Below are 115,343 nucleotides of genomic sequence, written 5' to 3'. Positions count from 1 at the left end.
GGCAGCGTGATCGATGGCAATGATGATCACATCTCCTTTTCCCCGGCCAGCCATGCTGGCCAGTTGTTTGTCTACTCCCCAGCTGCCGTAGGGAGCGTGCTCATCAAAAAGGTTTTGACCGTCCTGTAAGTATAAAACCGGATAGTGCTTATCCGTTTCGTAGTAGTCATGAGGTAACAGGGCTGCTACCCGTCGGGTGCGAATGAGCTCGGGAATCTCAAAAGATTCATTGAGCACCACGATCTTGGGAAGATGCTCCTCCCGGTAGTGAAGCCCTGCGCCAGCCCATACTTTTACCTGATCAGGCACGGACCAGTCTTTATCGACGTAGCGACTGTGGTTTAAGGCATTTTCGCCGTGTTGCCCCAACTCTACGCCTTCCCAGCCTCCCCGGGCGTATTTGTATTCGATGTGTGTCAGGCTGTCAGGTAGATCTAGACTGATTTCGAACTGACCGGACTCGGCAGTCTCCTCAAGCCGGAATTCTTCTTTCCCTATTGCCCAATTATTAAAGTTTCCGGCCACGTAGATGGGCCGGTCATCAGTAGTTGTATCGGTAATCAGACGGAGGGTACGTTGGGGCATTCGAATGATGGATAAAGTTGGTGGGCAAAACTAAGCTTTCAAATTGAACTGCGAAGTGCTTATGACTATGGTTATAGAGGGTGGCGAAAAAAAGTCCCTATCTTTAGTAACGATAACGCTATTCATCCCATAAAGCGGTGAAACGGTCAAATCCTGCTTGGTTTGGCACACCTCTTTATTGTTCTCAATTACAACACGATGCGAATTACGAAACTGTTTTACCTGTCATTGGTATGTGTGGTCCTCACCTGGGCTGCCTGCGAAGATGATGATATGCCTACTCCGCAATGCGACTATACGGTTCCCGATATTGCTCTTAGCGACGGAAACTGTTCTCCGCAATTGCTGGAGTTTTTCAAAATCAACGAAGAGCAACAGGGCGTCATTCCTGACCTGCCCAAAGACTGCCCTTCCGCATCTCCCTGGGGCCGGACCTTCCGGATCGAGCCCACAAATAATGGAGACATTGACATTCACTTCTACAATGGCACCCGTGCCTGGGCGAACATTCAGGTGTTTGGGGTGGAAGGCTGCACAACGGACTTCGTAGAAGCCTTAACCTCCTGTATTTTCACAAACGCTGCTGCACAAATCATCCCGATTACCGGCGCTACCGGCTTTACGGATATTTACGTCACGGTTGATCTGGTTACCTCGGGGCCCGGCACTAACCTGGAACCTTACTTCCCGGATGACCCTCAGCAAGGTGGTGAGTACATTGCTTTTGGAGCTTTTAACGAAAGCCCGGGCCATAACAACTCTTTCAGTTACCGTGGCATCAGCCCCCAGAATGAACTGGAACGCTTAGACTTTTCCTGTGATGGAGGTTCTACCCAGCGCGTCATCATTGGTACTTGCAACCCTAATCTTGACCTCAATTCCTGGAAACAGGAAATTGGCCTCGAAGAAAGTGAGTGTTATGACAGCCCGGAGGGTATGGTTTGCGCAATGGATGTACCCCCTGGCCTTGACCCGGATTTAACGGGTAACGCACTGGCCAAAAAACGCCCCCGCCAGAACACGGATGACTACTACGTGGACGAAGACTTCATCATTTCTATTCCGGCTCCGGGGACTAACGGCCTGCAGGATATTGATTTCCTGGAGCAGCGAAAACAAACTGAATTCCTGGAGTGCCTGGTTTTCCAACTGGGAGAAGGTTCCACAGCTGATGAAGGAGACCAGCTGGTCGTGACGATGATTGACAGTGGAATTGAACTGGGAGGTAACTGGGACGAAGTATGGGGGAACCACGTCAATAAGTTCCTGAAGTTTGCCCCTTACCTGGACACAGGACTGTACGGCTACGATTTCTTCAACGCCAAAAATGTGCCGGATGATGAAACGGGCCATGGCACCAACACTGCTGGCGCGCTTATTGGTACCTATACGGGAGATCTACCACTGACGGTGGTTCACCATAAGATTTTCGGCCCCGACGGAAACTCCACCTACTTTGGTGCCGTAGTGGCTACCTGGGAAGCCGCAAAAATGAAAAGCGATGTCATCAATATGAGCTGGGGAGCTTACCCCGACGAACGACCCGATGCGCTGGCCTGCGCCATTGGTTTCGCAAGGTCCCAGGGATGTATTGTCGTTGCTGCAGCCGGTAATGACCAGGAGAATCTGGACTTCCGTCCGCAGTACCCCGCTGTTTTCTCCTTGGAGTTCGACAATGTGGTTACGGTAGGCTCTTATCTCTACATTCCGGGCAGTGATGCGCTGGAAGTAGATCGCGTGGAGGAATTCTCAAACTTCAGTCCTGGCTCCGTAACGTTGGGTGGCTACCTATCCGCTAAAACGCCAACGTATGGTGGTACGGACTTCAACTTTCTGGCGGGAACGTCGATCTCTGCTCCGCTGGTCTCCAGCCGGATCGCGAAGTCGCTTGGAAGAGGAGAAGACGTGGCCACTTACCTCTTCAACCAACAACAGTCCGGTAACCTGATTGATGACTTTGTGCTGGGCCGCTGGCAGCCCATCTGTCCGACGTTCGACGACTTCTAACGGTCTGGAAATAAACCATCGGGTGGAGATGTTCAAATTTTGTCCACCAGCCTGAAATTACACATGTGGGCCGGTCCGGGGTGAAAACCCCGTGACCGGCCCACGTATTTTATTCGGATACTAAGTTAAGCTTTCCCGCTCGGCAAGTTGCCCAAGCAGCTTCTTCATTTTTCGCTCGATGTAGGCTTGGGGCATTGCCTCCTTGCCGGTATAAATGAACATCAGGGCCAGTTGCTTCGCCGGCGGTGCCCATTGCTTTCTCGGAGTATTCCCCTGCACCTGCGTGTGCGCCCCAATGAGCCGCTTTTGTAGTCGATAGGCTTCCTGCACGCGACGCTTGATCAGGTTTCGGTCTACCGCTTTTTTGAACCTGCGCTTGGGTACCACGAAGGCCACCTGATACGGAAAGGTCCCCCGGACTTCTTCTGCCTCAGCGTATACCAACCGTAGTGGATAAGAACTAAGGGAGCGGCCGGACTTGCCAAAAAGCCGGCCAATCTCTTTACGGGATTTCAACCGCTCATTGCGGTGAAACTTATTGCTCATGGAAGGCCTTTACGACTTTGTTCATCCGGCGGGAGTTGGCCCCCAGATCACTGTGGCCTACCCGGCTGGCACTGCGATAATGGATCAGCTTCGCCTCCTCGTCAAAAAGAAATTCCACATCGTCCGTGAAGGGAATCAGGAAGGTCTTAAAGGTGTAATGCAGGTAATTACCGGATTCACTTTTGAGCGTTGTACGGGGCATGGAGTTGATGGCTCGTTTCAGCTTTTCCTTAGCTTCCTCAAACGTTCCGGTGTAGGGTATTGCCTCCCGCTTTTTGTCCGCCTGAGCGGTTTGCGTACTGACACAATTGGGGCTTTCAGGGCATTCTTTTAGCTGGCTGAGCATATCATCTTTTGGATGAATAATTGCGGAAAGAGCCGCTTTGTTCACCGGCTTAGTATCTGAGCCGATGGCCAGGCTGGCTAAAACTTCGTTGTTATCAATGGCTCTTACCTCAGCCAGCAGCTGTAAGCCGGAGGCCCCGGCCAAAAAATGCAGCAGTCCAAAATTTTTCTCTCCGATCAGTGGGCTTACCCGATGGGCGTTGGGCTCGTCCGCAGCTTCGTACGAGTGCGTCAGGCCGCTGGCCGTGATTTCGTAGAGGAATTGGTCTTCAATAGCTACCCGGCTGATTTCCGCCAGATGGCGGTCACCGCTCAGCAGAATGGGAAGGGCTGGCCGCGTGGCTGACAATAATGCCAGCAGGCGCTCCCGGGCAGCCGGGAAGAGATCCCATTTTTCGTACCCATGCTCCTGGGGAAGTACCTGAATACTGCTGCCAATGACGTGAGCCGCAGCGGGGCTGTTCGTTAATTCTTTTTCCAACCAGGCCCACTGGGCCTCTCCCAGTATGTCTCCATTAGCATTCTGCCCGTAGCGATGACCCTTTTTGGTGGGGGGGACAACGGCATCCCGGAAATACCGGGTGTCCAGCAGGATGATTTTGACCGAATTATTTCCTTCTCCTACGGTATAGCTTTGGTAAACGCCAGCCTGACTACGCACGGCCGCATCCGCCGGGACATCTAGAAAGTCAAGTAACAGCTCCTGGGCCATTTCTTTATGTTCCCACTCTTTTCCGCCGTCGTTCAGACCATAATCGTGATCGTCATAGATGCCATATACCTGCTTTACGGAGGCCAAAAAAGCGGCATATTCGGGGGCATTTTTTTGGCGATCGAACTCGGCCTGGAGCTGGTCCCGGTCTCCGGTATCAGCGTAGACGTTGTCGCCCAGCCACAGCCAGGTTTCGGGTTTGTTTTTAGCAATAACGGGCCAGAAGTCCTGGGGTTTGTCCTCCCGGTTGCAGCTGCCAAAAGCGATTGTCATCAGACCTTCAGGGGGCGACAGGTCGGCCACCTCCAGGGTGTCAGGTTCCACGTTTTCAGAAGCGCCGGCCAGATAAAAGGCGCCACCAATGATGGCGAGCACAAGGGCAGCAATAACTTTCAGGATGGTTTTAAGCATAGCGACGACGGACGAGTTCGATGAATTCACGGGCGGTTTCCACTTTCGTTTCTTCACTCCAGTCAAAGCGGCGGGCGATGCTTTCCAGCACAGGCCGGGCTGCGGCAAAGGAGCCGGAAGTGTTGAGCGTCCGGAGGGTGGTATTGAGTAGTTCGTTGTCATCTCCGAAGAGGTCCCGGCTAAAGAGTACGCGATTGTTGATCGTCAGGGCGCGGGTCAGGTCAGCCAGCGGCTGGCGGCCAAAGGGGCTGGCCGGACCTTCATCAGCGAACAGCGCTGCGGCATCAACGCTGCTGGCCGGAGTGGGGGCGGGCGGGGGAGGCGGCGCCGGAGGAGGTGTGGGGGTCACGCGTGGCGCAGGCGCAGGCGCCGGTACGGGCACGGGTGGAGGCGCCGGGGTAGCGGCAACCGGAGCCGGAGCGGGTGGAGGTGGTGCGGGCGCGGGCGCGGGCGCAGGTGCCGGGGGAGGTACCGGAGCAGGGGCAGGCGTCACTTTAGGCGCTGCGGGCGCTGCCGCCCGGGGTGGAGCCGGTTGGTCCTGGTGGCCAGCATAAATTTCATACAGCTCTCGCAGATAACCGAGCATCAGGTCTCGCTCCATGGCGGAGATCTTGTGTCCTTCGCCTAGTTGCAGGCTTTTGTGCAAGGCGGTAATTCGGCTGATGAGGCGGTCGGCTGGTGACTGAGGCATGGATCCGTAAAGTTGTTGTTTGGGGAAGGCTAAAAGTAAGGCCAGAAAGTGGCTTGATCACTTTTGCAAAAATAAAGACTCTCGTACTCACCCGGAAAGAGAGGAAAAATCTTTGGTGGCATAACGTATTCCGGAAGAGATCTAATATTTTTTGTTCCTCCTGAACCATGGCTCTTTCTCACGGTTCTCATAGAGAAGCGTAGGTTTGAACCCCGGCATTTCTCCACCGTGGCTTATATTTAGCCAGTAACTTTCCTAAAACGAGCGAAATTTCGCTACATCGATATGGCAACAGCAACTAAAAAGCCCGCTTCGCGGACCAAAAAGACTTCCACCGCCAAAAAGAATGGCACGGCCAAAGGCCTGAAATACAGCAAAGAGCAATATCTGGAATGGTATACGCTGATGCTGCGTATCCGCCGTTTTGAAGAGCGGGCCTTAATGTCTTATGGTCAGCAGAAGATCCGCGGTTTTTGCCACGTCTACATTGGTCAGGAGGCCGTTGCGGCGGGCATGGAAAGTGTAATTACTAAAGATGACGGTATTGTGACGGCCTACCGCCAGCACGGAACGGCCCTTGGCCGTGGCGTTACCATGAAGGAGGCGATGGCTGAGCTTTATGGCAAAGCCACCGGTATTGTGAAGGGCAAGGGAGGCTCTATGCACTTCTTTAGCAAAGAGAACAAGTATTTCGGAGGCAACGGCATCGTTGGTGCTCAGATTCCGATCGGCACCGGTATCGCCTTCGCTGAAAAGTACAATGGCACAAAGAACCTCTGTGTCGTCATGTTTGGCGACGGTGCTTCCCGCCAGGGCGCCCTTTGGGAAAGCTGGAATATGGCCATGACCTGGAAAATCCCCGCCCTCTACATCTGTGAGAACAACGGCTACGCGATGGGAACAAGCGTAGAGCGGACGAGTAACGTCACCGATATGTCTAAACTCGGTGCCAGCTTCGAGATGCCTTCAGAGAGTGTTGATGGTATGGACCCCGCAGCCGTCCATGAGGCCATTACCCGTGCTTCAAAGCACATCCGCTCCGGCAAAGGTCCTTACTACCTGGAAATTAAGACCTACCGCTATAAAGGACACTCCGTTTCTGACCCCGCCAAGTACCGCGAAAAGTCAGAAGTTAAAGAATACCAGGATCGGGATCCCATCAAGGTGACCGAAAAACTGATCCTCGATAACGGCCTCGCTACGGAAGATGAAATCAAAGCCATCAAGAACAGCGTTAAGGAAGAAGTTGCCGAGGCAGCCAAGTTTGCTGAAGAAAGCCCCTGGCCGGACGCCTCCGAGCTTTACACGGATAACTACTCCGAGCCTTACCCCTTCCTGACGTAGTCAGAAAATAAGGAGATAGTCCTTTTTTTACAGGACCCAGAGCGATCAGCAAGAGCACCGAAATGTTCCCCTGCTGATCGCTTTTTTTGTGCCCGTAGGTTTGTTTATCCCCATCAACTCAACAATATCCCGACATTCCTTATCTTTGCGCTCGCTTTCGGGGCTCCGCTGATACGGGGCCTTTCAAATTATTGAGATAATGGCAAAAAAGAATAACATTGGTCGTCGTCCTACGGGAACACCAAGCACAGGTCGGACTCGCGGAACTGCTAGCCCCACTATTGAGGGTGATGATACCCTGGTAGACATTGTTGAAGTTCGTGATCAGGGCCTCGACTTTTTTGAGCGTAACCGTAACACGATCATTTACGGCGCGCTCCTGATTGGTGCACTAATTGCCGCTTACTTCATTTACCAGACTTTCGTTAAGCAACCCGCTGAACGCAATGCCGCTGCTGCTATGGAGCAGGCACAGGTACAGTTCGAACGGGACAGCTTCAGTCTGGCACTGGCTAACCCCGGTCAGGGCGGCCTCGGTTTCCTCGATATCATTGATGATTACGGAAGTACGGAAGCTGGTAACCTGGCCAACTACTACGCAGCCGTTAGCTACCTCAACCTCGGTCAGTACGAAGCAGCACTTGACTTCGCTAAAGCATTCAGTGCGGAAGGGCAATTGCTCCCCGCCATGAAATACGGCATCATCGGTGATGCTGAAAGTGAACTGGGCAATACGGACGCTGCCATCAGCGCCTACGAAAGTGCCATCAGTGCTGCTGGCGAAAACTTCGTCACGGGTGGTTACTACCTCAACAAGCTTGGCCTGCTGCTACGGAGCCAGGGCCGTACGGACGAAGCACTGGCTGCTTTCCGCCGCCTTAAGACCGACTTCGGTCAGAGCCCGGAAGCTGCTTCCGCTGACAAGTACATCACGATGCTGGAAATGGCCCAATAGCCAATCCTGGTTTCCAAATAAGAGAAAGCCTCAACAGTATCCGTACTGTTGAGGCTTTCTCCTTTATGGGGAGTAGTCTCTGGCTTACCTGCTTTCAGCAGCATTCCTAAGCCTGAAAAGTTGACTACTCGACCTTAACCTTATATTGAAAGGTATTTCCCACTGACTTGCCGTCGAAATGTATACTGATCAAATGGCCCTTCACGCCTGAAAGAGTATGGCTGCGGGTTTCCCGCTTATTGCTTTTTTGAGAATTCACTTCGTTGAACCACCCTGTTTTCAGCTTAGTGTAGGTTCCATTACGGTTTACTTTACAGATAACGTAGCTGGTTTTTCCCTTGCCGTCAAGTTCCCGGATATTAACGGTGAGTTTGCTCTTATTGGACGGCACCGAACTGATGTACATCCGGCCTCCGCTGGAGACTATCCGGCCTTGCTCCCATTTGCCAAAGTTGAGACGGCGCGGACCGATGGTTGCCCAGGAGGAAGATTTACGGTTCCAGAACTTAACCATTTGGTCAGTCAGGTATAAATATGTGCTGGGGTTGGATAAACACTGCGGGAAATTGTTAGGAGTACAGCCTTTAGCCTTAAGTATCCGGGATATTTCACCATTGAGGTCAGACACCACGCTCGGGGCTGATTTACAACTTTGGGTATGTGCTAACCCAAAGCAAAAGAAAAGGAGTAGTGCGGAAAAAGAGATTCTCATAGTTGTTGAATTTGAATGAATGTGGAAGCACTAATTTTTTTGCCGGCCTTTCCTTCGCCGTTTATCAATCAGTGGTGCGGCAATGTCGTCGATCAAAACATCCAGCCAGTTTCGTTTTGCCGCAGTTTGCGGACGTGCATTTCCGGTGCTGGAAGGACGACTGTTCTGGCGCATCAGTGTTTGTTGTTCGGGAGTGAGGACGGTAGAGATCCGGGCACGGAGGGCCCGGCGGCGGGCTTTTTTCGCCTGAGGCGAATCTGCTTTTGGAGTGGACTGAAACTCGCGTAGGATAGCTTCTACCTGCGGTAGTTGCTCGTCGGTCAGTTGAAGTTTTGTGGCAATTTTGGCCAGCGTGTTCCCCACGGGGGAAGAAGCCGGAGCGGTAATGGTCATTTCCTCCTCCCCGTAACCTTCCTCTTCCTGCGCAAGCAGAAGAGGAAGGCTACCGATGAAGAGCAGGCTAATCAATAGTAAGCGCATGCTGGTCTTTTTTAGTTTCGCTTTTTGATCACGATTACCTCGTCGCCAAACTCTTCAAGAAAGGCTTGCAGGATACTTCTGCGTTCTTTCTCATCCCGCTTGTTACGGAAGTGAGTTTTTACTTTGGTTTGCTGACGAGGGTTAAGACACTCAAGTAGCGCCTTCTGGAAGGCGGCTAATCGCTTTTTTTGCTGGGCCTTGCTGCTGGCAGGGTTATTACTGTTGGCCGTACAGAACTGTACCGCTTTTTCCTTGAGGCACTTCATCTGGTTGTAGTCCAGGTCGAGGTGCTGGTCCAGGGTTCCCAGATGTTTTTTGGCGATGGTGGCACAAGGATTGGAGCCCGCCTGAGCAGCAACAGAAACGGCCAGGCCACAAACAATCAGGCAGGAGAATAATAGTCGGAAAATCATAACGGATGATTGGGTTATTGCCTTTTTTCATAAAGACAGGGTGATTGAAAATTCGCTCTAGGGACGAGGAATGCTGAGGGAATCCATAACCCCAAGGGATTTTTCCTTAAATTCGTCAGTGACAACAAGGAATAAAACGCTAACAATTGGCTTGGTGCAAGCCGGCATCCCTTCTTTATTAAGACACTCTTTTTGATATGCAATCAGCCACGGACCTGGAGCTGGTGGCAGCCTTCTGTAAACAAGACGAAAGGCAGGCATTAGGCATCCTGTATCAACGGTACGGGCATTTGGTGGTAGGTCTTTGCCTGGACTACCTGAAGGACCGCGAAGCGGCCAAAGACGCTACCATGGACGTCTTTGAGAAAGTAACTTTAAAGGTCTGTAACCAACCCATTGAGACTTTTCGGGCCTGGCTATTCTATACCAGCAGGAACCACTGTATTGATCTCCTGCGCAAAAAAATCAGGCTTCGGGAGCGGGAAAGTAAAATTTCGTCGGAGCTGGTTGTGGAATCCATTGATGCTGACCGTCCCTTAAGTGAAGAACGGCTAACCATGTTGCCCGATGCGCTGGCGAAACTGCCCGCGGAGCAGGCACGGTGCGTGAAGTTGTTTTACCTCCAGGGGAAATCCTATAATGACGTGGCCGAAGCCACGGGGTATGACCTCAAGAAGGTAAAGAGCTACTTGCAGAACGGCCGGCGTAACCTTCGTATTAATCTCGAAAAAATGGCGCATGAGCAATCCTAACAGGCAAGACCGGCAACGATGGATCCGGGGAGAAGAATCTCCCGATATGGATGACTTCGGGCGGTCCGCAGATCGTGGGCGTAAAGAATTATCAGCGGATGTCGAGGCAGCGGAGCTGATGAAAGAACTCGACCTGGCCTTTGCGGCTAAGTTTGGTGACCTCGATAAAAAAGAGGGTTCCTCGACTAGCTCAGTAGGGGGCGCTACCGCAGGTGCAGAGAAAGATCCGAAGAGCCATGAAGGGGCCACCGTTCGCCGGCTCAGCCGGCTGTATGCCATCGCTGCTGCAATCCTTTTACTGATTGCTGCTGGCTCCTGGTGGCTTACTCACCAGCCGGCAATGGACTATGAAGCGCTCTACGCCGAGGCTTTTACTCCTTACGCCAATGAGCTCGATAGCCGGACCATGGGCGGCGAAGACAGCCCGGCATCGCTGGATGAAAAGCTGGCGGCTGCCAGCCTCGCCTACGATCGCCGCGACTACGCGGCGGCGGCAACTGCCTTTGCCGATTACCTCGCCTCTGCACCTGCGGCCGCGCCTGCTTCTGCCCGTCTTTACTACGGCATCAGTCTCCTCGGTGCCAACAAAGCCGGGGAAGCTATCCCGGTCTTTGACGAACTCGCTAATAACAACGCCAGCTACCGCGACACTGCACGCTGGTACCAGGCACTTGCCTTACTGCGCAGTCAACAGCCAGATGCTGCCAGGCAAATACTTACTGATATTTCTTCTTCTCCGTCATCCCCCTTCGCCCAACGCGCGAATACTCTTCTTAAGGCCATGCAGTAGCCAAAATTACTAATGCTATGAAACGTTTTATTCTCCTTTCTCTGTTGAGCTGTTTTTCGCTCTTCCTCTCCGCCCAGGAAACCGATCCCATCGAGAATCGTTACATCCCCATCTTTCAGGACTACGAAGAAAAGCTCGAAGAACTCGGCTACCCCGTTGGCCGTGCGGGCAACGCCGCCTACGTGCCGGGTCAGTACGTCCTCAAATACACCGGGGCAAATGCCGCGGCTGATTTTCAGGCAGACTTTATTAAGCTGAAACGCCGTTTCGGTGCCCGTAACGTTTCCCTGATCGGGGAGTGTGGTTGCTCCGACGAGTTCCAGCTCTACAACATCCACCTGAAAAACGTAGGAGGAGAAGAAAGAGGCAAAGCCGGAAAAAACAAAGTGGCTCAGGCTATTGGCCAGGAAGAAGTAGAACCGAACTTCTACGTTATTCCGGAACTGGACCAGCTGAAAAACAACCTGGACTTCAACCAGCTGCCACCTAACTTCAAGGTCATTCCCAGCACGAATAGAAACGCCCCCGTTACTATTGCCGTTCTGGACAGTGGTATTGACCCCTACTTCCAGCATCCACAAACCACCAATGGTATGGCCCCGCTTTACCTCTGGGAAAACGAGGAAGACGAGCAGGACGATCCCTTCTGCTTCGATGACGATATTTTTGGCTGGGACTTCATCAATGATGACAACGCTCCGCTTGATGATCACTCCCACGGTACGCACATCGCCAGTCGCATTGCTCAACAACTCAAGAACAACGCACCGGACGTGAACTACCGCTTTATGTCCCTCAAAATGCTGGACCATGATGGTGTGGGAACCACCTTCCACGCCAGTTGTGCCGTACTCTACGCCGCCCATCATCAGGCGGACGTCATCAACGCCAGCTGGGGTTTTTATGGCGAATCGGACAATATCCTCAGGGGAGCTTTTGAATATGCTGAGTCTCGTGGAGTCGCCACCATGAACTCCGCCGGTAATTACCGCCGCGACCTCAGCAGTACCCGTCACTACCCTTCTGAATTTGCGCTGGAGGCTAATCCCATTCAGAGCATCTTCTTCGTTTCGGCTACGCGGACGGGGACTTTACTTTGGCCATTGACGAATTTCCGGTCTAACCCTGGCGTTCCGGGGAGTGACTTCATGGCAGCTCCCGGCGGCAACTTACTCGGGTTGATGCCTCATCACATGGGCTATAATAATAACCTTGCCCGTAAGCGAGGGACTTCGATTGCGGTTCCCTTTGCTTCAGCCCTGGCGGCTCACTACCGCCACCTGCACCCCAATGACGGACCCGTTACGCTCCGTAACATGTTACTGGCCACCATCGAAGCTCAGGGAACTGGCGCAACGGTGAACTACGGCGGGCAGGTATTACCTTATAAGGTGTTTAACTGGGTTACTCTTCCGTAGCCAGATACCAGCATTTGCTCATCGTGCCTTACCTTTCCTAACCGAAGGGTAAGGCATTTTTTATGAGGAAATCAGGCATAAGACTAACGATTGGTGTATTGCTTTTACTGCTGGGGTCTCTCCAGGCACAAGATGATTGGGAATATCCGGAAGACCGGATGGAATATGATTCCCTGATCAGTCTTGCCCGGGAGTTACCAGAAGATTCTCTTGGGCGAAGGTCATGGTTGCTGCATCAGGCCGGGCGGACGGCCTATTCCTTTGGTGCCTACCGCTCCGCCATTAGGGCTACCGGAGAAGCCCTGGACATTCGCCTTTCCCACGAAGATGACTTCGCGGATGAAGTACTGGTCTCCGCCTTCAACCTTGGAACCTATTATTCTGAGGTAGGAGAATACGGAGAGGCGCTCGATCATTTGTCCGTTATCCTCAATCGGGCACCGAACCGGAAAGAAGGGGTGGCGCATTACCAGTGTGGTATTGTATACGGGAGAACGGGAGAATTTGAAGCCAGTGAACGAGCCTTTGCCCGGGCTGCCTCGCTGCCTCCCTTTGCGGGTAATGATTACCAACGGGCTTATCTGGATCAGCAGTTGGGGCTGATGCACGTGAACAAATCCAACGCCAGTGGAGGGGAAGCTGCCCGGGAACCATTGGCGCGCGCACTGGCCAGCTTTCGGGCGGATGAATACACCTACGGGGAGATGGAAACGCTCAACCTACTGGGCTGGGCCCAGAGTGATGCCGGCCAGCAAGAGGTGGCCATCGGCCACCTCCTCAAAGCCGAAGCGCTCGCCCATGAGATGGAAATCGAAGACGAAGACTTAACGGCTATCTACGGCAATCTCGGCATGGCCTACCGGCGCTCGGGGCAGCCGGAGGCTGCCCTGCGGCAGTACCATAAAGCTCTGCGACTGGCCCGTTCTTTCTCTGATGCAGATCAACGCCCGAACATGGATGTTGCGGGTACGCTCGATAATCTGTCTACCGCTCATCTCTTCTCCGGACAGTTAGACAGTGCCCTCTACTATGCGCAACGGGCTCTGGAGATAGCGACTCCCGATTTTAAGTTTTCCGGAACGGAAGTCTTGCCCGGTCTGGATCAAATGATGACCGATCGGCCAAGACTACTGACCATCCTTCTGGACCTCGCCAAGGTGCACCATCTGATGGGAGATACCGGCCAACCAGCCCACTATAAACAGGCACTCAGTACCTATCGGCGTACGGATGAATTGCTGGACGCTATGCGACGGGATCAGCTGCTGGATGAAACCCGTAATTACTGGAGAGCGGATGCACGTAGCCTTTATGACCAGGCGCTAAACGTAGCCATGAAAACGGATGACCCGAACTCAGCTTTCTACTTCATGGAGAAAGCCCGAAGCCGGCTCTTACTGGATGAGCTAAGTACAACGATGGCTAGTGAGCAACTCCCCATCGACGTCAACCTACGCCTTGCTGAAGTCGCCAGAATGACCCGGCTTAGCGGAAACACTCCCGCTGCTACCCAACGCTTCCGACAGCTGCAAGACAGTATCTTCTCCGCCTTTCCCGCCTACCGGGATGCCAGCATCGGGGCACCACCTCCGGACCCCGCCACCATTGGTCAACTGCTGAACGGCCGAACCCTGGTGGAGTATTATGTAGGAGAAGATATGACCATTGCGCTTACTTACTCTCCTGACGGAGGGCTTGGGCTTACCGAATTAGCGCCGCTTTCTGTCTGGGGGAAAAGCCTGCGCGCCCTGCGGGATGACCTGCAGCGCCCCGGACAGCCCTTCGGCAAAGAGAATGCCCGCCAGTTGTACGAGCAGCTCATCGCTCCGCTGGACCTTGCGGAAGGGACACCTCTGACGATCGTTCCGGACGGAGACTTATACCTGTTGCCCTTCGGGGCGCTGTTAAGCACGGAGCCTTCCAGCAACGCTGCTTACCAAAACTGGCCCTGGCTGGATGATGAGCGGGAGATCAACTATGCCTTTTCCGTACAACTCCTGGATCTCGCCCGCCAGCGGCGGGGCCGCGGTAACGGCCGGGCGCTGGCACTGGCGCCCGTTGCCCGCCTGAGGGCCGACGGGCAGCTGCCCGCTGAGCTGGAGCTGCCCGCTACACTACGAACGGTCCGCCATCTAGCGACGCTCTTTCCAGCGGACACCTTAGTCAACGCCGCTGCCAACCGAAGGGCATTTCGGGAGAAAGCAGATGCTTACAGTTTGCTCCACCTGGGAACACATGCTTACCTGGCCGATGGAGGCAGCTTTCTGCTTCACGACCCGGAGCCCGCCCGCTATTCCATGGCGAATTTGCTTGACCATCAATTGCGGGCAGACCTCGTAGTGATCGGAGCCTGCGAAACCGGCATAGGAAAAGCATTGCCCGGAGAGGGAGTAGCCAGCCTGGGACGGGGATTTGCCCGGCGCGGAGCGCCGGGGCTGGTGATGAGTCTCTGGTCCATTGATGATGCAACCACGGCGGAACTGCTTAACTCTACCTACGACGGGCTTAGTGAGCAAATGGGGCCCGCAACGGCATTACACCTTGCCGGAGTTAACTACCGGCAGGCCGTCACAAATCCCGGTTTTGGCCACCCTTACTACTGGGCTGGCCTCGTTAATTACGGCAGCAACGCTCCGCTGAAGATGGGAAATGAATCGATCAACTGGCTGGCCTGGATTTTTTGCCTGATCGCTTTAATCCTGGCCCCCTTCCTCCTGATGCGCCGCAAGCGCTAAGCGTCGAATTACCCGCCAGTAGTTGGCGTGTTCCAGGCGAAGAACACGCTCGGCTATCTTCTCCGGACTGTCTTCAGCATCCAGGCGGACGGCGGCCTGAAAAACCGTATTGCCTTCGTCGTAACGCTCATTTACGTAGTGGATCGTGATGCCACTTTCGGTTTCTCCGGCGGCTTTGACGGCGCGGTGGACGTTCGCGCCGTACATCCCTTTTCCACCATAATCAGGCAATAGGGCGGGGTGGATGTTCAGGATTTTATCCGGGAAAGCCTCGACCAGGTAAGCGGGAACAAGCCATAAAAAACCAGCCAGGGCGATGAAGTCTACCTGGAAACGGGCGAGGTCCGTCAGCAATACTTCCGATTCCCGGAATTCCTGGCGGTTCAATACCAGCGTTGGAATGTTCCGCTCAGCGGCCATGGTGAGTGCGCCTGCGGTGGATTTATTACTGACCAGTAATACCACCTCAACGCCGTCTTCAGGGTGTGCCTGAAAGCGATCAATGATGGTGCGGGCGTTGGAGCCGGTGCCGGAAACGAAGAGGGCGAGTTTCATGGGGGAGAGTCAAGTGGTCAGATAGTCTGAGAGTCAGGCAGTCAAAGAGCAGGTCAGTACTATTTGACTGCCTGACTCTCTGACTGCTTGACTAATACTGCGCGAACGCAGGTGCAAAGAAAGCTATTTGGAGCAAGGGAAACCAAAACGGCCGGCTTTTCCTTTGGTGGAGAAGCCGGCCGTCGTTGCCTTGAACAGAGCGTAGCGGGAATTACTTCCGTACGAAACGCAGCGTTTCGGTGCCCGTCTCACTCTCGAGGCGGAGGAGGTAGGTACCGGTCTTAAGCTGGCTTACGTTGAGGCTGTTGCCCGAAACCTGAGCTGTTTGTAGTACCCGACCATTGATGTCCAGTACCGTAGCCGTCGTGTTCTCCTTCAGGCCCGCGAGGAATAGTTCCTGGCTGGCGGGGTTGGGGTAAGCCGTTACGCTCAGGCCCGTGAGGGAAACGGCAACAGGGCCGTAGATAGCCTGCGTGCCGCCCAGGTCTACCTGCCGCAGGCGGTAGTAGCTGGTGCCGTTGGCGGGGTTCTCGTCCATGAAGCTGTAGTTGCTTACTTCGGTGGTCGTGCCTTCGCTGGCTACGCGGCCAATCTCAGAGAAGGTCTGTCCGTCAAGGCTACGCTCAACGGCGAAGAAATCGTTCTCAGACTCCGTGGCGGTTGACCATTTCACCAGGACGGATTTGTCCGTAAGACTGGCACTAAGATTGCTGAGAGAAACGGGAAGTAATACGCTTAAGTTAACCGGCAGGTTATCGCTTGGATCAACTCGTGCATCGTTTCCTGTCCAGTTATCTCCGTCAGCAATGAGCGCCAGAGCGGCAGCTTTATCGACAAGGTCAGGTCCTGAATAATAAGCATTTTGCTTTTGACTACCTCCAATGGCGCCAATGTTGACCGCAGTTGTACCCTCGATAGTTCCCGTAGGGACGTAACTGGTATTGGTGGTTATTGTCCCTGAGGTGGTCCAAGAGGACCTTTCCAACTGAAAGGCATAGATAAAGGTCGGCGAAGCCTCCGTTCCGGTGTAAAGCATGATCTGATCTCCAGATCCTGATAGATTAAAAGAAGTAGGTAAGTCACTTCCTTCTATGCAGAAGACATCTCCGAAGGTCATAGCGGGAAGGGTGACCGAGCCGGCTCCCTCGGAAGAAATAAAAGTATCGTCGCTCTGCCAGCCTTTATCCGTCAGGTTTACCATAGTACCAGCGTCGATTTCGACCAGAGCTACGATGCATACTTCATCAGGACTGTCAGCTGCGTAGCCAACTACGGCAAGGTCGCCTACTGCTAGGGTAGTTTGTGCGTGCAAAAAAGTTAGGGCGAGTGTAAAAAGAAAAAGTAGCGTTAAACGCATGGAGTACTGATTTGTGTGAAAGGAGTAATTTGACAACGTTGAGGAAGTCAGAAGCTGACTGTGTCCGTAAAAATAAACGGATTCTTCGGAAACATTGAATTGGCGATTCATTGTTAACCCTGATTCAATCTTCGCAGCCTTATGAAACAGCTCTTACTCGACTAGCCGCCAGCACGGCCACCACACTCATCATCATCGTGAAATATCCCAGTAATTCGTAGTGCTCCAGCTTTCCGTCCGGCCCTTCGGTGATGATGAAACCGGCGATTAGGGTGCTGCCGAAAAGGGCCATTTCGTTGACAGACTGGCGGATACTCATGAAGCCGCCGCGGTTTTCGGGGCGGACGACGGAGGTGATCATTGTTGTGGCTGGCACGTTACGACCACTGGCTACGACAAAAAAGGAGGAGGTGGCCAGGAGGCCAACGAGCAAGGAGTCCGTATCCAGATTAGTGAGCCACCAGATGCTGCCGAGGGCAAAAAAGGAGGCCGTCATGAAAATGAGCATTCGCCCGTAGCGATCCGCCAGTTTACCGAAAAAAGGTAAAAGGACCACGGTGAGGAGTCCGCCGATAAAGTAGATGAGGCTTACCTGCTTGTCTTCGAAGCCGATGTTGATCTGCATATACGGCGCGATGAAGGGGATGATGGTGAAGTGGCCCAGCATCAGGCTCAGGGTAAAAAGGAGGGCAGCCCGTTGGTTGCCGTCGGAAAAAATGCGGACAAAGGGATCAATAACTTTGCGAAGGCCCTTGAGCGGTGCGGCAGCCATTGCACCTTCACCAATCTTTGCATCCGGCGTGTGCGCCCCTTGCTTAGCCTGCCGAAGTGCCACCTCCTTCTCTGCTACCAGATGCCCGGTCAACGATGGCACGAAGAGCCAGGCCATCCCTACAAAGAGGGCGGAAATGCCTGCCGTAACTAAAAAGGGCGACTGCCAGCCATACTCCGAGGCAATCCATATACCCGAAGGAACGCCTACCACGCTGGCTGCACTAAAGGCCGTCATTACCCAGCCCATAGCCGAGGCCCGCCGCTCCAGCGGGATGACATCGCCCACAATCGCCAGCACCAGCGCACCGAGGGTACCTCCGAAAACACCCGTGCAGGACCTGAAGACCAGCAACATCAGATAGCTTGGTGCGAAGGCACAGGCCAGCGTGCCGATCGTGAACCCAACGAAAAGAAACAGGAGTGCTGACCGGCGGTCAAAACGATCAATAAATGCCGTACTGATGAGATTGCCGGTCAGGGCCGCTCCTGCGTAAGCAGACACCACCCAGGCAAACTGCCCCGGTGTAATGCTAAATACTTCCATGATCGTTTTGCCCAGTGGCATGATGATCATGAAATCAATGATGTGGCAAAACTGAACGGCCGCCAGGATGAGGAGTAACCTCTTTTCGTTGATCATGCAGGTTTTTGAAATTCGCCGAAAAATTCATTCCCGGCGCGGGGTTTTATGGAGTCGGGAGCTTTAGCGAAGGCCAGGAGGTTGAAGTAAGGTTCCAGATAAGAGAGGTATTCCTCCCTGCTGCCGCCAAAAGGACGGGAGGTGCCCGTTGGGAGGTCAAACCAAAGACCCGCCAGTTTGCCACCGGGTTTGAGCAGGGAATGCATCTGTTTGGCGTAAGCCTGCCGGGTAGCCGGGTCGGGCTCAAAAGAGCAGAAGAAGGTCTGCTCCAGAATGAGGTCATACTGCCCGGCATGGGAAAAGAAGTCGCCCTGAATTAATTGCTCCGCCGGGAAATCAGGTACCCGCTGCTGCAGCCCCGCCAGTGGAGCGGCGGCAACATCGAGCACAAAAACGTTACGGAAGCCCTGTTGCCAGGCATACTCTGCCTCGTAGGCATTGCCGGCTCCGGGGATCAGGATTTTCAGGTCCTTATCCTTGAGTTTGTCCAGGTAGTTGGTGATGGGCGGAGAGGGGTAGCCGATGTCCCAGCCCGTCTTTTCTTCGGCGTAGCGCCGGGCCCAGAACTGCGCGTTTTCTTCTTTGGTCATGCCTCCGGGGATACTCTGGCATATTTCCACCAACACGCCATTGGTGCTGCGGGGGTGCAGGAAACAGACGAGCTTGTTGTCTGCCCCACGGGAAGGTTTCTCCTGCAGGAGTTCAAAGCCATCTTCCGCCAGCCGGCGCATTTCGGCCTCAATGTCGTCTACCTCAAAGGCGAGGTGGTGAATGCCGGGGCCTCGTTTTTCGAGAAACTTTTGGATGGGGCCGGTTGCTCCTTCGGGAGCGACCAACTCTATCTTGGCGCCTTCGGCGCCAGCGTCAAAAAAGCTGGTGGAGACGTGTTGGCTGGCTACGGTTTCCCGCTTATAGGCCGGCCGGCCGAGGAGGCGGCCAAGGAGTTCGTCAGCTGCATCGAGGTCTCCTACGGCGATGCCAATGTGATCTAGGCGCATGGGATAGATAGCTTTGCTTTTAAATGTTAACCCAGCCGGCGGACCGCCCCCTCGTTCCTTGGGTAGCGGACCGACGGCTTTGGGCTGAGCCGTCCGCCGGATGGTTGAATACTGACACTAACGTATTCAGTAACGACAAGTTGATTATCCCCATTACCTGTACCTTGCAACCTGCAACCTGCTAATTCATGTCCCGTTCCTACTCAGCAAAAATTCTACTCTTCGGCGAGCACACCGTGCTGCGTGGCGGCCGGGGGTTGGCAGTGCCTTATGATAAGCTCTCTTTACGGTGGACGAAAGGCACACCGGATGAACGCCTCCTGGCTTTTGCGGATTACCTAAAGGTGGCCATCTCTCCGGAATTACTCGACGCCGGAGCACTGGAAGATCAGCTGTTGGCGGACTGGCGGCTGGAAGGGAATATACCCGTTGGCTACGGGCTGGGCAGCAGCGGTGCAGTATGCGCCGCCATCTGGAGCCGCTTCGCCACCAGCCGTGGTTTTGGTCTTCGCGGAGAGGCTCTGCGCGATGTACTGGCCCGAATGGAACAGCACTTTCACGGAAGCAGCTCGGGAACGGATCCCCTGATCTGTTATCTCAATCAGCCCGTTAGCCTGGGCGGCGGTCAGCCACCAAAACCGGTGGAATTGCCGGAAGGCTGGAACAAGCGCTTCTTCTTAGTGGATACGGGGATAGAGCGTAAAGCTTCTGATTATATTCAGAAGTTCACCCAGCGATACGATGAGGAACCAAACTTTAAAGCAGCCACGGATGCGGGCTGGCTCGAACCCGCTAACCGCTGCATTGAGGCACTGTTGAACAACGATCAGGACGCATTGACGACTAACTGGCGTACCATCAGCCAATTTCAACTCCGGGAGCTTCCCGGCTTTATTCCCACCTCCTTCCACGAACGATGGGCCAGCAAAGGTTACCTGTTGAAAATTTGCGGAGCCGGCGGAGGCGGTGTATTGCTGGGCTACGCCTTGGAACGGGGCGTAACGGAGCGGGCGCTGGGGAAGGTTTTTTGGTTGTAGGGAGGGAGTGGGCAGGATACAGGTTACAGGTTGCCGGTTGTCAGATGGCTAACGAGCAAAGTTTTGAAATTTTTCTTCCTCGTCGCAACTAATCGATTCGCTTAAGGCATTTACCGTCCAGACAAAGCAACAACCATGATTAATTCAATCAAAATTAAACGGTTCGACCGGCGAGATATTCGCCGGGTCATTAATGCTTAAGTCCCTTCACCGGGGCTTAATAATTAAGCCCGGTCTGTCTCCCCCCTCGACCATTCTTTAGCAGTAAGAGAACTGCTCTTTTTGGTGGGCCTTATTGGCCTGACCAATCTTCAAATTTTGGTGTGTAGCTCAGTTGGCAGAGTAGCGGTCTCTTAAACCGTGGGTCGTGGGTTCGAGCCCCACCACACCAACATTCCGACGTAGCATAACGGTTAATGCACTCGCCTGATACGCGAGCGATTATTGGTTCGAATCCATTCGTCGGGACTTTTTCGGTGACGTAGTTCAATGGTAGAATTCGGGATTGTCTATCCTGGGGTTGCGGGTTCAAGCCCCGTCGTTACCGCACGTACTAAGGTTTTTTGCTGGGTTGCGGGTGCGCTTCGCGGCTGCCTACGGCGGTCGAGCCCCGTCGTTACCGCATTGGTCGAGGAGTTGTACTCCGAATATCTCACCCTACGGCACTGGCCTGGTTGGACTTGGAATGCAATTCCTCGTCCGAAGATAAATCATCCTGGAACCCGACGGGCGGCCCGGCGAACAACGCCGGCACGCCGCCCGTGACGGGTCATTTTGGTTCTCTGGCTCAATGGTAGAGCGACGCTTTGTTAAGGCGTGGGTTGTGGGTTCAAATCCCGCGGGAACCGCAAAAAAGGGGGGGGAAGGGAGGCGTGGGTTGATGGGTGCACTACGTGGCTGCCTGCGGCGGTCAAATCCCGCGGGAACCGCAAAAAAGGGGGGGAAGGGAGGCGTGGGTTGATGGGTGCACTACGTGGCTGCCTGCGGCGGTCAAATCCCGCGGGAACCGTAAAAAAGGGGGGGAAGGGAGGCGTGGGTTGATGGGTGCACTACGTGGCTGCCTGCGGCGGTCAAATCCTGCGGGAACCGCAGAAAAAGGGGGGGAGGGAGGCGTGGGTTGATGGGTGCACTACGTGGCTGCCTGCGGCGGTCGAATCCCGCGGGAACCGCGAGAATAAAGGGGAAAGGGGGGCGTGGAATGATGGGTGCACTTCGTGGCTGCCTGCGGCGGTCAAATCCCACGAGAACCGTAATGGTCGAGGAGTTGCACTCCGAGTACCGGTCGCTATTTTCTTATTTCGTCAGGGCTCGGAATACAATTCCTCGACCGGGCCAGCTACAGGATTGATGGATTGAGAACCTTTAGTGGTCGAAGCCAGCGGGGTTCACATCGGTTTTAATGTTTCCATATCGATCCACTCCCTATTTTAGCCAGGCACTAATTTCACCTGTTCTTGAACTCCTCCTCCCAGCCGTCCATTCACCGGAATACCTTGATCGGTCTTTTGGTCAGCAAATTTCTGTTGCACCTAGTCGCCGTCCTCAACGGCTACGGCCTTCACCGCGACGAATTTCTCTACCTCGCCGAAGGCAGCCACCCCATGTGGGGCTACATGGAAGGGCCGCCCATCATCGGCTGGGTAGCCGGCCTGAGCCGGCTGGTGTTCGGCACCTCCGTCTGGGCGGCGAAGTTTCCGGTCTTACTCGTCGGAATGCTTAGTCTCTACCTATTATTAAAGTTGGTGACGGAGCTCGGTGGCGGTAAACGCGGCCAACTCATTGCCGGTGTTGCCTGGTTGCTGTCTCCCGTTTTCCTGGGGTCTAACGCGCTCTTTCAGCCGGTGAGTTTCAACCAGTTCTGCTGGTTACTCATCGGCCTGGCCTGGGTCCGGGTGGTGAATCACGAACGGGCGAAAGACTGGTACATTCTCGGGCTGGTAACCGGGCTGGCGCTCATGACCAAATACAGCGTCGTGTTTTACCTGCTGGCACTATTGGTAGGCATACTGCTTACGCCGCAACGGAAATTACTCGCCGGCAAATACCTCTGGCGCGCCGCAGCCATCGCGCTGCTGATGTGGCTGCCTAACCTGGCCTGGCAGTTTTACTATGACTTTCCCGTAGTCAGCCATATGCAGGAACTGGCCGAAACCCAACTGGTGAACTTGTCTTTAGCCGATTTTCTGTTGCCGCAATTCCTCTTCCATACCGCAGGGGTTTTCGTCTGGATTCCCGGTTTGTATTATCTCTTTACCGCAGAAAGACTACACCCCTATCGCTCCCTCGCCTGGGCCTATTTATTGTTGATGTTTTTATTGATCGCCCTCAGCGGTAAGGCCTACTATACCATGGGGGCTTACACCTCCCTGATGGCAGCGGGTGGTTTGTTCTGGGAAGAAAAGGTGGGGCAAAAAAGCTTATGGCTGCTACCCGTCTTTGCCGTAAACTTCCTGTTCATCCCCTTTGGCTTACCGGTCTTACCAATTGACAAGATGCAAACCTTCGGCGTATTCATACGCGACGAGGTGGGCCTCGCCGCTCCGCTCCGCTGGGAAGATGGAGAGTACCGCGATCTGAGCCAGGACTACGCCGACATGCACGGCTGGGAAGAAATGGTGCAGGCCGTTGCCAAAGAGTATCATCAGCTGGCTCCCGAAGACAAGGCCAACTGCTTCATCTATGGCGGCAACTACGGCCAGGCCGGAGCGCTGTCTTTCTACCGTAAAAAATACGACCTGCCCGAGCCGGTCAGTTATAACGCCAGTTTCATCCTCTGGGTACCGCGGGAGATGACCTTTGACCGGCAAATATCCGTAGAAGATTACCCCCAGCCTGCGTCAGAGTTTTTTCAGCGGACCGATACTCTTTTAGTACAACATAGCCCCTTCGCCCGGGAAACTCACTACTTCTATTATTACACGGAGCCCAGCAGTGACCCCGCCGCTGCCTGGCGCGAAGAGATTAAAGGGCGCATCATTGATCGGGTGGGGCGCTATTGATCGGCGCTTAGTCGGTACACGCGCTCCTTACAGCTATGATGGTGCACCTCGATGATGTGCCGCTTAGTGGCGGGTAAACTCCCGCTCAATGTGATCGTTGTCGGCTTCCGCCCGACTGGCTAAAATTCTTCGAGGTGAAAGAGATGAAACTAAAAAACGGGCTACCCATTGCTGGATAGCCCGTCTCTAAAAAATATCGTTTATCAGGCCAGTGCCTTAATCTTCTTACGCAACTGATGCTCAGAAGCCATTCCTTTCAGGCTGTCTTTAATCTTGTTACTTTCCATAAAGAAGAGAGAAGGAATGCTTCTCACCTGAAATTTAGCCGCCAGGTCGCGCTGCTCGTCAATATTGATTTTGTAAACATCGACGGAGTCAGAGAACTCATCGGCTAGTTTTTCTACCGTAGGTAACAGTGCCTGACAGGGGCCACACCAGTCGGCGTAGAAGTCAAGAACAAAAGGACGTCCACTGGCAACAATGGCATTGAATTGTTTATTGGAAGTGATCGATTTCATAATGGTATAAATTTTGTGATGGTTAATAATTACATCCACAAATTTAGGGCCGGACAGCAGCTTCCAATTACCGATACTTCCTGTTGAATTACCAATTTTTCCTTTTAGACGGCGTGTACCCCGCTGTTTATAAGCGATCAGCGTACAGGATGGGCTCCGGGTATTCCTTCTTGAAGCTGTACTTTATAACGTCAAAGGCCGTCACTACCCCCTTTAGTTCATCCTGCAGGTTAACGACGGGTAGTGTCTTAAAGCGGCGATCCATGAACAACTCTGCGGCGGTTCCTACTTTATCCTTCGGGGCAAGCTTAACGACGTGAGAAGTCATGACGTCACTGACGAGCTTTTCATGACAACCGGGATTCTGGCGGCAATTATGCCAAAGGTCGTAGGTGGTGATGAGGCCAACGAGTTTCCCTCCCTCCACTACGGGCAGTTGCTGCAGCCGCTTCTGCTCCATCAGCGCCAGTACATCGCCAACGGTTTGGCGGGGTGATGCTGTGGTTACTTTTTTGGACATAATGGTCCTTACTTCTTCATTCATCATAGCTCTCAAAAATTTTACATGAGGATTAAAAACTTATTTAAAGACTTGCACAATGGCAAAATAACAAAATTATTGTGCGAAAGCAAGAATTTTTTCAGAATGATAAATTTTATGGCGCGGGGCCGCAGGTGCAAGGAGGTGTTTTGAGAGCAGTGTGAAGTAAAAAAGCTCACCCGTCATCCTACTGACCGGTGAGCTTTGAAGAAAGAAATTTGCTTAGAGAACCCGTTTAGAGAGTATAAATCAAAAAGGATAACGTAATCTCAGAAAATCGTAAGACTTTAGTTTTTGGGATGGCCCGTGGCCTAATTTTTCTTTACCCGTTGGGTGTGGATCACCTTCTCAGCAGCGTCCCGTAGCTGAACGAGGTACATGCCGGCGGGTAGTTCGGCGATGTCGTAGGTCTCATTCGGGCGGAAATCAAACTGCTTGACCTCCTTGCCGGCCATGTTGATGACGCGAACATTCGTAACCCGGTCGCTATGACCAATCTCAAAGTAACTGGTAACCGGATTGGGGAAAACGCGTAGGTCTTCGGTGGCGGACTGGGCGCTGAGGCCAAAGCTGAACAGAACAAAAAATAAAGAGAGTAGAGTGTTTTTCATGATGAAAGGCTTAAAGAGTAGCGAATGAATAGGTTTGGGCAGCACCCTCGTTCGGCGTGCTTTCTGCCTCTCTCAACTGCCTGTTCACGGCCAGGTGCGAAAGTGTTTATCTTTTTTATGCAAAAATGTAGGATTAGGTGTCAAATTGACGAAATTCAGTCAAAAGGCTGTTTTTACGCTAATTCATTGCTCCTCCAACCGCCCTTGCACCTGCGAACGCGCCCAGAATGACTAAATATCATACTTTGGAGCTGTTTTTCGGGCATTCGCACCCAAATCATTGATTAACTTGTTCTTTTACCAGAGCGAATCAGACTGCCTGCAGTGGTGATTAGAGCCTTAAACCTGAAAAGTGACGGCTCTAAACCAGGAAAGCCTTCTGATTACGAACTATCTTTCCGCTACGAACAAAATGATGATTTACCGGCATGGCCGAAGTGATTGAAACCAGTGTTGAAGAGCAAACCGGACTTCGGGAAGCTTACGAGGCGATGATCGCCTGCCTCATTAACCCGCCCAATGCGCAGGATAGTGAACAGATGTTGCGTGCCTATGAGCTCGCGAACTACAGCCATCGCTACCAGCGGCGAAAATCCGGGGAGCCTTATATGTACCACCCGATTGCCGTAGCCCGTATCTGCGCGGAGGAGATTGGCCTTGGTCCAACGGCCATCTGCGCCGCCCTGCTGCACGATGTAGTGGAAGACACCCCCGTCACACTGGAAGATATCCGGGCAGACTTTGGGGAACGGATCGCTCAAATGGTGGGCGGCCTGACGAAACTCGACAGTGCCTACACCAACGAAAGTCAGCAGGCGGCCAACTTCAAAAAAGTGCTTAGCACGCTCATTATCGACGTTCGCATCGTACTCATCAAGATGGCGGACCGGCTGCATAATATGCGGACGATCAAAAGCATGCCGGAGCATAAGCAGTTTAAAATTGCTGCCGAGACCAGTTACATCTATGCACCGCTGGCGCACCGGCTGGGCCTTTACAACTTCCGTTCTGAATTCCTGGACCTTTGCATGAAGGTATTAGAGCGGGACGAATACATGGCCGTTGCCAAAAAGCTTCAGGAGACAAAGTCTTCCCGCGAGCAATACATTGACCGCTTCATCGCCCCCTTAAGGGCGGGGCTCGACGAGCTGGGCTACACCTACCGGATATTCGGCCGACCCAAGTCGATCTACAGCATTTATAACAAGATCAAGAAGAAGCAGGTGCCCTTCGAGCAGATTTATGACCTCTTTGCGGTTCGTATCATTGTTGATGTACCCGTCCGCAAGGAGAAACTTGCCTGTTGGGGTGCTTACAGCGTGGTGACGGATGTTTATCAGGGCGTCCCTGAGCGCCTGAAGGACTGGGTGACCATCCCGAAATCAAACGGTTACGAAAGCCTGCACACCACGGTGGCGGGCCCGGATGCCCGCTTCGTGGAAGTTCAGATCCGGAGTGAGCGGATGAACGAGATCGCCGAGCGCGGCTTCGCTGCGCACTGGAAATATAAGGGTGTGAGTAATCAGCCCGATGTTTATGAGCAGTGGTTCGATAGCGTGCGGGATATTCTCGATGACCCGAACAGCGATACCGTTCAGTTTTTGGGGGACTTCCGGGCCAACAACTTCTTCAATGAGGAAGTCTACGTCTGGACCCCGGACGGTGACATGAAGACGATGCCAAAGGGCGCCAGTGCGCTGGACTTTGCCTTCAGTGTACATACGGAGGTAGGCTACCACTGTCAGAGTGTGATGGTAGACGAGCGTATTGTCCCCCTGAGCTACAAACTGCAGAATGGTGACCGCATGAAGGTGATCACTAATAAGCAGCAGAAACCAAACGAAGGTTGGCTGAAATTGGTGACGACCGGAAAGGCGAAGGCTAAAATTCGTCAGGCCCTGAAAGCAGAACGCCGGGAACAGGGAGAACTCGGCAAGGAGGCCCTGATGCGGAAATTTAAAAACCTGCGTATTGATGATACCCGGGCGGCAGTGGAAGCACTGTCCAAGTATCACTACGAAAACAGCCACATTGATCTGTTCTACAACATCGCCCAGGAGAACATCTCCATTGCGCAGGTGCTGGAACCCTTCATCGTAGAAAACGGCAAACTGGTTGCTAAAGCCGTTGAATTGCCGGAAACGGACGCAAAGGACCTCTCCGCCCCCCGCCGGCGTAACAGTGCCAATAAAGAAAAGGGGCACTCCAAACTGCTCATCAACGGGGAGCCGGGTAACCAGTTCGAATACACCATGGCTACCTGCTGTAACCCCGTACAGGGTGATCAGGTATTTGCTTACCTGACGGCCAATGCCGGGCTGAAGATTCACCGGAGTAAATGCCCCAATGCCCAGAACCTGATGGCCAACTATGGCTACCGCATAATGAAGGCGGAGTGGGTGAGCACTACCGAAAGCAGTTTTGTGGTCAATCTGCGGATGACCGGTCTGGACAGCGGCAAGGGAGTAATTGAACGCATCAGCCGGGAGATCACGGAAATGAACCTCAACATCCGTAGCTTCAGCATCAATGGAACGGATGGTTTCTTCGAGGCTAACATCAGCCTGTTAGTGAAAAACACCGACCAGCTTTACCTGGCGATACAAGGGCTTAAAAACTTAGATCACATATCTACTGTTTCCAGAGTAGAGTAATATCTGATGGTTCTCTTTTTCGTCTGAAAATGTCGACGGGCAATAGATTGTCGATGATCTTATTAACTGCCAGAAGAGGAACAACCAACAAATAAGCCCCCATCCGAAAAAGGACCTAAGGGCCAATACCCGTCTTAGCTAAATAGCATGCAAACCAATCCTACTACCAACATACAGTCTGTTAAAGACATCTTTAGCGCTCACCTGAAGGAACGCAAGGCCCGGCGCACGCCGGAGCGTTATGCTATTCTCGAAGAGATTTACAGCCGGGATGATCATTTTGACGCGGAGTCTCTCTACATCCACATGAAGACTAACAACTATCGGGTTTCGCGGGCGACGGTTTACAACACCCTGGAACTATTGGTTAGCTGCGACCTGGTGAAGAAGCACCAGTTTGGTAAAAATCTGGCTCAGTACGAAAAAAGCTATGGCTACAAACAGCACGATCATCTGATCTGCAATGACTGTGGTAAAGTGCTGGAATTTTGTGATCCCAGGGTGCAGCAGATTAAAAACATGATGGGAGAAATTCTGAACTTTGAAGTAACCTCTCATTCTCTTAATCTATACGGAAATTGTGCCGGGGGGTGCGAAAAAACCAGAAAAAATAATACGCCGGACTAATCGCAGCCCGGCAACTCGTTGGCAAATACAAACAAATTACTTATTTTTGCCAGCCTTTACAACAACAGAAAACAACAGCTATGTCTTTCGAAATTACTGGTACCCTCGTTAAGAAATATGAAGTGGAAACAAAAGGAGAGTCCTTTCGTGTCCGTGACTTCGTGATCAAAGCCAACGACGGTGGGCAGTACGACAATTTCGTGAAGTTCCAGACAACCCAGGACCGTACGGCCATCATCGACGATTTTAACGAAGGTGATGAAATCAAGGTACACTTTGATCTTCGCGGCCGCCAGTGGCAGGAAAAATACTTTACCAATTTGAATGCCTGGCGGGTAGAAAGCCTGAGCAAGGCTGCCACTCCCCCTGCCGGCGGAGCAGCAGAAGAAAGCTTCAACGATTTCCCGACCGCCGGGGAGGAGCCCGCTGCCGAGGCATCGGATGACCTACCCTTCTAGAATTAATTACTCACGCTATGATCTTCAGCCAAACAACCCAGGACGTAACGGTTAGCGCCGAGAGTCACTACCAGGAAAGCTACAGCAAGCCCGGCGAAGGGCAGTTTGTGTTTTCTTACCTGATTCGCATCGAGAACAAAGGGAGCCGAATGGTTCGCTTACTCAGCCGGGCGTGGGAAGTTATTGATGCTGCCGGTAACCGGCGGCTGGTTGAAGGAGAAGGCGTGGTGGGTCAACAGCCCGAAATTTTGCCCGGCCACGCGCATGAATACACGAGCTGGGTTCAGTTCGAAACGCCCATCGGGGCCATGCAAGGCAATTACCTGATGGTAAGAATGGACTCCCGCGGCAACGAAGAGTACTTTCAGGTAGAGGTTCCCCGCTTTTTACACGAATCTCCGGAAGTGTTAAACTAAGCAGCTGACCGCTGCGACGCATACGCTTCATTCGTACCTTTAGGAGCGCCAGTTTGACAAGAATCTTTGTCAAACTGGCGCTCCTTTTTTTGTTGAAGCCTCTGATCATGCAAATAAGATTACCCCTTCTGTTTATCCTTCTGGCTACATTATCGATGCTTTCTGCTCAGACGGACTTTAGCTCGAATCTTCCCATTATCATCATTGATACGGAAGGCGACAACATTCCCGACGAGCCCAAAGTAAGGGCCAGCATGAAGATCATTGATAACGGACCTGGCCAGCTCAACGCAACGATCGATGACCCTGCTGGCTACAACGGCTTTATCGGGATTGAACGGCGGGGCTCCACCTCTCAGACGGTATTCCCCAAAGTTGGTTACGGCATTGAAACCCGGGACGCCGATGGCGAAGATCTGAACGTTAGCCTTCTGGGCTTTCCGGAAGAAGAAGACTGGGTACTACACGGCCCTTACTCCGATAAAAGCCTGATTCGAAACGCACTGGCCTATCATCTGGCGGGGCAAATCATGGACTATGCGCCAAGAATTCGCCTGACAGAACTCATCATTGATGGAGAGTACCAGGGTATTTACCTTTTTACGGAACGAATCAAACGGGATAAAAACAGGGTAGACATCAGTAAACTAACGCCAGATGAAAACACGGGAGACGATCTTACCGGAGGCTATATTTTGAAGCTGGACAAGTTTACCGGGGAAACGGATGACTTCCCCGTACAATTCACTTCCCGCTTTAATGCAGACACGGAATCGGAGCAAACGATCCGGTTCCTCTACCACTACCCCAAACCCGAAGACATTAGCGCTAACCAGCGGGTATACATCGAAAACTGGATGAATCGCTTTGAAGACGCTCTGGCGGGTGATCAGTTTCTCGATTCATTGAACGGTTACCGGCAATATGTGGACCTGCCTTCCTTTGTAGACTTCCTCATTATCAACGAGATTTCCCGAAACGTAGACGGCTACCGTCTGAGCAGTTACTTCTCCAAAGACAAAGACAGCAAGGGAGGAAAACTAATGATGGGCCCCGTGTGGGATTTTAACCTGGCCTTCGGCAACGCCAATTACTGCGGAGGAGCCGCCGCGAGGGGCTGGGGATATGACTTCGGCATCAACTGCCCTGATGATTTCTGGCAACTTCCCTTTTGGTGGGACCGGCTGCGGGAGGACCCCATCTTTCTGGATCTGCTCAATGACCGATGGAAGAGCCTGCGCAGAAATTTATTCAGTGATGAAAGACTCAATGGCACCATCGATTCTCTTGTGGCAGAGATGGGCAACGCCGTTGACCGAAATTTTAATCGTTGGCCGGTTATTGGCGAAGCCATATGGCCCAACGTCTTCGTAGGGGACACTTACGAGGCGGAAGTTGTCTACCTCAAAAACTGGTTGACGGAGCGAACGAACTGGATGGATGGCGCGATTCAGACCCTGACCTCTACCGAATCCGCTCTTTCTTTTACACCATTACAGCTATCCCCTAACCCTACTTCGGGAATACTGAAACTAAGCGGTCTGCCCACCGAGCAATTAGAAGAACTCAGATTATACGACCTGACCGGAAAACTGCTGAAGCGCCTGCATCGCTTATCGGCTGCAGAGCAAATTAACCTTGGTCAACAAGTACCGGGGATGTATATCGTTCAGGCAAGAACCGCGGAAGGACAGGTATTCACCGGCCGGGTCCTGTGGCAGTAGCGCGAGGCTACTCTTCCTCCGTCGCGGAAGCCGGTTCCAGCCAAAAGTTATTGACTCCTTCACCAGCGATGAGTTTGATCTCCCGGGCATTAAGCAATTCCAGCAAACCGAGGAAGGTGACAATGGCATGGATGCGGGTGACACACACGCTGAAGATGTCAGAAAAACCGGGCCGTGACTTTCCAAAAGTTACTCCACTGACGAGGTCCATTATCCTAACCTGCTGCTCCTCGATGGTGTAACTGAATTGAGCAATCTCATGCACCGCTGGCCGATTGCTTTCTTCTTCCATCCGGCTGAGTAATCGCTCATAAGCCTTCAGCAGTTTGAATAAGGTTACGCTCTCCAGCTCAACGTCAACGAGGGCGCGGGTAGCAATCTGGGCCAACTCAGCCGTAACGTTACCCCGATAGTTCCGCATCCCACGGGCTGTTTCCAACTCGCGTAGTTCTTCCAGAACGGATTTGTATCGTTTGTACTCCAACAAACGGCTCACCAATTCTTCACGCGGGTCAATCTCATTGCCTTCTTCATCCACCGGCTTGCGGGGGATAAGCATTTTAGCTTTGATCCGGCAGAGGGTAGCAGCCACCAGCACGAACTCACTGGCCAGGTCAATATCCATTGCCTGCGCCTGCCGCATGTAGGCCAGGAAGTCGTTCGTCACTTGTGAGATCGGAATATCGTAGATGTCCAGCTCATCCCGCTCAATGAAGAAGAGCAGCAGGTCAAAGGGCCCTTCAAATTGGGGAAGCTTAATGGTATATCCGGCCATGGGCGCAAAGATATGTTACTTGGTCTTATGTGCCTTACTGTTGGGTAGATAACAAATTGCAGGAATAAATGACCACAAGCCCCTCGACTACGCTCGGGGACCGACTGCCAAAGTATGACCGTTCACTGAGCGAACATCGAGCGACCGCAGGGAGTCGAGATGGTAGTCGAAGGGGGCCACCGGCAATTTGTTATCCACACCTTACTGTTCGGAGAAGACTACTAAGGCGTCCGCGCTCTCCGAACTTGCGTTTGCCCCAGAACTCTACCGTCTCCGCATCACCCTTGCCTCAAAGCCTGCCGCCTTAACCCGCTCCGCCAAGCGATTGGCTTCACTGTAGCGGTCAGACTGGCCGGCCAGTGCGACGGCGAAAGTGCCCCGGTTAAATTTTTCCAGTCGGGTATCCCGAAAACCGGCAGCTTTCAAAGCTGCCACCCGTTCCTTTCCATTTTCTAATTGCCGAAAACTGCCAGCGATCACCAAATAACGGCCAACAGAGCTGACGGAAGAGGAAGAACCACCACTTTGCTGAGCGGTTTGAGGGACCGTTGTGGTGGATCCGGCAGCCGTTGAAGAGCCACTTTCGTTGGTTTGGCCACCATTGCCACTGTTGTAACGATCATCGTTCCCCGCAGTAGCAGAACCCGTCCGTGACGCAGCATCTTCCTGGCTGGCCGTTACCTTTTCACTGTCGGGAACTTCCTGAAAATAAGGCTCAAAATCAGTATCCTGACCAATATCTGCAGGAGCCTCTTCGTCCGTATAGTCGCTGGGATTCAGCACAATACGATCTGTTCCGGAGGAATCTTCACCATCAGTAGCCTGGAGGGCCGCAAAAAACAGATAGATAAGGGCCGCCAGGCAGCCGATCAATATGATAGGGATCAGAATGGAGGTATTCTTCATATGTCAATTAAGTTAAAATTCTATTTTTTAGCCCAAGATGTGCAATACTGAACCATTTTTTTGCATTTTTGTCTAAGCGTGTAGACGTACTCATCGAAGTTTTGACACATCGAAAGTACGGAATGCCAGTTGCTATCCTGGTTTATACGCAAGAATTGTTCAAGTGTTTGCTTTTTGGAAAGACCGTTTTTAGGGGCGCCCGTTTAGGTGCCCCTGTTTTTTTTTATCAAGGGTGCTTACTTTGCACTCCTGAACCATTCTTTTCAACCTGCGTTGCGGTTGTCATGTCCGAACTACTTTCCCAAAGTATGCAGAAACCTCCAGGAGATCCTACGGCAGCCAGCCGCAAAGAAGACCACATTGAGCTGGCCTTCCGCTCTCAGGTAAATCGTATCGAGCTGGATGCTCGTTTCGATTATGAACCGATGCTGGCGGCCCACCCTTTGCCGGGCTCGTTACCCTCCAGTCCTTTTGGAGATAAGACTATGAAAGCTCCTCTCTGGGTCAGCAGTATGACGGGGGGCACGGAAAAGGCCTACGTGATCAATCAGAATCTGGGCAGGGCCTGCGCTGAATTCGGACTGGGCATGGGCCTCGGCTCCTGCCGGCCGCTCTTGTATGGTGATGACCGACTGGTAGATTTTGACATCCGCCCCATAACGGGAGATGAGGTGCCGTTGTATGCTAACCTCGGCGTTGCTCAGGTACAGGAATTGCTGGACGAAGGACGAATCGGGGAAATCTCCGAGATGGTGACTGCCCTGCGGGTGGATGGCCTGATCATTCACGTGAACCCCTTGCAGGAAGCGATGCAGCCCGAAGGTGACCGCTTCACGGCAACACCGCTACAAACGGTAAAAGACACACTGGCGGAGCTTCCGGAGCTTCCCGTCATCGTGAAGGCTGTGGGGCAGGGAATGGGACCGGCCAGCCTGTCCGCCTTACTCAAGTTGCCCTTGCTCGCCATTGATACGGCAGCCAACGGCGGCACCAATTTCAGCAAGCTTGAATTGCTGCGGGGTGATGAATTGCGCGCGCAGGCCTACGCACCGGTGGTGCAGCTGGGCCACTCGGCGGAAGAGATGGTAGACATGATTAACCAGGAGGTACGGGCACTTCGACAAGCTCAGCAGGGCGCGGGGCCGCAGGTGCAGTGTGAGCACCTCATCGTTAGTGGTGGCATCCAGACTTTTCTGGATGGTTTCTACCTTACACAAAAGTCTCAGCTCCCAGCCGTATACGGGCAAGCCTCTGCCTTCCTGCGCTACGCGCGGGAAGATTACGCCACCCTCCAGCGCTATGTGGAAACCCAACTGCGCGGGCTGGAGCTCGCGCATGCTTATCTTCGGCCTCGTTTTTAAGCTTTCCTCTTCCTCCATCAAGAACTTTCCCCACCAGACGTGAACGACCCCAAACGCATCAATGGCTTTAGCCGACTAGACAAAGCCAGCCGCCGCAACTGGCTCCGGGAGCAATTCCTGGATACAGAAGCGGCTACCGTACTCTCTCAGTTCGACGTTGACGGCGCTCTGCAGGAAGTACTCGATAACTTCAGCGAAAACACGGTGGCCAACTTCCCGATGCCGTTCGGAGTAGCGCCGAATTTCATCGTTAATGGCAAGACCTACGCCGTACCGATGGTAATCGAAGAAAGCAGCGTAGTGGCCGCCGCCAGCGCGGCGGCGAAATACTGGATGCCGCGCGGTGGCTTCGGCGCCGAAGTACTCTCCGCCGAAAAGCTCGGCCAGGTTCACTTCCGCTGGAGCGGAAGCCCCGAGCGGCGCGCTGCTCTTTTACCTTCCCTTTGCACCCGCGTCCGCGCCCAAACCGCTCACCTGACCGAACGGATGGACGCCCGGGGCGGCGGGGTCCGGAACATCGTCTGGAAGCACCTTCCCGAAATTGCCCCCGACTGCTACCAGCTGCTCGTCAGCTTTGGCACCGCCGACAGTATGGGCGCCAACTTCATCAACACCGTCCTCGAAGCCTACGGGCAGGAACTGCGCCGCTGGGCAACGGACAGCCCTGAGTTGACCGACGATGAACGCGACCTGGAAGTCATCATGGCCATCCTTAGCAACCACACGCCCAACTGTGTCGTTCGCGCCTGGGTCAGTTGCCCCATCGAGCAAATGAACGTTCCCGGAAGCGGGGTGGATGCCGCCGATTTTGCGCGACGGTTCAAGCTGGCCGTAGACATTGCCCGCCAGGATACTTACCGTGCCGTAACCCATAACAAAGGCATCATGAACGGCGTCGACGCCGTGGTGCTGGCCACCGGCAATGACTTCCGTGCCATCGAAGCCGCAGCCCATGCCTTCGCCGCCCAGGACGGTACTTACCGCTCTCTGAGCCGTTGCCGCCTGACGAGTGACACCTTCCACTTCGAGCTTACACTACCGCTTGCCCTGGGGACCGTGGGCGGGCTAACGAAACTTCACCCCCTGGCCAATCTTTCACTTCAGCTGTTGGGCCAGCCCTCCGCCGAAGAGCTTATGTGCGTTATGGCCGCCGCCGGTCTGGCCCAAAACTTTGCCGCTCTGCGTAGTCTTGTCACTACCGGCATCCAGAAAGGGCACATGAAGATGCACCTGCAAAACATTCTCTCCTCCTTCAACGCTACCACTGAAGAGCGCACGCAGGCTGAATGCCATTTCAATGGAAAAACGGTGAGCCATCATGCCGTGCGGGCTTTTGTGGAATCGATGCGTTAACCAATCGTTGACACAGCGGGCGTTGCCCGGTACAAACGCCCTACCGAACTTGCGGATATGCGCCTTTTCCTGTTTTCTTGTTTTTCCTGCTTTTTCCTGAGCTGTTTTTTTTCCTGCGGGCCAGACCTGCCTCCGGGGGAATACCATATTCGTTTGCAGGATACCACCTTTAATCAGGCAGGAGGATATTATCAGGTATACTGGAAACTCAGGGACAGTGCCAGCTGGGAACAAACGGTTAGCCTTGCGGATACAATCGTAGAGGAAGGTGGGTATCTCAAGATCAGGTCAGAGCGTATTTGGTACGAGTTCTGGCAGGACGGCACCGGCCTGCGCGCCAAACAACCCTATCCGGGTTGGGAGCGTGCCTTCGATTCTTTGCCCCCAGGCAGTAATGCGATGCTGACCGAAGACCGGGAGCGGGTGCTTATTGACATTCCTTCGGCGGATATTCTGCTGGGCAATGACTCCGTTCGCATTGGCATTATCCGGGTAGTGGACCGGGCCTTCAACTGGCAGCAATTCCCCCTGAACTATCCCGATTATTTACTCATTACACTGCCCGGTCAGCGACGGTTTCCGATCGCACTTGATCAGGATAACCTGGGACCAATCACCCGACAGACCGTCTTTCGGGTGGGGCGAAACAAGTACGCGCTAAAATACTTTGACGCTGAGCAGGGGGAAATGATCATTACCCAGTTGGAGCGAGACGTAGACTTACCCCTGACCGCCGAACTCGACCTGACGTATAAACAAGTACAGGTGAAAACGCTGGACGGAGAAGAAACTTACCTCAAGCGAAGCAGGGGGAAAGAGTTAATGATTTATTTCTGCGCCATTGGCTTTAATCATCAGAACCAGAGCATACTCAAGATTGACAGCCTGTATAAAGCCATGCCCGCTGCGGAACGCGATAAAATCGACATTGCGGTAGTGAGTCGGTTCAACACGTCGGAATCGCTACAGCAATTTGTGGATACCTCTGGCTTCTCTCTGCCGCTTTACCAGAACACCCCCAAAACCTGTTTACGGCTCAATTGTCACCCTGCCTTACCTTATTACGTTGGGATTGATGAACGGGGAAGGATTTCCACTTATTTCGGCTATCACCGCAAGCTGGTAGAGCGACTGATGGGGGAAAAGGAGGATCCTCCGCCATCCCGGTAGGCAAAAAACAGGCCACCAGTGATTCTGGAGGAATCATTACAAAACAATGGGAAGATGCAAAGATCTCCGCTACAACTTCCGCTCCAGTCCGGCCATTGCACCCTCTTTCCAGCTACTAAAGCTCCCGTCCAGAATCCGTTCCCGGGCTTCGGTGACGAGCGCCAGGTAGAAGGCAAGATTGTGCAGGGTAGCGATCTGTGGCCCCAGCAATTCATTGACCCGGAAGAGGTGATGCAGATAAGCTTTGGTATGGGCCTGAGAGGTAGGCGCTGCCGTAGCCGAATCATCGATGGCTGAAAAGTCATTCCGCCAGCGGGCATTCTTGATGTTGATGATGCCCTGGCGGGTGTAAATCACCCCGTGGCGGGCGTTGCGGCTGGGCAGCACACAGTCGAACATATCAACGCCCCGACTAATGCACTCCAGGATGTTGGCCGGCGTACCGACGCCCATCAGATAACGGGGCTTGTCTTTAGGCAACACCTCACAACAGAGTGCCGCGATGCGGTACATATCTTCGATGGGCTCCCCGACGGAGAGTCCGCCGATGGCATTGCCGGGCTGATCCTGACTGGCGATGAACTCACAGCTCTGTCGACGCAGATCATCGTAGCTACTCCCCTGCACGATGGGAAAGAGTGCCTGGGAGTGGCCATATTTCGGCTGAGACTCCTTCATAAAGGCTACACAGCGTTCCAGCCAGCGGTGCGTCAGGTGCATACTGTTCTCGGCATACTTTCTCTCGCTGGGGTAAGGCGGGCACTCATCGAATGCCATCACGATATCCGCACCGATGCTGCGTTGAATACCGAGGCTACTTTCGGGGCTAAACAAGTGCTTGCTGCCATCAATGTGGCTGGCGAAGGTGACGCCCTCTTCTTTGATCTTGCGCCGGTGGGCGAGGCTGAAGACCTGATAGCCACCGCTATCGGTCAGGATCGGCCCACTCCAGTTCATAAACTGGTGGAGGCCGCCGGCGGCCTCCATGGTTTCCATTCCGGGGCGGAGATAGAGGTGGTAAGTGTTACCAAGAATGATTTTGGCTTTCACCTGTTCCTTTAGCTCTGACTGATGGACGCCCTTGACCGTACCAATCGTGCCTACGGGCATAAAGATCGGTGTCGGGATCTCTCCGTGATCGGTGGTGAGTGTTCCGGCCCGGGCTGCGGTGGAAGTATCGGTCTGGTGAAGGGTGAATTTCATGGGCGCGAAGATAATCCAGACGCGGATATGAACCACGTTATCCCCCTTAGAAGTATCTTACGGATAGAAATGCGACACCTGACTTACCTCCTCTTATTCTGCCCGGCGCTACTGATCGGGCAAGCCACCTTTCAGCGTTACTTTGAGCTGGACGGGAACGACGTGACCCGCAGTGCGGTGATGCTCTCGCCCGACCGACTGGTAATGGTGGGTAGCTCTCAGGACAGCAACGGTTTGACCCATTGCGCCATACTGGTTCTTGACGGTGAGGGGGCACTCGTATCCTCTGCCACCATTGATTATCCCCTCCGCACAATGGGAGAGGCCATTGCCCGCCAGTCTGACTCTACTTTCTGGATGGGCGCCTGGAGAAGCCCCATAGGTATTGTTGATGACTGGGTCGTCTATCGCGTCAACGCCTACACCGGAGAGGCCACGGGCTTCGGCTGGGGAGCAGAAAATGTGGACGAACAAATCCGAGCCATGGAGGCCATGCCGGATGGTGGGGTTACCGTAGTTGGTAACACCGGGGACCTCAACGAAGCCATTATCTCCCGACTCGATGCTGACGGCAACGAGCTGTTTCGCAAAGGGTTCTCCATCCCCGGCAATTTGTTTACCATTTTTACGGACGTCGAACTGCTACCGGACGGAGACCTTCTCACCGCCGGCCAATTCCGTAGTGAGAGCAGTTTTTCGGGCTACTTCCTGGCCAAAATATCCGCTGCGGGAGAGCTCATCTGGAGCCGGCAGTACAATGATGAGGATGATCCGGAGCAGGTACCCAGTGGTGCGACCAGCCTTTGTGTATTGCCCGGAGGGAACGTGGTGCTGGCTGATCGGCACGTACAGCCGACGGGCAGAAAATCACCCCTGGCATTATTGATAAACAGTGACGGCACCTTACGGTCAGCAAACAGGTATCTGGTGATACTTACCTCAGGCGGCACCTCCCGGCCCGGCTTCGCGCAGGGCCTCAGGGCTTTAGCAGATGGTGGCTTTTTGCTGTTTGGGGCCATCTCTTCGCTCTCCGAAGAAAATGAGACCGGCTTTGCTATCCGCTTAGGGGCCGAAGCAGAGCTTCGGGACTGGCAGTTCTATGAGTCTCCGGGAGAGAACACCATCACGGGCGGTTTCCCGGATGGCAGCGGTGGCTTTTGGCTCTACGGTCACGGCGCTATTTGCCCTGGTGGCGGAAACGACGATTTTTTGCTGCTGCGGACTAATGAAAACCTGGAGGTGGCAGACGAAAACTGTGAGGTTACAGATCGAACCATCGTCCAGACGGAGCTGAACTTCCGATCGGCCAGCACCGGTCAGTTATTTGATCGGGATGACCCCCGCTTTACGCCGCCGCCCCTGATGGCGGTGGGGGCGGAGTTTGAGGACAAAATCTGCCCACGGGTAGAAGTCGTTCCACAAGACCTGTCTTCCGCGATTTGCTACGAGTCTCCCTTCCGGTTGTTGGAAAGCGCCCGGGTGTTATCCGCAGCGGAAAGCGTGACGACCCTCGGCATTTTGTTGGTGGGCGCGGCCGCAGGTGCAGGGGAATTCCTCCGCATCAATGATCCGGGCTCCGCCATCATCACGGGTAATGGCACTACGGAAATTCAATTGCGCATCAGCGAATCAATGAGCCAGGATGAACTGGTGGCGCTACTCTCTCAATTAGAATATGGTATAATGGGTGAGCTGACAGACGGCGGCCTGCGGAGCATTCGCATCGGAGCGGCCAAAGCCTGCCTGGTGGCCCCTCCCATCGAGTTTGATTTCATTATTGTTCCTAACCAGGAACAGACCATCAATTTGCCGCAAGACACGCTTCTGTGCCCCGAAGACACCTTAGCCCTCAATCCTGCCACAGTCAGAGCGACGGATTTTCGCTGGTCTACCGGAGCAACCACCCCCATGCTGACCGTTAGTCAGCCAGGAACGTACGGACTGACGGTCACCAACGCCTGCCGCCGGGATTCGGCCGTCGTCACCGTTAGTGAAGCAGAGAACAGAAGCCTGCCCGATGAAGAGCTGCGGGAAATAATCTGCCTGGGGGACAGTCTGAACTTCAACCCGACAACAGACCCGGCAGTGAGCTACCGCTGGGAAGACGGGGCCGATGGCCCCGCCCGCACCTTCCGCGAGGCGGGCATTTACACGCTGCTGAAGGCCAATGCCTGCTACGAAGCGACCACGACGCTCGAAGTCCGCTTTCAGGACTGCTGCCTCATCTACTACCCCAATGCCTTCAGCCCCAACGGCGACGGGGTAAATGATCGCTTTATGCCTGCTCCTTCACCAGATGACTGCCGGGCAATCACCGATTGGTCCTTCCACATTTTCAACCGCTGGGGCGCAGAAGTCTTCGCCACTGAAGACCGCTTCAGTGGCTGGGACGGTTCCTTCCGGGAGCGCCCGGCGGAGAACGGGGTATACGTCTTCGAGCTCCGTTACTTTAACGGGCAGGAGACGGTGGCCCAGAGTGGCAGCGTTATGCTGCTGCGGTAGGCGTAGCCATACATTGCCCCTTTACCTTTCTCTGCACCTGCGGCCGCGCCTGAGCTTGCCAAAGGGCTCCGGCACCCTGATTAGGTGACGGCAGTAATTGTGCCGCAATCGCCGGACCAACTTTTAACCGACTACGTCAGGCCAAAAGAATTGGTCAGACGATGCGCGGCCTAGCGCACTTCCCATTACCTTCGCCCTATGCTCTCCTTCCTGCGCAACCTCTTCAGCCCTTCCTCCGTTTCCTCCGAAGCAACTGATCCCGCTATGAAATTTCTCCTCGTCGGCCTGGGCAACCCCGGCCCGAAATACGAAAACACCCGCCACAATGTCGGCTTCCGGGTATTGGAACAGCTGAGCGAAGACTGGTCTTCGTGCAGCCATGGCCACATGGCCCGGATCAAGCACCGGGGCAAGCAACTGTTGCTGCTCAAGCCCGACACCTTTATGAACCTGAGCGGCAAAGCCGTACGCTACTGGATGCAAAAAGAGAACATCCCCAAAGAGCGCGTGCTGGTAATTGTGGATGATCTGCACCTGGATTTTGCCCAGCTCCGCCTGCGCGGCAAGGGATCTGACGCCGGCCATAATGGCCTGAAATCCATCGATCAACTCACCGGTGGAAACAATTATGCCCGCCTGCGTTGCGGCATTGGCCGCGACTTCCACCCCGGCCAGCAGGCAGATTACGTACTTGGCGAATGGAACAGTAAAGAGCGGGAAGGGCTGCCCGAATTGCTGAAAACGGCGGCGGAGATGTCGCTTAGTTTCTGTGCCCATGGACTGCAGAACACCATGAACAAATTTAACCAGGGGAAGAAGAAAAAGAAGAAGGAAAAAGCACCGGAGAAGGAAGAAAAGAAGAAGGAATAATATTGTCGTCAGGCAAACTTCCCACCGGCTTCATCAGGTGAAAAAGGATTTGTCGGACGACTGTGCGTCAAACGATCCGTCTGCGGGATTAATCGCCTGGCGATTTCCGTTTAGCTACATTACTCTGACGTGCACTGGTTGTTGGGGGCAAAATTTCGCAACCACTCGCCCTTTCCGCTGTTAGGCCATGGAATGAGCAAGCAAATTACCATCGTCGGGGCCGGCTTCGCCGGCCTGTCTTCCGCCTGTTATCTCGCCCGTGAAGGGTATAAGGTGCGTATCCTCGAAAAAAACGAGGGGCTGGGCGGCCGTGCCCGTACTTTTCAGGAAGCCGGTTTTCAGTTCGACATGGGGCCGAGCTGGTACTGGATGCCGGAAGTCTTCGAGAATTTTTTCAACGACTTCGGCTCCTCGGCCGCCGAGCACTACGAACTCGTACGCCTGGACCCCAGCTACGAAATTTGCTTCGGTAAAGACGACCTGATGGACGTGCCGGCCGACACCAAAGAGCTCTTTGCCCTCTTCGAAAAACTGGAGCCGGGCAGCTCGGCGAACCTCCAGAAATTTCTCGACGAAGCCGAATACAAATACCGCGTCGGGCTGGGAGAATTCGTGCAAAAGCCCGGCCATAGCATTATGGACTTCGCTGACTTTCGGGTCGTGAAAGCCGCCATGAAGCTGCAGATGCTGACGGATATGGGCACCTACGTCCGCAAGCTATTCAAGCACCCGCAGTTGCGGCAGCTGCTGGAATTTCCCGTACTCTTCCTCGGCGCAACGCCCGAAAACACTCCCGCGCTCTACAGCCTGATGAACTACGCCGACCTGAAACTCGGCACCTGGTATCCGCTCGGCGGCATGCACAAGATCATCGAAGGGATGGTTCTGGTAGCGAAAGGGCTGGGAGTGGAGATTCACGCGGGCTCACCGGTAAAATCCGTGGAAAGCCAAAAGGGAATCGTTAGCCAGGTAACATTGGCGGATGGCACCTCCTTCGCTACTGACATCCTTGTTTGCAGCGCAGATTACCACCACTTCGAACAGGAAGTGCTGAGCCCTAAAGACCGTGTCTACTCCGAGGCCTACTGGCAGAAGCGGGTGATGGCACCTTCGAGCTTGTTGTTCTACGTGGGCATCGACCGGAAAATCCCCGGCCTGCATCACCACACACTTTTCTTCGATGCGGACTTCCACCAGCATGCCCACGACATCTACGAAGAACCTGCCTGGCCGGAAGATCCACTCTTTTACGTCTGTGCGCCTTCCGTGACGGATGCTTCCGTCGCCCCCGCCGGTCACGAAAATCTCTTCTTCCTGCTACCACTTGCCCCCGACCTCGACGACACCGATGAGCGCCGCGAGCATTACTGGGAACTGATGTGTGAGCGCTTTGAGCAGCGGACGGGGGTGGACATTCGTCCGCACGTAGTCTACCGCCGTGCTTTTGCGCACAAAGAGTTCAAGGAAGATTACAATGCCTTCCGGGGCAATGCCTACGGCCTGGCGAACACCCTGACCCAGACCGCATTTTTAAAACCAAAACTGCGCAGTAAAAAACTGCGTAACTTGTGGTATACCGGCCAGCTAACAACTCCTGGCCCGGGCATGCCACCGAGCATTATCTCCGGAGAAGTCGCCGCCCGCGACATTCACCGGAGTATTACCGGAGCCAAAGAATTATCTACCGCCAAACCTCAGCCTGTTACCGATCATGTTTAGCCTTTACCAAGAAGTTTGCCGGGAGTGTGCCTCCCTCATCACCCGTCGCTACAGCACCAGCTTCAGCCTCGGCATCCGCGTGTTCGATAAACCGCTGCGGGCGCCCATTTATGGCATTTATGGCTTCGTGCGTTTTGCGGATGAGATCGTGGACACCTTTCACGACAAGGATAAAGCCACCCTGCTCGAACGCTTCCGCCAGGATACCTACCTCGCCCTGGAAGAAGGCATCAGTCTGAACCCCGTGCTACAGGCATTTCAGGAAGTCGCCAACCGCTACAATATCGGTCGTGACCTCATTGATCCTTTCCTCGACAGCATGGCTATGGACCTCGACTTCAGCCGTTACCACGATGATCTGTACAAAGAATACATCTACGGCTCCGCCGAGGTAGTGGGCCTCATGTGCCTCAAGGTCTTTGTCGATGGCGACGAAGCAGAATACGAACGCCTCAAAGATTCCGCCTGCGCCCTGGGCTCCGCCTTTCAGAAAATCAACTTTCTGCGCGACATTAAGTCCGACTACGAAGAACGCGGCCGGGTCTATTTTCCCGGGGTGGATTACAACAACTTCACCGCCGAGGTAAAAGCGGAGATTGAGGCTGACATCAAGGCGGACTTCGACTTTGCCCTAACCGGAATTAAACAGCTGCCCGGCAGCGCGCGACTGGGGGTTTATCTTGCTTACGTTTACTACACCAAGCTATTCCAGAAGATCAAAAATTCCCCGGCAACGCGGGTAGCCGAAGAGCGCATCCGGGTAGCCGATGGAAGGAAGGTGTACCTGCTGGCAACTTCGGCGGTACGGGCGAGGTTTGGGTTGTTGTAGGGCTCCTGTGCCAAGGTGCGGCCGGCTGAAGCCGGTGCTGTGGCACGAAGCTCTTCGAGCTATCCATTCTAAACTTGTTTCCCGTTGAAGCATCTGTTTATTTTACTGGCAATTGTTCTTTGCTTAGCAGCCTGTGGGCCGAAGCCAGAGAACACCCTGAGTACCACTTTCTACCACTGGCAAACCACACTTGCCCCCGATTCAACGGCGCGGAGTTTACTCGTCCAGCACGGCTGTGAGGAGCTATTCGTTAAGGCCTTCGACGTCAGCCTTTCGGGTGGGCGCGTAGCGACCAATGCCCGGATAGAACTGGCCGATACGGCAGGCTTGCCGCCTTTGGTCCCCGTGGTCTTTATCACCAATGAAGTCTTTCGCCAGGAAGCACAAGCGCCCGACGAGCTGGCCGGAGACATCCTCGAGCTGGCAGAAAGTCTCCTCCCGGCGGGATTCAGTGAGTTGCAGATTGATTGTGACTGGACGGCGCAAACGCAGGTGCCATATTTTGATTTTTTAAGCGCCGTGAAAAGCCTCCGCCCCGATCTTTCGCTCAGCTGCACCGTACGCTTACACCAGTACCGGGACCGCGAACAGCAGGGCGTCCCGCCCGTCCTCCGCGCCACCCTGATGGCTTACAACACCGGCGATCTCAACGACTGGGCTACGGAGAATTCCATCCTCGACAGCAACATCGTCAAGGCCTACCTCGCGGGTCAGCCCGCTTACCCCATTGATCTGGACCTGGCCGTTGCTGTCTACGATTGGGCCGCGGTCTACCGCCGCGGCGAGCTCGCCTACCTCATCAATGAGCCCTCCCTCCCGGATCTTGCCGACACCGCCCGCTTCGAAGCCCTCCCGGACCTCCGCTACCGCGTCCGCCGCTCCACCTACCTCGACGGGATCTACCTCTACGAAGACGACCTCCTCCGGCGGGAGCTCGTCCCGCCCGTCACCATGGACGCCCAGCGGGCCTTACTCCAACGCTACGTGCCCGGTTTCCCCGGGCAGCGGCTGATGGTATTCCGGCTGGGGAGTCGGTTATGGGAGTGAAGGGGGTATTGTACGCTTTCCCTAAGCCGCAACCACTCTAAAGTAGAAATTCTGATTTAGATTTTCATAGTTTACGGGCGATTTATAACCGATGCTGCTGTGTGGCCGAATCTGATTATAAGTCACAGACCAATCCTGAATACGTTGATTCAACTCTTTCAAGGATTGGAACCAGTCTAAATCAAGGCTCGCAATGCCACATACACGAGACAGCTCCACCCACCTAAAAATAAAAAACCACCGTGCGCGTAGAAGTAGAAAACCCAAGAATCAAATGTTACCAATGCATGCGGCCTGCAAGCTCCTGTCTTTGCCAACACATTAGTCCCATCCGCACTAAGACTCGTTTTATTATTCTTATGCACCCTAAGGAGTACAAAAAGGAGAAAAACGGAACGGGGCATATGACTAAGCTTCAACTTGAAAACTCGGAACTAATAGTTGGTGTTGACTTCACTCACAATAAGCGCGTAAATGAAATACTGAATAAAGAAGGAAGCCGTTCTTTTTTACTTTATCCGGGAAAAGACAGTTTCAACTTGTCAACCAGAAGAAGCCCAGAAACCATTTCATTTATGGGCAATGCGCCACACCTTTTCATCCTCGACGGCACGTGGCCCTGCGCTCGCAAAATTCTTAAGCTGAGTAAAAATTTACAAAAGCTAAAACGAGTAAGTTTTGACAATAAGGTAAAATCAAAATTTATCCTCAAGCAGCAACCAACGTCTCTTTGCCTTAGTACGATTGAGTCCGTCCATACCGTCTTGAATTTGCTTAAGGAAGATGGCATGGAGCAATGTGAGACGAAGGATTTTCTTATCCCTTTTGAAAAAATGATGGAGTACCAGGTCGAATGTGTCTTCAACCCTGACAATAAGAGCTATCGCTCATTTGCGCGAAGAGAGATTGTTACTAAGGACATGTATAAGCAACGTTCACAAAGAAGTGTCATTCTCAAATAGGAAAGTACAATTGCTTTTGAGTGCATCTCCTTACGGTTATTCGGGCAAACCAATGGATAGCTCAGAACTAGAATTTCTCCCCCTCACCCAGAATCGTGCTAAAAAGCAGGGACAATGGACAAACGCATTCCTTCAAAAATAACTGACCGCTACTGGTTAGTTTCCATTTATGAACAGTACCGATTCAGCAAACTAAAAGAAGAGAGAAACAGTGGAAAATGGTTACTCTTTGGTAGTATCGACGAAGTCGATCGGTACTGGAAACTGATTAAAACTGCTACGGCAGAAGGTGTATTAGGACCAAGCTCCAAGGTTTCCACATCTAAAGCCAACCCAAATTCCGGGGACAATTCAACAAGAGTGATCTGTATTTTTACGGAAGACTTTAATGATCGATCAGATGTACGGCGAGTAGAAATGGCCATAAGAAGTCTGGGCATCAAAAACAGACTTGTTTATAAATTAGATAGGGATGTAGGCAAGTATTTTCATAAAGGTGATCGCGTAGTTGACATTCTTGTGAGTGATGAAATTCAGGATATTTGAAACAGGAAAAGAGGCAAAAAACATAGCACCTCGCAGGTCCCTTGAGCCAGGCTAAGCGGACCTCGAAGCGTCCCGCAGTATTGCGGGACCTTCGAGCGTCCGCGTTATCCGAGGCCTCCTTCCCCCCTGTGACAAAAACGTTGCTTCCGCGAATAATACTATAAACAAGCAGCCACTTGCACGAAAAGGAGACCATATTCTTATCCGTTTTGGAGTGCCACAAAGGCATCATCTACAAAGTAGCCAATACCTACTGTTACGATGCCGCTGACCGGGAGGACCTGATGCAGGAGATCATCCTGCAGGTATGGCTGAGCCTGGACCGTTTCAACGACAACTATAAATGGTCGACCTGGATATACCGGGTGGCGCTGAATACCTCCATTTCTTTCTACCGAAAAAACAAGACCCGGAAGGATAAAACCGTGGGGCTTTCCGCAATAATCGATGTGCCCGATGCACCGGAGGAGTTTTCGGCGGACAACGATTTCGTCCTGCTCAGAAAGTTTGTCCGGGAGCTGCGGGAGATAGACCGGGCGCTGATCCTACTGCATCTGGAAGGGCTGAAGAGTAAGGAGATTGCCGAGATCATCGAAACGAGCCAAACAAACGTCACCACCCGGATATCTAGGATCAAAAAGAAGCTGCGACTCAAATTTGACCAACATAAAAACTAGGAAGATGGAAAACGATGAACTACGAAGCATCTGGAAGTCCTACGACCAAAAGATGGACAGCATGCTGAGCCTCAATAAAGAGGTAGCAATGATGCTGACGAAGCAAAAGCTTAACCAGCAGATCAGCCGGCTTTATTTGCCGAAGTGGACGACAGTGGCCATTGGCCTGCCCTACACAATAATTTTGATCGCCATCACCATCATAGCGTGGCTGGCGGAGGCATACTTTGTTGCCTTTGGTTTTGGCATAATTGCCTGGATCATGGCCGTTTTGCTGGGGATTCATTTTTACCAGTTGTACCTGATTGGTCAGGTAAAGAACAATGAGGAAGTGCTGTCTACCCAGGAGCAGTTATCAAAACTGCGGATATCGAGTTTTCAGGGCTTAAATCTGGCGGTTTTTCAGCTGCCCTTCTGGTCCGTATGCTGGGTGAGCGCGGAGGCGCTCAGGGAGAGCCCCTTCCTCTACGGAGGTGTTAACTTGCTGGTCTTTGCCCTGCTGAGCTACCTGGCCTACTGGCTCTATCGGCGCTTGAATTATACAAACGAAGACTCCCGGGTCCGGGATTTCTTTCTGTCGGGGCGGGACTGGGAGCCGATCATTAAGTCGGCCGAAATACTGGAGCAGATCAGGGAGTATGAGCGGTAGGAAGGGATAGTCCACCGGTTGCCTACCGCCGTCGCCTCTTCCGCTTCGCCACCCCGTGCTTTCGGAGCTTCGTCGCTTCGCTGGCGACGTAGAGCCAGCGCTCATCGTAGAAGTCAACGGCTTCAAACTGGGTGGGCCAGAACCAGGCGAGGTTGCGGCGGTGCAGCTGGCCACGGAAGAACTTCCCCTCGGGATAATCGCTGAGGGTAAGGAGGGAGGCTGCGCCGCTGGGCCAGAAGCCGCCCAGCATTTTGAAGTTGTAGGCAGTGAGCACGAGCTGACCGCGGGCAGTGTCCAGCGCCGCTGCGGTAACAACGCGGCGGGGGAGGTAAAGACTGTCGATGAGCTCCGCCTCGTAGCTGCCGGGCTGCGCCGGCAGCCGGTAGTGGTAAGTATAGAAGCGGCCCCGGCCGAAGAGCTGGTCTTTGGTGAACAGGTGAAGGTAGCCCCCCTGAAAGGCCATCGCTTCGCAGTTGTAGTTGCCGGGGCGGTTGAGGCCGCCACCGTCCTGCCCCGGATAGGTGAAACGGATGGTGGCCGTTTTGCCCGTGGTGGGGTCAAAACGGTAGATCTGGTGTTCTTTTTGCCGGCCGGCGTTGTTGCCAAAGTCGCCGAGGTAGTAGTTTCCGGCACCGTCCACCGTCAGGTCTTCGTAGTCGAAGGCGGGGGCGGAGAGGGTGTCCCGCCGGATGATGGTGCCGGTTTCGTCCGACGTGTACAGGTAGGGGCCGTCTCCGCTGTCGTTGTGCCAAACGAAGCGGTCTCCGCGAATGGCCAGGCCCGAGGCCTCGGCCAGGTCCGGCGTCAGGCGGATGGTTTTGGGCGGATAGCTGGCACAGGAAAGCAGGGAAAAGAACAGCGCGATGGAGGCGAGGCGATGGATCATGAGCGCAAAGGTAGGACTCGCTGCGAGTGTCCGGACCGACCTGCCTCCTGCCCTTCAACCTCCCCTTGCACCTGCGGTGAGCGCCCCTGAAAGCACCCCAAACAGGAAAATCTTGCCCCGAAAGAACTATTTCCCCCCGAAAAAGCGTTAATTTAGTATCAACTAACGTCCTCTTACCTTGGTAGCCACCAGTAAATTACTCGAACGCGTCGTCAATGTGATCTCGGATTTCCCCTCTCCCGAGCAGGTGATGTCTTTGCGTACGACAGAAGAAGAGGAGTCTCGTCTCGATGAATTAGCCGCCAAAAACGCCGCCGGCACGCTCACCATTTCCGAAAGGTTGGAGCTTGAGCATTACCTTATCGCCGAGCACATGGTCCGGATGGCCAAAACCAATGCGTTCAGCCGTTTGAAGGGCGCGTGAGTAAGACCTACATACCTCAGATTTTAAGAAGGCAAATCCGCGCCGCCGCCGGCGAATGCTGCGAGTATTGCCTGGTGCCAGAAGCCGTCGCTTTTGCCAGCTTCCACATCGATCACATCATCAGTGAAAAGCAGGGCGGAGCAACTTCTTACCCTAATCTGGCCCTGGCCTGCCGCCCCTGCAATATCAGTAAAGGCGCCAGCATCGTGGCCTATTCCGGCGAATGGGACGAGTTCACCCGCCTTTATCATCCCCGTCAGGACCGCTGGGCGGATCATTTTGAACTACTGGAATCCGGCCTGATCAAACCACTGTCGCGCATCGCCTACGGCACGCTGAAAATCATGGGCATCAACGACGATGCCCGGGTGACCGAACGGGGGTCCTTGCTGGAGCGGGGGATTATTGTAATGTAGGGGGTAGTAATGTAGTGGCTGCCGCAAGCAATAGGGGGCAATGTGTGACAGTGTTGTAGACGGTAGAACGGTTGTCGGTAAATATCTACAGCACTACCGTCTACAACACTACCGCCTACTTCGCCGCAGCAGCTTCCACCGCCTTCCAGACCCGGATCACATTGCCGGAGCACATTTTTTGGATGTCTTCGTCGGAGTAACCGCGTTTGAGGAGAGTGTAGATGAGGTTGGGGTAATCGGCTACGTCCTTCAGGCCCGTGGGCAGGGAGTCGCCGACGCCGTCGAAGTCGGAGCCAAAACCTACGTGGTCTACGCCCGCCAGCTCTACAACGCGATCAATGTGATCAGCAACCATGTTGACATCAGAATAGAGGGTGGGGAACTCTTCCCGGAAGGCTTCCTGCATTTCGTCGGTACCCTCGTCGCCGTATTTCATGTTTTTAGCCGCCAGGCGTTCCATAAACACGCCGCGCAGACTGTCTTGCCGGCTGCGTAATGCTCCGTCGAGGAAAGTGGAGCCGAAGTTGATCTGAATCACACCGCCTTCTTCTCCGAGACGCTTGATCATGTCGTCGTCCATGTTTCGCTCGAAGTCAGGGGTGAAGTAGCGGACGCTGGAGTGACTGGCGATCATGGGCACGTCGGTCATCTCTACTACCTGCCAGAAGGTTTTGTCACTTACGTGGCTGATGTCAACCATGATACCGACACGGTTCATTTCCTTGACGACGTCGCGGCCGAAATCACTCAGGCCACCGTGAGTGGCGGTCGTGTCGTAGCTGCTGTCGCAGATCAGATTATCCTTGGCGTGGGTCAGGGTGATGTAGCGGATGCCCTTGTCGTAGTACTCCTGCACGCGCTCAATTTTGTCTTCAATCGGGCTACCGTTTTCCATACCCATGGGCAGGCTCATGACGCCATCTTCGAAGTTTTGCAGCAGTTGCTCGGTGCTGGTGGTAACCCGGAACTTGTCGGGGTGTGCGTCGGCAATTCCTTTGACCATATTTATCAGGCTGTCGGCCAGGGCGGGGCTTTCGCCGGGCTCTTTTTGCAGTCCGCTGGGGATGTAGATGGACATGAAGGGCGCATCGAGGCCTCCTTCTACGGCCCGAACGTAGTCGAAGTCACCGGCGTCCGTTTCGATGGGAATCCCGAGGTACTCTTTGTCGAGTTTGAAGTTTTTGACCTTCAGGCGGTAGGGCAGGTCAACGTGGCCGTCGGTGATGAGGTATTCCTGCGCCAGGTCGTCGGCGTGGTCGCGGAGTTCCTCGTCAGTCATTTCCGTGGCGGTCTCAGAGGTGTTTTCCGGGGCGCGGCCGCAGGTGCAGAGGAAGAACCCGAGGAGAGCAAGGAGGGGAAAGTGAATGGTTTTCATTTGGGTAGTGTGGTTGATTAGACCTACACAAGGTAGTGAAAATCCAAGCAGCGCCATTGGGCTTACACGGCGATATCCCCTTCAGAATACACTTCTTCCAGCCCGTCAGTTTTACGTTCCAGCAGTGCAAAGCCGAAGGTAAGTACCCCTACCCGGCCAATGAACATGATAAGAACAAAGAGGAGCTTCCCAATGGTACTAAGCTCACTGGTAAGGCCGGCACTGAGGCCAACCGTACCAAGAGCGGAGGCGACTTCAAACAGCAGACGGTCAAATGATGCCTCTTCTGAAAAAGACAATAAGAAAGTGAACAGGAAGATGAGAGAAGTATAAAGGATAAACGTAGACGTAGCCACGTAAAGGCGCTCAAAAGGGATCCGCCGTTTAAAAAAGGTAATCTTTTTATTTCCCGTCAGGCGGCTTTTGATGATAGCAAGAATGGCCGTCAGAGTAGTAATCTTCATTCCGCCGGCGGTGCCGGAAGGAGAAGCACCAATGTACATCAGGAAGGTGACGAAAAGCAGCATCGGCAGGGTGAGCGAAGCCGTGGGAATAGTATTGAAACCTACGGTGGTCATAGCCGTCATCGACTGAAAAAAGGAAGTCATCACCGGGCTGTTCGTCTCCTGAATCAGGGGCTCGGTTAGGTAAATCAGCAGAGTACCCAAACTGAGCAAAAGAGCGAAGCCGTAAACAACGATTTTAGTTGTGAAGGAAATACGCTTCGACCGGCCCGTGAGCCGGTACCAGACATCCGTAATCACGATGAAACCCAGCGATCCGGCAATGGCCAACACGGCAATGATCGTATTCATAAATACATCATCCTGATAGCTTTCAAAGCTATCCCCAAACAGCCCGAAACCAGCCGTACAGAATGCGGAAATGCTGTGAAAGATGCTATACCATACTGCCTGGCCTCCGGCCATACCCGACTGGATAAAGGCAATGTAAAAACAGATGCTCCCCAAAGTTTCCATTATGAGCGTAAATACAATGGCACTTTTAATGAAGTCTCCGATTTTAATGGAGCTGGGCATGGTGAACTCTGCACCGATTATTTTTTGATGCCACGAGGTCATACGCCGGGTAGTGAAGAGTAAAAAATAAGTGGTAAGTGTCATGTAGCCGATGCCTCCGAGCTGAATCAGCCCCGCGACGATTATTTGCCCGGCCAGATTGTACTCCGACATTCCCGCCGTAACTAGCCCCGTGGTTGAAACGGCAGAGGTGGCCGTAAAAAGATTATCCAAAACAGAAATGTCCGTCTTATGGAAAATGGGAAGCGACAGCAAAAGCCAACCGACCAGCGAATAGAGGAAGAAGCCCCACACGAGGTTTAGCTGGGGAGAACTGCTAATTTGAAACCGGCGGTAAGCAATGGATAGACGGCGGTAAGTATGTTTCATCAATGAATGAAATAAGTTAAAGAGGTACAGTCTCGAACGGTCAGTACTGGCAGGTGTTCGCCTAGCCGGTAATTACATTGATAGTGAGGTAAAGTCTGATACTACCAACTATTTAATTGGTAAACCTATCTTTCCGTTATGAGACTCATCACCCTGCTCCTTATCCTGTCCTTTAGCACTTCTACGTTCGGCTGGCTCAGTAACCACGCCAGTGCCCAACGTGTGCTCTTATTCGAGAAACTGACGGCTTCTCAATCTGACCGGATGTATGAGGGCGAATGGCTGAAGTTCCGGCTGAAGGGCGATAATTTTTACCAGGAAGGCCCCATTCGGGAGATGCGTCCCGATATCCAGGCGCTGGTGATTAACGATCGCTTCGTGATGCTCGATGAAATCGAGCTGGTCAACCGGGGCAAGACCTTCGGCGCCGCCGCGGGCTACAGTTTGATGACCTTTGGCGTCGGCTGGTCATTCTGGAGCCTGGCGGGTAATTATACCGACGGCAACCCGCTAACAAAATACGAAAGCCGGGACCTGATGATCACCCTCACTTCCGTTGGCACCGGCTTCCTGATTAACAAGATTTTCGGTCAGCGAAAATTCAAGCCGAATAAATACCGACGGCTGCGGGTGGTGGATACTAGTTTTTAACCATACAAAGCCTTCGACAACACCTCCGCAAACGCCCCCGGCGTACTCGCAAAGGGTGTCACCCCCATCTCCGTCAGTTCTGCAGCGATTTCTTTGTCGTAAGCTGGTGCCCCCTCATCGCTTAGTGCCAGGATGGGCAAAAAGGTCAGCCCTGTCTGCTGTAAGCGCCGGACCGTAGCCAGCATCCCCGCCACAGATCCCCCTTCGAACAGATCGCTCAGTAATATCATCACCGTATCCTTCGGGTTGGTGTTAAGCTGCTCTCCGTAACGGAGGGCTTTACCAATATCCGTGCCGCCGCCGAGTTGCAGGGCGAAGAGCAACTCCAGTGGATCGGGGAGCTGATCCGTCAGGTCCACCACGTTCGTATCGAAGGCCACAACCTGGGTTTTCAAACTGGGAATACTGGCCAGAATACAGGAGATCACCCCGGCGTAGACCACCGAGGCGGCCATGGAACCCGACTGGTCAATGAGCAAAATAACGTGCTTAAGCCCGGCCTTAGACCGAGAGAGCCCCCGCAAGTTGATGGGCAACACCGTCTTATACTCCGGCTGGTAGTGTTTCATGTTCCGGCGGATGGTCTGATCCCAGTCAATATCCTGGGGCCGGGGGCGGCGGTTGCGATTGTGCTGCCGGCGGCGACCGCTAATGGCTTGCTCCACCGGCCGTTTCAACTCTTTTTCAATTTGCTCCACTACGCGCTTCACCACCGCCCGCGCTGTTTCCCGGCTCCGGTCCGGCAGCAAATTTTTCAGCGTCAGCAGGGTGCCGATCAGATGGACGTCGGGCTCGATGGTTTCGAGTAGCTCCGGCTCCAGCAGCATTTGCTTCAGTCCAAGGCGATCCAGGGCGTCCCGCTGCAGCAGCTGCACGGTATCCGTCGGGAAATACTTGCGGATGTCTCCCAGCCAACGGTTGACGTTCGGGTTGCTTTTGCCGAGGCCGCCTTTGCGCTCCTGATCGGCGTAGAGGGCTTCGAGCGTCGCGTCCATGCCGGCCAGTTGGCCGGGCAGATCGATGGTGTCGCCTTCCTCTCCTTCGGACTGCTGACCGAGGATGAGGCGCCATTTGCGGAGGTATTCTTCGTTGGGAGTGATTTCTTCGATGGGAGGGAAGCTTGTGGGGTAAAAGTAAGGGAAAGAATGGCTTTAATTTGCGCTGAAGCGCAGGGCTGTGTTACGAAGCTCTAAGAGCTTTCATGGATAGAACAGCTCGAAGAGCTTCGTAACACAGCCCCGACTTTAGTCGGAAAATAAAACGAGATCATTTAATTTACAATCCACGTTCCGACATCAGCCCATTATCTTTGCCCCATGTCCCACAAGCCCCGCCTCACCCCGATGAATGATAACGTGACCTTACTGTCCGTTACGGGAAGTCAATACCTCTCCGAAAAAATCGCTACGGCCTATGGCCAGGAATTAGGCGAACTGGAAGTTGCCCGTTTTAACGACGGGGAAATGCAGCCCATCATCAAGCAGAGCGTACGCGGTGAATACGTCTTCATCATCGGCAGCACCTTCCAGCCACACGATAACCTGATGGAGATGCTGCTGACCATCGATGCGGCCCGCAGGGCTTCGGCCGGTTACATCTGCTGCGTGATGCCCTACTTTGGCTACGCCCGCCAGGACCGTAAAGACCGCCCCCGGGTCCCCATCAGCGCCAAACTCATCGCGAACCTGCTCGTAGAAGCCGGTGCCGATCGGATCATGACGCTTGACCTGCACGCGGACCAGATTCAAGGCTTCTTTGACATCCCCGTGGATCACCTCAAAAGTCAGGCCATCTATATCCCATATTTCGATACGCAGGACATGAGCAACGTCACCTTCGCCAGCCCCGACATGGGCGGCGTGAAGCGGGCCCGCGACTACGCCAAGTACTACGAACGCAACGTCGTGATCTGTGACAAGTACCGCAAGCGCGCCGGCGAGATTGCCGGCATGACCCTGATTGGTGACGTGGAAGGCGCCGATGTCATCCTGGTCGATGACCTCGTCGATACCGCCGGCACGCTGTGCCGGGCGGCGGACCTGATCATGGAGCGCGGCGCCAAGTCCGTCCGTGCCATCGCCACCCACCCCATCCTGAGTGGTAACGCTTACGAGAAAATCGAAAAGTCTGCCCTGGAGACGCTCATCGTCTGTGATGCGGTGCCGCTGAAACAGATTTCGCCCAAGATCAAGGTCCTGTCTTCTGCTGCCCTCTTCGCGAAGGGCATTAAGAAGACGCACGACAATGAGTCGATTTCGGCGTTGTTTGTGGGGTAGGAAGTAAGAACCTGCAACTAGCGTTTGCAAGAAACCGTTATATTGCAATAAACATTACGTCATGACAAGAATGATGATAGAAGTTACTAATGAAGAGACGCTCAATCTCATCCGTAGCTTAGAGGCATTGCAGCTATTGCGTGTCGTGACAGAACCCAGCGAACCGCTTCAGATTGATGAGTCGTGGGTTGGCTCAATATCGAAAAAAACAGGTGAAGCCATGTTGGCCCACGTTGAAGAAAGCAAAAACGAATGGGACCGCAATTTCTGATTGACTCTAATGTAATTATTGAGTTTTTGATTGGTAATTTGCCGTCCCAGGGAGTGTCTTGGCTGATTGAAAAAGTGAATAATCAAGAACATTGTATTTCACCAATCAACCAAATTGAAGTCCTTGGTTACAACGGTGAACCTGATGAAATGCAAAGAGCTGAATTATTTATAAACGGATCAAAGTCTATTCCAATTGATTCGCAAGTTGTTGCGAATACAATTTTGATTAAGCGAAAAAAGAAAATCAAACTCCCTGATGCGGTAATTGCAGCCACCGCAATTACTCATGGGCCTAACGATTGTAACTCGCAACGAAAAAGACTTTAAAGATATCGATGGCATAAAGACCATCAACCTCCATAGCCTCTAGCCATTGCGCCCCTCACTCAACCTCCACAACGCCTCCTTCCAGACCGAAATCGCCCGCCTCAACGCCGGCCAGCGGGCCGCCGTGGAACAGGTAGATGGCCCCGTAATGGTGTTGGCCGGCCCCGGCACGGGCAAGACCCACCTGCTGGCCGCCCGCATCGGGAACATCCTGACGGAGACGGATACCGGCGCACACAACATCCTCTGCCTGACCTTCACGGAAGCCGGAGTGAAAGCGATGCGGGAACGACTCCTGCAGTTTATTGGGCCGGAGGCCCACCGGATCGGAATTTACACCTTCCATGGTTTTTGCAGCAACCTCATTCAGCAGAATCTTCAATACTTCGGTAAGCCGGACCTGGAGCCACTGGCGGAGCTGGAACAGATCAGCATCATCCGGGCTCTCCTCGATGGTCAGGAACAAGACACGCCCCTGCGGCAGGGTTACCACGATCCTTACTTCTATGAGCCCCACCTGAAGCACCTTTTCTCCGCCATCAAAGCGGAGAACTGGGAGGTGGACGATATGGAACAGAAGATTGATCGCTACGTGGCCAGCCTGCCGACGCACCCGGAATTCGTCTACAAGAGAAAATATAAAGGCAAGGAGGCCGGAACGCCGAAGGAAGGGGCCATTGCGGAGGAAGTCCTCCGCATGAACCGCCTGCGGGCGGCCATCCACCTGTTTCCGGCTTATCAGGACGCCCTGCGCAAACAGCGCCGCTACGATTACGGCGATATGATCGGCTGGGTGCTGCGGGCCTTTAACGACTTCCCGACCCTGCTGCGGACCTACCAGGAACGCTACCAGTACGTGCTGGTGGATGAGTTTCAGGACACGAACGGTGCGCAGGACATGATCGTGCGCAGCCTGGTGGATTACTGGGAGCGGCCCAACGTCTTTATCGTGGGCGATGATGACCAGGCGATCTATGAATTTCAGGGCGCACGACTGCGTTCGATGATCGATTTTTTCCAGCGCTACGATAGCGTGAAGTTGGTGACGCTGACGGAGAATTACCGGAGCCGGCAGGAAATACTGAACGCCGCCTCAACGCTGATCGGGAAGAACGAGCTACGCATTGGGAATAAGCTGCCGGAGCTCGAAGTAGACAAAAAGCTTATTGCCAGCAATCCGGATTTGGTGGCCCTTCGGCAGGTGCAAGGTAAGGGGTTAAAGGAGCAAGGAAAAAAAGGAGCCCCCCCTGCTCTTTCAGCTTCCGCTGCACCTGCGGCCGCGCCAAAAGAAGCACCTCCAACGAGCGGTAGCCAAATCAAGAATCCAAAATCGAGAATCGAGAATCGAGAATCTTCTCCGATCCGCCTCCTCTCCTTCCCCGACCAAAACCAGGAAACCGGCTACCTCATCAACCAACTCCGCCGCTGGAATGAGGCCGGCACCCCCTGGTCCGAGATGGCCGTCATTTACGCCAAGCACCATCAGGCTGCCGAACTCATCCACCTGCTGGAGCGCGCCGGCATCCCTTACCGCAGCAAGCGCCGCCCGAACGTACTCGATGGCCGGCCCGTCCGCCAGCTACTCGACATGCTGCACTACCTGCAGGCGGAATACACCCGGCCGGGCACCGGTGAATACCTGCTCTTCCGCGTGCTGCACTTCCGTTGCTTCGGCCTCTGGCCCCACGATCTGGCGCGGATGAACCGCGCCCGCCTGGCCGCTAAAGACAGCGATGGCTTCTTCCCTACCTGGCGAGACTTCCTGCAAAGCCCCGCTCACTGGCCAGCGGACCTCCGCGACGGAGACGCCATTCAGGTAGCCGCCGACTGGCTGGAAGATATGATCGGAGAGATTGGCCTCTACCCCCTCACGGAATATGTGGAGCGGGCCATGAACGGCTCCGGGCTGCTGCCCACCGTCTTGCGCCACCCGAACCGCGCTATACTACTGCAGCACCTGGCCACCTTCGCGGATTTCACCGTCTCCGAAGTCGCCCGCCGCCCCAGAATAATGCTAGAAGACCTGCTGGAAACCCTCCGGCAAATGGACGCCAACCGCATCCAACTTCCCCTGCGTTCTCACCTCGATCAGGCCGAGGCTATATTGCTGGTAACCGCCCACAGCGCCAAAGGGCTGGAGTTTGACAAAGTCTGGATGCTCGACTGCGCCGAAACGAAATGGGGTAAATCTGCCGGTGGACGAAAGTCTCAATTCAAGCTCCCTGACACCCTGACCTATACCGGTGCCGAAAGCGAAGAGGAAGCCCGCCGCCGTCTTTTCTTCGTGGCCATGACCCGCGCCAAGACCGAATTGGTCCTCTCCGTAGCGGACATTGACGGCAAGGGTAAAGCGCAGCAGCGCGTCTCCTTCCTCGATGAACTTGTGAGCGATGCCGGATTACAGATCGAGCAAGCCGGCCTCTCCGCCGAAGAGACCGCTCTGACGGCCACCCTGCAACTTCAACCAACGGACGACAGCCGCCTGCCCGGTCTCGAAGCCGCCGCCGTAGAAGAACTCCTCAAAGACTTCCGCCTCAGCGTCAGCTCACTCTACAGCTACCTGAATTGCCCCACAGCCTTCTTCTACGAAAAGCTGCTCGGCGTCCCTGACCTGGAGCGCGAGCAAACCCTCTACGGCTCAGCCCTGCACGATGCGCTGGAGACTTTCTTCCTCCGCATGAAGCGGGACACATCCAACATCTTCCCTAGCCGGCAGGAACTCCTCTACAACTTCGAGCAGGCGCTCGGCAAGCGCCGTGGCTTGCTCACGCCCGAAGGCTTCCGCAACCGGCTGCGGCAGGGCACCCTGGAACTCGGAAGCTATTACGATACTTATCATACCAGCTGGACGACGGACGTCGATGTGGAAATGCTCATCCGTAATGCCGAAGTGGACGGTATTCCCCTTGTCGGCATGATCGACCGGGTCGATGTCTTAAGCGATGCCTGGGTACGGGTGGTAGATTACAAGACCAGTGGGTCAGGTAAAAGCAGCCTCTCCGCTAAAATCAAAGGCCCTACGAAATCAAAACCCTACGGTGGCAACTACTGGCGGCAGCTCAATTTCTACAAGCTATTGTACGATAACCGCCCGGGTAATATCCGCCGGGTAAAAGAAGGAAAGATTAGTTTTCTGTTGGTAAACACCGATGGCAAACAACCTGAAGTCAGCGTAAGTATGGGCCCTAAAGATCAGGACGCGCTGCGCCTCATCATGCGGGAGGCCTGGGACGGAATTCAGGCGCAGCAATTCACGGGCTGCGGAGAGGATGATTGTGACTGGTGCCGCTTTGTGGCGGATTTGCGCGAAGAAGTGCCGCTGGAACGAGTGGACGAGGTGGATGACTGGACCTGATTCCTGCCCAAAAAAGCCCCTCCGGACGTAGCCAGAGGGGCAAAAAATTGTGTTGCATTTTCATTGGTTTCATCAATACAATTCCGGGCTTCATCCATTCCTCAAAGAGGTCTTTACATAGCCGGAGCTGCGGGATGCCCCGTTGAAAAACAACTGGTCTCACCTGAGAAAAACGTTCACGAACAGCGGGAAAAGCCCCACAGCTTGTTTGACAAAGATGCCAGGCAACTGCTAACGAATGAGCTTGGATGACACCAGTGGAGTATCCTCAGGCACTAACGGCGATAAAAATGTACTTGAATGGTAAAATTCCGGGCGGGCTTTCCTAAATCCAATCCAGGCGTTCCAGCACTGCTTCCTTACTGCGACGGCTCATGGGAACCTGTCGATCGCCCAACCTGACCACATTATCCTGAATATCGACGGACGTAATTTTAGTGACATTGACGATGTAGCTGCGGTGGCAACTGATGAAACCGCCGGCTAATCTTGCGCCCAATTCAGACATGGGCAGATGAACGATAAATTTTCGTTTATCGGTATGCACCAGGCAGTAGTGGCCGTCGGCTTCGAGATAGAGAACATCGGCTACGGCTACTTTTTCGAGTTGCTGGCGGTTCTTGATGAAGAAGTGCTCGCCGAAAAGGAAGTCAGAACCCCACGCTGATTTTTTGCTGCTCGGCGGTTCTTTTTCGGGCGCTTCGGAAGGCTCAGCAGGGGCCGCGGCCGCAGGTGCAGAGGAAGTTGGAGAAGCCACGGGAGTATTCTCGGTGAGCTTACGCACCGTAAGCTCAATGGTCCGTTGCAGCTGCAACTGGTTAAAGGGCTTAACGAGAAAGTTCAGCGGGCCGGTGCGGCTGGCGCGCCTGAATGTAAGGTCATCCTGCAGGGAAGTGATGAAAATGATCGGGATTAATTGCTTTTCCTGAATGAGGCCCGCTAACTCAATACCGTCGTGCTCTCCATTGATGTGGACGTCCATAAGGATAAGGTCGGGGGGCGTGTTTTCAATTGTAGCCAGCGCATCAGCGGAGTTGTCCACCGTACCGAGATGCTCATAGCCCAGCTTTTCCACCAGCATTTCGAGCTGGTCGGCGTAGAGTTCTTCGTCTTCTACAATGAGGATTTTGAAGGACATAGTTAGTAGAGATGATGGATACAACAGGCTACCCAAAAGTAGGGCTTAGCCGTCAGACCGTCGGTATAAACCGGGCTTACCTTTCGTGTGGTCCAGTTTACCGTTCGCTGGTTTTGGTCAATTCAGGGAAGTTGGAAACCTCACTTTTGTAAAGCAACGGGCGTGGCCGCACTGCTCTTTACTCCCTGTTAATGTACCGGTACTTCGGCTGCGCTCGGTATAAACACTAACTATGTTGGCCGCGCTCTTTTCTATTTGGCTGCTTAATTCATCCCTGATGTGACTATCCATTTTATTTCCTCATTTAGAGCTTTAGAGCTTGTGGGCTCTTCTTTTCTCCGGGTCTTTCTGCTCAATGGACGCAGGCAACTCCGGGCGATGGACGTCATGACGGACGTCAAAGCCTTCCTGAGTGCACACCCCCAGGAGACGATCATTATGCGTTATAAAGATGAGTATGATGACACGGAAAAATCGACCTTTTCCGCAGCATGGGAAGCCCGGAAAACTACTTATAGCTCCACCTTCTGCCTAGGCACTAACTGGCCTACGCTGGGACAAGCCCGTGGAAAGGTAGTATTACTGGACTTTTGCGGCAAAGCCAGCGGTGGTATTCCTTACCACACCAACTATCTCATGACGCCCCCTGGCGACTGGCACCACACGGGTAACAACCACAACGAGCGCTTGAAGGGTAACTGGAGAGACAGAAAAGGAGCTTTTGGCGTTGTGGCATTGGATTTCCCTTCCCAAAAACTCGTACGGCAATTATTAAAATTCAATGAACATCCAGCTCTTTTGAAGTAAAGCTTCAGGCCGCCAACGGCAGCCCCACCCTAAACTCTGACCCCCGCAAAGGCTCGCTGCTCACCGCCAGCGAGCCTTTGTTGAGTTCGGCCAGCTCCTTCACCAGGGTCAGCCCCAGGCCGGTACCTTTTTCTCCGGCGGTGCCGGGTTCGCTGGTTTTTTCCAGGGTAAAGAGTTGCTTCATTTTCTCCGCCGAAATACCAGTGCCGGTGTCGTTGACGGTAATGAAGACTTTATCGCCCTGGCTTTCGGTACCGATGGAGACGCTGCCGCCCTCCGGGGTGAATTTTATGGCGTTGGAGACCAGGTTACGGAGAATGGTCTGCAGAGCGGCTTCGTCGGCGTGGACTTTCAGCCCCTCCTCTACTTCCAGGCGGAGTGAGATATTTTTCACTTCCGCGTTGCTGCGGAACATCTCAAAGATTTCGTTTCCGGTATCCGTAATATTGATGGCTTTCGGGTGGTAGGGGATAACGCCCTGCTGCAGTAGTGCCCAGTTGAGGAGATTATCCAGCAGGCCGCTCAGCCGTTTAGCCGTACCGTCTACCCGGTCGGCGAGGCGTTCCAGTTTATCGGTCTTTCCTTTTTCGAGGTAATAGCTCATCTGCTCCCCAACGCCATTGAGGGCAACAATGGGACTGCGGATGTCGTGTGCAATAATGCCGAAAAACTTGTCTTTCGTAGCGTTGAGTTGCTGGAGTTGGAGGTTCTGTGCCTCGATCTGTCGTTTGCTCCGCCGAAGCTGAAAAAAGAACCAACTCCCTACGGCCATTAAGCCAAGTAAAGCCAGCGCCAGAAAGAGGTAAAGCCGGTTGCGCTCACTCAGCAGAGCGGCTTGCTCTTCGGCGATAATTTGGGCTTCTTCAGCGTCCGCTACGTTCTGGCGGGCCCGTTCCCGGGCGATGAGTTCCCGGGCGTTTTCGCTGTTCATAGCATCCATGATTTGCCGGTCTTTTTCGAAGTGCTCCAGTGCAGCGGCGAAATTCCCTGCTTCCTTTTCCACGTCGTAGAGGTGGTAATGGCCAAAGGCTACACCATCCTGATCGTCGGCCTCTTCAAAAACGCTGATGGCCAGGTCTCCCTCCAGCCGGGCCGAGTCAATTCGTCCGGCACGCGCATGAAAGAGAGAGCTATTCAGGTGGCACATAGCCACGGTCGAAAGATTTCCGGATTCTACCGCCAGTCTACTGGCGATAGCCAGGTGAGACCGGGCTTTTTCCAGCTCTCCCGTTTCGATGTAGTAGTAGGCGATCGAGCTGTTGCGCTCGCTCGTTTTGGCGAGGTCATCCACTTTTTCGAAGGCCTCTAACGCCAGCAGATCCAGTCGTAAGGCCTCCGCCCCATCTCCTGCTGCAACTGCCAGATTAGACAAGCGGGCGTAAGCCTCCCCGACACCTCCCCACAGCCCGACATCCCGATAAATGGCCAGTGCCTGTTCGTGGTTGAGTTTACTCTGATCGTTTTGTCCGCTCATTTGATACAGCCCCCCAAATGACATCTTAACGTTGGCAATACGTAAAGGCCGTTTCAGCTCAGTGGCCAACAGCGAAACTTCGCCGTAGGCTTCCGTTGCTTCGGCGAGCTTTCCAAGAGTATGCATCGAATACGCATAGCCACTCAGCGCCAGCAAGTAGTTCGCTTTATTAGAGGCCCGCATTTTCTCCGCAGCCTGCTGATAAGTGGCTGCGGCGGCCTCAGCGTCCCCACGATCTATCATCAAGTTTGCCAGGCTAATATCCACCAAATCAACTCCCGCAGGGTCGTTCGCTTTCTGGTATTCATCTCTGCTGGCCTTGAGTAAAGAATCCGCCAATTCCTGCTTTCCCCCTGATAAGGATACCAGTCCCAGGTAATTGCAGGAGGCAGCGATCTCTGCCCGGCCAGCAACCTTCTTCTTTATTGCCAATGCTTCTTCAAATAATTCCGTCGCCTTTCTGTTTTCGGACCTTTGGGCGTGAAGAACTCCCAGGTGGTCCAGGCCACGATATACAAAATGGAGGTTACCCGAGGTACGTCCGTAATCGAGTGCCAGGGTGAAGAGCTCCTCCGCCCGGTCAAATTCTGCTGCATTAAGCGCCAGAAACCCAAGCGATTCATTGGCAAGGTGAATACCATCAGGGTAATTCAGGTCAGAAGACAACTCAGCGGCTGCCCGGGCATGGAGGGCATGTAGTTCCGGTTCATTGTCTTTTGCGACCTCGGCGATGTCAAGATGAAGTAATACCCGTTCTGTATCCATCGTAGCGTGAATTGCCAGAATACCGACCAGACTGTCCAACTTAGGCGTTTGTGCAAACACACCGCTGCCAGTAAGCAGCAACAGATATAGAATAGAAAATCGCATTTTGGGATAACATTAAGTAAAACGTAAGTAGACAATACCGAAAGTAGGGGTTTTGTGTCAGAACAGCGATCTCTGCTATAAAACATGCTTTGCACCTGCGGCCGCGCCCCCCAATGAGCTTGCCTAAATGCCAGAACACGTCGGGCCACGGGCGCTATCTCCCAAGGCATCAAACCAAAGCAAGCTTCCTAATCGTTCCCCTTATCGTGATTGGATGTAAAACGTGGATATGGACCCTCCCACTCTGGCTACTGCTTAGCGGCAGTCTGCTGGCCCAGTCCCACCCACTGTCCAACCTCCGGGACACCACCGTTGCCGTCAATCCCGCAGGCCAACTCGTCGATACCCTGACGGTAGCGCCAGGTAGTTTTGAAATATTTGACGCCGCCACCAGCTTCCGTCTACCGACTACCGACTACGCACTAAATGGCCGTTACCTCCGCTGGCAATCCGTCGACCTGCCAGACTCCGTACGGATGCTTTTCCGCGTACTGCCCTTTGCGCTGGACGAGCGGGTCCGGCTGCTGGACTCTGCCTCCCTGCAGACCGAGGAAGGCGGTTTAGTCATCGGTGGTTATGATGATTATGTACGCTCCGGACTGCTGGGTAACGACGGAAAAGTACGCACCAGCGGCAGCTTCAGCCGGGCCATCAGTTTTGGTAACCGCCAGGATTTAGTATTGAATTCTGCCTTCAATCTGCAAATGGACGGCGAGCTGGGCAACGGTATCGAAGTCTCTGCGGCCATTACTGACGAGAGTCTGCCCGTGCAACCCGAAGGCACTACCCAACAACTGCGGGAGTTTGATAAAATTTTCATCCAGTTGCGAAAAAACCGTACGCAGCTGACGGCCGGAGACTACGAATTGCGTAACCCCGACGGTTATTTTCTACGCTACTTCAAAAAACTGGAAGGTGCTACTTTCACAACGGTTTCGGGCGCGGACGCAGGTGCAGGGAAAGGGGTTAAGGGAGCAAAGAGTGAAAGGCCTCCTCCTTCCCACTCAACTCTTTATTCCCTTCCCCCCTTACTTACCACCACGGCCTCCATCGCCGTTGCCCGTGGCCAGTTTACCCGCCAGCAAATTCAACCCATTGAGGGTAACCAGGGTCCTTATCAACTAACCGGAGACGGCGGCCAGCGATTCCTCATCGTACTGGCTGGCACGGAGCGTATCTTCCTCGACGGCCAATTATTAAGGAGAGGGCTCGACGCTGACTACACCATCGACTACAACCTGGCCGAACTCACCTTCACTACCCGACGGCTCATCACGCGAGACAGCCGCATCACGGCCGAATATGAATTTGCTGACCAGCGCTACGTCCGCACCCTCGCCACCGGCAGCACCCGTTACGATCATGGCCGCGTCAGCGCCTACCTCAACGGTTACACCCAACAAGACAGCCGCACCGCCACCGGCGATCTTGAACTAACCGCCAATCAGCGACAGCAACTCAGCGAAGCCGGCGACATCACAGGCGGAATCCCCATCTTCAGCCTGGATACACTCAATGGTCGCTCCGAGGTACGCGCTACCTATTCGTTGGTAGACACTACCTACACCTGCGGTGGCATCACCCGCGACACCTTCTACCTGCTCGCCGATGCTAACGGTCGTTACATCGCCTCTTTCACCGATCGGGGAAGTGGCAACGGCCAGTATGAATTAGACCCGGAACGGCCAGCCAACGAACGGGTATACCGCTACGTAGGCTTTGACCCGGAAACCTGCACCCCACTGGGCAGTTTCGCCCCACTGATCGACCTTGTTGCCCCGGAACAACAACAGCTCATCGCCCTGGGCGGAGAGTATCGTTTTGACGGTGAAGGCAGCCTCCGCATCGAAGGCTCCCGTTCCAAACTGGACCGCAACCGATTCAGCCGGCTAGACAGTGAGGACGACAACGGCAACGCCCTGCGCATTGACGCCGACCGAACGCTGCGCATCGGTCCCGACAGCGCCGGTTGGTCCGTCAGCACCCGCGGGCATTACGAACTGGTGGAGGAGACCTTCAATACCATCAACCCCTACCGATCTCCTGAATTTTTCCGGAGTTGGAACCTGAGTAACCGCCTGGGCACCAGCCAACCCGAACGGGAACAGGAACAGATCGTAGGCGCAGGCATCGGGCTGTTGCGAAATGGTTTGGGCCGACTGGACTACGACTTCGAGCAATTTACCCGTGGCGAAAGCTACGCCGGTAACCGGCATGCGGCCGCGGCCAGCCTACGGTCAAAAGGCTGGGCACTGGATGCAAAAGCCAGCCTCCTCGATAGTGAAGATCTTACAGCCTCGGGAAGCTTCCGCCGCCCGTCCGTAAAACTGAGTAAAACCTTTGAATCACTCGGCGGCTGGGGCATCAGCGGAAGTTACGAAGGAGAGCAGTCCATTCGGCAGGAGACCGGCCAGGATACCCTCTCGCCGCTCTCCTTTCAGTTCGATAAATACCTGGCAGGCATCACGGCACCCGGGAATGATAAATATAAATTCGGACTGACCGTCAATCAACGAACGGACCAGTTACCAAAAGGCCGCGAACTAGCCGTCAGCACCCGCGCCAGCGAGGTGAGTGCAGAGGGAAATTATACCGCCAGTAAACACATCCAGTTTGGCGGTAATTTCACCTTTCGGGATCTCTCCATCGAAGACCCTGAATTGGTGACGGACGATCAGCCCAGCCGCACCTTTTTAGGGCGTCTTGACCTGCGAACGACGGCAATTCAGCAAGCTTTCCGAACCCAGACCACTTATCAGGTTGGGAACGGGCGGGAGCCCCGGGTCGACTTCCAGTACCTTTTCGTCGGGGCCGGGCAGGGGCAATACATTTGGCAGGACAGTCTGTATAACAACGACAACAAAATCCAACCCAACGAGATGGAGATTGCCCCATTTGCGGACATTGCCGATTACGTGCGCGTCTCCGTCTTCAGCAACGACTTCATCCGGACGGACAACGTCGCCCTGAACCAAAAGCTCAACTGGGATCCCGCCCGGATCTGGAAAGACGCCAGGGGCCTGCGCAAGACCCTGCGCAAGTTCAGCTTCAACACCAACCTGCAGATTGACCGCAAGACCCGTGACAGCGATGCCATCCAATCGTGGAACCCGCTGCAACTAGCCGTAGCGGATTCCAGCCTGGTGGCGCTCTCCCTGAGCCGTCGTCACGGGCTTTTCTTTAACCGCGCCAACCCAAAATACGACGTCCAGCTCAGCAACAGCGACCGCCGTAACCGGCGGGTACTCACCACCGGCTATGAGTCCAGCCGGCAGGAAGACTGGACCCTCCGCTTCCGCTACCGACCCAATGATCAACTAAGCCTCGAAGCAGCGGGCCTGACTGGCCGCCGGGAGGCGGACTCGGAGTTCTTCAACAACAAAGATTTCCAGATTCAGCGCCAGAGCCTGGAGCCCAGCGTTAACTGGCAACCTGGTGAACTCCGCCTGGTAACCAAGCTACTGATCGGCCAGGAAACCAACGTACTGGCAGCGGGCAACAACGAAGCAACGGATCGCCTGGAACTCAGCTTTGAGGGCAACTACAAAAACTGGCTCACGACTTCTTTCCGCTGGATCGACATTGCTTTTGAAGGCGATTCCAGCAGCCCCGTAGGCTTCGCCCTGCTGCAGGGTTTACAGCCCGGCCGCAACCTGCTCTGGAATGTGGGTGCTACCCGCCAACTCGGCTCCTACCTTCAGCTCACCCTCAGCTACGAAGGCCGGCAAACGGGAGAGGCCAAAACCGTGCATGTTGGGCGGGCGCAGGTACAGGCGTTTTTTTGACATTCTGCGGAAAAATTAGTTTATCGTGTTGCGGAATTACTAGTTTATCGTATTGCACGCACCGCCTACCAGTCCAAGACGGAAGCTTGAACTCATAGCGACTACTACCATACTACCTCTACTATCAATCTATCCCTGCTACCCCAAAATCTGCCCCAACACCGTAGGGTCCTTAATTCGGTCATCCTCGGCCAGCAGTTTCATCTTGGAGATGATCTCGGCGGACTTCGGGTCATCATCCAGGAAGGGGAGGAAGAGGCGGCCGCGATGCTGGCTTTGCACAGCGATGATGTTGAGCTGCAGTCCACCCTTGCTCACCATTCCGCTGCCGAGGTGGATATTGTAGCTGCCCATTTTACCTTCAATGACGATGTGGCGTTGTTTCACCTCCACGTTGTCGGCTTTGAAGAGGCGGGCAGACTCGCGGGCCAGCGCGGCCCGCATCTGTAAGGTAGAGTGGCTGGCCTCCGGGTCAACACCACCAACGTGAGCGACGCTTACCACCAGGTCAATGTCTCGCATGACTTCACTGAAGAGGACGGGGTCCAGCTCCTCGAGCGGCAGTATTTCACGGCGGCGATTGTGGAAGGTAACGCCTTCGATGACGGGCGCTTCGACGTCGGAGGGAGAATACCAATCCGCCAGCGCGTACATGGTTGCCACCACGTTTTGCTTGTGATATACCTTTTGCAGGCCTTCGGTGTCGCTGACCGTCCAGCCACGGGTCCGCAGCAGTGCGGCGGCTTTCTTAGGTTGAATCTGGTGCCCCTGATAGCGGAGCGACTGAATTTTCTGCTCCCGCTCATCGTCCGTGATCAGGTACAACTCCCGGAAGATTTGCTTGAAGGGCTGCACTAGTTTTTCGTCGAAGGCATAGCGTTGATAGCGGTCCCATTCTATCGCCCGGTACAGGTGGGCGGGGTGGGCGATGACGATGCGATCCTCCTCGCTTAGATCATGGGCTTTGCCCGTGGCGTCCAGCAATTGATTGTGCCGCCAAAATCCGGTAAGGCCGCGCTCCGGGGCGAAGAGAACCAGCTTCGCGAGCATCGGCTTCACGACCGGGTGCTGATTAATCTTCACCAGATCTTCAGGGCTGAAAGTGATGCCCGCCAGCATAGCGTTTTCCAGCGATTGCCGGGTACGGCTGAACTGCCGGCGAAGGTCTGTTTTATGCTCTTTGAGCGTAAGGATGGCCTTGTTCTTCCGCAGCTTGGCGGGGATGGATTTTTGCGGCTTATTATCCTTCGTCACCCGAATATCCGCCTTTCCGTCTTCGTCGATCAGCAGCTGAATAGCCACGTTGTCAATGCTTACCAGTGAGCGGTCCATGATCGTGCGGGTAGCCTCGGCCTCCATGATCCAGGTGAAGCGGGTTACGTCGTCATAACCGGCGTTTCGGGCCAGGTTATCCAGGCCAATGCGGGCCGCCGTTCTCTCGCTTTCCTGCCGTTGAGCACCAAACTGTTTGCTTTCGCGGACGAACTCCTGTAGCACTTTATAGCGGTTCAGGATATCTTTCTCCGGGCGGGTCCGGCTGAAGGGAATGAGGCCTAAGGCCTTGACGTAAACCTTGTCGCGCTTCTCCTTAATTCTCTTCAGGGTTTCGGTGATTTTTACCTCGCCCAACATGACCGATGAATATGTTTTCACCTGCCGGTGGCCGTTACCGTCTGAGATGTATTTAGCCGCATCGTGCAGTAGTTTCCAGTTGCGCTTGCCAACGCCTGCGTAGGCGACGTAGAACCAGTCGATGTCAATCGCTCCCTGGGCAAAGTCTTCTTTCGGAATGGGACTGAGCTGAGCGATGGTTTTTTCTTTTTGCCCGCTCATATAATCGCTGGCGTGCGCGTGAAACCACCAGACGGCAATCTCGAGGTCTTTCATTTTGAGGTGCTCGGCAATCCAGGGCGCCCACTGCGGCGCATACATAGCCACTTCGAGCCAGCGCTGAGGGAGAATGGGGGAGGTTTTGGCGCGGGCGCTGAACGCAGGTGCCGTGTCGGTTGAGGAAGCAATGCTTTTCTTCAGGACAGCAGAGAAACTCTCCTTTTTGGAAGTGCCGGAGGAATAACTGTAACCCCGTTGCAGGGTCTCTTTCCCCAGGCGTTCGAGGGTGCGGAACACGTAATCCATGCCCTCCACTACGGGTAGCTGTTTTACGTAGGGGGTCGCGTCTGTCTCCAGGTCTCCGCGCTGCAGTTCCAGATCGAGGAGGTTCTTCCGTAACGGATCCATGAGGCGGGTGGGAATGACCATCTCCTCTTTGTTCTGCCGGTGCAACAGCATCCGGTTACCGTTCATCAGTTGAAAGATGCCGGGAAGCTGAAGACTTTGCACCAGCAAATCATCATCATTGATGAGGCCCTTTTCGTGGAGGTGAAGGCTGGTCCATACCGTCGGAAACGGGTGCCGGCCATTATGGCGCTTAGGGCGGAACCTGGCGATGTCTAGTACACTGCTCTTTACCGTTCCCGGTCCCGCAGTACTGCGGGACGGCCCGTCGCCCTCTTCCTTGCTCAGAATGCTCTGCGCCATCAGGTACAGTTGCAAATCCCAAAGCCGTTTCAACACCTTGGGGTCTCGTTTTTCTACGTCTCTATTAGCCATCCGCTGCAGGCCACCCGGCACGGCGTTAGCAAGCTGGTCCGCCCAGAAAATCTTATTGTCGTAGCCGTACTGATTTTTGTAGTGGATCCACCCTTTGAGCTTTTCCGGCAGGCGGGCGATCATATCTTCCAGCACGTCTACCTGAAACTGAAAAATGACATCATCGTCCCCGTAAGCGGCCAAAAACATCCGCAGTAGTTGAGACATACCGTACTGCATCGCCCGCTTCTCAGCGGGGGTTCCCGGCAAGTCAGGCGGAGCCATGCCCGGGGCATATTGCTGCAGGAACGGAGCCAGCGGACTGTCATTATACCACGATGAAGCATTGTGCTGATTAAGCGTCCGGATGCTAAAGATCAATTCAAAATCAGTAAGCTGCCAGCGCTCATGCCAGCCTTGCCACACCTCCGGAAGCGGCAGATAATTCAAGCGCTCCCGCGGAGGTAAATCGTGGGCTTTTGCCTCCGTGAGGCCAAAATCATTTTCTAACAAAGTCAGATTGGAGTACTGCTTGCTGCTCCAGCACTCGTACTCGTGCTTTCCGTGTTTTTGCAGCAAACTGAGCAAATCATTGAGGGCGGCAAGCATCTTCTTTTTGTCCACCAACTCCGGAAAGAGGAAACCGCCTCCGGCTGTCATTCGGTTCACGATATTGGCAGCTGCCGATTTCAGCCGCCCGGCCAGACCGCTGGCGTTCTTCTCCGTAAACTGAATTTTGGGCTCAATCAGCGGCGTGAGATTGTCAAAATCGATAATACCAAAACCGTTGTTGTAGGAGATTTCCCCTTCCAGCGGCGCATCGAATTTCGCCAGCAACACTTCTTCATTCTTATTGAATTTACCGCGTTCCCGGTAGAGGCCGTGTTGGGCAAGGACGAAGGTCGTCAGTTGGTCTTTTTCGTAGAGAACGGTCATGATCTCCAACGCAGCGAGCCGCTGATCGACGCTTCTGGCGGCGATAAGCTCGCTGACCATCGCCTTCAGGGTCTGCTCATCCTGACCGAGGATGACCTTGATCAGTTCCGCCCGCAGGTCTTTGCCCTTTCGGCGGAGAAGGTCCATAATCAGCGTCCGGTCAGCTTCTTCCAGCTCCAATGCGCCCAGGAAACGGACTCCGGTGGCCATCACGGCCGAGTTTCGGTCGGTAGCCGATTGGCGGATGAGCTCCCGCTTCCAGTCTTCGCCCGCCGCTTTCTTCGCCGTCTCTTTGTCGAGTGGATTACTGTAGTTCAGGGAATAACTATAAGCGTTGGGGAATACCCGGCGGAGCAATTGCTCGCGGGTAGTAGACGGTATTTTGCTGACGTCTTCGCACAAACGCCGCAACTGCTCCTTCCCGCCCCGGCGCACGAGCCAGCTGTAGAAGTAGGTCTGCGTAGCCTCCGTCGTCCGCCAGCTAAAGATTGTTCCCACGAATTTTGTCCCTTCTTTCGGCAAGCTGTCTCCGTAGTGGATGATCCGGTCGAAGAGGCTGTCCGTAATCTCCGTTCCGGAAGGTGCGTTGCGCAACAGCCAGTAATCAATCTCCAGGTCTTCGCCGAAATGGTCGTGGATGTACTTTTCTATCCGGGTGTTGCTCAGGCCCGTTTCACTGATGAAGAGCAGGGCGAGCAGCTTCTTCGTCCGGTCTTCGCCGAAGAGCAATTTCACGGCCAGTTTCAGGGCTTCATCCACATTGGTGAGTGCCACACTCCAGAGGGCGACGTAGGAAACGAGGGAGTCTTTGTCGGCCAGGCCATCGGTTACGGAAACCGGATCATTGAGGTAGCCCTGGGCCAGGGCAAGGGTCCGCTCAATGGTCTTCTGTTTGGGCGCTTCCCAGCCAAAACCAAACCAGGTATCTACGGCCCGGACGACGGCGCTGAAACGCGCCAGTTTATGCTCCTGAACGATGCCGATAAAATGGTTCAGCGCTCCAGTGGAGGTTTCGTCTAAGCTCTCCAGAATGGTCTGCCGTAAACCTTCCTGCCGCTGAGCGGCAAGGAGAAGCCCTTCGACGATGGCCCAGTTTTGCGGATCGTCCGTTAGCAGTAATCCGTTGATGATGCCCCGGTTGACAATACCGATTTCGTCTTCCCCGGCGATGATGTCAGCCAGTAGTGTGCGGAATTTGTCTGCGGTCGCCGGATCATTGAGCGCAGCAGCAAACCATGGTGCCATCTGGCTGGATTGCCATTGGTAATAGCCGGCGTACTGCGCGGTCTGAAAAACGTCGAGGCCGGAGAAGCCCAGCTTGCCCGCCTGGAAGATTTGCCGCATGCGTTCGAGGCGACGTTCCAGTGGGTTGGCCTCCGGCTTGCGGCGGAAGGGCCGGCGGGAATAACCGCCCTGGTAGGGCATCCGGTGGGTGAGCTCCCAAATGGCGGGGACGAGGTGCGCCTTCGGCGCACCGAAAAGGATGACGGCGAGTTTAGCACCATCGGTCGTCGTGAAGGGATTAAAAGTCGGGTCTTCTCCGAAGGCTTCGATAAATACATCGCGCTCTGATCGTTTTTGGGATCCACGATCCCAAAGCGTAATGATATTCCCCAGCTGACGATAGGAAGCAGAGAGGTGAGCGAAGTGCTTTGCCTCAATCTGCGGAGACTGATGCTGTTTCAGAAATTTTTGTGCCTGTTCGGAAGAGATCATTCAGGGTTGTTTTTTCGTGTAGGGTCTCGATACTCAAAAGAATAGAACGACGCTGGTCAGTTAAGAACCAGACAGGGCTACCACAACGTACCGGTTAAAAACGTGAGGCGTAAAAAAGTGACGATGCTTCCGTCCTGTAGTGTGATGGAGTCGCTGGCGGAGCGAATTTCGTCATCATCAATGAAGACACAAAAAACGCCGTCTTCGTGCGCTTGCAGAGCAACGGCGATGGCTTGCTCCTGATCGGCCTTGTTCTGATTAGCCAGCTCACCAAAACTGACTTTTCCATCTTGCGACTGAGATTGAATCTCCGCGGGTGTCAGAAAAGCGAAGACTTTGGGTTCTTCCCGGGATTCATTAAAACGGTCTACCTCTTTTTCTACACAGGCGCGGATCAGTTCCCGAAGAGTAGACACTTCTGAAGTGATGACATACGGCACGCTATGAATCCGTTTTTTGCCAAGACGTTTGAGGCGGATACTAATGTCGGGCATCTATAGATAATTAAAATTAGAGGAACAATGCAAACATAATCCAAAAATTGATAAAATCAAATTTTGGTATCAAAAAAATTACACTTACATTTGTACAAGTCTTGAACTAGCTAATCCTGTTTTCTTCACCATAATCTGTTTACGATGACACGATTCTACATCTTCCTTATTTTATCTTGCCTGTCACTATCTTCTTTTGCTCAGAGCGAAAGCAAACCTACCCCTGTTAAACTGGTGTTGAGTGGCGCACTCGAATTCGGTGGAGATGAAGTTGCTGAAGTTTTATTCACTAACGGTGACTCTCAGTCTGTTAATGCCGGTCAGGGAGGCTCACTTTTTGCAGGAGCCCAAGTCCATATCCCAAGTCTTAATCAGGTATTTTTGCGTGGTACAGTAGGCTTTAAATACGTTACAACTGCTGCCGAAAACGTCAATATCAGAATGACGCGCGTTCCCGTTCTCCTTACGGCTCACTATTTGATTACAGACGCTATTCACATTGGTGGCGGGCTCGTCATGCATACAGGAATAAAATTCAAAGCGGATGGCCTTGGAGCAGACATCCCCTTTGATGCCGCTTTCGGCCCAAGGATTGAAGCGGGCTATAAGGGTCTTGCGCTTACCTACACTGCTCAGAACTACGTTAGTGAAGATGGGGATGAATATGCAGCAAATGCCTTCGGTATCTCCTATACTTTCACGATTCCTAAATAGGTAGTTATCTTAGCGGCCCTTACCCAGGGTAATCGTAAGGTTTCCGGACGCTCAAAGGACCTCAACAACTCCGCCTCCGGCTACGTTTGAGGACGCTTCGAGGTCCTTAAAACTGGTCGTCGGGGCGTCGAAGCACCTATTTTCCTAAGCGTAACGCAGGATAAAATGGTCTTTTGAACGTCCACTTTCGGCTGCACGACTATTCTGCGGCCCTTACCCAAAGAAGTAAAGCATTAAACGACCTCCATGGCCAGCATTGACATCGAAGCTCTTAACCAGAAAGTCCACCAAGATTCCGAAGTAGTGGAGCGTATCCGGCAGGAGACCGCTAAAGTGATTGTCGGGCAGCAATACATGATTGACCGTCTGCTATTGGGTTTGTTGAGTAAAGGGCACATTCTACTGGAAGGTCTGCCCGGCCTGGCAAAGACCCTGGCCATTAACACCCTGGCAAAAACGATCTCTGCTGACTTCAGCCGTATTCAGTTCACCCCCGATCTGCTTCCGGCTGACATTGTCGGTACGATGATCTACAACCAGAGCATCAACGACTTTACCGTTCGTAAGGGCCCTGTTTTCGCCAACTTCGTATTGGCGGATGAGATCAACCGTGCCCCCGCCAAAGTACAGTCTGCCCTGCTGGAAGCCATGCAGGAACGACAGGTTACCATTGGTGATGAGACCTTCAAGCTCGAAGAGCCTTTCCTCGTACTGGCCACTCAGAACCCCATCGAGCAGGAAGGGACCTACCCGCTGCCCGAGGCCCAGACCGACCGCTTCATGCTCAAGTGTACCATCGGCTACCCTACGCGGGAAGATGAGCGGGAGATCATGCGTCGCAACCTCGCTCAGGGTTTTGAAAAAGTAAATGCCGTGGCCTCTACGGCCGAAATCCTGAAAGCCCGGGAAACGACCCGCAACATTTACATGGACGATAAGATCGAGCGCTACATCATCGACATCGTCTTCGCTACCCGCGAGCCCGAAGCTTACCGCCTCAGCGACCTTAAGCCGCTTATCAGTTTTGGCGGCAGCCCTCGTGCCAGCATCAACCTGGCCAAAGCGGCTAAAGCACACGCCTTCCTCGAACGCCGGGGTTACGTGACCCCCGAAGACGTGCGCGCCATCTGCGAAGATGTGCTGCGTCATCGCATCGGCCTGACCTATGAAGCGGAAGCCGAGAACATCAAGCAGGAAGACATCATTGCACGAGTGCTGAATGTAGTGGAAGTACCGTAGGGTAGTCTGGTGGTGTTGGTAGGCTGCCGCACGTTGGAGAGCGGCACGGAGTACTTGTAACCCTCCGGTTACGAGACAAGTTCTTGCCTTCCCATATTCCAATTTATGCCTAATTTTAAAGGTGTGAAACCATCTCACTTTTCCTTCTGGCAAAAATGGCTTACCTGGGCAAATGTGATGACCATCGGCGTCGGTCTGCTCGTTGCCTTCGCGGGCAACAGCCTGTTTTTTGATCTTCATAATGCCGGGACGGAGCGGGTATTTTTCCCCGAGACCGGTTTTACGCCGGAGACCATCCAGCTTAAGAACTGGCTCTTTGGCATCATCGGCGGCACCATCGTCGGGTTCCATATATTGATGATTTTCATCTCCGAATACGCTTTCAAACGGAAGGAGCGATGGGCTTATCGGGCCATGTGGACGGGAATACTAAGCTGGTTTTTGATTGACAGTGGCATCTCGCTGGTTTACGGAGCCGTGCATAATGTGGTGATGATCAATTTAGTGGCATTAATCCTGATTGGGCTACCGCTGGTGATGACGGGGAAGGCGTTTTCAAAGAGCGATAATATGGGCGCAGTCGCAGGTGCAGAGGCAAGTTGAAGGAGCGGTGTTAGAGTGTAATTTTATCTTCTACCATGAAGTTTCAACCTTCCTCCCCTCTCGCACCTTAATACATGAAGAAAACATCATGTATTAATGGTCATAGATCAAATTTACACCGGCTGTCTGGCCCAGGGCGCTTACTACATTGAGAGTGACGGCGAAGCCGCCATCATCGATCCTCTGCGTAGTCCGGAGCCTTACCTGAAGCGGGCGCAGGAAGCGGGCAGCAAGATCAAGTACATTTTTGAGACGCACTTTCATGCTGACTTCGTGAGCGGTCATCTTGATCTGGCGCGGGAGTCCGGCGCCACCATCGTATACGGCCCGGGAGCAAAAACGGATTACGAAAAGTATGAGGCAAAGGACATGGAAGAGTTTCCCCTCGGGAAGCTCACCATCCGTGTGCTGCATACGCCCGGCCATACGCTGGAGAGTACCACCTATCTGCTGCTCGACGAAAACGGCCGCCCCCACGCCATTTTCTCCGGAGACACCCTCTTTATTGGCGATGTTGGCCGGCCGGACCTTGCTCAGAAAAAAGGTGCACTGACGATGGAAGACCTCGCCAGCCTGCTTTACGACAGCCTCCGCCGTAAAATTATGCTGCTGCCGGACGATGTCATCGTCTATCCCGCCCACGGCGCAGGCTCCGCCTGCGGTAAAAAGATGAGTCGGGAGACACAGGACACCCTTGGCAACCAGAAGGAGACCAACTACGCTCTCCGCGCGGATATGACCCGCGAGGAATTCGTCAAAGAAGTCACCGCTGGCCTGTTGCCGCCGCCTGCCTACTTCGCCGAGAACGTACGAATGAACAAGGAAGGCTACGAAGCTTTCGCGGATGTAATGGAACGCGGAGCCGTTGCGCTCTCCCCTGAAGAATTTGAACGGGTAGCCAACGATGAGCGCCCGCTTATTCTGGACGTACGGGCTAAGGAAGACTTCGTCGGGGGATTCGTCCCGAACAGCGTTTTCATCGGGCTGGACGGTAGCTTCGCCCCCTGGGCCGGAGAGATGATTCCAGACCTGCAGCAGCCCATTCTTCTCGTCACGGACCCAGGGCGGGAAGCTGAAGCCGTTGAACGCCTTAGTCGCGTCGGCTACGATAACACTCTTGGCTACCTCGATGGAGGCCTGGAAGCCTGGCGGGCCTACGGCGGGGAGGTAGACACCATTGACACCATCAAGGCAGAGGTCTTCGGCCATCAACTCAGGAACGGACAAGTAAGCCACATCCTTGACGTTCGCAAAGTCTCCGAATTTGAGAATGGCCACCTGGAAGAAGCCGTCAACCTTCCGCTCGCTGAGCTCAATGCCCGGATGAAGGAGCTGGACCCGGAAAAGACCTATCACCTGCATTGCGGTAGTGGCTATCGCTCTACAATCGGCATTAGTCTGCTCAAAGCCCGGGGCTTTGACCGGCTGATTAATGTACAGGACAAGGTGGCGGATATTCTGGCGGTAGAAGTTAACAGCTAGACTAGCATACTGACAAAAAAAGCCTCCGCGTACGATGATGTACACGGAGGCTTTTTTGTTGCGGAACTTGCCATCAGCTCCGAAAGAAAGGATTATCCATTTCCTACCTTCTGCTTAACAGCTTCAACGTCAGCTTCGAGCTCCTTAAGCTTCGCTTCAGCACGCTGGATAGCCGCTTCTTTCCTGGCAAGCTGTTCAGCAGAAGCTTTTCCAGCAGCCTTTTCTTTTTCAAGCATTTCCCGGGCCTTGCTTATCTTTTGTCGGGCTTCCGATTCCAGCGCCTCACTCTGTTCGGTAACTTCATCGACCTCCTCCTTCACTTCTTTTTGCTTTGACCTGGCAGCCTCGGCACGGGCCTGGCCAAAAGCTTTTCCGGATAGTTCCCCTTTGTTCTTACCGTAAGCATTACCAGATCCATCATCATCCAGTTTAGCACTGCCGTCTTTCACTTTGGCCTGCATCTCCTCGGCTTTGTCTTTACCTCTGCCCTGCATCTCCTCAACTTTGTCTTTGCCTCTGGCCTGCATCTCCTCAGCTTTGTCTTTACCTCTGGCCTGCATCTCCTCAGCTTTGTCTTTACCTCTGGCCTGCATCTCCTCAGCTTTGTCTTTACCTCTGGCCTGCATCTCCTCAGCTTTGTCTTTACCTCTGGCCTGCATCTCTTCAGCTTTGTCTTTACCTCTGGCCTGCATCTCCTCAGCTTTGCCTTTGACCTTGGCTTCTTGTTTTTCTTTGCCTTTATTCTGAGCGTAAACGGGTTGGGTGAAACAGAAAGCCAGTAGCATGCAACATACCAGTGGAATAATTTTTCTGATCAACATAATTCGGTTGGTTTAAAAGTAGATGAATTAAAAAGGAAGCCTAATTTTCTTCGGGAAAGAGTAAGTCGAGGGAGTCAAGAGCAACTACGAGTTCATCAGCTGTAGACTCTATTTTTTCGACGGAAGTTGAAACATCTTCATTAAGTGCTTCAATGCGTTCTGCCTCTGCCTCGGCGGCAAGATCAGCTTCAGATGGACTGGGTTCACCGCAAGCGATGAACAACAAAAGTATGCTCGCCATGAGCGAGGTGATTAGTAACTTCATGGTGTGTTGGTTTTTATTCTGATTCCAGATAATTGCTATGCGGTAATCCAAAAGCAGGCTTCTGAAATATCAGTCCTCCATTTGACGGGAGATGCCTCATGAGGTCACCAATACAGGAAAATTTGCCACGTTGCAAGTATCTCGACAACGTCAAAACCTCTCCTCGAAAAAGTTGCTAATCACCAAATCCAACAAAATCATTACAGACGGTGCCTCGAAGTAGACCCCGTATTAAAACCAGATATTGGATGAGTAAAAACGTCTGGTTGAACAACCACAGGCTGGCAATTTAATTAAGGCTTCAACAGTTTAGCATAGCGCGCCGGATCATTAAGTACGGATATAGCTTCCTGCACCTCTCTGTCATTACGCAGCCCCATTTGTACCTCCCCGCGCTGATAGTAGTAGCGACCGGCAATTTCCTTTTCGATGATGCTGATGATCTCATCTTTGTAACTCTGAATGGCAGCCATCTGTTCTTCATCCACCCGCTTCTGGATAGCCTGGAGTTGATCGGCTACTTCATAGCCTTCTTCCTTCGCGGCCAGGAGTGCTTCTTCCAGTGCTTTTTCTGCTTTAGAGGTGTATTCGAAGTCTCCCCGTTGGAGGAAGCCGACGAATTGATCCCAATCCTGAAAGCGGAAGTCTGCCACAGAATCGATGCTCGGATGGCTGGTTACCCAGTCGTTTACAAAGTCAAAAATGACGAACTCCTCCAGTAGACCCTGGGTGACCGCCTTACCGCCCAGGACCGGCAGGTCGATATCCGGAGCAACGCCACCACCGTCCAGTACCTTCCGGCCAGCGCGGGTCTTGAAGACCGCCCGCTGGTCATCCGGGATATTGACGGGCTTACCATCTTTGTATTCCAGGGCCTGAATGCAGCGCAGACTCGGGATGTAGTATTTCGCAGTGGTAATTTTCACCCGACTGCCGTAGCCTGTTTCCATGATATTCTGTACCAGGCCTTTTCCGTAGCTACGCTGTCCGATGAGTACCGCCCGGTCAAGATCCTGCAGCGAGCCGCTAACAATTTCCGAAGCAGAGGCGGAGCGACCGTTTATCAATACAGCCACGGGTAGCTCCAGATCGAGGGGGTTGTTTTTGGTGGAGTAGCTGCGGTCCCAGTCCCGGACTTTGCCCTTGGTGGTAACGATCAGCTCATCCTTAGGAACGAAGATATTAACGATATCTACTGCCTCGTTCAGCAGACCACCACCATTGTTTCGCAGGTCGAGCACTACACCTTTCAGCTCGGGGTTTTCGGCGCGGAGCTTAGCGACGGCATCACGAACATTCTTACCAGCGGCCTGGGTGAAGGTAGTCAGGGCTACGTAGCCTACGTTATCCGCCAGCATTCCGGAATAGGGGACGTTTGGGATATTGACATCTCCACGGATGAGGCTGATGTCTTTTTTACCGACGCCCGGACGGTCAACGGTCAGTTGCATGGTTGTGCCAGGGAAACCGCGCATGATCTCTTCCAGCTGCTCACGGTTGTAGCCTTCAGTTTCGCGGCCATCAACGGTAAGCAGGCGATCACCGGTTTTGAGGCCGGCGGCATCCGCGGGCTGGTCTTTATAAAGCGTCAGAATGGTTGGCAAGCCATCGATGTACTCGATTTTGGCACCAACGCCCTGGTACTTCCCGCTTTGCCGGAGGCGAGCCAGCTCCACATCCGTTTCGCTGATGTAATTGGTATAGGGATCCAGCGAGCTAACCATGGCCTCAATGCCGGTCCGCATCAGCTTATTGGGTTCGATCTCGTCTACATAGTAGGTGTTCACCTCTTTATAGACATTCGTGTAGACCTCAATGGCCTTCATTATTTCGAAGAACTTATCGTTAACGGGGCTGACGGTAGCAGCGGTACAGAGCACAAAAACTAGAGCAGTGACAATACCGGCAGCGGCTTTTTTACGCGAAGACATAGGATTGCTTTTAAAAGACTTAGTGAACCCATCAAATTGAGTTCCCTCTTTATTAACGCGCGGACGGCGGGATAGATTATAGAAGCCTGAATCCCTAAAGAAAGACAGCTTATGACTTTATCCAAAGGGCTGCCCCGTCAACATAACACAGCCTTGGCAAGCAAATCATTGCACCCGCGTCAGCGCCCAAAATACGGAAGCGTATTGTTACGCAAAAAGTGAGACCACCAAAGCTTAAACATCTTTCATTTTTTTCTGAAAATTTGAAAACTAAATTACAAACCATTAATCACTGATAAACAGCAACTTATACAACAAACACACATTATCAGTATGAAAACATGCCCGTTTAAAAGTCCATAAACTTGCATTTTATCTAACTTTCCAGTAGATTTGGTTCAACAAAACGGCTAATGGCCCATACACAATGTCGCAAGTAGAATTTTTTACGGAGTTTAATCGTCTTACCACTTTACTCAACTCCTTCGCTTATAACCTGACCAAAAATTCAGAGGATGCTAAAGACCTCTATCAGGAGACAGCGTTTCGTGCCATGACGAATCGGGATAAGTTCCGTCCGGGCACTAACCTTAAAGCCTGGTTGTTTACGATTATGAAGAACATCTTCATCAATAACTACCGCAAAAAGATGAAGGCGAACACTATCATGGACAATACGGACAACCTCTACTATTTGAATTCAGGTAGTAATTCCATTGATAATGCAGCCGACAGCAACATTCTGATCAAAGAACTGACCGGCATGATCGATCTGCTTGATGACAGCACCCGGATTCCATTTATGATGCATTATCAGGGCTTCAAGTATCAGGAAATTGCTGATCATCTTGATTTACCCCTGGGTACAGTTAAAAGTCGAATCTTTTTTGCCCGCAAGGACCTTAAGGCTCAGATTGCGCGGCAGTATGGAAAGCTTCGTGTACGATCTTAGATAGAATGAGTGCAGTAAGCTATTCTGAATTATCGTTCATGTGTTATTAATTGCCTCTAATTTATTTTCATTATTCAATAAGTCGTGGCCTTTTGGCCATGACTTATTTTTTTGCAGCTTTGTAAATATGGAAGAACCTGACTGGTCGTTTTTCAGAGAAAGCTTACTGAAATGGTATCGGGCTGACCGACGGCCTATGCCCTGGAAGGCCATTGATAATCCTTATCACATCTGGCTAAGTGAGATCATTCTTCAACAGACCAGGGTGGCCCAGGGGCTACCTTATTTTGAGCGGTTCGTGGCTGCCTTCCCGACGGTTAATGAACTGGCCGCAGCAGAAGATGATGTGGTAATGAAGCTTTGGGAAGGCCTGGGCTATTATTCCCGTGCCCGCAATTTGCTGAAAGCCGCACGGATGGTTGCCTTTGAATTCGGCGGAGAATTTCCTGACACCTATGCCGGACTTTTGAAGCTACCAGGCGTAGGCCCCTACACGGCAGCAGCCATTGCTTCTTTTGCTTTTGACCGGCAGGTTGCCGTTTTGGATGGTAATGTCTTCCGAATTCTGTCGCGCTACACCAATGACTCCACCCCCATTGATACCGGTAAAGGGAAGAAGCACTATCAAATGTTGGTTGACGATGCATTGGGCGACACCTCAGCAAAACGTTTCAATCAGGCGATCATGGATTTTGGGGCCTTGGTTTGTACGCCCAAAAAGGCGCTCTGTGAAAGCTGCCCAATGGCAGCCAGGTGCGCCGCTTACCGTGTAGCTACGGTTTATGAACGGCCCCTGAAGGAGAAAAAACTCAAGCGCCGTAATCGTCATTTTCATTACCTCGTTATTTCGGATGACAAGGAAAGGACTATCATTGAGCAGCGGCTGGACAAAGACATCTGGCAGAATCTTTACCAGTTTCCGCTGCTGGAAACCAATTCTTCGGACGTAGAGACCAGCTCCCTGGCCACCCATCAGGACTGGCCCGAATTTCTACCCGCCGGCGAGCTCACTTTCGTCAAAAGAAGCCGACCTTTTAAGCAACAACTGACTCACCAGACCATTATGGCCACTTTTCATCAGTTTCAGTGGAAGGCCATGCCCAAAAAAGTATCTGCTGCTCAGGTCGTAAAGAACAAACTGTTGGTTAACTTTGCATTTCCGCGGCTTATCAATAAGTTCTTTGCGGATAAAAGTCTACTTTTAGACTTGTTCTAACCACAAAAGCTGTTTTCCAACATGGTCAATAAAATCACCTTAGTCGGGCGCCTTGGCGCAGATCCTGAAGTACGTACCCTGGAGAGTGGTGCTATGGTTGCTAAATTCGGCCTGGCTACTTCTGAGAGCTACCGGGACAAAAGCGGCGAGTGGCAAGAACAAACGGAATGGCACGATGTCGTTTTGTGGAGAGGCCTGGCCGAACGTGCGCAAGAGTACCTCAAGAAAGGCTCCCTGGTTTACCTGGAAGGGAAGCTAACGCACCGGAAATGGCAGGATAAAGACGGCAACCCCCGGAAGACGACGGAGGTAGTCGCTAATTATTTCCGCATGCTAAGCAGCCGGAACGAAAACAGCGGTAGTGGAAACTATATGCCCAAAGAAGAGCCCGCCCAGACGATGTCCGCTCCACCACCAAAAACGGCGGCAGCAGCTCCCGCAACTCCCGCTGCCCCAACGTCTCCCGCTCCTTCCGGAGATGGAGACGGAGACGGAGAAGATCTTCCTTTTTAGGGTCGTCTAGTGTTGCTGGCACCCCGTAAACTGAGTATTCATTGAGTGTTCTTGAATTAAAGAGTACCGGTGAACTGAAGACGTTGGCATCTGCCCCTGTTTTCACCCTATCTTTGTAGTTAACAATCGCTCGCAACTCCGTTGGAACCACCCGACTTATCGTATTTATTCTTTGATGGTATGCTCCTGATGAGCACGGGCATGCAGTTCGTGCTTGGCTTTTCGGGCATCCTTCTGTTACTGATCCTGTCCGGGCTCATCTCCGGATCTGAAGTAGCCTATTTTTCCCTTACCGCCAACGACTACGAGGAGGTGGAAGCGCTGGAAAGCAAAGCCAGCAAAATAGTACTGGCCCTTAAAGAGTTTCCCCGCCGGTTGCTGGCCACGATTTTGATTACCAATAACTTCATCAATATTGCCATCGTCCTTATTTCGGAGTGGCTTCTGGGACAGTTATTACCGGAATCATTGTTTACCGGCTGGGCAGAAAGCCTGACGGACTCCTGGCCGATGCTCGACTTTATTAGCCCGCAAAAATGGGCCACTGGCATCAAGTTTTCGATTACCGTCATCGGTGTTACCTTTCTACTCGTCCTTTTTGGGGAGGTTGCGCCCAAAGTCTACGCCCGCTACAACAAGCTACGCCTGGCACTGGCCATGGCCCGGCCGCTCCATTTTTTGCTGGGCATATTCCGGCCATTCTCTTTCTTACTCGTTAATGGGGCAGCCGTGGTTGAACGCCGGCTGGTCAATCACAGCCAGGATGCCGCCGCCGCCAGCCAGCAAGACATTGACGAAGCGATCGATCTTACCGTAAGCCACGATGATGACGGAGAAGAAGGTGGCTTGCAGGATGTTGACATCCTTAAACGCATCGTTCAGTTTGCGAACGTGACGGTACGTCAGATCATGCGCTCCCGCGTAGACGTTGTTGCCGTCGAACAGGGGATTAATTATCACGAGCTACTCGCCGTAATCCGGGAACATGGCTACAGCCGCATTCCGGTTTTCAGCGAAGATTTTGATAAAGTCCAGGGGCTGCTCTACGTAAAGGACCTCCTTGGCCACCGCCAGGAGGAAGAGACTTTTGACTGGCAGAAACTCGTCCGGGAAGAAGTTCTCTATGTCCCTGAGAATAAAAAAATCAGCGATCTGCTCAAAGACTTCCAGCAGCAGAAAATGCATATGGCCATCGTGGTGGATGAATACGGTGGCACGGAAGGCATCGTGACGCTGGAGGACGTTCTGGAAGAAGTTATCGGTGATATCCAGGATGAGTTTGACGAAGACGACAACCTCATCTACGAGCAAATCGATGACCTCAACTACGTCTTCGACGGTAAGACGCTCCTCAACGATGTCTGCCGGGTCCTCAGCCTGCCCACCAACACCTTCGACGAGGAGAAGGGCGACGCAGAATCGCTCGCCGGTTTATTGCTGGAGATACTTGGCCAGTTCCCTGAGCCCGAGCGGGAGGTGGAGTGTGGAAAGTATCGCTTCAAAGTCATGTCTCTTAGCAAAAGGCGTATCGAGGAAATTCTGATCACCCTGCCGGAAGAAGAGGAAGAGAAAGAGAAAGGGTAGGAACGGTGCGGGTAGAACCGTAGCCATCAAAAACTACCGGGAAGCCTCCGCCGCCAGATAGCCCCTCAGGTCTTCAATCTGCTGATCACTCATCCGCTCTTTAGTGTAATGCGGCATATAGGCGCGTTTCCCCGGAATAGGACTGGTACCATAGCGGGTAACCTGATAAGTCGAATAGCGGGTATAACGGGGAAAATGCTTCGTCATAAAAGCATAGTGATCCTCTCTTTCTGCTAACTCGAAAAAGCTGTAGCGCTTCTCCTCATGGCAGTGCAGGCAGGCCAGTTCGTAGATAGCTTTACCGTTCACCGGATCCCGATCCGTCACCGAAGCATAGCCTGCTTTACGATCTTTGGGCGGGTAGACGAAGGTGGCCGGGCTGGCCAGTTGATAGTTCTTTTTGATCGCTTTGATCAGGCCGCCATTGTTTTTATCCTTTCGGTCAATGGCACGGTTGATCTGGTCCATTTGGCCGGTCATTCCGGACAGGTCCTTCATTTTCAGCCCGATCTCGTGCAGGTAGGCAAGGACGGATTCCATCTCGACTTCGTTCAGCGCTTCCCCCTGTGCGCACTCCGTAGCACAAAGCTGAATGGCACCGCGCAGGTTTCGCCGGGCGTTCTTCACCAGGTCGCCATACTTTTTGTCGTAGTCGCCGTTGTAGTAAGACTCCCGGTTGACGGCCCCCCAGAGCGTTGTTCCCGGCAGGAAGGGGAGATCGTTATCGATGGCGTAAGCCAGGCGGCTTTCTGGGTCCATTGCTGTCAGCAGCGGGTCTTCCTTCACCGTGTTATGGCAGCTGGTGCACTGGAAGTGCGCGCTCTGTTTTTTGCCGTTGGTCAGCCTTCCTTCCAGCACAATTTCCCGCCCCAGCTCAGCGGAGGCTCCGTTGATGGGGCGGACCTTGGTGTCCGCCCGTTCCGGAGCGCCAAGCGAGCGAAGCACTTCGCTCACCGGGGTGTCGCCGTCGGCGACGGGCAGCACATCCGGCCGGCCGGTCAGTGCCATGAATGCGATCAGGAGAAAAGGTAGTAGTAGGAAGGAGTACTTCATTGCTTTTTTTAACTTTACTGTGCACCTGCGGCCGCGCCCTGCTTTAGCTTATCGAAGGGCCGCAAAAACTAAAGATTGAACCAGCGGCTGATGGTAAAGCCCATCCGGAATTCACCTTCTCCCCAACTGCTGGTGGTATATGGGACGTAATCCGTCTCAAAAAGTCCCGTTGCATTGGTGAAATTCAGCTGAAAAACGTGGCCGCCCGTATCCCACTCCAGGCCAAGGCCGATGGGTGTACTGTATCCATTCTCTGTGGTGATGGTATTGCTGAAAGGATGGGTAACATCCGCAATGAGGGCCATCACTTTTGTGATTTGCACCCTGGCCGCTGCCCCAAGGCTGAAGATGGTGTTCTCCCCTTCAAAGGGTACCAGGTTCCGGTGGGTTACGCCGGGAACGATTTGAAAGCTGAACGTCGGGCTGAATTTCCGGGCCACCACCAGGCTACCATTAAAGGCCATGCGGTGGGCAAACTTTGGAAAGCTACGCAGCAGGTCATCGTTGCCTTCAATTTTAGAGCTGGTGCTCATGGTGGCGGTTCCAACAGCGGTAATCGACAGTGGCGTGCCTTCCTCTTCCTGATACAAAAGGCGAAGTTTTGCAACCAGGTTAAGGTTTTGGCGTAAGCCGGCCTGCCCCAGCGGTGTGGCCCCCGCCCCTTTAGCACGATACAGGCCCAGGTTGAAATTATCACTGAATCCATACTCTGCGCCAATGGAAACATCTTCTGCCGTCTCCAGACCATAGAAGGTGGCCCAGCCACCGTTATCTCCGAACATATCCCCGAAGCGGTGACTGATCCGCACGTCCAGCTTACCCTTTGGCAGCGTTTCCACGCTATGGATATTTACGGCCCGGGTGTCTTTAAACGTACGATATACCCGTTCCCGCTGAGCGTCAAGTTGCACACTCAGGCCCAGGAAGACGAGGATAAGAAGTAGATAATTATTCATGTTTGATCGTTATGACGGCGAAAGCATTCTGGGGGCGCTTCCGCAGGATGCAAAGGTTCGTTTTTAAAAAGCAATGATGGCTTATTCCCTCGGATAGCCAGCTTCCAGCCAGCAGCTAATGATGGTTAGTTCTTCTTCCGTAAGGTCTTCCGCCCGGTCAGCTGGTGCATAATCAGGAGGCATACCTACATTAGGATCTGCTCTCTGGGTAATAACGCGGTCCCGAAAAGATCCGTCTTCCAGATCCTGCAATAAGCCGTCATAGCTATTGTACACTCCGGGTGCTCCACCAAGGTGGCAACCACTGTAGGCGCAGGTCTCTTCAATGATGGGCCGCACGTCTTCCTCGTAGGTCAATCCTTCTTCAACACACTGCACTTCACTGGGTTCCGGCAAAGCATCGTTGGTGCAACTTCCCATACAGAGCAATAGCGTTGTCAGGAAGACGAGAAACAAAGAAAAACGCATAGAACTAATCTTTAAAGAGGAGAGCGGCCAACCAAACGTTCACCTTATTTGTAGGTAAAACAGCGATCAGCACCGCAAATTTAACCGTAATCCTGACGGGAACGCTGCCTGATCTATCCAAATTACTTTTAAAAAACGTCAATATGTATCCGGTTGAACTAACGATCCCGATGTCAAAGGACCTTACCGCTCACGGTTTTACTGGCCTGAAGAGCGCTGATGAGGTAAACATTGCGCTGGAAAAGAAGGAAGGCACTGCTTTATTGGTGGTCAACTCTGTCTGCGGCTGCGCCGCAGCCAACGCTCGTCCGGGCGCTAAAATGGCTGCTCGCCACGAGAAATCTCCAGACAAGCTCTACACCGTTTTTGCCGGTGTTGATCGGGAGGCGACCGCCGCCGCACGTGAGCATTTATTGCCTTACCCACCCAGCAGCCCGGCCATTGCGCTATTCAAAGACGGGGAGCTGGTTCACTTCCTGGAGCGCCACCACATTGAAGGTCGCTCCGCCGAAATCATTGCCGAAAATCTGAAAATGGCTTTCGACCGCTACTGCTAGACTTCCCGTTTAGCTGAAGTAAATGAGCGCCATCCGTCTTGCGGGTGGCGCTCGCTGTTTGGGCAAGATTGTCTTCTAAAGATTGCTTTTTTAAGAAGACTATAAGTCAGCCAGCGTACACAAATTGTAGTCGGAAAGCGTTTACATTGACGGTATATCTGATTCACCTCATTGACGATGCAACTTCTCTTTTTCCTCACGGGGCTATTCTTCCTGCCGGCCACTCCGCCAGCCATCGAAGTAACGCTGACCAGTACCTGCCCGGAGGGTGGGCAAATCCACCTGGCCGTTTATGACAGCGAGGAAGGCTTTGAGCAGAAACAAAACGTTTTCTCCGTTATCAAGGATTGTAGTGGCAAGGCCATCACCCTGGAGATTCCCCTTCCGGCTAATGGTGCTTACGTGATCGCCGCTTTTCACGACCTCAACGGAAATGGTATTCTGGACACCAGTGTCTTTGGCGCCCCCGCCGAGCCTTATGGCTTTGCTACTCCGCCTCCTTCCCGTTGGCGCGCGCCCAGCTTTGCAGAAATTGCGACTCGCTTTTCCGGTGATCAGCCGTCAGCGTCCATCCACTTAAAGAAGTGGAAGGAGTATTAAAAGCCGGTTTACAGGCTTTCTGGAAACTTTGCCTTCCTTCCAGACATTATATTGGGCCCCACTAATTATACTCTTGCCATGGCAAAGCCAAAAAACATAGAATTCGTCAATCGTAAAGCCAAGTATGAGTACCACTTCCTCGAAACTGTTGAAGCTGGTATCATGCTAACGGGTACGGAGATCAAAAGTATTCGCAATGGCCACGTCAACCTTCGGGATGCTTACTGCGCCTTTCAGGGAGACGAGCTTTGGTGCCGGTCCATCTTTATTGGGGAGTACAAGCAAGGGAACGTCCACAACCACGAAGAGCGCCGCGCCCGAAAGCTATTGCTCAAGCGACAGGAACTCAATAAATGGCAAAAGAAGGTCAAAGAAAAAGGCTTCACCATCGTTCCTTACCGGCTCTACCTGAATGAGCGGGGGCTCGTCAAACTGGAGATCGCCCTCGTGCAGGGTAAAAAGGTCCACGATAAGCGGGAGTCCATCAAAGCGAAGGATAATAAGCGGGCTTTGGATCGGGCTTTGAAGAGTTTGTAAAAGATACTTCCTTAAAAACGAAAGGCCAGCTCCTAATTGGGGAGCTGGCCTTTCGTTTTTCGGTGAAATTGCGGGCGTTTAGTCTTTTTTACAACATCGCCACCGCCCGGTATTCCGCCTCTACCTTCAGGTTCCAGTTATTAATCTGGTTGTCCATCTTAATGGATGGTTGAGACAACAGATTGTGGGAGTAACAGCCCGTGAGCCAGGAGCGGGCATCGAAGCCAAGGTCATTGGCCACCAGCGCTGCTAACTTCGGGTCATCTCCCTGCGGGAGCTCTACCAGGTTTGGCTGTCCCCAAACGTATTCCTGCACCTGCAACTTGTACTCCAGCGGTACGCGGAGTCGGTAACCGCTGCGGTTACGGGGCACGTAGGCTTTGACGAAGCTGGGGTTCATTTTATACACCTGAGCGACGGGGATGCCACAGGCCTTCGCCATCCGGCGAAGGTTCAGGGAACGGTAGACGGTCAGCGAGGCTACGCTATCTTCCAGCAGGAAGGAGGCGGGCGTCAGTCCGTAGTCGTCATAGTAGTTTACGGTGTAGGCAGCAGCCACGTAAGCGGCTACGTACTTTTGGGATTCCTTTGGCAGGAAGCGCCGAACCTTCGGGTAGTAAGTATGTCCGCCAGCTGCGCGGATAGCGCGGCGTACCCGACCTGGGCCACAGTTATAGGCCGCCATCGCCAGGTGCCAGTCACCAAATTGCTGGTGCAATGCCTTCAGCATAATAACGGCAGCTTCCGTTGACCGGTAGATGTCCAGTCGTTCGTCCACAACACCGTCCACCCGCAAGCCCATGGCCCGGGCGGTGGAAGGCATAAGCTGCCAGAGACCGGCAGCACGCGCAGAGGATACTGCTCCGGGCACCAGCATGGACTCCGCGACGGCCAGATACTTCAGGCTTTCGGGCATATCATGCTTCTGGAGGTAGTATTCGAAAACCGGGAAATACTGATTAGCCCGGCCAAGCATACGCTCGGTGCTGTGGCTACCCTTGTCCAGGTAATCGTTGATCTTCCGCTGCAGGTGAGCATCGGAAGCTTTAGTAGTTAAGGGAAGTTCTAATCCGGCAAGACGACGACTGATCTCAGACGTAGGGTCGTTGTCGGATGAAAAGGAAGTCGAATTTTCAATCGAGTTAGCCTTTGCACTAACAGTCATCGCCAATAGGAGGGTCAGACACAAGTACTTCAGTAGCTTGCTCATTAAGAATAATTTCGTTAAACAATCACTGACCGCCTCACTGCCGCTATGTTCATGGGGGGGCGCGGCTCTTCGATCAGCATTTCAATTAGCCACCTGGGGTAAGGATGACTGCTAAAAACAATATCGCGGTAAGATCAACTTCTTACCTAGCGGCCGCAAAGATAGGGTCATGCAACACCGCGAGGCAAGCTTTTGGTGCCTAACGCTTTGTTTTTCAACGCCTAAGGGGCAGGGAATGTGCCAAAGGGCTGTTTCGCGCTAAGCACTGATCTCCCTTTATTTCTTCGCCATTCGGAATTTTCTCCCTATTTCCGTCGGCAGGACCCACTTCTACAGAATAAACTTTCTCCTGAATTCAGGAAAAACGGAACGAAAATTCGCTGAAACTAAAGTGTTAAAATTTGCCTAATTTCTTCAGAAACGCGCCTTTGGGGGACAATTCCCTTCACGGAACAGTATTGTTGGTGGCGGGACGAAGCGGCAAAAAAGCCCCTTATCCTGCTTATTTCGGTGGTTGATAACACACCATTATCCTGCAGCTTCCTTATTGCTTGTTTAGCCACGTACTCCTGTTCATCAGCGTGCTTACCATCTTGCTCAAGAAAAATTGCCGAGCGGTATTGGCCTCCATTTGCCCTGCGGTCGATGCAGGAATCATGTAACACGAAAAACTCCGTGAGCAAGGCCTTGGTCGATAGCAGGCGAAGGTCATAAGTCACCTCCACCGTTTCGGCGTGGCCCGTTTCCTTAGTGCAAACTTGTTGATAACTGGGGTGGGGGAGATGCCCGCCGGCAAAGCCCGTTCGGGTACTGATCACTCCCGGCAACTGGCGCAGGTAAAACTCCCGCCCCCAGAAACAGCCACTGGCCAGATAGAGCCTTGCCCTTCAGTCAGCGTTTTCCGCTGCCTTTTTGGCCTCGTACTTCTCCCGCCCGATAAATTTGAGCGAAAGACTGTTGACGCAGTGACGGGTATTCTTGGGCGTAAAACGTTCGCCTTCGAACACGTGCCCTAAATGGCCACCACAGTTGTTGCAGAGAATTTCTATCCGCCGGCCGTCAGCATCGCGGATTTTTTCAATCGCGCCCGGCACCTCATCGTCAAAGCTGGGCCAGCCGCAGCCGCTGCTGAACTTGTCTTTGCTGTCATAGAGAGGTGCTTCGCAACGGCGGCAGACGAAGACGCCGTCGAGCTTAAAATTATTATACTCGCCGGTAAAGGGCATTTCGGTGCCCTTGTGCACCAGGATGCGCTCTTCTTCGGGTGTAAGAGAATTGTAGTTTTCAGCAGATTTCATACCATGGAAACACGCGAAAACGGAGGAGGGTTTTCAGACGTCTTTTCCATCAATCCACTTTATCACGAGCACCCTGCTACATCAACCTTTTTTGCACCCGTACTTCGGCTTGGCTCAGCATAAACGCCAACTTCGTTGGCTGCGCCTAAGCTTGCCGACAAGCACCGTTTTACTCTACTTCTTCAATCACGAAGTCGTAGCTCTCCATAATTACGTTGGCGAGCAACTTCTTGCAGGCAGCCTCTACTTTTTTATTGGCCTCCTTCGGGTTCTTGGCAAAGAGGCTGATGGTGACGTGCTTACCGATGCGAACATCATCGACGCCATCGATACCGATGTTGGGCAGGTTTTTGACGACCACTTTACCCTGAGGGTCGAGTAGTTCGGCCTTGGGCATAACGTTGATGTGGGCGAGAAACTTCATGTAGGAGAAGATTGCGGCGGCGAGATGAGGTTAATGATCAGATAGACGCCGACGATGAAAGGAAAAGCCGCCGTCCGCAGCCCGATGAGCAGGGCGATGGCAAGAACCGCAAAGATAATTCGCGTCTCGTTGCCAACCCACTTCGCGCCTTTGATCTTGAAAGAAAACATGGGATGCTCACTGATCAGCAGGTAACTGAAGGCCACAATAGCGGGGTAGAGCACCCAGGGGCTGAGTGCATAGGCTGACCAACCGAAGGGATCAAGGGCATAAATGAGCATAAGGCCTACCGCAAAAACAGTGCTCGTTGGCGTAGCGACCCCCATAAAATTTTCTGTTTGCCGGGTGTCGAGGTTAAACTTAGCCAGTCGCAGGGCGGAAAAAAGAACCACCAGCAAGCCCGGGGCGGCATACCAGGACCAGGTGACGGAAGGCGCGGACGCAGGTGCAGAGGATTGACCGATGAAGAGCAGCGTATAATAAATTACCCCCGGCACCGCCCCGAAGGAGACCATATCCGCCAGGCTATCCAGCTCTTTACCATGCTCAGAGCTAACGTTGAGCAGACGGGCCGCCAGCCCGTCACCAAAATCAAACCAGCCAGCAGCGAACAAGAACCAAAAGGCCGGAACGAACTGATGGTCCAGAATATTAATGATGGCCGCACAACCGCAGAAGAGGTTGAGCAGCGTAATTGAGTTGGGGATCCACTTTTTCACGAGAGCCAAGGTACGCAGCCTGCAAGGAAGATGGAGAGACTGGAAAATGTTATCAAACCCGTAAACCGTGTATTTAGTCCGCTATTTACCAACTAAATGACGTACCTCAGACGTCTGAAAAGATGTTATCCTTAGGCAAGTCTCTTAACTTGTCAGTCCTTTCTCGTTCTCACGTATTCTCCATTCCGATGAAATCACGTTACTTTTTTATTGCTTTTTTTAGCCTTTGCTCTTTCGTTTCCTTTGCCCAGCAGGCGAACGATGAATGTATTGATGCCATCGTTCTTCCTGAAGTACTGGATTTCTGCTCCGGAAACGGGGCTTTTTCTACAGTAGGGGCCAGCGCGTCTTTTGATCAAAATGGATACGACGTCTGTATCAGTGAGCCTGATCAAATGCGGGATGTATGGTACTCCTTCGTTGCCTTGCGTAATTCTGCTACGGTTACCGTTGACGGTATCATACCCGGCAACCAGCGCGGGACTCTTCGGGAACCACAAATGACCGTTTATGAAAATGGTTGCGGCTCCCTAACCGATGCGGATGCTCTGGTGTGTAAATCTCCCTTTGAAAACGTCCATGGCGTAAATGCTATCCTCACGGACCTTGTGGTAGGCGAAACCTATCTTATTCTTGTTGGTGCACGCAATGGTAATGACGGTACTTTCGAGCTCTGTGTCAATCAGTTTGATGCCGTTCCCGAACCAAACGCGGATTGTTCCACCGGCGTAGTTCTTTGTGATAAATCTCCCTTTAGCGTACAGTCTCTCTCGGGGAATGGTCTTATTCGTGAAGACCTACAGGCACAAGGCTGTGTGGATAATGATTGCCTTCCGACAGAAGATAACTCTTCCTGGTATAAATGGACCTGTGACCAATCCGGTACTCTTGGTTTTACCATTACCCCACTTGGCCCGGCAGTAAACGAAGACATTGACTTTGCGGTATATGAACTTACCAATGGGCTAGACGACTGTGGCTCCCGGCAAACTTTACGTTGTATGTATTCAGGCGAAACCAGAGGCAATCCGGATTCAGCAAACCTTCCCTGCCTGGGGCCAACGGGGCTGAGCCTTACCGATCCGGACGTCTCTGAAAGCTGCGGTTGCCAAACCGGAAACAATAATTTTGCGTCGGCGATCAATATGATATCCGGGAGAAGCTACGCTGTGGTAATTTTCAACTTCTCTGCTTCCGGAGACGGTTTCTCGATCGAGTTTGAAGGCACCGGAACCTTCGTTGGCCCGGAGCCCGCCTTCACCTTCAGCAGCAGCGAAGTCTGCGTGGGCGATGCGCTTACTTTTGAAGATCAGTCTACTTCGCTGGACATGATCGTCTCCCGGGAGTGGGACTTTGGCCCAACGGCCACGCCCCAGACGGCCAGCGGCCCGGGCCCACACTCCGTCGTCTTCGGCGTGCCGGGTAGTCCTGAAGTTTCGCTCATCATCGAGACCTCCCGCGAATGCCGCGAGATTCTCAACCAGCAGGAAGTAAATGTCATCTGCTGTGACGGTCAGTTTACGGGTACGGCGATGACTACGGATGTACTCTGCCCTAACGACATCACCGGTTCCATCAACCTGACAGCCAGCAGTAGCTTTTCACCAACAACACTTTCCTTTAATTGGGATAACGGCGAAATGAGCGAAGACCTGGACAACCTGGCCCAGGGAGATTACACCGTCACCGTGAGCGATGCTTCCGGCTGCGAAGAGGCTTTTTCCTTCAGCGTCGGTGGTCCGCCGGTTTTCACTTTTGATACCTTGATCACCATGCCCGACTGCGCCGGTGGCACGAACGGGGCACTGGAATTTACCGTCCTGAGCGGCGGACAAGGACCTTACGAATACAGCTTAAACAATAGCCCCTTCAGCGCCAACAACCAGCTGACTGACCTGTCCGTCGGTACCGTAAACGTCCGGGTTCAGGATGCCAATGGCTGCCCCGTTGAGCAAGACATTGAGGTGAACGAGCTTGAACTCGGCCTGGTGCAGGGGGTACCGGTGTTTACTGAGCCGGTCTGCGCTGGCGAAGCTACGGGCCGGATTGAGATCCAGCTGGCCAACGGCCAGCCCGCCTACCAGTTTGATTTTGGCGACGGGTTCCAGCCCAGTAATGTTCGCAGCGGGCTGGCGGCTGGCACTTACCCGGTTACGGCGCTCGACGCGACGGGCTGCCGCGGAGAATTCGAGATCATCATTACGGAGCCACCGGCCATTACCCTGGTGGGAGATGCCGAAGGCAGCACCTGTTTTGGTACGGACGACGGACGCATCACCGTGCTATCCGGCGGCGGTCGGCCGGGCTACAGTTACCGCTGGTCAGATGGCAGCACGACGGATTCTGTCCGGACGGACCTCGTCCCCGGCACTTATACCATCAGCCTCACCGACCAAAACGGTTGCGTAAGAACACTGACCGAAACCCTGACGGAGCCCAACGAGATTTTTCCCGTGCTGGAGCAGACCAACAACCTGACCTGTAATAGTGAGCCTACGGGCTCCTTCCTGCTCTCCGCTACCGGCGGTACGCCGGACTATGGGTACAGTGCTGACGGGCAGACCTTCCAGACAGGCCCCTTGCTGGAAAATTTGCTGGCGGGAGATTACCGCCTCTACGTGCAGGACGCTAATGGCTGCATTGACTCCCTTGATGGTACCCTGACCGAGCCCCGGGAATTCATCATTGATCCCGGTCCGGAGCGAACCATTACCCTGGGCTTTGACACCATCCTCCGGGCGGTCAGTAACTATACGCCGGTGAGCTATGTTTGGGGCCCGGATTCACTGCTGTGTCTGGACGCACTCTGCACCCGCGTCCGCGCCGCCCCCGTTGCCACTACCATATATACGGTCATTGGCACCAACCCTGCGGGTTGCCAGGATACCGCGATGGTCGCCGTGAAAGTGATCGAAGACAAACCGCTCTACATTCCCAACGTCTTCAGCCCGAACGGAGACGGTGCCAACGACGGCTTCACCGTATTCGGCGGCCGGGCGGTGGATCAAATCAACTCTCTGCGTATCTATGACCGTTGGGGCGGCCTCGTTTTCGAACGCAACGACTTTCTGCCCAATGAGCCCAGCCTCGGCTGGGACGGAAAGGTAGACGGCAAGCCCGTCAACCCCGCCGTTTTCGTTTACTACACTTCCGTGCGCTATATTAATGGTTCCGTGCTGGAGTTTTCGGGGGACGTGACGGTTTTGCGGTGAGTTGGCAATAATGATGATTCTTGCCAACTTTTTTTGCCAAAAAAGTGTTTAGTTGCCAAATTACTAGTGTAATGAGGGCTACAATTGACAAATTTGGTCGGGTCTTGATTCCTAAAAAACTGCGTGATGAGGCAGGAATAGATAATGGAACAGAATTCGAACTTGAGTTCGATATTTTCTCCAATTCTATCATTCTCAAGCAGTTCCCCGCAGTACAGCCTTATGTAGAATATACGGAATGGGGTTGGCCCGTTATTATGTACCAGGAGGAAGAGAAGGTCTATTTTGACATTAAAAACTTCATCAATGAAGGCCATGAAGAGCGTGGTAGAAAACTCCTTGGCTTAGATGATTAGTTACTTTGACACTTCCGTTTTACTTGCAGCTCTCATCACTAAACATGAGCTGCACGACAAAGCTAAGTTGACTTTGCAAAAGGCTCTTTCCAGTGGTACTGCAGTATCCACTACCACACATGCTTATGCTGAGTTGTACCGTAATATTACCAAGCCCACAAAGTTTGGCATACATCTTTCTCCAGCCGCTGCTGCAGAAACTATCATAAATGGTATTGGTAATCTTTTGACTATTGTGGAATTGACTAAAGCCGATTATGAGGCAGCCATAAGCCGTTGCAGTGAGTTGGGTCTTATGAGTTCCGTCATTTATGATGCCCTCCACTATGAAGCCGCCCTTAAAGCCGGGGCAGAAGTACTCTATACCGATAACCTACGCGATTTCACCCGGCTGCAGCTGGAAGGAGAGACCATGAGGATTGAAGGGATCCGCTAGTGCTCATGAAAGACTTTTGCACAAATCAACCTACTTAACATAATACAGCGGCGATTCTATTTTGATCCATAACACAACGCGGCAGGTTTTAATAGCTGGCAATGGCGAAGGTGTTTTCAGAGGTTTCGCTCCTCGGTATACGCTGTACTAATTACCCGACGGAAGCTCCAACCCGAAAAACCGTTCTCCACAGCCCCAAGATTAAGTATACGTAAAGGCATTGTTTACCAGCTGTTTAGCTAATCGCGTTTTCCACGCTCTAAAAGTGGAGAAGCGTGGAGTACTCCCCACTTATCAACAGTGCTTTTGCCCATGGTCACCAAAACGGCCACTTTATCCACATTTCCACATTTTTTGCCCTTGTCGCCTAACAGTCCACTGACAGTTTGCCGTCATATTTCCCCACTCAGAAGCGAAAAAGTTATTCTGTTGACAATGATAGTCGCTCTTGTGGATAATTTTGCCAAAGCCTGATCAATAAAGGCTTTTCACTGTTAGGCCACCGTGGAAAAGACGTGGAATAATGGGCAGAACGGCAAGACCTAATGAAAAGGCAAGAAGTTCTCCCCGTTTCCACAGTCCTAATAACGATAAAAGGATTTAAATTTTGAAAAAGTATTAATAACTATTAAGAGATGGAGGCGAGTGTAAAAAAAACGGACGGGCAACCGAATTTGATCGGCGGAGGCTATCACCGCGCAGTTAAGATCTGGCTCATCGTTGGGCTCATCATGGTGGTGGGGCAAATCGTAATTGGTGGCATTACCCGGCTGACGGAGTCGGGGCTTTCGATTACGGAGTGGGAACCTCTGAGTGGTGCCATGCCGCCACTGAACGCGGCTGATTGGCAGGTTGAGTTTGAGAAGTACCAGGCCAGCCCTCAGTATGAGAAGATCTTTGCGGACATCACGATGGAGGATTTCAAGTTTATCTACTTCTGGGAATGGTTCCATCGGCAGTGGGCGCGTATGATGGGATTGGTCTTCGCCGTAGGCTTTGCCATCTTTTGGCGTAAAGGGTGGCTGGATGGCCCGCTGATGCGTCGTTTGGGCATTACGGTACTGCTGGCGGCCCTGGCGGCCAGCTTTGGGTGGATCATGGTCGCCAGCGGGCTTATTGATCGTCCCTGGGTGAATGCTTACAAGCTCACGATTCACCTCTGCCTGGGGATTTCCCTCTTTTCCTACCTTTTGTGGACAATCCTAAAAGTAATCCAACCAAAAACAAGAGCTTTTCCACATTCTGCCGTGGATAAGTGGCTTTGGCCCCTGAATATCGTCCTTTTTCTTCAGCTCATACTGGGCGGAATCATGAGTGGAGCGAAAGCAGCTTTGCCCTACCCGACCTGGCCCGATATGAATGGACACTTTGTGCCGCCTATTTTACACGATGCTTCGGCATGGACTGTGGATAACTTGGTGTATTACGAGCAAAGCCTCTTCCAACCAGCCTTAATCCAGTTCTTGCACCGGATGACCGCTTATACACTGATAATCATGGTGATAGCCTATCTATTACAGACGCGAAAGGCGAAAATCGGGGCATATACGCAGAATGCGAATACCCTGTTGATAATCCTGTTGATAACTCAGGCAATTCTTGGAATAGCAACGGTAATGAGTAGTCAGGGACAGGTGCCGGTAGGCCTTGGAGTTGCCCATCAGTTTGGGGCAATTGCCCTGGTTGGAGCCATCGTTTACCTCAACTATTTGTTCCGCCCCGGCACCCTGTTGAAAGCTGTGGATAAAACGGTGGAAAATGTGGTTTAAAAAATTTGTTATTGTTAAGACGGGGTCTTATGCAGCGAAAGTTCGCCATTTCAGGTGGTACTTTTCCACCGAATTTTTCTTTTGCCTTTTGCTATTCTGGCCGGATAAAAGAAGGACAGTAAAACGGGAGGGCTAGCCGGGGGGAGCTTGATTAACGACGAATTAAAACTAACTTGCTGTCATCTCGTCGTTCAATCTTTTCTCTTAATGTCGAAGTCTTCTTTTTCCCGTGCGATTGTATGGTCTCTTATCGCTGCTGCCTTTATTGGTCCGGGCACCGTTACCACTGCGGCTAAAGCAGGAAGCCAGGGGGGCTGGTATTATCTGCCCTATGTTTTGTTGGCGGCCGTTGCGGGTTTGCTGCTGATGGAGATGGTGGCCAGAATAACCCTGGTGAGCGAACAGTCTCTGGGGGGGATTTTGGGAAAAGGAGGAAAGTTGTTGGCCTACGCTTGCTTTGGGGCGGTAGTGTTAGGCTGTATGGCTTATCAGGCCGGGAATTTGCTGGGCGCCTTAAGCGGGGCTCAGTTACTGATGCCCGTTCACCGGCTTTGGGTACTGTTAATTGGTCTGTTGGCGGTCTTGATTTTGTGGAAGGGAGACACCCGACTAATTGGTAAAGCACTATCAAACATTGTAGTATTGATGGGCATCGCTTTTGTAATCGCCGCGGTCTTTTTGCTGTTTAGTGACCGCTCACTGACCGGCGGGGGAGAAGTGGCTACGGCAACCATTATTGGTTTGGTGGGCACTACGATCGTGCCCTATAATTTCTTTTTGGCCGCAGGACTGAGCAAAGGGCAAAAGCTTAACGAAATGCGGATGGGACTGGCGGGCTCTTTTATCGTAGGGGCCATCATCACGATGAGTATTGTTTTGGTGGCAAGTGTAGCGGGTAGCTTCACCACTTTTGCGGATCTGGCGCGGACGCTGGATGCAAGCCTGGGTAAAATGAGCAAGGGGGTGCTGGGCTTCGGGCTTTTTGCCGCCGGCTTTAGCTCCGCGGTGACGGCGCCGTTGGCGGCCGGCCTTGCCGGCCGGGAGTTGCTGGGCCGCGAGATGGGGAATACCTCAACGCCTTTCCGAATCATCTGGGGCGGGGTGCTGGCCGTCGGCTTATTGGTCGCTTGTCTTGAGCTCGATATTATCGGTGTCATTCTCGCCGCACAGGTAGCGAATGGTTTTCTGCTTCCTTTCATCGCTGCCATTGTGTTGGTTTTCGCTAACGATCGGGAGCTGCTGAAAAATAACATCAATGCCCACTGGCAAAATATGGCAGGTTTGCTGGTGGCCGGCTTTCTGGCAGCTAAGAACTTTGATCTGCTGTTGGGGAAACTAGGCGTTGCCGATAGCGTTTGGCCGCAGGCTTTAGCGGTTGTCTACTTGATCGGGGTGGGGGGGCTGATGTATGGGCGGCGGGGGCGTAAACAGCGTTGAATGAAGATGTATCGCCACGTTTTCGAGGAACTCCATCGTCCGCTGCGCGGCGATTACGTTCCTCGCTGGGAATCATCAATATTACCAATATATCGCATAGGATAGAGAGCCCCCCTGCTCTGAAAACCTCCCCCCGCACCCGCGGTGAGCGCCCAATGGTTTGTTAAACCCCGACATAGGGCCGATAAAACGCCTAATTTTAACGCCTAAAACTACGTTAGTAGTAAACCAAACGCTTTCCGTATCTTGTTCACCGTTTTGAGCCCGTTTATAACGGACTCCTTGAGTGTTACAGAAGCTTTCCAATTATGCCCCAATCGAATCATTACGACCAGCTGATCGCCAAACTTGACGCCTTTACGCGCAAGTACTACATGAACAGCGTTATCCGAGGTCTGCTCTACACCGTCGGCCTTGTGCTTGCACTTTTTCTGGTGGTGAGTTTGCTGGAGTCTCAGTTCTTCTTCAACCCCGGAACGCGTAAGATGATGTTCTTCGGTTTTGTCGGACTTAGCCTCGTGGCTTTTGCCGGTTGGGTATTGTTACCCCTGGCCCGTTATTTCCGTCTGGGAGCTGTGATCAGTCACGATAAAGCGGCGGACATTATCGGTCAGCATTTTACTAACGTAAAGGATAAGCTGCTTAATGTACTTCAACTTCGCCGGCAGGCAAATGGTGCCGCGGATACTAGCCTGTTGCTGGCTTCCATTGATCAGAAAGCTTCTGAAATCAGCCCGGTTCCTTTCCGCTCCGCCATTGATCTGAGCCAAAACCGCCGCTACCTTAAGTATGCACTACCGCCCCTGGCTTTGCTGGCGGGCATTATGATCGTTGCCCCGAGCCTGATCAAGGATTCTACTAACCGTCTGATTCGCAACAACGAAGTGTTCGAACGGCCCGCCCCCTTCTCTTTTGTCGTGGAACAATCCGATGATCTGGAAGTCATTCAGTACGGAGACTTCCCCCTCACCGTGAAAGTAGACGGTGATGTTCTGCCCGCCGAAGCTTACATCGAAGTGGACGGCTACCGCTACCGTCTGCAGAAAGAAAATGCCGGAACCTTTACCTATCAGTTCAGCAACGTTCAACAGAATACAGCCTTCAAACTTTCCGCTGCGGAAGTGGAAAGTAAGGATTACACCCTCGAGGTATTACCCAAGCCCAATATCGCGGCCTTTACCGTAGACGTTGATTACCCCGGCTACCTCGGTCGCCGCGACGAGCAGCTGGCCAACATCGGAGACCTGACCGTTCCCGCCGGCACCCGTCTGAAATGGTCCTTTGATACGGAGAACACCGATAACATTGATCTCCGCTTCAGTAGTGAAGGAGAGTACAACGAACTTCGTCGCGACGGCAGCAACCTCTACAGCTTCGATAAACGGGCGATGAAAAATGATCGCTACACGCTTTTTATCGGCAACGAACGTTTGCCACTGGCCGATTCGGTAAGCTACACTCTCAACGTTATTCCCGATCTCTACCCGCAGATCAGCGTTGAAACTTTCCGGGATAGCACCGACGAGAAGTTACTCTTCTTCGTTGGCGAAGCCAGTGATGACCATGGCATCAGTAAGCTGAACTTCGTCTACATCATTAAGGATGGAGAAACGGGGGCAGAGTCGGACAAGCAGATCATCCCCATCAGCGGCCCCGCCGGAAAGCAAACGCCCTATGACTACGTCTGGGATCTGAACACCGACCTGGACCTACAGCCCGGTGATGAACTAACCTACTACTTTGAAACCTTTGACAACGACGGCGTTAACGGTGCCAAAAGTGCCCGTACTGGCGTAATGGCTTTCCGCAGCCCCAGCGAAGAAGAGCTCGAAGAGCAGGCGGATGCCAACGACAATAAAGTAAAGGAAGAACTGAAAAAAGCCCTCGAAGCAACGAAGGACCTTCAGGAACAGACCCGGGAACTGCGCGAAAAAATGTTGCAGGAAAAGGAGATGGACTGGAAGATGCGCAAGGAACTCGAAAAGCTGGCCGAACGCCAGCAGGAGGTGCAGAAGCAGATCAATGAAGCTCAGAAAGCCTTTGAAGAAAACATTCAGAACGAAGAGAAATCTCAGGACGAGCAGATTCTGCAAAAGCAGGAAAAGCTGCAGGAGATGTTCGAAGAATCTTTGAACCAGGAGATGCAGGAGCTCATGCAGCAGATTCAGGAACTCATGGAGGAACTGGAAAAAGATGAGGCCCTGGAGAAAATGGAGGAGATGGAACTCTCCGACGAAGAAACGGAAGCCGAACTCGACCGCATGCTCGAACTCTTCAAACAATTGGAGGTAGAAAAAGAGATGCAGGAAACCATCGAAAAGCTGGAAGAACTCGCTGAAGAGCAGGAGAAGCTGGCCGAGGAAACCGAAAAGGGAGAAACCCCTCAGGAAGAGTTGGAAGAAAAGCAGGAAGAGATCAAGGAAGAATTCGAGGAACTCCAGGAGAAGATGGAGGAAATGGAAGAGAAAAACGAAGAGCTCGAAAAGCCAATGGACCTCGATACGCAGGAGGAAGCCCAGGAAGAAGTCAAGGAAGACATGGAGGGCGCTCAGGAAGAACTGAAAAAAGAAGAAAACGAAGCCGCCGCCGGAAAGCAGAAGAAGGCCGGACAGAAGATGAAGGAAATGGCCGAATCAATGAGTGCGGCCATGGAGAGCATGCAGCAGGAAGGCATGGAAGAGGACATGGATGCGCTTCGTCAGTTGCTGGAGAATATCGTTGATCTGAGTTTCGACCAGGAAGAGACGATGAATAACATCAACAAGACGACCGTCAACACGCCTCGTTTTGTAGAGTTGGTTCAGGATCAGTTCCAGATCAATAATGACTTTGAGTTGGTCCGCGATTCTTTGAATGCGCTGGCTAAGCGTAACGCACAGATCGAAACCTTCATCACGGAGAAAGTGACGGAGATTCGGGGTAATTTGAAAAAGACGGTTAGCGAACTGGAAGAACGCCGGACGCCACAAGCGGCCAACGTGCAGCAGCGTGCGATGACCGGTCTGAACGATCTGGCCCTCATGCTCAACGAGAGCATGGAGAACATGCAGCAGCAAATGGCGGGTATGATGGCTGGTGACCAGCAGTGTGAAAACCCGGGCTCTGGCAAGGGGAACAAACCTGGAAAACCCAGCGATAATCCGGGAAGCGATTCTCAGCGTAGTCTGAACGATGCCATGGAAGGCATGAAGGAAGGTTTGAAAAAAGGAGAAGACGGCAAAGGCGGTGAAGGTGGCTCCAGTAAGGAGTTCGCTAAGATGGCCGCCCGGCAGGCGGCACTGCGCAAGGCCCTCGAAGCGAAGCAGAAAGCCCGGCAGCAGGGTGGCGAAGGAACGGACCCCGAGCTACAGGAACTGATTGATAAAATGAATCAGGCCGAAGAGGACTTGGTGAATAAGCGCCTGACCAATCAGATGATGGAGCGGCAGCAGGAAATCCTTAGCAAAATGCTCGAGCACGAACGGGCGGAGCGGGAACAGAAAATGGAAGAAAAACGCAAGTCGGAAACGGCCGAGCAGCAGCGTAAGGAAATTCCACCAAGCCTGGAAAAATACCTGAAGCAGCGCAAAGCCGAAATTGAAATGTTCAAGCGGGTAACACCTGAGTTGAATCCTTATTTCCAGGGACTGGTGGATGAATACTTCCGCTCCCTGCGTGGAGATAAGTAAGATACAGGAGGAAAATTCGAACATTATCGAATTTATCCGGTACTAGTGCCGTGGTGCTTTAGTCGCTGAGTGTCAGGACCTCCTGAAAATCAGTTTGCGGTAAAGTCAACCAAATTGCTGAGTAATGTTGTTATATTACCCACAAGAGGTTTTTGTCAGAATTCAACTCACTTATTTAGACTTATATGCTAAAGCTAGCTTCAGATCCAAGTAACATTACCAAGGTGGAGAAGTACGTCAGCCAAATTGCTGATCGATATAAACTAGATCAGGAAAAGCATACGAACATGCTCATCAGCCTCACCGAGGCGGTAAACAATGCCATCATTCATGGTAACAAGCAGGATCGGTCCAAAATGGTAAGCATCAAACTAGCACAGACGCGCAGCGGTCTGGCCGTACGCGTCAGTGATCAGGGCTGCGGGTTTAACTACGACCAGCTTCCTGACCCAACCTCACCCGAACGCCTTTGCGAATGTGGTGGCCGGGGCGTGTTCCTGATGAATCAACTCTGTGATAAGATTCGTTACATCAACGGTGGTTCTACCGTAGAGATGCAGTTTAAGATTAAGTAATTTGGAGCAGGACATATTGTTCCACACCGAAACAGGAGGTACGGAAGTACCGACTGCACAAGAGCCGCTTTTACGGCAGTGGATTGAAACCGTTATTCAACAGAAGGAAGGCCAGGCAGGGGCCATCAATTATATTTTTTGCGGAGACGAGTACCTGCACCAGATGAACGTTGAGTTCCTGGATCATGATACCCTGACGGACATCATCACTTTCCCCTACGAAACTTTCCCCCTGGTTTCCGGAGATCTTTTTATCTCTACGGAACGGGTTGCCGATAACGCGGCTGACCTGCAGGTCGCTTATCAGGATGAACTCCACCGGGTCATCATTCACGGGGTGCTCCATCTTTGTGGGCAGGGAGATAAGACGGAGGAAGAGGCAGTGGAAATGCGCAGGTTAGAGGACTGGGCTTTGGGCTTACGGCCGGAGGAGCTTTTGGAGTAGTGGGCGCGGACGCAGGTGCAGCCCCCATTCGGGGCTCCGCCCCGGCCCCAAATGGGGGAGTTTAACTGGATGAGCAATGATATGGGGATTAGTGACACACGTGTCACTAATAATCCCCATTAGTGACACACGTGTCACTAATGGGGATTATTAATGGCTATTAGTGCCATTTTTTTAATTTTTGGCACTAATTTTTTCTTATCTTCGACCAGTGAAGCCTTTTATTCCACATCGGTTGCCAATTAAGGACCTGAATTTTCGTCAGCTAATTCCTCTGGCGGGGAAGGCTAATCGATCTGTAGCACGGTATGACGGTATATTAAGAGCAGTCGTTAGTCCTGAATTACTAATATCGCCGCTAAGAAATAAGGAGGCAGTCTTGTCCTCCAAGATTGAAGGTACCAGAGCGACCTTTGAGGATATCGCTAGTTTTGACGGAAAACGTACGCCTCTAGGTACGGACAAAGATGACCTTGAAGAGGTTTTAAACTATCGTACGGCACTGTTGGCCGGTAAAGACGAGATGGAAAAATTGCCTTTAACACTCAATGTTATTCGAACGATTCATAGTGTATTGATGAATGGTGTAAGGGGGCAACATAGTGACCGTGGCAACTTTCGTAGAATACAGAATTGGATTGGCCCGCCAGGAAGTACGCTTGAAACAGCATCACACGTACCTCCATCTCCACCAGCTATGCTGGAAGCACTTTATGAATGGGAAAAATATTTGCATGCAGAAGGTGAAGATGTCATGATTCAATTGGCGATTATGCATGCTCAGTTTGAAGTCATACACCCTTTTCTTGATGGAAATGGTAGGTTGGGCAGGATTCTGATTCCGCTATTCCTGTATCATAAGGAAGTGATTCACCAGCCTTTTTTCTACATGAGTGATTACCTGGAGGCGAACCGGTCTGAATATTATCATCGGTTACAAGCAATCAGCACAAGTGAAGACTGGAATGGCTGGATAACTTTTTTTCTAAACGGTGTTGTAGAGCAAGCACAAAAAACGATTGGGCAAGCAAAGAGTACACTAGATCTTTATGAGGAAATGAAGTCAGTTATTGCTAAAGCAACTAATTCTGTGCACGCAGGAAGTACGCAGGATTTCATCTTTAGTAATCCAATTTTCAGTAACACTACCTTTTATCAGTTACCCGGAGTTGGAAAGAGAACATTAATCAGGATACTGAAAGAACTGGAGCAAAACCGCATTGTTGAAATAAGCAGGCCCGGTACGACACGTGTCCCTACTTTATACGAATTCCGGCCTCTCCTTAAGATTGTTAATCGTTAATACGGGTTCTCCAATCGTAATTCCCCCCACCATTGTTATCGGCAAAGCGGGAGAGAAACGTTTAATTTCCACATCTTTACGGACTTTTTAGTGGGCTGCGTAACGCCAGCCCCCAGCCAAGTGAAAATTTCCCATGAAAGTCCTCAAGTTCGGCGGTTCATCCGTCGCTAAGCCGGAACGCATTCGCGGCATCGTTGATATCCTCAAAGATTATTACGCTTCCGGTGATCACTTCACCGTAGTCTTCTCCGCCTTTGGCGGAGTGACCGACAGCTTAATTGAAATGAGCTCCATTGCCGCTACCGGAGACGATCGCTACGGCGAAGCCTTCCAGGCTTTTGCCAAACGGCATCAGGACGCCATCAAAGAACTGCTGCCTGCCGGAGACCTCCGCAAGGAAACGGCAGACAAGATGAAGAAGTCCCACGAAGTACTCAAGAACCTGCTCTACGGTATTTTTCTCGTTCGGGAAGCCAGCCCACGGACGATGGACTACGTCCTCAGTTTTGGCGAACGCTCCTCGGCTTACATCATCGCCCAGACCCTGCGCCACGCAGGGATCCCCGCTGAGTACCTCGACGCCCGTAAAATTATCCGGACGGACAAAAACTTCAGCAGCGCAAAGGTTGATTTCGACAAAACCTACCAGGTAATACGTAATTATTACACCGAACACCCTAAGGTTCAGGTGGTTACGGGCTTTGTGGCTTCGGCTAAAGGCGGATTGACAACCACGCTCGGCCGTGGTGGGTCAGATTACACCGCTTCTCTCATCGCAGCGGGCCTGCAGGCGGACGCTATTGAAATCTGGACGGACGTAAGCGGCGTACTCACCGCTGATCCGCGCCGGGTAAAGAAAGCCTTCACCATTCCGATGATGACTTATGCGGAAGCCATGGAGATGTCCCACTTCGGGGCAAAGGTGATTTATCCGCCAACGCTGATGCCGGCGCTACACAAACGCATTCCGTTATATATTAAGAATACTTTTGATCCGTCTTTTCCGGGCACTAAAGTTAGTGAGGAGAGTAGTCGGGATGGTGTAGCCGTCAGGGGCATCAGCTCCATCAACAACATTGCACTGCTGACGCTTTCGGGTAGCGGACTGTTCGGCGTGCCGGGCATTTCCGCCCGGCTCTTCAGTGGCCTGGCAACCGAAGGGGTCAACATCATCCTCATCACCCAGGGCTCCAGCGAACACGCGATCAGCTTCGCCGTTAAGCCGGACGATGCGGATAAAGCGAAGAAGGCCGTACAGAAAGCCTTCGAGTACGAAATCGAACGAGGCGTCGTGAACGCCGTCAAAGTTGAACGTGAACTCAGCGTTGTTGCCATCATCGGTGAGAACATGCGCTACCAGCCGGGCATCTCCGGCCGCCTCTTCCAGGCGCTGGGCAAGAACGGTATCAACGCCGTGGCCATTGCTCAGGGCTCCAGCGAGCTGAACGTTTCCGTCGTCATTCCCCGCGAAGACGAAAACAAAGCGCTCAACGCTTTGCACGAGGCCTTCTTCCTGTCGGACTATAAAACGCTCCACCTCTTCATCGTGGGTGTCGGCTTAATCGGCAGTACGCTGCTACGCCAGATCCGAGAGCAAAACGAATACCTCCGCGAAAAGCTGGGGATGGAAGTGAAGGTTGTTGGTATGGCCAACTCCAAAAAGATGATCTTCGATGTGGAAGGCCTGGAGCTGGATACAGACTGGAAGAAACGCCTGAAGGCAAGTGAGACCAAAGCAGACCTGGCCGTCTTCGTTGGCCGGATGCGGGACCTCAATCTCAGCAACAGCATCTTCGTAGATAACACCGCGAACGATAAAATCGCGACCTACTACGAAGGCATTCTGGATGAGAGCATCAGTATCTCTACTCCTAATAAAGTAGCCACCTCCAGCAGCTACCAGCAGTACCAGCGCCTAAAGGCCATCGCCGCTAAGCGCGGTGTACAGTTCCATTACGAAACCAACGTTGGTGCCGGCCTGCCCGTCATCTCTACTCTGCGGGATCTGCTGGACAGCGGAGACCGCATCCGGAAAATTGAGGGAGTACTGAGTGGCTCCCTGAGCTACATCTTCAACAACTTCGATGGTAGCCGACCTTACGACGAGATCGTCCGCGAAGCCAAAGAGAAAGGATTCACGGAGCCGGACCCCCGGGTTGATCTTTCCGGTAAAGACGTTGGTCGTAAGATTCTCATCCTTGCCCGCGAGACCGGCGTTGCGCTGGAAGCCAAAGACATCGAGCTGAAGAGCTTCCTCCCCGAAGGAGCGATGGAGGCGGAGTCCGTAGACGACTTCTTCCAGGTGCTGGAAAACAATCAGGATTACTTCGCTAAGCTCCAGGCTGACGCTAAAGCCGAAGGCAAAGTACTACGGATGATTGCTACTCTGGAAGGCGAGAAGGCCAGCGTTGGTATGCAGGCCGTTGATACGGACAGTCCATTCTACAACCTGAGTGGCAGCGATAACATGATCGTCTTCACGACGGACCGGTACCGCGAACGCCCACTGGTTGTTCGTGGCCCCGGTGCCGGAGCCGAAGTAACGGCAGCAGGTGTCTTCGCAGAAATCATCAAGATCGGTAAATTCTTAAGCTAAGGCCCAATGAAAGAAGTACGCGTATTTGCACCGGCTACGGTAGCCAACGTTGCCGTTGGTTTTGACATCCTGGGCTTTGCCATTAACCGGCCCGGAGACGAGATCGTCGCTCGGCTCAACCCGGATATTACAGGGCTTAAGATCGTTGCCATCACCGGCACGGGCGATAAGATTTTGCCCACCGAAGTATTAGAGAATACCGCTGGCGTAGCGGCTTACACCTTGCTGAAGCATCTGGGAAAAGAAGACCTGGGTATTGAGTTGGAGGTGCACAAGAAAATGCCCTTCGGCAGTGGCTTAGGGTCCAGCGCCGCCAGCGCAGCCGGCGCAGTGGTGGCCGTCAATGAATTGCTGGGCGCACCCCTGAGCCGGGAGTCTTTGCTCTACTTCTCCGTCCTGGGTGAAGAAGTAGCGGACGGTAGCTTTCATGCAGACAATGTAGCCCCTTCTCTCGTAGGTGGTATTACCCTGATTCGCTCTAACGAATCGCTGGATATTCATCACCTGCCCGTACCCCAGAACCTGCAGGTTGCGGTGGTGCACCCTGACATTGAAATCCTCACCCGGGATGCCCGGGCGGTGCTGAGTGATACGATCAGCCTTAAGAAAGCTATCCGGCAGACGGGAAGCCTCGCCAGTTTTATCACTGCACTATACACCAATGATCTCCCCTTACTCGGGCGCTCACTGGAAGACCACATCGTTGAGCCACAGCGCAAGCAGCTGATCAAAGGCTTTGACGACGTAAAGAAAGCAGCCCTCGAGTGCGGGGCACTGGGCTGTAGCATCAGTGGTGCTGGCCCATCCGTCTTTGCCCTTTGTGATTCTGGCTACCTGGCGCAGGCAGCGGGCCAGGGTATGCAGGAGGCCTTTGCGCTTCATGGCGTCAATAGCCAGTTGTACGTTTCTCCCATCAATCAGGACGGCGTCGTTATTCTTTAACCGCCTCCCTACCCTATCTGAACTATGCAGTTTTACAGTACTAACAACCCCGAGCTAAAGGCTGATTTACCCGAAGCGATCTTCCGGGGCTTACCGGCAGACAATGGCCTCTTCATGCCCGAACGCCTGGAGCCGCTGCCCGCAGCTTTCTTCAAGGAGCTACCCTATATGTCTTTTGCGGAGATCGGCTTTCAGGTAAGCCGCCATCTTCTGCAAGATGATGTGCCCGACGAAGAGCTGAAAGCTTTGGTCTACGACGCCATTAACTTCCCCGCTCCCGTAGTTAAGCTGGACGATAAGCGCTACGTGCTGGAGCTTTTTCACGGCCCTTCCCTGGCTTTTAAAGACTTCGGTGCCCGCTTCATGTCTCGCCTGATGGGGCATTTCAATAAAGGGAACGATAAAGAATTAGTCATTCTGGTGGCTACCTCCGGAGATACCGGTGGTGCCGTAGCGGCTGGCTTTTATAAGACCCCGGGCATTCAGGTGGTGATCCTTTACCCCAAGGGGAAGGTGAGTCTCTTGCAGGAAAAACAACTAACCACCCTGGGGCATAATATCCACGCCCTGGAGGTAGACGGGACCTTTGATGATTGCCAGGCCATCGTGAAGCAGGCCTTCCTGGATGAGCAACTGCGTAGCGAGATTCGCCTGAGTTCCGCCAATAGCATCAATATCTCCCGCCTGATTCCTCAGTCCTTCTACTACTTCGAAGCCTATAAACAACTGGGCGCTGCGGGCGATCCCGTTGCTTTCTGTATTCCCAGTGGCAACTTTGGCAACCTCACGGCGGGATTGCTGGCGCAGCGAATGGGGCTTCCCGTTAGTCATTTCATTGCGGCTACGAATCGTAACGACGTAGTACCGGAGTTCCTGAGTAGTGGTGTCTACAGTCCCCGTCCTTCGGTAGCTACGCTTTCCAATGCGATGGATGTAGGAGCCCCGAGCAACTTTGCCCGCATGCTCAATCTCTACGGTCACGTCAACGGAAAAGACGCCTCCTCCCCCGCTACCCATGCTGCCATGCTGGAACTGATCTCTGGCTACGCCTACGATGACGCCAGCACGGAACAGGCCGTACGGGAAGTAGAAGAACGCTTTGGCTACGTTATTGATCCTCACGGAGCGGTTGGTTATTTGGCGCTCAATGAGTGGCAGAAGGAAAATCCCAACACCCGTGGGGTTATTCTGGAAACAGCTCACCCCAGTAAATTCAAGCCTGACGTTGAGCGTATCCTCGGCCATCCTATTGAGGTTCCCACTCGCCTGAAGGAGCTGGAACACAAGCAAAAGGTAGCCAAACAAATGAGCACTGCCTACGAGCCGGTGAAGGATTGGCTGCGGAAAACCTTTGGTTAGACCTGCTCAAACACGAGTAATAAGAGGGTGATGTTCCACGTGGAACATCACCCTCTTTCTTTTGGCACTGCTCCCTTTGTTCCACGTGGAACATTGGGGCGCTACACGCAGGTGCAGGGGGGAGCTGTAGGGCCGAGTTTAGTCTGCCCACCGCCGGCTGAAGCCGGCGGTACAAACCAACCTTGCACCTGCGTGTAGCGCCCTCTTATGTATGCTAAAGGACCGTAGAACACCTTTGTCTGATCTGTGTTAGCACCATTAGTTACCTTAGCACTTATTATCAATTACCCCCATACCAATGAGAATTACTTTGTTTGCCTTGTTGATGGTTCTCTCTGCTGGTCTGTTTGCCCAGACGGAGAACGTCAATAAGAATCCTTTCCGCCAGCTCTACACCGAGCTTCCCACCCCCAACGTATACCGTAATGCTGCCGGCGCACCCGGCCACGAATACTGGCAGCAGCAGGCTGATTACGAAATGGAAATTCGTCTGGACGACGCCGAGCAGAAGATCTACGGTACTTCAAAGATTACCTACCATAACAACTCTCCGGATGCGCTGGACTACCTCTGGATTCAACTGGACCAGAACGTTCGTGCCCTCGACAGCGATACCTATAAGATTGGTACCAGCAACGTCAATGAACGGATGACCCTGCGCAGCCTTTCCCGCCTGGAGCCCACCTTTGATGGCGGCTTCAAGATCGACTACGTAAAAGACGGTAGCGGTAAAGCCGCCAACTACACCATCGAGAAAACCATGATGCGGGTAGACCTGGCCGAACCACTGATGCCGGGCGCCAGCACTGAATTGCAACTAAAGTGGTGGTACAACATCAACGACCGGATGAAAGACGGCGGTGGCCGCTCCGGCTCTGAGTACTTCGAAGAGGACGATAACTACCTCTACACCATCGCCCAGTTCTTTCCCCGGATGGCGGTTTACATCGACAACGAAGGCTGGCAGAATAAGCAGTTTCTGGGCAGTGGTGAGTTTGCCCTCACCTTTGGCGACTACGACGTGAAGATCACCGTACCGGCTGATCACCTCGTAGCCTCCACCGGAACCCTGCAGAACCCGAACGACGTGCTGACGCGTGAACAGCGGAAGCGCCTGGACGAGGCCGCTAAAGAATTCGTCCAGCCCGTCATCATCGCCACCCAGGCGGAAGCCGTAGAGCGCGAAAAGACGAAGTCTGCCAAAGAGAAGACCTGGCACTTCAACGCCGAGAACGTACGGGACTTCGCTTTCTCCAGCTCCAGGAAGTTCATCTGGGATGCAATGGCCGTAAAGCAGTCTGACGGCAGCACCGTCATGGCGATGTCTATGTACCCCAAAGAAGGTAATCCACTCTGGGAGCGCTTCAGTACGAAGGCCGTTGCGCACACTCTGAAGTGGTACAGTCACTACACTTTCGATTACCCCTACCCCGTGGCATGGTCCATCAACGCCGCTAACATCGGTATGGAGTACCCCATGATCTGCTTCAACTTCGGCCGCGTCGAAGAAGACGGCACCTACAGCGAACGAACGAAGTACGGTATGATCGGGGTAATCATCCACGAAGTAGGCCACAACTACTTCCCGATGATCGTTAACTCCGATGAGCGTCAGTGGACCTGGATGGACGAAGGCCTGAACACCTTCCTGCAGTACCTGACCGAACAGCAGTGGGAACGGGACTACCCCAGCCGCCGTGGCCCCGCCCATAAGATTGTCGACTACATGAAAGGTGACAAGAAGTTCATCTCGCCCATTATGACCAACTCCGAGTCTATCTGGCAATTTGGTAACAACGCCTACGGTAAGCCCGCTACTGGCCTGAACATCCTGCGGGAAACGATCATGGGCCGTGAGCAGTTTGACTACGCCTTTAAGAAGTACGCTAACCGCTGGAAGTTCAAGCACCCCGCCCCCGCTGATTTGTTCCGGACGATGGAAGATGCCTCGGGCATTGATCTCGACTGGTTCTGGCGCGGCTGGTTCTTTACCACTGATCATACCGACATTGCCCTGAGCAGCGTTGAGCCATTCCGGGTTAACACCCGCAACCCGATGGTGGAAAACGAAATGACGAAGCAGCAGATGAAAGCCCGGGAGGAAAACATCAGCACGATCCGCAACCGGGAAGAGATCGCCCAAACCTACGATGAGCAGGACCGTACGCTACGGGACTTCTACACGGAATACGATCCACTGTCCAGCACCGTATTGGATAAAGAAGAGTACGAGCAGTACCTCAAAGGTCTGAACGACGCGGAGCGCGCCGTGCTGGCCGCTAACAAGTATTACTACGAACTTACCTTTGAAAATAAGGGTGGATTGGTGATGCCCATCATTCTTGAGTTTACCTTTGCCGATGGTACGACGGAAGTACAGCGCATCCCCGCTGAAATCTGGAGAAAGGACTACAAGAAGGTGAGTAAGGTATTCCCCTTCACCAAGGAAGTAAAAAGTATCAACCTCGATCCTTTCCTGGAAACAGCCGACACGGACCGTAGCAACAACTACTACCCTTCCCAAACGGAAGTAAGTCGTTTTGACCTGTACAAGAGCCGTAGCCGTGGCGGCGGTGAAAACCCCATGCAGCGCGATCGTCGGGCTAAAGAGAAGGAAGGTTCTAATCGTTAGTAACCTTCCGGGATAGATCACCTACTTCAAATTTGATCTCTTAGGGTCGGGCAGCTTTCGGGTTGACCCGGCCCTTCGTATTTTGCGGGCGGTTGCACGAAAGAGCAGTTGCGATCATTTTTATCCGAAACGCTTAGCGTTTTAATGACCCTCCCCCTTGGGACCGCCGCAGGCAGACGCGAAGCGAACGGTTGGGAGGGGGGTGTTATAAAAGCCCGACCAATTTTATATTATAAAAATAGTAATATTTTGAATTACCACAACCCCAGCCTCACCGTCATCAGCAGTGAAATTATTCCCGGAGCCATTCGATGGCGGAGTCCTTCAAACATTGCGTTGGTAAAATATTGGGGAAAACACGGAAACCAACTCCCACAGAACGCTTCTGTGAGCTTTACGCTGAGTGGGGCAGCTACTGATACCACCTTGCGCTATAAAAGCCGTCAGGAGGCCGGAGAGAGCGTCGAAGTAGCCCTTTTGCTCGATGGAACGCCAAATTCGGGCTTCACGGAGCGGACAAAAGCCTTCCTGGAGAAGCTTTTGCCGGTTTATCCGTTTTTAAAACAATTAAGCTTTACGATTGAAACAAGCAACAGTTTTCCACATTCGGCAGGAATTGCAAGTTCTGCTTCCGGCATGAGTGCGTTAGCGCTTTGCCTGGTCAGTCTGGAAGAGGAATTATTTGAGCCCTTTGCGGACCGGGCCGAGTTTCTGGCGAAAGCGAGTTACCTCTCCCGACTGGGCTCTGGCAGCGCCTGCCGATCCGTCTACGGCGGTGCGGCCGTTTGGGGCAAGCTCCCGGGCCTGGACGGGAGTAGTGATGAGTACGCCGTCTCCGTAACGGAGAGCCTGCACGAGGTCTTTAAAAATTACCACGACGATATACTGCTGATCTCTAAATCAGAGAAGTCCGTCAGCAGCCGTGCGGGGCACGGCCTGATGGAGGGCAACCCCTACGCCACTGCGCGCTACGCGCAGGCCAACCGGAGAACGGATGAGATGCTTTCCGTGTTGAAACACGGGAACGTGGAACGTTTCGGCGAAATCCTTGAATCCGAAGCGCTGACGCTGCACGCGCTGATGATGAGCAGCCACCCGCCCTACATCCTGATCCGGCCGAATACCCTGCAGGTGATCGAGCGAATTCATCGCTATCGTGCGGATACGGGCAATCCGCTGTATTTCACCCTGGATGCCGGACCGAACCTGCACCTGCTGTATCCCCACGCCGTAGCGGCAGAGGTGAAGCAATTCATCCGCGAGGAGTTACTCTACTTCTGCGAAGACAAGATGTACCTCGCGGATCGGGTCGGGAAGGGGCCGGAGCGGTTGGAGGTGAATGAGTGAATGCTTGAATGCTTGAATGAGTGAATGGGAGAAAGGCGCGCTCCACGACGCTTTGAGGTCCCTTTGGCGGGGCTAAGCGGTCCTCGAAGCGTCCCGCAGTATTGCGGGACCTTCGAGCGTCCGCGTTTAGCAACCTATCGCTTGCTTTATATTTAAATAGAGCAAGCCATAGCTTTACTTTGTAGTTTATTCTGTCAACTTAAAGCTTAACAAAAGCATTATATTTGTCAAGTCATAAGTTTACGTAAGCCATGAATGCTAAAAACTTAGAAGTTAATTCCTTGAGTCAGAAGATTGCTCCTTTCGAAGAGTTGAAGTCTTCGCAGCTCCCGCCATCCGGTTGGGTAGCAGCGATCCGGTCTGCCCTGAACATGACGATGGCACAGCTGGGCCGTAAAATGGGTATCTCCCGGCAGGCGGTCAGTCAACTGGAGGCGAGAGAGGCTGCCGGAAGCATCAGCCTGCAAAATCTGCGCGAAGCGGCAGAAGCTCTTGATATGCACCTGGTCTACGCCATCGTCCCAAAAGACGGTACCCTGGAAAACTATGTGGAAAAGCGCGCCCGCGAGCTGGCTAATGAGATCATCAGCAGCGCCAACCAGCAGATGAGCCTGGAGAACCAGATGGTGAACGAGGAACGAGCGGCTTATATGGTCAAGGAGATCGCGTCGGAACTGGTGCGAAAGGTAGACCGGAAGCTGTGGGACTGAAGTACAACCACGAAGAAGGGCAAACTCCCATCAGCGAAGACGAAATGCCGGGCCTGAAGGTGAAATCCATCACCCTACAGCGGGAGCTCGATGAATTTGAGCTACTGAACATCACGAAGGCCAAAATCTGGCTCAAAAAGCAAAAACTTACGCCCGAAGCCGCGCTGAGCGAGGCCTTTCTGAAAAAGCTCCACAAAAAGATGTTCGGCGACGTCTGGAAATGGGCGGGCGTGTTTCGTCGCTCCGAAAAAAACATCGGCGTGAGCTGGGTGATGATCGGGCGCGAGCTCCGGATTTTACTCGATGACACCTTATTCTGGATAGAAAACGAGACTTTCCCGCCGGCAGAAATTGCGCTGCGCTTCAAGCACCGCCTGGTCAGCATACATTGCTTCCCCAACGGGAATGGCCGGCACTCCCGCATCATGGCGGATGTATTGATGGAAAATGTATTCGGACAAACCGCCTTCTCCTGGCGAGCAGCGGGAATGGTATCTGCTTCGGAAGAACGACGACGGTATATCGCGGCCCTGCGGGCGGCGGATGGGGGGGATTATGGGTTGTTGCTGGATTTTGCGGGGTGAAGTTGTGCATACAGTGCCGAATATGGGGTTGTATGCGTAACTTGGGCTGAATGCGTCACTTTTACCAGGAGTTGTGCTTTACCCCTTGGATATTGGTCTGTATGCACAATTGAGTGGTCTAGATATTGGCTGTATGCGTAAGAGTTACGAATACAAGTATGTTGAACAAACCCCGTCCAACTTCCCCCGTCTCACTTAAGAATACTTGTAATTCTCTGAAGGGTTACCCTAGCTTCCGTCCATTGTTTCACTAAA

General features: G+C 53.1%; 99 protein-coding genes and 4 tRNA genes (1 of these 103 running past the window's edge). 66 read left to right on the top strand and 37 right to left on the bottom strand.

Going from position 1 to position 115,343, the window contains the following annotated elements:
• Positions 1 to 585, bottom strand: the 5' portion of a protein-coding gene (locus BM123_RS09140; RefSeq protein ID WP_090167519.1) for an alpha/beta hydrolase-fold protein. Its footprint begins 498 nt before the window's first position; 585 of the gene's 1,083 nt are visible here — the first part of the coding sequence; it begins with the start codon at positions 583 to 585; its stop codon lies beyond the left edge, outside the window.
• A 162-nt stretch (positions 586 to 747) separates the two neighbouring features.
• Here BM123_RS09140 and BM123_RS09135 point away from each other — a divergent pair, with 162 nt between their 5' ends.
• Complete coding sequence (locus BM123_RS09135) at positions 748 to 2,592, top strand: S8 family peptidase (RefSeq protein WP_090167517.1); 1,845 nt, start codon at positions 748 to 750, stop codon at positions 2,590 to 2,592.
• 120 nt (positions 2,593 to 2,712) lie between these two features.
• Here the strand turns inward: BM123_RS09135 and BM123_RS09130 are convergent, their stop codons facing one another.
• From BM123_RS09130 to BM123_RS24190, 3 genes are read right to left on the bottom strand one after another with little or no spacing between them, the layout of a single operon-like run.
• On the bottom strand, positions 2,713 to 3,138 hold the full coding sequence (locus tag BM123_RS09130; protein WP_090167515.1) for a ribonuclease P protein component: 426 nt from the start codon (positions 3,136 to 3,138) through the stop codon (positions 2,713 to 2,715).
• Entirely contained in the window at positions 3,128 to 4,606 is a 1,479-nt protein-coding gene (locus tag BM123_RS09125; protein ID WP_175489313.1) for a DUF1499 domain-containing protein, read from the bottom strand. The genes BM123_RS09130 and BM123_RS09125 overlap by 11 nt, the downstream gene beginning before the upstream one ends.
• Entirely contained in the window at positions 4,599 to 5,297 is a 699-nt protein-coding gene (locus tag BM123_RS24190) for a hypothetical protein (RefSeq protein ID WP_175489312.1), read from the bottom strand. The genes BM123_RS09125 and BM123_RS24190 overlap by 8 nt, the downstream gene beginning before the upstream one ends.
• Before the next feature lie 285 nt (positions 5,298 to 5,582).
• Here BM123_RS24190 and pdhA point away from each other — a divergent pair, with 285 nt between their 5' ends.
• Positions 5,583 to 6,641: a pyruvate dehydrogenase (acetyl-transferring) E1 component subunit alpha gene (gene pdhA / locus BM123_RS09115; protein WP_090167511.1), complete on the top strand. Its 1,059-nt coding sequence runs from the start codon at positions 5,583 to 5,585 to the stop codon at positions 6,639 to 6,641.
• Between the two features lie 199 nt (positions 6,642 to 6,840).
• Entirely contained in the window at positions 6,841 to 7,596 is a 756-nt protein-coding gene (locus BM123_RS09110) for a tetratricopeptide repeat protein (protein ID WP_090167509.1), read from the top strand.
• Between the two features lie 124 nt (positions 7,597 to 7,720).
• Here BM123_RS09110 and BM123_RS09105 read toward each other — a convergent pair whose 3' ends face one another.
• From BM123_RS09105 to BM123_RS09095, 3 genes are all read right to left on the bottom strand, one after another.
• Positions 7,721 to 8,110 carry a hypothetical protein gene (locus BM123_RS09105; RefSeq protein ID WP_090167508.1) on the bottom strand — a complete coding sequence of 130 codons (390 nt, stop codon included), beginning with the start codon at positions 8,108 to 8,110 and terminating at the stop codon, positions 7,721 to 7,723.
• Positions 8,111 to 8,338: 228 nt separating this feature from the next.
• Positions 8,339 to 8,788 (bottom strand): hypothetical protein, encoded by a 450-nt coding sequence (locus tag BM123_RS09100; RefSeq protein WP_090167506.1) that lies wholly within the window; start codon positions 8,786 to 8,788, stop codon positions 8,339 to 8,341.
• An 11-nt stretch (positions 8,789 to 8,799) separates the two neighbouring features.
• On the bottom strand, positions 8,800 to 9,201 hold the full coding sequence (locus BM123_RS09095) for a hypothetical protein (RefSeq protein WP_090167503.1): 402 nt from the start codon (positions 9,199 to 9,201) through the stop codon (positions 8,800 to 8,802).
• 197 nt (positions 9,202 to 9,398) lie between these two features.
• Between BM123_RS09095 and BM123_RS09090 the strand changes: the two genes are divergently transcribed.
• The 4 genes from BM123_RS09090 (at position 9,399) to BM123_RS09075 (ending at position 14,896) form a co-directional block, all read left to right on the top strand.
• Positions 9,399 to 9,953, top strand: coding sequence for an RNA polymerase sigma factor (locus BM123_RS09090; RefSeq protein WP_090167501.1), 555 nt, complete (start codon positions 9,399 to 9,401; stop codon positions 9,951 to 9,953).
• On the top strand, positions 9,940 to 10,743 hold the full coding sequence (locus BM123_RS09085) for a tetratricopeptide repeat protein (protein WP_090167499.1): 804 nt from the start codon (positions 9,940 to 9,942) through the stop codon (positions 10,741 to 10,743). The genes BM123_RS09090 and BM123_RS09085 overlap by 14 nt, the downstream gene beginning before the upstream one ends.
• Positions 10,744 to 10,760: 17 nt before the next feature.
• On the top strand, positions 10,761 to 12,161 hold the full coding sequence (locus BM123_RS09080) for a S8 family serine peptidase (RefSeq protein ID WP_090167497.1): 1,401 nt from the start codon (positions 10,761 to 10,763) through the stop codon (positions 12,159 to 12,161).
• A 62-nt stretch (positions 12,162 to 12,223) separates the two neighbouring features.
• The gene (locus BM123_RS09075; RefSeq protein WP_090167495.1) at positions 12,224 to 14,896 is read left to right on the top strand and encodes a CHAT domain-containing protein; all 2,673 of its coding nucleotides are present in this window, start codon (positions 12,224 to 12,226) and stop codon (positions 14,894 to 14,896) included.
• Here the strand turns inward: BM123_RS09075 and purN are convergent.
• From purN to mce, 4 genes are all read right to left on the bottom strand, one after another.
• A complete protein-coding gene (gene purN, locus BM123_RS09070; RefSeq protein ID WP_090167493.1) occupies positions 14,855 to 15,451 on the bottom strand; it encodes a phosphoribosylglycinamide formyltransferase in 597 nt (198 codons plus the stop codon). The genes BM123_RS09075 and purN overlap by 42 nt on opposite strands.
• A gap of 211 nt (positions 15,452 to 15,662) precedes the next feature.
• On the bottom strand, positions 15,663 to 16,808 hold the full coding sequence (locus BM123_RS09065; RefSeq protein WP_175489311.1) for a T9SS type A sorting domain-containing protein: 1,146 nt from the start codon (positions 16,806 to 16,808) through the stop codon (positions 15,663 to 15,665).
• Positions 16,809 to 16,947: 139 nt separating this feature from the next.
• Positions 16,948 to 18,222, bottom strand: coding sequence for an MFS transporter (locus BM123_RS09060; RefSeq protein WP_245748484.1), 1,275 nt, complete (start codon positions 18,220 to 18,222; stop codon positions 16,948 to 16,950).
• Positions 18,219 to 19,220 (bottom strand): methylmalonyl-CoA epimerase, encoded by a 1,002-nt coding sequence (gene mce, locus BM123_RS24565; RefSeq protein WP_245748482.1) that lies wholly within the window; start codon positions 19,218 to 19,220, stop codon positions 18,219 to 18,221. The genes BM123_RS09060 and mce overlap by 4 nt, the downstream gene beginning before the upstream one ends.
• 188 nt (positions 19,221 to 19,408) lie before the next feature.
• On the opposite strand from mce, the gene BM123_RS09045 reads away from it, so the two are divergent.
• The 6 genes from BM123_RS09045 (at position 19,409) to BM123_RS09020 (ending at position 23,256) form a co-directional block, all read left to right on the top strand.
• Positions 19,409 to 20,257, top strand: a complete 849-nt coding sequence (locus tag BM123_RS09045) for a mevalonate kinase family protein (protein ID WP_090167489.1) — start codon at positions 19,409 to 19,411, stop codon at positions 20,255 to 20,257.
• Between the two features lie 319 nt (positions 20,258 to 20,576).
• A tRNA-Lys gene (locus BM123_RS09040) sits at positions 20,577 to 20,649 on the top strand.
• Between the two features lie 3 nt (positions 20,650 to 20,652).
• Positions 20,653 to 20,725, top strand: a tRNA-Ile gene (locus BM123_RS09035).
• A gap of 7 nt (positions 20,726 to 20,732) precedes the next feature.
• A tRNA-Asp gene (locus BM123_RS09030) sits at positions 20,733 to 20,804 on the top strand.
• Between the two features lie 229 nt (positions 20,805 to 21,033).
• Positions 21,034 to 21,105 (top strand) — tRNA-Asn (locus BM123_RS09025).
• 606 nt (positions 21,106 to 21,711) lie between these two features.
• The gene (locus tag BM123_RS09020; RefSeq protein ID WP_090167487.1) at positions 21,712 to 23,256 is read left to right on the top strand and encodes a glycosyltransferase family 39 protein; all 1,545 of its coding nucleotides are present in this window, start codon (positions 21,712 to 21,714) and stop codon (positions 23,254 to 23,256) included.
• Between the two features lie 203 nt (positions 23,257 to 23,459).
• On the opposite strand, the gene trxA is transcribed toward BM123_RS09020, so the two are convergent.
• From trxA to BM123_RS09005, 3 genes are all read right to left on the bottom strand, one after another.
• Positions 23,460 to 23,774, bottom strand: coding sequence for a thioredoxin (trxA, locus tag BM123_RS09015; RefSeq protein ID WP_090167485.1), 315 nt, complete (start codon positions 23,772 to 23,774; stop codon positions 23,460 to 23,462).
• Between the two features lie 127 nt (positions 23,775 to 23,901).
• Complete coding sequence (locus BM123_RS09010) at positions 23,902 to 24,321, bottom strand: CBS domain-containing protein (protein WP_090167483.1); 420 nt, start codon at positions 24,319 to 24,321, stop codon at positions 23,902 to 23,904.
• 305 nt (positions 24,322 to 24,626) lie between these two features.
• Positions 24,627 to 24,926, bottom strand: a complete 300-nt coding sequence (locus BM123_RS09005) for a T9SS type A sorting domain-containing protein (RefSeq protein ID WP_090167481.1) — start codon at positions 24,924 to 24,926, stop codon at positions 24,627 to 24,629.
• Positions 24,927 to 25,354: 428 nt separating this feature from the next.
• Between BM123_RS09005 and BM123_RS09000 the strand changes: the two genes are divergently transcribed.
• The 5 genes from BM123_RS09000 to BM123_RS08980 all read left to right on the top strand — a co-directional run bounded on the left by BM123_RS09000 (position 25,355) and on the right by BM123_RS08980 (position 30,805).
• Positions 25,355 to 27,580, top strand: a complete 2,226-nt coding sequence (locus BM123_RS09000) for a RelA/SpoT family protein (RefSeq protein WP_090167477.1) — start codon at positions 25,355 to 25,357, stop codon at positions 27,578 to 27,580.
• A 147-nt stretch (positions 27,581 to 27,727) separates the two neighbouring features.
• Positions 27,728 to 28,207: a Fur family transcriptional regulator gene (locus tag BM123_RS08995; protein WP_090167475.1), complete on the top strand. Its 480-nt coding sequence runs from the start codon at positions 27,728 to 27,730 to the stop codon at positions 28,205 to 28,207.
• Between the two features lie 80 nt (positions 28,208 to 28,287).
• A complete protein-coding gene (locus BM123_RS08990) occupies positions 28,288 to 28,665 on the top strand; it encodes a DUF3127 domain-containing protein (protein ID WP_090167472.1) in 378 nt (125 codons plus the stop codon).
• A gap of 17 nt (positions 28,666 to 28,682) precedes the next feature.
• On the top strand, positions 28,683 to 29,081 hold the full coding sequence (gene apaG, locus BM123_RS08985; RefSeq protein ID WP_090167470.1) for a Co2+/Mg2+ efflux protein ApaG: 399 nt from the start codon (positions 28,683 to 28,685) through the stop codon (positions 29,079 to 29,081).
• A gap of 107 nt (positions 29,082 to 29,188) precedes the next feature.
• Positions 29,189 to 30,805, top strand: a complete 1,617-nt coding sequence (locus BM123_RS08980; protein WP_139211821.1) for a CotH kinase family protein — start codon at positions 29,189 to 29,191, stop codon at positions 30,803 to 30,805.
• Positions 30,806 to 30,812: 7 nt separating this feature from the next.
• Here the strand turns inward: BM123_RS08980 and BM123_RS08975 are convergent, their stop codons facing one another.
• Positions 30,813 to 31,580 carry a segregation and condensation protein A gene (locus BM123_RS08975; RefSeq protein WP_090167466.1) on the bottom strand — a complete coding sequence of 256 codons (768 nt, stop codon included), beginning with the start codon at positions 31,578 to 31,580 and terminating at the stop codon, positions 30,813 to 30,815.
• Between the two features lie 264 nt (positions 31,581 to 31,844).
• Positions 31,845 to 32,486, bottom strand: coding sequence for an SPOR domain-containing protein (locus tag BM123_RS08970; RefSeq protein WP_090167464.1), 642 nt, complete (start codon positions 32,484 to 32,486; stop codon positions 31,845 to 31,847).
• A gap of 308 nt (positions 32,487 to 32,794) precedes the next feature.
• Between BM123_RS08970 and BM123_RS08965 the strand changes: the two genes are divergently transcribed.
• From BM123_RS08965 to BM123_RS08955, 3 genes are read left to right on the top strand one after another with little or no spacing between them, the layout of a single operon-like run.
• Entirely contained in the window at positions 32,795 to 33,847 is a 1,053-nt protein-coding gene (locus BM123_RS08965; protein ID WP_090167460.1) for a beta/alpha barrel domain-containing protein, read from the top strand.
• Between the two features lie 39 nt (positions 33,848 to 33,886).
• Positions 33,887 to 35,200, top strand: a complete 1,314-nt coding sequence (locus BM123_RS08960; protein ID WP_090167458.1) for a hydroxymethylglutaryl-CoA reductase, degradative — start codon at positions 33,887 to 33,889, stop codon at positions 35,198 to 35,200.
• A 57-nt stretch (positions 35,201 to 35,257) separates the two neighbouring features.
• Entirely contained in the window at positions 35,258 to 36,370 is a 1,113-nt protein-coding gene (locus BM123_RS08955) for a hypothetical protein (protein ID WP_090167456.1), read from the top strand.
• Positions 36,371 to 36,439: 69 nt separating this feature from the next.
• On the opposite strand, the gene tgt is transcribed toward BM123_RS08955, so the two are convergent.
• A complete protein-coding gene (gene tgt, locus BM123_RS08950; protein WP_090167683.1) occupies positions 36,440 to 37,573 on the bottom strand; it encodes a tRNA guanosine(34) transglycosylase Tgt in 1,134 nt (377 codons plus the stop codon).
• 69 nt (positions 37,574 to 37,642) lie between these two features.
• On the opposite strand from tgt, the gene BM123_RS08945 reads away from it, so the two are divergent.
• From BM123_RS08945 to BM123_RS08925, 5 genes are all read left to right on the top strand, one after another.
• A complete protein-coding gene (locus BM123_RS08945) occupies positions 37,643 to 40,075 on the top strand; it encodes a gliding motility-associated C-terminal domain-containing protein (RefSeq protein WP_175489310.1) in 2,433 nt (810 codons plus the stop codon).
• A gap of 198 nt (positions 40,076 to 40,273) precedes the next feature.
• Positions 40,274 to 40,945, top strand: a complete 672-nt coding sequence (gene pth, locus BM123_RS08940) for an aminoacyl-tRNA hydrolase (RefSeq protein ID WP_245748481.1) — start codon at positions 40,274 to 40,276, stop codon at positions 40,943 to 40,945.
• 192 nt (positions 40,946 to 41,137) lie between these two features.
• Positions 41,138 to 42,664 carry a phytoene desaturase family protein gene (locus BM123_RS08935; protein ID WP_090167452.1) on the top strand — a complete coding sequence of 509 codons (1,527 nt, stop codon included), beginning with the start codon at positions 41,138 to 41,140 and terminating at the stop codon, positions 42,662 to 42,664.
• Positions 42,657 to 43,493, top strand: a complete 837-nt coding sequence (locus BM123_RS08930) for a phytoene/squalene synthase family protein (protein ID WP_090167451.1) — start codon at positions 42,657 to 42,659, stop codon at positions 43,491 to 43,493. Before BM123_RS08935 ends, BM123_RS08930 begins: the two co-directional genes overlap by 8 nt.
• Before the next feature lie 84 nt (positions 43,494 to 43,577).
• Complete coding sequence (locus tag BM123_RS08925) at positions 43,578 to 44,540, top strand: hypothetical protein (protein WP_090167449.1); 963 nt, start codon at positions 43,578 to 43,580, stop codon at positions 44,538 to 44,540.
• A 21-nt stretch (positions 44,541 to 44,561) separates the two neighbouring features.
• Here BM123_RS08925 and BM123_RS24905 read toward each other — a convergent pair whose 3' ends face one another.
• On the bottom strand, positions 44,562 to 44,759 hold the full coding sequence (locus BM123_RS24905; RefSeq protein ID WP_406603245.1) for an integrase core domain-containing protein: 198 nt from the start codon (positions 44,757 to 44,759) through the stop codon (positions 44,562 to 44,564).
• A 23-nt stretch (positions 44,760 to 44,782) separates the two neighbouring features.
• On the opposite strand from BM123_RS24905, the gene BM123_RS08915 reads away from it, so the two are divergent.
• From BM123_RS08915 to BM123_RS08900, 4 genes are all read left to right on the top strand, one after another.
• On the top strand, positions 44,783 to 45,502 hold the full coding sequence (locus BM123_RS08915; RefSeq protein WP_217642139.1) for a tRNA-uridine aminocarboxypropyltransferase: 720 nt from the start codon (positions 44,783 to 44,785) through the stop codon (positions 45,500 to 45,502).
• A gap of 114 nt (positions 45,503 to 45,616) precedes the next feature.
• Positions 45,617 to 46,048, top strand: a complete 432-nt coding sequence (locus tag BM123_RS08910) for a putative phosphothreonine lyase domain-containing protein (RefSeq protein ID WP_090167443.1) — start codon at positions 45,617 to 45,619, stop codon at positions 46,046 to 46,048.
• A gap of 176 nt (positions 46,049 to 46,224) precedes the next feature.
• Positions 46,225 to 46,725, top strand: coding sequence for an RNA polymerase sigma factor (locus BM123_RS08905; protein ID WP_090167441.1), 501 nt, complete (start codon positions 46,225 to 46,227; stop codon positions 46,723 to 46,725).
• A 4-nt stretch (positions 46,726 to 46,729) separates the two neighbouring features.
• Positions 46,730 to 47,374: a hypothetical protein gene (locus tag BM123_RS08900; RefSeq protein WP_090167439.1), complete on the top strand. Its 645-nt coding sequence runs from the start codon at positions 46,730 to 46,732 to the stop codon at positions 47,372 to 47,374.
• A 22-nt stretch (positions 47,375 to 47,396) separates the two neighbouring features.
• On the opposite strand, the gene BM123_RS08895 is transcribed toward BM123_RS08900, so the two are convergent.
• Positions 47,397 to 48,260 (bottom strand): NHL repeat-containing protein, encoded by an 864-nt coding sequence (locus BM123_RS08895; RefSeq protein ID WP_090167437.1) that lies wholly within the window; start codon positions 48,258 to 48,260, stop codon positions 47,397 to 47,399.
• 178 nt (positions 48,261 to 48,438) lie between these two features.
• Here BM123_RS08895 and BM123_RS08890 point away from each other — a divergent pair, with 178 nt between their 5' ends.
• A complete protein-coding gene (locus tag BM123_RS08890) occupies positions 48,439 to 48,684 on the top strand; it encodes a hypothetical protein (RefSeq protein WP_090167435.1) in 246 nt (81 codons plus the stop codon).
• Positions 48,681 to 49,100: an HNH endonuclease gene (locus tag BM123_RS08885; protein WP_090167433.1), complete on the top strand. Its 420-nt coding sequence runs from the start codon at positions 48,681 to 48,683 to the stop codon at positions 49,098 to 49,100. Before BM123_RS08890 ends, BM123_RS08885 begins: the two co-directional genes overlap by 4 nt.
• A 115-nt stretch (positions 49,101 to 49,215) precedes the next feature.
• On the opposite strand, the gene BM123_RS08880 is transcribed toward BM123_RS08885, so the two are convergent.
• A complete protein-coding gene (locus BM123_RS08880; protein ID WP_090167431.1) occupies positions 49,216 to 50,475 on the bottom strand; it encodes a dipeptidase in 1,260 nt (419 codons plus the stop codon).
• Positions 50,476 to 50,537: 62 nt separating this feature from the next.
• Positions 50,538 to 51,884 carry a TrkH family potassium uptake protein gene (locus BM123_RS08875; RefSeq protein ID WP_090167429.1) on the bottom strand — a complete coding sequence of 449 codons (1,347 nt, stop codon included), beginning with the start codon at positions 51,882 to 51,884 and terminating at the stop codon, positions 50,538 to 50,540.
• A 138-nt stretch (positions 51,885 to 52,022) separates the two neighbouring features.
• On the opposite strand from BM123_RS08875, the gene BM123_RS08870 reads away from it, so the two are divergent.
• Positions 52,023 to 52,535, top strand: a complete 513-nt coding sequence (locus BM123_RS08870; protein ID WP_090167427.1) for a hypothetical protein — start codon at positions 52,023 to 52,025, stop codon at positions 52,533 to 52,535.
• Here the strand turns inward: BM123_RS08870 and BM123_RS08865 are convergent.
• On the bottom strand, positions 52,532 to 53,530 hold the full coding sequence (locus tag BM123_RS08865) for a VWA domain-containing protein (RefSeq protein ID WP_245748479.1): 999 nt from the start codon (positions 53,528 to 53,530) through the stop codon (positions 52,532 to 52,534). The genes BM123_RS08870 and BM123_RS08865 overlap by 4 nt on opposite strands.
• Positions 53,531 to 53,851: 321 nt before the next feature.
• Here BM123_RS08865 and BM123_RS08860 point away from each other — a divergent pair, with 321 nt between their 5' ends.
• From BM123_RS08860 to BM123_RS08845, 4 genes are all read left to right on the top strand, one after another.
• Positions 53,852 to 54,811, top strand: a complete 960-nt coding sequence (locus BM123_RS08860) for a ribose-phosphate pyrophosphokinase (protein ID WP_245748477.1) — start codon at positions 53,852 to 53,854, stop codon at positions 54,809 to 54,811.
• A gap of 61 nt (positions 54,812 to 54,872) precedes the next feature.
• The gene (locus BM123_RS08855; protein WP_090167422.1) at positions 54,873 to 55,082 is read left to right on the top strand and encodes a hypothetical protein; all 210 of its coding nucleotides are present in this window, start codon (positions 54,873 to 54,875) and stop codon (positions 55,080 to 55,082) included.
• Complete coding sequence (locus tag BM123_RS08850; protein WP_090167420.1) at positions 55,064 to 55,411, top strand: PIN domain-containing protein; 348 nt, start codon at positions 55,064 to 55,066, stop codon at positions 55,409 to 55,411. The genes BM123_RS08855 and BM123_RS08850 overlap by 19 nt, the downstream gene beginning before the upstream one ends.
• A gap of 46 nt (positions 55,412 to 55,457) precedes the next feature.
• Positions 55,458 to 58,766 (top strand): ATP-dependent DNA helicase, encoded by a 3,309-nt coding sequence (locus BM123_RS08845; protein ID WP_090167418.1) that lies wholly within the window; start codon positions 55,458 to 55,460, stop codon positions 58,764 to 58,766.
• Positions 58,767 to 59,091: 325 nt separating this feature from the next.
• On the opposite strand, the gene BM123_RS08840 is transcribed toward BM123_RS08845, so the two are convergent.
• Positions 59,092 to 59,904 (bottom strand): LytR/AlgR family response regulator transcription factor, encoded by an 813-nt coding sequence (locus tag BM123_RS08840; RefSeq protein WP_090167416.1) that lies wholly within the window; start codon positions 59,902 to 59,904, stop codon positions 59,092 to 59,094.
• A 321-nt stretch (positions 59,905 to 60,225) separates the two neighbouring features.
• On the opposite strand from BM123_RS08840, the gene BM123_RS08835 reads away from it, so the two are divergent.
• On the top strand, positions 60,226 to 60,711 hold the full coding sequence (locus BM123_RS08835; protein ID WP_139211820.1) for a PI-PLC domain-containing protein: 486 nt from the start codon (positions 60,226 to 60,228) through the stop codon (positions 60,709 to 60,711).
• Positions 60,712 to 60,715: 4 nt separating this feature from the next.
• Here the strand turns inward: BM123_RS08835 and BM123_RS08830 are convergent, their stop codons facing one another.
• Complete coding sequence (locus BM123_RS08830; RefSeq protein ID WP_090167413.1) at positions 60,716 to 63,055, bottom strand: sensor histidine kinase; 2,340 nt, start codon at positions 63,053 to 63,055, stop codon at positions 60,716 to 60,718.
• 206 nt (positions 63,056 to 63,261) lie between these two features.
• Between BM123_RS08830 and BM123_RS08825 the strand changes: the two genes are divergently transcribed.
• Positions 63,262 to 66,840 carry a hypothetical protein gene (locus BM123_RS08825; RefSeq protein ID WP_090167411.1) on the top strand — a complete coding sequence of 1,193 codons (3,579 nt, stop codon included), beginning with the start codon at positions 63,262 to 63,264 and terminating at the stop codon, positions 66,838 to 66,840.
• Between the two features lie 138 nt (positions 66,841 to 66,978).
• Here the strand turns inward: BM123_RS08825 and BM123_RS08820 are convergent, their stop codons facing one another.
• Positions 66,979 to 72,081 (bottom strand): DUF4132 domain-containing protein, encoded by a 5,103-nt coding sequence (locus tag BM123_RS08820; RefSeq protein ID WP_090167409.1) that lies wholly within the window; start codon positions 72,079 to 72,081, stop codon positions 66,979 to 66,981.
• Positions 72,082 to 72,158: 77 nt separating this feature from the next.
• Entirely contained in the window at positions 72,159 to 72,575 is a 417-nt protein-coding gene (locus tag BM123_RS08815; RefSeq protein WP_090167407.1) for a hypothetical protein, read from the bottom strand.
• Between the two features lie 144 nt (positions 72,576 to 72,719).
• On the opposite strand from BM123_RS08815, the gene BM123_RS08810 reads away from it, so the two are divergent.
• The 4 genes from BM123_RS08810 (at position 72,720) to BM123_RS08795 (ending at position 76,613) form a co-directional block, all read left to right on the top strand.
• Positions 72,720 to 73,289 (top strand): hypothetical protein, encoded by a 570-nt coding sequence (locus BM123_RS08810; RefSeq protein ID WP_090167404.1) that lies wholly within the window; start codon positions 72,720 to 72,722, stop codon positions 73,287 to 73,289.
• A gap of 246 nt (positions 73,290 to 73,535) precedes the next feature.
• The gene (locus BM123_RS08805; protein ID WP_090167403.1) at positions 73,536 to 74,528 is read left to right on the top strand and encodes an AAA family ATPase; all 993 of its coding nucleotides are present in this window, start codon (positions 73,536 to 73,538) and stop codon (positions 74,526 to 74,528) included.
• Positions 74,529 to 74,651: 123 nt separating this feature from the next.
• Complete coding sequence (locus BM123_RS08800) at positions 74,652 to 75,131, top strand: hypothetical protein (protein WP_139211819.1); 480 nt, start codon at positions 74,652 to 74,654, stop codon at positions 75,129 to 75,131.
• Positions 75,132 to 75,227: 96 nt separating this feature from the next.
• A complete protein-coding gene (locus tag BM123_RS08795; RefSeq protein WP_090167399.1) occupies positions 75,228 to 76,613 on the top strand; it encodes an MBL fold metallo-hydrolase in 1,386 nt (461 codons plus the stop codon).
• Positions 76,614 to 76,705: 92 nt separating this feature from the next.
• On the opposite strand, the gene BM123_RS08790 is transcribed toward BM123_RS08795, so the two are convergent.
• The 3 genes from BM123_RS08790 to BM123_RS08780 form a co-directional block, all read right to left on the bottom strand.
• Entirely contained in the window at positions 76,706 to 77,434 is a 729-nt protein-coding gene (locus BM123_RS08790; RefSeq protein WP_139211818.1) for a hypothetical protein, read from the bottom strand.
• Between the two features lie 40 nt (positions 77,435 to 77,474).
• A complete protein-coding gene (locus BM123_RS08785; RefSeq protein ID WP_090167395.1) occupies positions 77,475 to 77,699 on the bottom strand; it encodes a hypothetical protein in 225 nt (74 codons plus the stop codon).
• A gap of 293 nt (positions 77,700 to 77,992) precedes the next feature.
• Positions 77,993 to 79,630 (bottom strand): S41 family peptidase, encoded by a 1,638-nt coding sequence (locus BM123_RS08780; protein ID WP_245748476.1) that lies wholly within the window; start codon positions 79,628 to 79,630, stop codon positions 77,993 to 77,995.
• A 427-nt stretch (positions 79,631 to 80,057) separates the two neighbouring features.
• On the opposite strand from BM123_RS08780, the gene BM123_RS08775 reads away from it, so the two are divergent.
• The 4 genes from BM123_RS08775 to gldE all read left to right on the top strand — a co-directional run bounded on the left by BM123_RS08775 (position 80,058) and on the right by gldE (position 83,895).
• On the top strand, positions 80,058 to 80,582 hold the full coding sequence (locus tag BM123_RS08775) for an RNA polymerase sigma factor (protein ID WP_090167393.1): 525 nt from the start codon (positions 80,058 to 80,060) through the stop codon (positions 80,580 to 80,582).
• 127 nt (positions 80,583 to 80,709) lie between these two features.
• Positions 80,710 to 81,798 carry an A/G-specific adenine glycosylase gene (gene mutY / locus BM123_RS08770; protein ID WP_090167390.1) on the top strand — a complete coding sequence of 363 codons (1,089 nt, stop codon included), beginning with the start codon at positions 80,710 to 80,712 and terminating at the stop codon, positions 81,796 to 81,798.
• Between the two features lie 21 nt (positions 81,799 to 81,819).
• Entirely contained in the window at positions 81,820 to 82,311 is a 492-nt protein-coding gene (locus BM123_RS08765) for a single-stranded DNA-binding protein (RefSeq protein WP_090167388.1), read from the top strand.
• Between the two features lie 180 nt (positions 82,312 to 82,491).
• Positions 82,492 to 83,895, top strand: a complete 1,404-nt coding sequence (gldE, locus tag BM123_RS08760) for a gliding motility-associated protein GldE (protein WP_090167386.1) — start codon at positions 82,492 to 82,494, stop codon at positions 83,893 to 83,895.
• Between the two features lie 33 nt (positions 83,896 to 83,928).
• Here the strand turns inward: gldE and BM123_RS08755 are convergent, their stop codons facing one another.
• From BM123_RS08755 to BM123_RS08745, 3 genes are all read right to left on the bottom strand, one after another.
• A complete protein-coding gene (locus BM123_RS08755) occupies positions 83,929 to 84,948 on the bottom strand; it encodes a c-type cytochrome (protein ID WP_090167384.1) in 1,020 nt (339 codons plus the stop codon).
• 68 nt (positions 84,949 to 85,016) lie between these two features.
• Positions 85,017 to 85,904, bottom strand: a complete 888-nt coding sequence (locus BM123_RS08750; protein ID WP_090167382.1) for a DUF5777 family beta-barrel protein — start codon at positions 85,902 to 85,904, stop codon at positions 85,017 to 85,019.
• A gap of 81 nt (positions 85,905 to 85,985) precedes the next feature.
• Positions 85,986 to 86,372, bottom strand: coding sequence for a Maf family protein (locus tag BM123_RS08745; protein WP_175489308.1), 387 nt, complete (start codon positions 86,370 to 86,372; stop codon positions 85,986 to 85,988).
• Positions 86,373 to 86,515: 143 nt separating this feature from the next.
• Between BM123_RS08745 and BM123_RS08740 the strand changes: the two genes are divergently transcribed.
• From BM123_RS08740 to smpB, 3 genes are all read left to right on the top strand, one after another.
• Positions 86,516 to 86,929, top strand: a complete 414-nt coding sequence (locus BM123_RS08740) for a BrxA/BrxB family bacilliredoxin (protein ID WP_090167380.1) — start codon at positions 86,516 to 86,518, stop codon at positions 86,927 to 86,929.
• A gap of 177 nt (positions 86,930 to 87,106) precedes the next feature.
• Positions 87,107 to 87,529 (top strand): DUF2141 domain-containing protein, encoded by a 423-nt coding sequence (locus BM123_RS08735; RefSeq protein ID WP_090167378.1) that lies wholly within the window; start codon positions 87,107 to 87,109, stop codon positions 87,527 to 87,529.
• A gap of 78 nt (positions 87,530 to 87,607) precedes the next feature.
• Positions 87,608 to 88,066: an SsrA-binding protein SmpB gene (gene smpB, locus BM123_RS08730; RefSeq protein ID WP_090167376.1), complete on the top strand. Its 459-nt coding sequence runs from the start codon at positions 87,608 to 87,610 to the stop codon at positions 88,064 to 88,066.
• Between the two features lie 88 nt (positions 88,067 to 88,154).
• Here smpB and BM123_RS08725 read toward each other — a convergent pair whose 3' ends face one another.
• From BM123_RS08725 to BM123_RS08705, 5 genes are all read right to left on the bottom strand, one after another.
• Positions 88,155 to 89,276, bottom strand: coding sequence for a lytic transglycosylase domain-containing protein (locus tag BM123_RS08725; protein ID WP_090167374.1), 1,122 nt, complete (start codon positions 89,274 to 89,276; stop codon positions 88,155 to 88,157).
• A gap of 386 nt (positions 89,277 to 89,662) precedes the next feature.
• On the bottom strand, positions 89,663 to 90,148 hold the full coding sequence (gene msrA, locus BM123_RS08720; RefSeq protein ID WP_090167372.1) for a peptide-methionine (S)-S-oxide reductase MsrA: 486 nt from the start codon (positions 90,146 to 90,148) through the stop codon (positions 89,663 to 89,665).
• A gap of 15 nt (positions 90,149 to 90,163) precedes the next feature.
• Positions 90,164 to 90,574, bottom strand: a complete 411-nt coding sequence (locus tag BM123_RS08715; RefSeq protein ID WP_090167370.1) for a methionine-R-sulfoxide reductase — start codon at positions 90,572 to 90,574, stop codon at positions 90,164 to 90,166.
• Positions 90,575 to 90,743: 169 nt separating this feature from the next.
• The gene (purS, locus tag BM123_RS08710) at positions 90,744 to 90,998 is read right to left on the bottom strand and encodes a phosphoribosylformylglycinamidine synthase subunit PurS (RefSeq protein WP_090167368.1); all 255 of its coding nucleotides are present in this window, start codon (positions 90,996 to 90,998) and stop codon (positions 90,744 to 90,746) included.
• Positions 90,995 to 91,717 carry a CDP-alcohol phosphatidyltransferase family protein gene (locus BM123_RS08705; protein ID WP_175489307.1) on the bottom strand — a complete coding sequence of 241 codons (723 nt, stop codon included), beginning with the start codon at positions 91,715 to 91,717 and terminating at the stop codon, positions 90,995 to 90,997. The genes purS and BM123_RS08705 overlap by 4 nt, the downstream gene beginning before the upstream one ends.
• Positions 91,718 to 91,905: 188 nt before the next feature.
• On the opposite strand from BM123_RS08705, the gene BM123_RS08700 reads away from it, so the two are divergent.
• The 16 genes from BM123_RS08700 (at position 91,906) to BM123_RS08625 (ending at position 115,088) form a co-directional block, all read left to right on the top strand.
• The gene (locus BM123_RS08700) at positions 91,906 to 94,929 is read left to right on the top strand and encodes a T9SS type B sorting domain-containing protein (RefSeq protein ID WP_175489306.1); all 3,024 of its coding nucleotides are present in this window, start codon (positions 91,906 to 91,908) and stop codon (positions 94,927 to 94,929) included.
• A 20-nt stretch (positions 94,930 to 94,949) separates the two neighbouring features.
• On the top strand, positions 94,950 to 95,285 hold the full coding sequence (locus BM123_RS08695) for an AbrB/MazE/SpoVT family DNA-binding domain-containing protein (protein WP_175489305.1): 336 nt from the start codon (positions 94,950 to 94,952) through the stop codon (positions 95,283 to 95,285).
• Positions 95,278 to 95,721 (top strand): type II toxin-antitoxin system VapC family toxin, encoded by a 444-nt coding sequence (locus BM123_RS08690; RefSeq protein WP_090167360.1) that lies wholly within the window; start codon positions 95,278 to 95,280, stop codon positions 95,719 to 95,721. The genes BM123_RS08695 and BM123_RS08690 overlap by 8 nt, the downstream gene beginning before the upstream one ends.
• A 635-nt stretch (positions 95,722 to 96,356) precedes the next feature.
• Positions 96,357 to 97,490 (top strand): COX15/CtaA family protein, encoded by a 1,134-nt coding sequence (locus tag BM123_RS08685; protein WP_090167358.1) that lies wholly within the window; start codon positions 96,357 to 96,359, stop codon positions 97,488 to 97,490.
• A 207-nt stretch (positions 97,491 to 97,697) separates the two neighbouring features.
• Entirely contained in the window at positions 97,698 to 98,927 is a 1,230-nt protein-coding gene (locus BM123_RS08680) for an NRAMP family divalent metal transporter (protein WP_090167356.1), read from the top strand.
• Positions 98,928 to 99,235: 308 nt separating this feature from the next.
• Positions 99,236 to 102,595: a DUF4175 family protein gene (locus tag BM123_RS08675; RefSeq protein ID WP_090167354.1), complete on the top strand. Its 3,360-nt coding sequence runs from the start codon at positions 99,236 to 99,238 to the stop codon at positions 102,593 to 102,595.
• A gap of 185 nt (positions 102,596 to 102,780) precedes the next feature.
• Complete coding sequence (locus BM123_RS08670; protein WP_090167352.1) at positions 102,781 to 103,170, top strand: ATP-binding protein; 390 nt, start codon at positions 102,781 to 102,783, stop codon at positions 103,168 to 103,170.
• Position 103,171: 1 nt separating this feature from the next.
• On the top strand, positions 103,172 to 103,615 hold the full coding sequence (gene ybeY, locus BM123_RS08665; RefSeq protein WP_090167351.1) for an rRNA maturation RNase YbeY: 444 nt from the start codon (positions 103,172 to 103,174) through the stop codon (positions 103,613 to 103,615).
• A gap of 211 nt (positions 103,616 to 103,826) precedes the next feature.
• Positions 103,827 to 104,918: a Fic family protein gene (locus BM123_RS08660; protein ID WP_175489304.1), complete on the top strand. Its 1,092-nt coding sequence runs from the start codon at positions 103,827 to 103,829 to the stop codon at positions 104,916 to 104,918.
• A 133-nt stretch (positions 104,919 to 105,051) separates the two neighbouring features.
• A complete protein-coding gene (gene thrA, locus BM123_RS08655) occupies positions 105,052 to 107,514 on the top strand; it encodes a bifunctional aspartate kinase/homoserine dehydrogenase I (RefSeq protein ID WP_090167348.1) in 2,463 nt (820 codons plus the stop codon).
• Between the two features lie 6 nt (positions 107,515 to 107,520).
• On the top strand, positions 107,521 to 108,456 hold the full coding sequence (locus tag BM123_RS08650) for a homoserine kinase (RefSeq protein WP_090167346.1): 936 nt from the start codon (positions 107,521 to 107,523) through the stop codon (positions 108,454 to 108,456).
• A gap of 24 nt (positions 108,457 to 108,480) precedes the next feature.
• Complete coding sequence (gene thrC, locus BM123_RS08645) at positions 108,481 to 109,815, top strand: threonine synthase (RefSeq protein WP_090167344.1); 1,335 nt, start codon at positions 108,481 to 108,483, stop codon at positions 109,813 to 109,815.
• Positions 109,816 to 110,113: 298 nt separating this feature from the next.
• Positions 110,114 to 112,447, top strand: a complete 2,334-nt coding sequence (locus tag BM123_RS08640; protein WP_090167342.1) for a M1 family metallopeptidase — start codon at positions 110,114 to 110,116, stop codon at positions 112,445 to 112,447.
• A gap of 249 nt (positions 112,448 to 112,696) precedes the next feature.
• Positions 112,697 to 113,794 (top strand): diphosphomevalonate/mevalonate 3,5-bisphosphate decarboxylase family protein, encoded by a 1,098-nt coding sequence (locus BM123_RS08635; RefSeq protein WP_245748474.1) that lies wholly within the window; start codon positions 112,697 to 112,699, stop codon positions 113,792 to 113,794.
• Positions 113,795 to 114,045: 251 nt separating this feature from the next.
• Positions 114,046 to 114,504: a mobile mystery protein A gene (locus BM123_RS08630; RefSeq protein WP_090167340.1), complete on the top strand. Its 459-nt coding sequence runs from the start codon at positions 114,046 to 114,048 to the stop codon at positions 114,502 to 114,504.
• On the top strand, positions 114,495 to 115,088 hold the full coding sequence (locus tag BM123_RS08625; RefSeq protein WP_090167338.1) for a mobile mystery protein B: 594 nt from the start codon (positions 114,495 to 114,497) through the stop codon (positions 115,086 to 115,088). The genes BM123_RS08630 and BM123_RS08625 overlap by 10 nt, the downstream gene beginning before the upstream one ends.
• Positions 115,089 to 115,343: the final 255 nt, after the last annotated feature.

This window comes from Neolewinella agarilytica (genome assembly GCF_900110645.1).
Lineage (GTDB): Bacteria > Bacteroidota > Bacteroidia > Chitinophagales > Saprospiraceae > Neolewinella > Neolewinella agarilytica.
The sequence above is the reverse complement of the archived record's forward strand: the minus strand, read 5'-3'. Positions and strand labels throughout refer to the sequence as shown.

Excerpts from the sequence above, each read along its gene's own strand:
- BM123_RS09130 (WP_090167515.1), bottom strand. The coding sequence starts at position 3,138 with ATGAGCAATAAGTTTCACCGCAATGAGCGGTTGAAATCCCGTAAAGAG.
- BM123_RS09125 (WP_175489313.1), bottom strand. The coding sequence starts at position 4,606 with ATGCTTAAAACCATCCTGAAAGTTATTGCTGCCCTTGTGCTCGCCATC.
- BM123_RS24190 (WP_175489312.1), bottom strand. The coding sequence starts at position 5,297 with ATGCCTCAGTCACCAGCCGACCGCCTCATCAGCCGAATTACCGCCTTG.
- pdhA (WP_090167511.1), top strand. The coding sequence starts at position 5,583 with ATGGCAACAGCAACTAAAAAGCCCGCTTCGCGGACCAAAAAGACTTCC.
- BM123_RS09110 (WP_090167509.1), top strand. The coding sequence starts at position 6,841 with ATGGCAAAAAAGAATAACATTGGTCGTCGTCCTACGGGAACACCAAGC.
- BM123_RS09105 (WP_090167508.1), bottom strand. The coding sequence starts at position 8,110 with ATGGTTAAGTTCTGGAACCGTAAATCTTCCTCCTGGGCAACCATCGGT.
- BM123_RS09100 (WP_090167506.1), bottom strand. The coding sequence starts at position 8,788 with ATGCGCTTACTATTGATTAGCCTGCTCTTCATCGGTAGCCTTCCTCTT.
- BM123_RS09095 (WP_090167503.1), bottom strand. The coding sequence starts at position 9,201 with ATGATTTTCCGACTATTATTCTCCTGCCTGATTGTTTGTGGCCTGGCC.
- BM123_RS09090 (WP_090167501.1), top strand. The coding sequence starts at position 9,399 with ATGCAATCAGCCACGGACCTGGAGCTGGTGGCAGCCTTCTGTAAACAA.
- BM123_RS09085 (WP_090167499.1), top strand. The coding sequence starts at position 9,940 with ATGAGCAATCCTAACAGGCAAGACCGGCAACGATGGATCCGGGGAGAA.
- BM123_RS09080 (WP_090167497.1), top strand. The coding sequence starts at position 10,761 with ATGAAACGTTTTATTCTCCTTTCTCTGTTGAGCTGTTTTTCGCTCTTC.
- BM123_RS09075 (WP_090167495.1), top strand. The coding sequence starts at position 12,224 with ATGAGGAAATCAGGCATAAGACTAACGATTGGTGTATTGCTTTTACTG.
- purN (WP_090167493.1), bottom strand. The coding sequence starts at position 15,451 with ATGAAACTCGCCCTCTTCGTTTCCGGCACCGGCTCCAACGCCCGCACC.
- BM123_RS09065 (WP_175489311.1), bottom strand. The coding sequence starts at position 16,808 with ATGCGTTTAACGCTACTTTTTCTTTTTACACTCGCCCTAACTTTTTTG.
- BM123_RS09060 (WP_245748484.1), bottom strand. The coding sequence starts at position 18,222 with ATGATCAACGAAAAGAGGTTACTCCTCATCCTGGCGGCCGTTCAGTTT.
- mce (WP_245748482.1), bottom strand. The coding sequence starts at position 19,220 with ATGCGCCTAGATCACATTGGCATCGCCGTAGGAGACCTCGATGCAGCT.
- BM123_RS09045 (WP_090167489.1), top strand. The coding sequence starts at position 19,409 with ATGTCCCGTTCCTACTCAGCAAAAATTCTACTCTTCGGCGAGCACACC.
- trxA (WP_090167485.1), bottom strand. The coding sequence starts at position 23,774 with ATGAAATCGATCACTTCCAATAAACAATTCAATGCCATTGTTGCCAGT.
- BM123_RS09010 (WP_090167483.1), bottom strand. The coding sequence starts at position 24,321 with ATGATGAATGAAGAAGTAAGGACCATTATGTCCAAAAAAGTAACCACA.
- BM123_RS09005 (WP_090167481.1), bottom strand. The coding sequence starts at position 24,926 with ATGAAAAACACTCTACTCTCTTTATTTTTTGTTCTGTTCAGCTTTGGC.
- BM123_RS09000 (WP_090167477.1), top strand. The coding sequence starts at position 25,355 with ATGGCCGAAGTGATTGAAACCAGTGTTGAAGAGCAAACCGGACTTCGG.
- BM123_RS08995 (WP_090167475.1), top strand. The coding sequence starts at position 27,728 with ATGCAAACCAATCCTACTACCAACATACAGTCTGTTAAAGACATCTTT.
- BM123_RS08990 (WP_090167472.1), top strand. The coding sequence starts at position 28,288 with ATGTCTTTCGAAATTACTGGTACCCTCGTTAAGAAATATGAAGTGGAA.
- apaG (WP_090167470.1), top strand. The coding sequence starts at position 28,683 with ATGATCTTCAGCCAAACAACCCAGGACGTAACGGTTAGCGCCGAGAGT.
- BM123_RS08980 (WP_139211821.1), top strand. The coding sequence starts at position 29,189 with ATGCAAATAAGATTACCCCTTCTGTTTATCCTTCTGGCTACATTATCG.
- BM123_RS08975 (WP_090167466.1), bottom strand. The coding sequence starts at position 31,580 with ATGGCCGGATATACCATTAAGCTTCCCCAATTTGAAGGGCCCTTTGAC.
- BM123_RS08970 (WP_090167464.1), bottom strand. The coding sequence starts at position 32,486 with ATGAAGAATACCTCCATTCTGATCCCTATCATATTGATCGGCTGCCTG.
- BM123_RS08965 (WP_090167460.1), top strand. The coding sequence starts at position 32,795 with ATGCAGAAACCTCCAGGAGATCCTACGGCAGCCAGCCGCAAAGAAGAC.
- BM123_RS08955 (WP_090167456.1), top strand. The coding sequence starts at position 35,258 with ATGCGCCTTTTCCTGTTTTCTTGTTTTTCCTGCTTTTTCCTGAGCTGT.
- tgt (WP_090167683.1), bottom strand. The coding sequence starts at position 37,573 with ATGAAATTCACCCTTCACCAGACCGATACTTCCACCGCAGCCCGGGCC.
- BM123_RS08945 (WP_175489310.1), top strand. The coding sequence starts at position 37,643 with ATGCGACACCTGACTTACCTCCTCTTATTCTGCCCGGCGCTACTGATC.
- pth (WP_245748481.1), top strand. The coding sequence starts at position 40,274 with ATGCTCTCCTTCCTGCGCAACCTCTTCAGCCCTTCCTCCGTTTCCTCC.
- BM123_RS08935 (WP_090167452.1), top strand. The coding sequence starts at position 41,138 with ATGAGCAAGCAAATTACCATCGTCGGGGCCGGCTTCGCCGGCCTGTCT.
- BM123_RS08930 (WP_090167451.1), top strand. The coding sequence starts at position 42,657 with ATGTTTAGCCTTTACCAAGAAGTTTGCCGGGAGTGTGCCTCCCTCATC.
- BM123_RS08910 (WP_090167443.1), top strand. The coding sequence starts at position 45,617 with ATGGACAAACGCATTCCTTCAAAAATAACTGACCGCTACTGGTTAGTT.
- BM123_RS08900 (WP_090167439.1), top strand. The coding sequence starts at position 46,730 with ATGGAAAACGATGAACTACGAAGCATCTGGAAGTCCTACGACCAAAAG.
- BM123_RS08895 (WP_090167437.1), bottom strand. The coding sequence starts at position 48,260 with ATGATCCATCGCCTCGCCTCCATCGCGCTGTTCTTTTCCCTGCTTTCC.
- BM123_RS08880 (WP_090167431.1), bottom strand. The coding sequence starts at position 50,475 with ATGAAAACCATTCACTTTCCCCTCCTTGCTCTCCTCGGGTTCTTCCTC.
- BM123_RS08875 (WP_090167429.1), bottom strand. The coding sequence starts at position 51,884 with ATGAAACATACTTACCGCCGTCTATCCATTGCTTACCGCCGGTTTCAA.
- BM123_RS08870 (WP_090167427.1), top strand. The coding sequence starts at position 52,023 with ATGAGACTCATCACCCTGCTCCTTATCCTGTCCTTTAGCACTTCTACG.
- BM123_RS08865 (WP_245748479.1), bottom strand. The coding sequence starts at position 53,530 with ATGGACGCGACGCTCGAAGCCCTCTACGCCGATCAGGAGCGCAAAGGC.
- BM123_RS08860 (WP_245748477.1), top strand. The coding sequence starts at position 53,852 with ATGTCCCACAAGCCCCGCCTCACCCCGATGAATGATAACGTGACCTTA.
- BM123_RS08855 (WP_090167422.1), top strand. The coding sequence starts at position 54,873 with ATGACAAGAATGATGATAGAAGTTACTAATGAAGAGACGCTCAATCTC.
- BM123_RS08850 (WP_090167420.1), top strand. The coding sequence starts at position 55,064 with ATGGGACCGCAATTTCTGATTGACTCTAATGTAATTATTGAGTTTTTG.
- BM123_RS08840 (WP_090167416.1), bottom strand. The coding sequence starts at position 59,904 with ATGTCCTTCAAAATCCTCATTGTAGAAGACGAAGAACTCTACGCCGAC.
- BM123_RS08830 (WP_090167413.1), bottom strand. The coding sequence starts at position 63,055 with ATGCGATTTTCTATTCTATATCTGTTGCTGCTTACTGGCAGCGGTGTG.
- BM123_RS08820 (WP_090167409.1), bottom strand. The coding sequence starts at position 72,081 with ATGATCTCTTCCGAACAGGCACAAAAATTTCTGAAACAGCATCAGTCT.
- BM123_RS08815 (WP_090167407.1), bottom strand. The coding sequence starts at position 72,575 with ATGCCCGACATTAGTATCCGCCTCAAACGTCTTGGCAAAAAACGGATT.
- BM123_RS08810 (WP_090167404.1), top strand. The coding sequence starts at position 72,720 with ATGACACGATTCTACATCTTCCTTATTTTATCTTGCCTGTCACTATCT.
- BM123_RS08805 (WP_090167403.1), top strand. The coding sequence starts at position 73,536 with ATGGCCAGCATTGACATCGAAGCTCTTAACCAGAAAGTCCACCAAGAT.
- BM123_RS08795 (WP_090167399.1), top strand. The coding sequence starts at position 75,228 with ATGGTCATAGATCAAATTTACACCGGCTGTCTGGCCCAGGGCGCTTAC.
- BM123_RS08790 (WP_139211818.1), bottom strand. The coding sequence starts at position 77,434 with ATGTTGATCAGAAAAATTATTCCACTGGTATGTTGCATGCTACTGGCT.
- BM123_RS08785 (WP_090167395.1), bottom strand. The coding sequence starts at position 77,699 with ATGAAGTTACTAATCACCTCGCTCATGGCGAGCATACTTTTGTTGTTC.
- BM123_RS08780 (WP_245748476.1), bottom strand. The coding sequence starts at position 79,630 with ATGTCTTCGCGTAAAAAAGCCGCTGCCGGTATTGTCACTGCTCTAGTT.
- BM123_RS08775 (WP_090167393.1), top strand. The coding sequence starts at position 80,058 with ATGTCGCAAGTAGAATTTTTTACGGAGTTTAATCGTCTTACCACTTTA.
- mutY (WP_090167390.1), top strand. The coding sequence starts at position 80,710 with ATGGAAGAACCTGACTGGTCGTTTTTCAGAGAAAGCTTACTGAAATGG.
- BM123_RS08765 (WP_090167388.1), top strand. The coding sequence starts at position 81,820 with ATGGTCAATAAAATCACCTTAGTCGGGCGCCTTGGCGCAGATCCTGAA.
- gldE (WP_090167386.1), top strand. The coding sequence starts at position 82,492 with ATGCTCCTGATGAGCACGGGCATGCAGTTCGTGCTTGGCTTTTCGGGC.
- BM123_RS08755 (WP_090167384.1), bottom strand. The coding sequence starts at position 84,948 with ATGAAGTACTCCTTCCTACTACTACCTTTTCTCCTGATCGCATTCATG.
- BM123_RS08750 (WP_090167382.1), bottom strand. The coding sequence starts at position 85,904 with ATGAATAATTATCTACTTCTTATCCTCGTCTTCCTGGGCCTGAGTGTG.
- BM123_RS08745 (WP_175489308.1), bottom strand. The coding sequence starts at position 86,372 with ATGCGTTTTTCTTTGTTTCTCGTCTTCCTGACAACGCTATTGCTCTGT.
- BM123_RS08740 (WP_090167380.1), top strand. The coding sequence starts at position 86,516 with ATGTATCCGGTTGAACTAACGATCCCGATGTCAAAGGACCTTACCGCT.
- BM123_RS08735 (WP_090167378.1), top strand. The coding sequence starts at position 87,107 with ATGCAACTTCTCTTTTTCCTCACGGGGCTATTCTTCCTGCCGGCCACT.
- smpB (WP_090167376.1), top strand. The coding sequence starts at position 87,608 with ATGGCAAAGCCAAAAAACATAGAATTCGTCAATCGTAAAGCCAAGTAT.
- BM123_RS08725 (WP_090167374.1), bottom strand. The coding sequence starts at position 89,276 with ATGAGCAAGCTACTGAAGTACTTGTGTCTGACCCTCCTATTGGCGATG.
- BM123_RS08715 (WP_090167370.1), bottom strand. The coding sequence starts at position 90,574 with ATGAAATCTGCTGAAAACTACAATTCTCTTACACCCGAAGAAGAGCGC.
- purS (WP_090167368.1), bottom strand. The coding sequence starts at position 90,998 with ATGAAGTTTCTCGCCCACATCAACGTTATGCCCAAGGCCGAACTACTC.
- BM123_RS08700 (WP_175489306.1), top strand. The coding sequence starts at position 91,906 with ATGAAATCACGTTACTTTTTTATTGCTTTTTTTAGCCTTTGCTCTTTC.
- BM123_RS08690 (WP_090167360.1), top strand. The coding sequence starts at position 95,278 with ATGATTAGTTACTTTGACACTTCCGTTTTACTTGCAGCTCTCATCACT.
- BM123_RS08685 (WP_090167358.1), top strand. The coding sequence starts at position 96,357 with ATGGAGGCGAGTGTAAAAAAAACGGACGGGCAACCGAATTTGATCGGC.
- BM123_RS08680 (WP_090167356.1), top strand. The coding sequence starts at position 97,698 with ATGTCGAAGTCTTCTTTTTCCCGTGCGATTGTATGGTCTCTTATCGCT.
- BM123_RS08675 (WP_090167354.1), top strand. The coding sequence starts at position 99,236 with ATGCCCCAATCGAATCATTACGACCAGCTGATCGCCAAACTTGACGCC.
- BM123_RS08670 (WP_090167352.1), top strand. The coding sequence starts at position 102,781 with ATGCTAAAGCTAGCTTCAGATCCAAGTAACATTACCAAGGTGGAGAAG.
- thrA (WP_090167348.1), top strand. The coding sequence starts at position 105,052 with ATGAAAGTCCTCAAGTTCGGCGGTTCATCCGTCGCTAAGCCGGAACGC.
- BM123_RS08650 (WP_090167346.1), top strand. The coding sequence starts at position 107,521 with ATGAAAGAAGTACGCGTATTTGCACCGGCTACGGTAGCCAACGTTGCC.
- thrC (WP_090167344.1), top strand. The coding sequence starts at position 108,481 with ATGCAGTTTTACAGTACTAACAACCCCGAGCTAAAGGCTGATTTACCC.
- BM123_RS08640 (WP_090167342.1), top strand. The coding sequence starts at position 110,114 with ATGAGAATTACTTTGTTTGCCTTGTTGATGGTTCTCTCTGCTGGTCTG.
- BM123_RS08630 (WP_090167340.1), top strand. The coding sequence starts at position 114,046 with ATGAATGCTAAAAACTTAGAAGTTAATTCCTTGAGTCAGAAGATTGCT.